Below are 115,343 nucleotides of genomic sequence, written 5' to 3' on the forward strand. Positions count from 1 at the left end.
TCTATGCCCCCGCCGATATTCCGCCCCTGTCGAACACCGTGCTCCACGCGCTTACAAGCGTAATCCATCCCGTCCTCCTGGCACGGGAAGACATCGGCAATTTAGCAACACGTTGCGATCAACTCGTCGATTTAATCGATGCGGGATTGCGCAATCCGCTTGCTAAGTGACGATTCCCAATTTACGTCACCTTCTCGCAATTGCTTGCGAAGCGCTAAAGCCTGCGCTTCTATGCGCTTGGCGGTCCGGACAGAATGAGCGAATCGGGTCCCTGTAAGGCCTTCGCCTGTCGTGTCTGTTTCCGGGACGCGCATCCGCCGAGCGACATTGCGCTTAAAGTTGAATGCGACCCATACGCAGGGAAGAACAATGAGCCGACGTATTTTACCCCTATTTGCTTCTCTGTGTGTAACCGCGGTTCTGGCGGGATGCAGCGATGGCGGCGAGAGCGGCCAGGCCGCTGGCCAGGGCGCCGAGCGCCCACCTTCTCCGGTCAGCATCATCCTGATGAAGACCAGTGAATATCCCCTGACCACCGTTCTTCCAGGCCGTGCCAGCGCGTTCCAGACGGCGGAAATCCGTCCGCGCGTCACCGGCATCATCCGCGAAATTCCCTTCAAGGAAGGCAGCGAGGTCAAGCAGGGCGATGTTCTCTATCAGATCGAGGACAACACCTATCTGGCGGAAGTGGCACAGGCCAAGGCAAGCGTGGCGAAGGCCGAAGCAAGCGTTCCAAGCGCCGAGGCGAACCTTGCCCGTTACGAGCGGCTGGTCAACAGCGGCGCAACGCAGATCGAATATGAAAACGCCAAGGTGACGCTGCTACAGGCTCAGGCCGATGTGGCCCAGACCAAGGCGGCGCTGGAAACGGCTGAAATCAACCTCGATCTCACCAAGGTCCGCGCGCCCTTTGACGGCATTACCAGCGCGACCGCCTTCAGCATCGGCAACGTCGTGACGGCAAACCAGACGACGGCTTTGACGACGCTGCGCCGCATCGATCCGATCTATATCGATCTGATGGAATCCAGCATCAATCTCCTGCGTCTGAAAAAGGCGATCTCGTCGGGCCAGCTCGGCGGCGATACGAAGGAAACGGGTATTCACCTGACCCTGGAAGACGGCACCGAATACAAACATGACGGCAAGATCGACATGTCGGACATGGCGGTGAGCGAAACCACCGGCACCTTCTCCATCCGCGCTCTCTTCGAGAACCCGGACGATCTCCTGCTTCCCGGCACCTATGTCCGCGCCACGCTGACCATCGGCAAGGAAAAGGGTTTCCGCATTCCGCAGCGCGCGGCAAGCCGCAACGCCAATGGCGAACTGACCGCAAAGTTCGTCTCGGCGGAAAACAAGGTGGAAACCCGCACTTTCCCGTCCAGCCAGCAGTCGGGCAATGCCTGGCTGGTGACGGAGAACATCAAGGATGGCGACAAGCTCATCGTCGACGGTTTCCAGTGGATTGCCGACGGTGCGACGGTCGCGCCGGTTGAAGTGACCATCGACGATCGCGGTATCGTCGTTCTGCCGCAGCAAGCTCAGCCTGCCGCCGCCCCCACGAAATAAGCATGAGCACGAAACCCTCGGTCGAAGCTCGTAAAAGGTAAGGCAGGACTGCCATGGCCCATTTCTTCATCCGGCGCCCCGTGTTTGCATGGGTTATCGCCATCGTCATCATGCTGGGCGGCGCCCTTGCGATCTGGACGCTTTCCATTTCGCAATATCCCGATATTGCCCCGACGACGGTACGCGTCAGCGCGACCTATAATGGCGCGAGCGCCGAGACCGTCGAGAAATCGGTGACGACCATCATCGAGGACGGCATGACCGGCCTTGACGACCTCACCTATATGACCTCGTCATCCTCCACCGGCAGCGCCGAAGTGACACTGACCTTCGGCAACAGCATCATGCCTGACATCGCGCAGGTTCAGGTGCAGAACAAGCTGCAGCTGGTCCAGTCGCAATTGCCCGATACCGTGCAGCAGCAGGGTATCCAGGTCAGCCGCTCCACATCGAGCATTCTGATGGTGGGTGCGCTTATCTCGACCGACGGCAAGCGCAATTCGGCCGATCTCGGCGACGTCTTCTCCTCGCGTGTCGAAGACCAGATCAAGCGCCTCGAAGGCGTGGGCAGCATCAACGTCTTCGGTTCCGAATATGCGATGCGTATCTGGCTGGATCCGTTCAAGCTCAACAAGTACCAGCTGACCACGGCCGACGTGACAAGCGCGATCGAAAGCCAGAACACCCAGGTTTCGGTCGGTTCACTTGGCGCCGTACCCGCCGTCAAGGGCCAGCAGCTGAACGTGACGGTGACGGCACAGAGCCAGCTCACCACCGTTGCCGATTTCGAATCGGTCATCCTGAAAGTCGAGAAAGACGGCGCAACCGTTCGCCTGAGCGACGTGGCCCGCATCGAAATCGGCCAGGAAACCTATGGTGGCGATTCCCGTTCGAACGGCCGTCCCTCTGCCGGTTTCGCGGTCAACCTCGCCACGGGCGCCAACGCGCTCGATACGGCAGCGCGTGTAAAGTCGGCGCTTTCCGCCGTCGAGGGTTCGCTGCCCGAGGGGGTTTCGATCGAATATCCCTATGACACGACACCCTTCGTGAAGCTATCGATCGAGAAAGTGGTGCATACGCTGATCGAGGCGATCATTCTCGTCTTCGTCGTGCTTCTGGTGTTCCTGCAAAATCTCAGAGCCACCTTCATTCCGATGATCGCGGTTCCCGTCGTGCTTCTCGGCACCTTCGGCGTGCTTGCACTGACAGGATATTCCATCAACACGCTCACCATGTTCGCCATGGTTCTGGCCATCGGCCTTCTCGTCGACGACGCCATCGTTGTTGTCGAAAACGTCGAGCGCATCATGTCGGAAGAGGGCCTGTCGCCGGTCGAGGCAACCGAAAAATCGATGGGTGAAATCACCGGCGCGATCATCGGCATCGCGCTCGTGCTGACGGCCGTGTTCATTCCGATGGCATTCTTTGGCGGATCGACCGGCATCATCTATCGCCAGTTCTCGATCACCATCGTTTCGGCCATGCTGCTTTCGGCAGTGGTCGCCATCGTTCTGACGCCGGCGCTTTGCGCCACGATGCTGAAGCCGATCGACCATCACAAGAAGCAGCGCGGACCGGGCGCCTGGTTCAACCGCGGCTTCGGCAAGACGACGGACGGTTATGTTTCCTCCATCGGCTACCTGCTGAAGCGGCCTCTGCGCGTGATGATTATTTTCGCGATCGTGATCGGCGGCTGCGCCTGGTTCTTTTCCAAGCTGCCCAGCTCGTTCCTGCCGCAGGAAGACCAGGGTGTGCTGCTGACGATCATTCAGACGCCGACGGGTTCGAATATCGAACGCACCAACGAGGTGGTGAAGCAGGTCGAAAACTACTTCCGTGAAAAGGAAGCCAACAATGTCGAATCGGTTTTCGGTGTTCTGGGCTTCAGCTTCAGCGGTTCCGGCCAGAACAACGCCATCGTCTTCACCAAGCTCAAGGATTTCGCCGAGAGAACCGCACCGGACCAGCACGCAGCCGCCATCGTGCAGCGTGCGATGGGCACATTCTTCGGCTTCCGCGATGCGCAGGTGTTCCCGCTTCTGCCGCCGGCCATTCAGGGCATGGGCACATCGAGCGGTTTCTCGATGTATCTCGTGGATAGCGGCCGTAACGGCACAGAGGCACTGACGGCCACGTCCAAGGAGCTGATCGCGCTTGCGACCAGCAATCCGAAGGTCAGCTCGCTCAGAAGCGACAGCCAGGACAACGAAACGCAGATGAAGATCATTCTCGATCAGGAAAAGATGGGAGCCATGGGGGTCGATCTTTCCTCCGTGAACCTCATGCTGTCGACGATCTTTGCCGGCCGGGATGTCAACGACTTCACCCTCAACGGTGAACTCAAGCCGGTCTATGTCCAGGGTGATGCGCCTTATCGTATGCAGCCGGACGACCTGAAGTTCTGGTATGCCCGCAATACCAGCGGCGAAATGGTGCCCTTCTCCTCCTTCAGCGAGGTGAAATGGGTCAATGCGCCGCCGTCTCTCGCCCGTTTCAACGGCACGGGTGCGATCTCGCTTGAAGGCACCGCCGGCGCGGGTGTCGCGTCCGGTGATGCGATGGACGAGATGGAACGCCTGACGGCGAGCCTGCCGGGCGGTTACACCGTGGCATGGCAGGGCATCTCCTATCAGGAGCGGCTTTCGGGTTCACAGGCTCCGATGCTCTATGCGCTGTCGGTTCTGATCGTGTTCCTCTGCCTTGCCGCCCTTTATGAAAGCTGGTCGATCCCCTTCTCGGTCATCATGGCCGTGCCGGTGGGCGTCCTCGGTGCTCTGACCGCGGCCCATTTCTTCGGCCAGTCGAACGACGTCTACTTCAAGGTGGGCCTGCTCACGACAATCGGCCTTGCCGCGAAAAACGCGATCCTGATCGTCGAATTCGCCAAGGAACGGCAGGAGCACGGCTTGAGTCTGCTGGAAGCGACACTGGAAGCGGCGAAGCTTCGTCTGCGTCCGATCATCATGACATCGCTCGCCTTCATCCTCGGTGTCGTACCTCTGGCGATTGCAACCGGGGCAGGTTCCGCCGCGCAAAATGCAATCGGCATCGGGGTGCTGGGTGGTATGCTTTCTGCAACACTGCTCGGAATTTTCTTCGTTCCGTCCTTTTTCGTCATCATTCGTCGCCTTTCAAGGCGTTAACAAAACAAAAATGGGCTGTGCCAACCGTTAATACGCTGCTAGAAATGTTGCCGATTTGGCAAATGCACGTTTCTACGGCATATCGACCGCGCAGCCCATTTGTCAGCAAGCCGCGCTCGGTAAGCCAACCAGAGAATTGGGAAAACTATATGCTGTCTATTCGCGCTACTCTTCCCCTGACAATGCTGCTGCTTTCAGGCTGTGTTGTTGGACCCGACCACAAGACGCCGGAAATCCAATTGCCGGGAAAGTTTGCGGAAGCCGGAAAAACCAGTAATGGCGACATCAGCAGCGTTGCATGGTGGACTGCTTTCAACGACAGCCGTCTGAACGGTTACGTTTCCACCGGCCTCGCACAGAACCTCACCGTGATGCAGGCTATCGAGCGCATCAATCAGGCGCAGGCCCAGGTGATCGTGGACGGCGCCGGCGGCCTGCCGAGCCTGACGGGCAGTGGCAGCCACACGACCAGCGAGACCAAGGGCAGCTATCGTGACGTTCCCGTCACCAACGTGTCTTCCGGCAGCCTCAGCGTTTCCTGGTTCCTCGACCTCTTCGGCCGCTATCGCCGGGCAACGGAAAGCGCCAATGCGTCGCTCGATGCAGCTTACTCCACCGTCGACGTTCAGCGTCTGACGCTGATTTCATCCGTCGCCGCTGCCTATATCGACGTGCGCTATTATCAGGAACGTCTGGCGATTGCCCGCCAAAACCTGGGCTCACGCCGTGAAACGCTCGATCTGACCAAGCTGCAGCTCGAAGCGGGTGCCGCCTCGCGCCTCGATGTCGTCCAGTCCGAAGGTCTGGTCAATTCCACGCTGTCACAGATCCCCGGCCTCGAAACCAGCTTCCGCAAGGCCGCGCATCGCATCGCGACCCTGCTCGGCATGCCGGCCTCGTCGCTCATCGCTGAACTTCAGAAGGGTGCACGCCAGCCTGTTGCCCGCGCAGTGCCCCGCACCGGCATTCCGGCTGACCTGATCCGCAACCGTCCGGACATCCGCGTCGCCGAACGTAATCTCGCCGCTGCGGTCGCCACGATCGGTGTAACCGAGGCGCAACTTTATCCGAGCATCGAGCTTGGTGGCGCGATCACCCCGAGCTACAATTTCCTGAGTGGCGGCGGCAGGGGAACGGCCAATAGCTGGTCCTTCGGTCCGAGCCTCACCCTTCCGATCCTCGACGGTGGCAGACTCCGCGCCAATGTCGACATCGCCAACTCACAGGCACGCGAGCAATATCTCGTCTGGAAGGCGACCGTTCTCAACGCGGTGGAAGAAGTCGAAAACGCCCTGGCCGCCATCAATCGCGACCAGCGCACCGTCGACGCTCTGAGAAAGACCGTCGCCTCCTACCAGGAAGCACTGCAGCTCTCGACCGCCAGCTATCGCGATGGTGCATCGTCTCTGCTCGACGTTCTGGATGCCCAGCGCTCGGTCTCGGACGCGCAGGCAAACCTTGCTACGGCGATCCAGACGACCGCGCAGGACTATGTCTCGCTCAACGTGGCTCTCGGTGGCGGTTATGCCGTTGGACAGCCAGCCCCGAAGAAGTCAGCCGGCCCGACCGTGGCCGCCGCGAAGGGCATGTAAGAACGGCCCAAAAAGGCAAACAAAAAGCCCGCGTCTTTCGACGCGGGCTTTTTGTTATTCAGGGCATAAAAAAAGCACCGGTCACCCGGTGCTTTTTGTTTAACCAGCCATCAGGCTCAGCTCTTGGCGCGCTCGACGTAGGAATTGTCTTCCGTCGCGATGACCACGCGGATGCCGGCATCGATATGCGGCGGAACCATGGTGCGGATACCGTTGGAAAGGATTGCCGGCTTGTAGGAAGAAGAAGCCGTCTGGCCCTTCACAACCGGTTCCGTTTCCATGATTTCCAGCGTTACGTGGCGCGGCAGTTCGACAGCCAGCGGATTGCCTTCGTGGATGGAAAGAACGCAGGTCATGCCTTCCTGCAGATAGGCCTTCTGGTCGCCCATCGTGTCGACGTCGACAACAACCTGATCGTAGTTTTCCGGGTTCATGAAGTGGAAGCCTTCGCCATCTTCATAAAGGAACTGGAAGTTCAGGTCTTCGACGAAAGCGCGCTCGACCTGCTCGGTGGTGCGCCAGCGCTCGGAGACCTTCACGCCGTCAACGATGCGGCGCATGTCTACCTGCGTGACCGGCGTGCCCTTGCCGGGGTGAAAGTTCTGCGCGGTAAGAACGACGTAAAGCTTGCCGTCCACGTCGAGAACATTGCCCTTGCGGACGGATGAGGCGATAACCTTGACCATATGACTTCCTTGTAACTCGATGAAATGCGTCGTAAAGGACTGCGCGGCAGCACCGGCCCCGGCAGACGTTTTGTCTTTTTTCTGGGGCGCAACTACCTTAAATCCGCGCGAATTGCCAGCCTTCTACAGCAATTCGCGAAAGAGTGCCTAGCGGTTTTCCGCCCGGAATTGCTTTAAATGATGCGATCAGGCGTTTTGCGGGCCGTTTATCCGCAACAGGGCCCGCAGGGAAGACGGAAAAGAAAAGAGAAATGGGCTCGAACAACGAGACAATGTCGCCATGGTGGACGCCCGATGTTCACGCAGACCGCCGCGCTTTCCTGCTTGGACGCAATGCGATCCAGTCGGCGTTTCGCAGCCATTTCGCGTGCGCCGATTTTCTCGAAGTCGACACCGCCACGCTGCAGATTTCCCCCGGCAACGAGGCACATCTGCACGCCTTCGCCACCCAGGGCCTGACATCAGCCGGCGACAGCGCTCCGCTCTATCTCCACACCTCGCCGGAATTTGCCTGCAAGAAGCTGCTCGCGGCCGGTGAAGAACGCATCCTCTGTTTCGCCCATGTTTACCGAAACCGGGAGAGAGGCCCCCTGCACCACCCGGAATTCACCATGCTGGAATGGTATCGGGTCGGTGAGACCTACGAGACCCTGATGACGGACAGCGCCGACCTTCTTGGGCTGGCCGCCGAGACCGCCAAGACGAAAAACTTTACCTATCGTGGCCGCAGCGTCGATCCGTTCCTCGAACCGGAACGCCTGAGCGTTGCCGAAGCCTTCGAGCGTTATGCGGCAATTGACCTTCTCGCGACCATCGGCCGGAACGGTGAAACGGACGAACGGCATCTCGCCGAAAGCCTCACCAATGCCGGCATTCGCGTCGCCGATGACGACACCTGGGCGGATATGTTCAGCCGCGTGATTGTCGAGCGGGTGGAGCCGGAACTGGGCTTTGGCCGGGCAACCATTCTTGACGAATATCCGACCTGCGAAGCGGCTCTTGCCCGCAAATCGCCTGATGATGCGCGGGTGGCGGAACGTTTCGAGCTTTATGCCTGCGGCGTGGAACTTGCCAATGCCTTCGGCGAATTGACCGACGCTGCCGAGCAGAGACGGCGTTTCGAAATGGAGATGGCCGAGAAGCAGCGGGTTTACGGCGAGACATATCCGCTGGACGAGGATTTTCTCGCAGCACTGGCGATCATGCCGCCGGCTAGCGGCATAGCACTCGGCTTCGACCGGCTGGTAATGCTGGCAACCGGGGCGCCCCGCATCGATCTCGTCATGTGGGCACCCGTCGCGGAATATGGTCGATGACAAGACTTGAAACTATCAAGACACCTGAAGCGCTTCTCGAAGCCGGGCTTATCAAGACCGAGGCGCTCGAGAGCCTTCGTGCGGTCACGCAGCGTTACGCGCTCGCCATCACGCCAACAATGGCCGGACTGGTGGACAGCCGGGACCCGCAAGACCCCATTGCCCGGCAATTCGTGCCGGATGCCGCGGAACTCGTCCATCTCCCCGAGGAGCGGGACGATCCGATTGGCGATGATGCCCATAGTCCCGTCCATGGCATCGTTCACCGTTATCCCGACCGGGTTCTTTTAAAGGCAGTGCATGTCTGCCCCGTCTATTGCCGTTTCTGTTTCCGTCGCGAGATGGTTGGGCCGCAGGGCAACGGCATGATGAGCCCGGAAGAGCTGGACGCCGCATTCGACTATATAAAAGCCAACCCGGCCATCTGGGAGGTCATCCTCACCGGCGGCGATCCGCTGGTGCTCTCCCCGCGACGCCTTTCCGATCTGATGAAGCGGCTGAAAGACATACAGCACGTCAAGATCGTCCGCTTCCATACCCGCGTGCCGGTCGTCGATCCCGACCGCATCGACGGGCCACTGATCGAGGCGCTGAAGGCCAGCGGCAAGACCACCTATGTCGCCCTGCACGCCAATCACGCGCGCGAACTCGGGCAGGAAGCCCGAAGCGCCTGCGCACGGTTGATCGATGCCGGCATCGCCATGGTCAGCCAGACAGTGCTTCTGAAGGGCGTCAACGACGATCCGGCAGTTCTGGCCGATCTGATGCGTGCCTTTGTCGAAACCCGGATCAAACCCTATTACCTGCATCATCCCGATCTTGCGCCCGGAACCAGCCATTTCCGGCTGACGATCGAGGAGGGCCAGCGAATCGTTTCCGCCCTGCGCGGACATGTCTCCGGTCTATGCCAGCCGACCTATGTTCTCGACATACCGGGCGGCCACGGCAAGGCCACGATCGGCAGAAATGCGGCCGAAAAAACCCGCGATGGCTGTTATTCCGTCTCTGATTTCAACGGAAACGATCATATTTACCCACCGCCTGCATCTGGCGGCGATTAAAACAGGCATAAAAAGCCCGCCGCGCCGGGCTTTTTGCGACGGCCTCGAGCGAAAACAAAAATTTCACATTTCAGCCCCTCTCCTGTCATCATAAAGAAAAATATTCTACCTATAACAATCAGCATTGATTTTAGTGGTGGTCTGGATTATCAGTGTGGAACTGGAGAACGAGTCTCCTGATTCTGGGCCAACACCAATACAGGGAGTGTGTCATGTCAAAATATATCAACATCAACGCAATCCTTGGTCTTGAGTCCTGGAATGCTGGATTTAAATCCACGTGTTCCCGCTGCTGTCGAATGTGACCTGACGGTCTCAATTTCCTGAAAATCAGTTCGACAACATGCTGTGTTAATGAGCCACAGCGGGAGTATATCTATGCAAAAGCAAGTTATTGAATTCGCTGGCGAACCCGTCGGCATCGTCATACCGGACAACGACCGGCTGAAGTTCATCGCGGTGAAGTTCCACGTTCACGATCTGGACGAGCAGAAGTTCGACAGCGCAGACGACGTGCGGATTGCAATTCGCGATCTCGTGCGCAACCGGAACCTGGCTGCAGTCGCCTGATGCGGGAAAAATCTCGTCCGCTCGCAGCCCCGTCAAAACCAGAGCGCGCCGCATATCGGATCCCGAATATCGGGTCGATGGCGCGCTTTTATCTTGCCTGACAATTCGTCTACTGGTCTGTCAGAGACCATCCTGGGTGTATCAATACGCCCGGCGCTGAGTTGAAATGGCTTTTCCAAATCCGAATTAGAGTGCCAAACTCCAAGCGTGCGCTCTCGAAGCTCCCACCTCTCCCATTCCTGTGCTCGTCAACAAGGAATCTAGCCAGCACAAGTCCTTGGCTGGAAAGGTCTCTCCACCACGCAGACACGCGTCGCCTGAATTCCCGTCACAGGCGCAGAATCAGTGCCGAGCGTGTGATTTCGAAACGCGCGTCAGAACGCGGTGAATGTCAGCGTCGTCAGCGAGCGAACGATCCCCGGAATATTGACGATGTGCTGGTTGATGAACTTGCCGATATCCTCTTCCTGCGGAAGATAGATTTTCAGCAACAGATCATATTCGCCGCTGGTGGAATAAAGCTCGGAAACCAGTTCCGTTTTATAGATGGCATCGGCGACATCGTAGGTCTTGCCGGGCTCGCATTGAAGCTGAACAAAAATGGGCTTCACGGACATCTCCCGTATTGGAACTTGCGGTGCATGGCGCTGTTGGCCACACGTCATGGCGCACTATTGGCTTAGCCGCGCCGGTCTTGCAAGACCGCCCACAGGTTTACGCCGAAAAGTCTCATCCGCCACCGCCTGTCCCGGCAGCGGCCTGCGCAACGATCCAGCTTCGGAAACTCTCAAGCGGCGCATACCCGGCGCGATCCGGCATGCAGGCGAGATAATAGGCCTCTTCGCTCTGCACCTCCCCCGCAACCGCCGCAACAAGCCGGCCGCTTCGCAATTCCTCCTCGATCATGAAGGAAGGAATGAGCGATACCCCAACGCCGACGCTCGCCGCCTCGGCAATCGTCGTGAACTGATCGAAAAGCATGCCATGCACATTGTCGAAACGCACATCATGGCTGCGAAACCATTGCTCCCAGGCATCCGGCCGGGTCGTCATGTGTAAGAGCGGCATATGCAGCAGATCAGCCGGCTGTGAAAGCCCGTGGCGCTGCCTGAAAGCCGGGCTGCATACCGGAACGACTTTTTCATGCATCAGAAACACAAGTTCGGTTCCCGGCCAATGCGGCAACCCGAAATGGATCGCGGCATCGACGGTATCGGTTCGGAAATCGAATAGCGATGACCGCGTCAGAAGATTCACCGAAACACCCGGATGACTGGCGATGAAATCGGGCAGGCGCGGCACCAGCCAGCGCGTACCAAAACTTGGCAGAACCCCGAGATTGAGCGTGCCGCCATCCGGATTGGCGCGCAGATTAAGCGAGGCCGTCGAAATGCGCCGCAGCGCCTCACGGATTTCCCGCGCATAACCTTCTCCCGCCCGGGTGAGCCGGATCGTCTGCCGTTCGCGCAGAAACAGCGCCACACCGAGCTGCTCTTCAAGTGCCAGGATTTGCCGGCTGACCGCCCCTTGCGTCAGGCCAAGTTCCCTTGCGGCGGCGGTCACGCTGCCGGTGCGCGAAGCGGCTTCAAAAGCCGCCAGAAGCGAAAGCGACGGCAAAAAGCGGCGCGGCGGAAGAACCATATTCCCTCACGGAATGAACTCTTGACGATATGTCGATATTCAACAGGAGTTGCAGCTTGTAAAGTCTCATAAACAAGGGCTTGCCACTCATACGAAAAACAAATGAACTCGCCCGGGAAATGGTGGAACGATGTATAATGATCCCCGCTCGCACGGTCTCTGGGAAAAGACCGCGCCGCAACCGCCGGTAACGCCCGCATTGGAAGGCGCTGCGGTTGCCGATGTCGTGATTGTCGGCGGCGGCTTCACCGGACAATCCGCCGCCCTTCATCTTGCGGAAAAGGGTGTGGACGTCGTTCTTCTCGAAGCAAAAGAAATTGGTTTTGGTGGCGCGGGTCGCAATGTCGGCCTCATCAATGGCGGCATGTGGGTCATGCCAAAGGAGCTCCCCGGCGTACTGGGTGAGACCTATGGGGAACGGCTTCTCGGTCTTCTCGGCGATGCGCCATTGCTTGTGCGTGAACTGGTGGAAAAACACGAGATCCCCTGCGAGATCGAAAAGAACGGCACGCTCCATTGTGCCGTCGGTGAGAAAGGGCTCAGCGAAATTCGCGAGCGCTGCAAACAATGGGCAGCGAGGGGGGCGCCTGTCCGCGTCCTAAATGCTGACGAAACGGCGAGACGCACCGGCAGCACCGCCTATTCCGGCGCGCTTTTCGATACGCGCGCCGGCACGCTTCAGCCGCTTGCCTTTGTACGCGGACTGGCTGCCGCCGCACAGAAAGCCGGCGCGCGGCTGCACACCGCAAGCCCCGTCGTGGCAACCGAGCGCAGCGGCGGAAAATGGGTGGTCAGGACGGCTCGAGGGTCGGTGACCGCAAACTGGATCGTCGTCGCCACGGAGGCCTATAGTACCGGGCCATGGCAGATCGTCCGTGACGAGCAGACCTACCTGCCCTATTTCAACTTCGCGACCAGACCGCTCAGCGACAATGTGCGAAAGAGCATTCTGCCCGGCCGCGAAGGCTGCTGGGATACGAAGGAAATCCTGTCATCGTTCCGCATGGACAAGGCCGGCCGGCTGGTCTTCGGCAGCGTCGGCGCCTTGCGCGGCCCGGGGGCCACCATTCACCGCGCTTGGGCGAAACGATCCCTGAAGCGTCTTTTTCCGCAACTCGGCGAGGCGCAATTCGAGTGCGAATGGTACGGCCAGATCGGCATGACCGACAATGCCGTGCCGCGCTTCCATAAATTCGCGGAAAATGTCGTCGGTTTTTCAGGCTATAACGGCCGGGGCATCGCACCCGGCACGGCCTTCGGCAAGGTGATTGCCCACCACATTCTTGGCGACATCCCTGAGAACGAGTTACCCCTGCCCCTGACGGAGCCGAAAGCGCAGGCCTTCCGTGCGGTGAAGGAAGCCTATTACGAGGCGGGCGCCCAGATCGCTCATTTCGCTGGTGAACGCTTCTGATTCCCAAACCGAAAGCCGCCAGTGAAGGCGGCTTTTTCTTCGGCATCGATATATTCTTGAAAATATAATGATTGCCCTATAGGCCTATCGATATATTCATCAGGATATCTCGAACCCGGGGGACACACCATGACACTCTTGCGTCGCAACTTCTTCAAAACCATCGCCGCGGCGACATCCTTCTGGATGGCGGCATCCTTTGCGGTCGTTCCCGCCCATGCCGCCGAAAAAGTCACGGTTTTTGCAGCCGCGAGCATGAAAAACGCGCTTGATGCCATCAATGCCGAATGGGCAAAGGAAAGCGGCAACGAAGCGACCGTTTCCTACGCCGCAAGCTCCGCCCTCGCCAAGCAGATCGAGCAGGGTGCGCCGGCGGATATCTTCATTTCCGCAGACCTTGCATGGATGGACTATGTCGCCGACAAGAAATTGATCGATAGTGCAAGCCGCTCCAATCTGCTCGGCAACCGCATCGTTCTCGTCGCTCCCGCCGACAAGGCAAAGACAGTCGACATCAAGCAGGGCTTCGATCTCGCCGGACTGGTCGGCGATGGTCGCCTCGCCATGGGCGCAGTCGACTCCGTTCCCGCCGGCAAATACGGCAAGGCAGCACTGGAAAAACTCGGCGTCTGGTCCTCGGTGGAGAGCAAAGTGGCCGGCGCAGAAAGCGTGCGCGCAGCGCTCCTGCTCGTATCGCGCGGTGAAGCGCCCTATGGCATCGTTTATCAGACCGATGCTGCCGCCGACCCGGGCGTGAAGATTGTCGGCACCTTCCCGGAAGAAAGCCATCCGCCGATCATCTATCCGGTTGCCGTTCTTTCCGAGGCGAAATCGCCGGCGGCAAAATCCTATCTGGATTTCCTGAAGTCCGCGAAAGCGACGCCTTTCTTCGAAAAGCAAGGCTTTACCGTTTTGAAATAAGCTCATTTCAGGCCCGCTTCCCGGCGGGCCATGAAACATGACGATTGCAGGATACGGCATTGCATTGGTGGACACTCAGCCCTGAAGAATGGACGGCGATCAGGCTCAGCCTTTGGGTGTCCTCCATCGCCATGTTCGCCAGCCTGCCCTTCGGCATCGCGGTTGCCGTGGCGCTGGCCCGCGGCCGCTTCTGGGGGAAGTCGCTGCTCAACGGCATCGTGCACCTGCCGCTCATTCTGCCACCCGTCGTCACCGGTTTTCTGCTCCTGGTCCTCTTCGGCCGCAGGGGCGCAATCGGCCAATTTCTCGATAGCTGGTTCGGCATCGTCTTTTCATTCCGCTGGACAGGGGCAGCCCTTGCCTGCGCCGTCATGGCCTTTCCCCTGATGGTCCGCTCAATCCGCCTCTCCATCGAAGCGGTGGACCGCAAGCTGGAGGAGGCCGCGGGAACATTGGGAGCGAGCCCGTTCTGGGTGTTTCTCACCGTCACCCTGCCCCTGACGTTACCGGGCATCATCGCGGGCATGATCCTCGCTTTTGCCAAGGCCATGGGCGAATTCGGCGCAACAATCACCTTCGTGTCCAACATTCCCGGCGAGACCCAGACGCTGTCTGCCGCCATCTACACCTTCACGCAGGTTCCCGGCGGCGACGCAGGCGCATTGCGGCTGACCATCGTTTCGGTGGTGATTTCCATGCTGGCTTTGCTCGTCTCGGAGTTTCTGGCCCGTATCATCGGAAAACGGGTAAGCATGGAATGACGCTCTCTGTCACCACCCGCCATCACCTCGGTTCCTTTTTGCTGGACGCATCGTTTAGCTCTGAAGGCGGCGTCACGGCCCTGTTCGGGCGTTCCGGTTCCGGCAAGACCTCGATGATCCGCATCATCGCGGGTCTGCTGCGGCCCGATGAAGGGCAGGTCTCGCTGGATGGCGAATTGCTGGCCGATAGTCAGAAACGCCTGTTTCTGCCGGCGCATAAGCGTCGTTTCGGCTATGTCTTTCAGGAAGCACGGCTGTTTCCCCATCTCAGCGTTGTCCAGAACCTGCATTACGGCAAATGGTTCGCCACGGAAAAGGCGAAGGACGCGAATGAAAACCGCATTGTCGAGATGCTGGGCATCGGCCATCTTTTGCAACGTCGCCCGGACAAACTTTCCGGCGGCGAAAAACAGCGCGTCGCCATCGGCCGCGCCCTTCTGTCATCGCCCCGATTGCTCTTGATGGATGAACCTCTCGCCTCGCTGGACGAGGAACGAAAGGCAGAGATCATCCCCTATCTCGAACGGCTGCGCGATGAGACGAAAATCCCGATCGTCTACGTCAGTCACTCCATCCAGGAGGTCGCCCGCCTCGCAGACCGCATCGTGGTGATGAAGGATGGCAAGGTGGAGGCGCAGGGAAAAGCCGCAGACGTGCTGTCGAGACCGGATTTCAGTGCCCACCTCGAAAGGCGTGAAGCGGGCAGCATCCTTTCCGGGCGCATCGAAAGTTTCGATGAAAGGCATGGGCTTGCCGCCGTAAGGCTCACCTCGTCACTCCTGCAGGTTCCGGCAAAAAGCGGAAAACCGGGAATGGCGGCCAGGGTGCTGATACCGGCACGCGATGTGATGCTGGCTTTGGTAAAACCGGAAGGACTGAGCGCGCTCAACATTCTTGAAGGCCAGATTGCCGGCATCTCTGCCAGCGAAGACGGCATGGTGACCGTTCAGGTGGATTGCGGCGGCGATATCATCCAGTCGCGCATCACCGATCTGTCACGCGAGCGCCTTCAGCTGGACCTCGGAAAACCCGTGCATGCGATCATAAAGTCGGCGGCTCTCGATCCGTATTAAAGGCGGCATCCGGATTGCGGTTGGCCTCGAGCCAGTCGATATCCGGGCTCAAAGCCTCGTTCATCCGCTTTTCCATACCACGATAGCGCCCAAGCAGTTCGGTGCCGAATGCAGTCAGCGCAGCGCCACCCCCCTGCTTGCCGCCCCGCTGTGATTCGATGACCGGCTGTTTGAACATATGGTTCAGCGCGTCGACAAGCAGCCATGCGCGGCGATAGGACATATCCATCGCCCGCCCGGCGGCCGAGATCGAACCGGTTTCGACAATCAGTTCCATCAATTCGATCTTGCCGTGCCCGAGACGCTCGCCGGGCGGAAAATCGACACGGAGAACAGGTTTCAGCGGTGGGAGTATCTCACTCATCGTTCAAAGACCCCCGCCATGCAGATCGCGATAGGCTTTCTGCGCACCGTGCTGCGGCAAAGCCGTCGCCTCATAGACACCACGTGCCACAGCCCGCGCCATGACGATGGTGGCCAGATGGCAAAGCTCGGCAAAATGGGCGCCGCCCTCGAGCGGCTTCTCGCCGGTCGCAGCCGCGAACATGGTGTCGCCATCGCTCGGCAGATGGGCGGGCAGAACGGCACGCGCCAGCCCGTCATGGGCCATGATGGAAAGGCGATGCGCCTGCGACTTCGTAAGGACGGCGTCTGTCACCACCGCGCCGATCGTCGTCGCGGTCAGGTTCACGCCCTTCAGGCGCAAGGCAGTATGATCGGGCTCGAAACGGTCCGGAAAACGGCAATCGCCGAACTCACCCTGCACTTCAAAAGGCGCAGACCAGAAATGGCGGCTGGTTCCAACAGTTGCAGAACCGAGCGCATTGACGGCGACGATGGCCGCAACCTTATAACCGCCGGAACTGACAGCGCTTGCCGAACCAAGACCGCCCTTGAAGGTGGCGGTTGTCGCACCTGTTCCGGCCCCGACCGTTCCTAGCGCGAAGACTTCGGCACGCGCCGCCTTGAAGGCCGCATATCCCATCTCACGATAGGGCGAATGCAGCCCCCAATCCTTGTCGCCGCCATTCAGCAGATCCATCAGGATCGCCTGCGGCACGATGGGAACGCGGGTGGACCCAACCTGCAGACCACGGCCGATCTCGCGCAGCCCGGCCTGAACGCCGCCCGCCGCATCCAGCCCGAAGGCTGAACCGCCCGAGAGCACGAAGGCATCCACGGTTTCCACCGTCATCGCCGGATCGAGCAGGCCGGTATCGCGCCCGCCGGGCGCACCGCCGAGAACCGAGCCGGAAGCGACAACGGGCTTTTCGAAAACAATGGCGGTGACGCCGGAGCCGAGGGAAAGATCGGTCACATTGCCAACCGAAACGCCATCGATATCCGTCAGAAGATTGTTGCGTGCTGCCATGCCCTTCCCCTTTTCTCCCGGTATCCCGCCGCCACGGGACACTGTCAACGCAAAAGGTGACATGTCCGATGGCGGCGACAGGCCACGATCAGGAGAAAACCGCCGTCCCGATAACGGGTGTCGAGGGGACAGCCATGTCCCTCGGCTCCAGCGGACCGGACAGGAATGCCTGATGGCCAGCCTCTATGCCGCGGGCGAAAGCCTCCGCCATGCCAACCGGATCACCCGCGCCTGCAACCGCGGTATTGAGCAGAACGGCGTCGTAGCCAAGTTCCATCACCGTCACCGCATGGGACGGCCGGCCGATACCGGCATCGACGATCAGCGGTACATCCGCAAATCGCGCCCGCATCGATTTCAGCGCCGTCAGATTGAGCGGTCCCATGGCGCTGCCGATCGGCGCGCACCAGGGCATCAGCACCTTACAGCCGGCATCCAGCAGCTTCTCAGCCACGACAAGATCGTCCGTTGTATAGGGAAATACCTCGAAACCATCGTCACAGAGAATTTTCGCCGCTTCGACCAGCGCAAAAACATCGGGCTGCAACGTGTCGTGATGGCCGATGACCTCCAGCTTGATCCAGTTGGTCTGAAAAACCTCACGGGCCATCTTCGCCGTCAGCACCGCTTCCTTGACCGTGTGGCAACCGGCCGTGTTGGGCAGGATGCTGCGATCCAGCTCACGGATCAGCTCAAAAAACTGGCCGCCCTTCTTGCCACCCGCCGTCTCCCGGCGCAGTGAAATCGTCAGAATATCCGTCTTGCTGGCCCGCACCGCATCGGCAAGCACCGCCGGCGAAGGGTAACGTGCCGTGCCGAGGAGAAGGCGGGAGGAGACCTCGCGGCCATAAAGCGTCAGCATGATCTCAGCCTCCCTGCATCGGCGAGAGAATTTCGACACGGTCGAACGCCTTCAGCTGATAATTGGCGCGCTCTTCCGAATGCACCAGATCACCGTTCACCGCTGTCGCCAGCCAGTCGCCTTCATAATCGAGGCTGGCGAGCAAACCGGCCAGCGTTTCAGCGGCGAGATCAAGCTCGTCGCCATTCACCAGAAGTTTCATGATCCTGTTCCTTTTGAGAGAGAGTTTGGCAGAGGATTTCAGCCGTCTGCCGCGCCATTGCCGGCGACAGCAAAAAGCCGTGCCGGTGCGCGCCGTTGATGAAAATTGTCCGGCCGTCTTCAGTGACTTTCGGCAGATTGTCCGGGTAGGCCGGGCGTATGCCTGTGCCGGTTTCGATGATTTCAGCTTCCAGAAAGGCCGGATGAACGGCATAGGTGGCGTTCAGGAACTCCATCATCGAGCGGGCGGAAATCGCGCCCGTATCCTCTGTTTCGATCATCGTCGCACCCACCATGAAGCAGCCGGGCTCGCGCGGCACGATGTAGAGCGGAATACGCGGATGCAGCAGCCGGACGGGACGGGACAGGGAAACTTCTGACGTGGCGAGATAAAGCATCTCTCCCCGCACACCGCGAAGTCCGGAAATCGCGCCCACCGCCGCAGGGCCGGTGCAATCCATCACCCGGTCGAAAGACTGTTCATCCACCGGAACGCCCATGTGAAACCGCACGCCCAGGCCGCAAAGCCGCTCATGCAGCGATTTCAGCGCCAGGCGCGGATCCAGATGCCCCTCGCCTGGAAAATAAAGCCCGGAGCGAAACCGCCCTGCAAGATCAGGCTCCAGAGCGGCGATTTCCCCCTCATCCACCCAACGATATCCGCTGGTCCTGGATGCGAAACGTGAAAGCTCCGCTTTGTCGCGGGCGGTTGCGATAACCAGCGTGCCATTGCGGACGACAAGGCCGGGGGTCGCCTCGTCCCACCAGTCAAGCGCCGCCTGACCGAGCGATAAGACCGCCTGCGCCGCATTTTCACGCTCGCACCATGGTGCCAACATGCCGCCGGCATAAAAGGATGCGCCGCGAGAAGATTCGGCATTGCGCTCCGAAACCTCGACGGAGACACCGCTCCGCGCCAGTTCGAGGGCCGCCGTTAAACCGGCGACCCCCGTTCCCTTGACAAGGACACGCATTTTATTCGGCATTCGCGGGCGTTGCGAGCGGCATATAAAGCTCGCCACTCTCCTTGAAGCGCGCCGCCATGGCCTCCAGCCCCTCCTTCTGCGCCTCGGCACGGATATCGTGGGAAATCCGCATGGAGCAGAATTTCGGCCCGCACATGGAGCAGAAATGCGCGACCTTATGCGCCTCCTTCGGCAGGGTCTCGTCATGGAAGGACCGCGCCGTATCCGGGTCGAGCGAGAGGTTGAACTGGTCTTCCCAGCGGAACTCGAACCTTGCACGCGACAGTGCATCGTCCCGCACCTGCGCGGCCGGATGGCCCTTGGCGAGATCGGCGGCATGGGCGGCGATCTTGTAGGTGATGACGCCGACCTTCACGTCGTTACGATCAGGCAGGCCGAGATGTTCCTTGGGCGTGACATAGCAGAGCATCGCCGTGCCGAACCAGCCGATCATCGCAGCGCCAATACCCGAAGTAATATGGTCGTAACCGGGCGCAATATCGGTGGTCAGCGGTCCGAGCGTATAGAAAGGCGCCTCGCCGCAGGTCTTCAACTGCTTGTCCATATTTTCCTTGATCTTATGCATCGGCACATGGCCGGGGCCTTCGATCATCACCTGGCAATCCTTCGCCCAGGCGATCTGCGTCAGCTCACCCAGCGTTTCCAGTTCAGCGAACTGCGCGGCGTCATTGGCGTCGGCAATCGAGCCGGGCCGCAGGCCGTCACCCAGCGAGAAGGAAACGTCATAGGCCCGGCAGATATCGCAGATTTCCTCGAAATGCTCATAGAGGAAACTTTCCTTGTGGTGATGCAGACACCACTTGGCCATGATCGACCCGCCACGCGAGACGATGCCGGTGACGCGGTTGACGGTGAGCGGAATGTAATGCAGCCGAACGCCGGCATGGATGGTGAAATAATCGACCCCCTGCTCGGCCTGTTCAATCAGCGTATCGCGGAACACTTCCCAGTTGAGGTCTTCGGCAATGCCGTTGACCTTCTCCAGCGCCTGATAGAGCGGCACCGTGCCGATCGGCACCGGCGAATTGCGGATGATCCATTCACGGATATTGTGGATGTTGCGGCCGGTCGAAAGGTCCATGACGGTATCCGCGCCCCAGCGGATTGCCCAGACCATCTTCTCCACCTCCTCCGCCATGGAGGAAGTGACGGCGGAATTGCCAATATTGGCGTTGATCTTCACCAGAAAATTGCGGCCGATGATCATCGGCTCAAGTTCCGGGTGATTGATGTTGGCGGGAATGATGGCGCGGCCAGCCGCCACTTCCTGACGAACGAATTCCGCCGTGACGAAATCGGGGATTTGCGCACCAAAACTCTCGCCGTCGCGGATCAACTTCTCCTTAACGGCTTCGCGCCCGAGGTTTTCGCGGATAGCGATGAATTCCATTTCCGGTGTGATGATGCCCGCCCGCGCATAGGCAAGCTGGGTCACCGTCTTGCCGGCTGTGGCCCTCAGCGGCTGGTGGCGGACGGAAAATTCAGGCGTCAGGCGCTCGCCGGTGGCAAAGCCATTGTCCTCCGGCTTGACGTGCCGCCCATCATACGCCGCAACATCGCCACGCGCCACGACCCAGTCGTGGCGAAGACGCGGCAGGCCCTTTTCGATCAGAACGGGATGTGATGGATCCGTATAGGGACCGGAGGAATCGTAAACCGTTACCGGCGGTTCGCCCGCCGTCGGATGAACGGCGATCTCGCGCATCGGCACGCGGATATGGGGATGTAAGATGCCGGCTTTGTGGATTTTGGTAGAGGCGGCATGCGGCCCGGTTGTGACCGAAAGCGGGATAGTCTTGGCAGCGATATTCATCATGAGGCTCCAAAGTTTGACAGTGGAGACCCAGTTCGAGCCGGAATGATGGAAAATACCGAAGTGCCGACACCAGACGCCTTGACGCCAGCCGGCCTTCGGTCTTTGCACCGTCCCTACGCCAGTATGAACTGGATCAGGTTCAACGGGTCACTGCGCATAACAGCAGAATCTCAGCCCCTTGTCGGGACACCCCTGGTGAATGGTGAATAGCAAAAGACACCGCCCGGGATTTGTCAAGGGCGCGGATCAATGCTTGGCAACGGTGCGGGAATGTCGCATGCTGCCGTTAGTTGTAATTAACCTAACGGTTTAGGCGAATATTATCGTTTGCAACGTAACGATAAGCACAAACCATCCTGATATGAAATTCATGGGAGATACGTCGGAATGAATGCGACTATTCGTGAAATACTGGCAAAATTCGGCCAGCTTCCCACCCCCGTCGATACGATCGCGAATGAAGCGGATCTTTATGCAGCAGGCCTTTCTTCCTTTGCATCGGTACAATTGATGCTGGGTATTGAGGAAGCTTTCGATATCGAGTTTCCCGACAACCTGCTGAACCGCAAGTCCTTTGCCAGCATCAAGGCGATCGAGGATACCGTTAAGCTCATTCTGGACGGCAAAGAGGCTGCCTGATGAACGTTACCGTAGCGCCGCAGGATGAAACGCTGTCCGCGCGCGCGGGCCGTGTTGCGACAATTGCAACTAAACACGCAGACGAGGTGGATGTCACCGGCCGCTTTCCCGGGGAAGCCGTTGACGCCTTGAAGCGGGAGCGCCTGCTCGGCATTCAGGTTCCTTCTTCCCTTGGCGGCGAAGGCGCCTCCTTGCAGGAAATCGCCGATATCTGCGCCCGGCTTGGCCAGGCCTGTTCGGCAACGGCAATGATTTTCGCCATGCATCACATCAAGGCATCGAGCCTTGTGGAACACGGCGAGACAAGCGCGTGGCATGCGGGCTTCATGAGCCGCATCGCCAGCGAACAGCTTCTGCTCGGCTCGGCAACGACCGAAGGCGGCATCGGCGGCAATCTGCGCAACTCCATCTGCGCCATCGAGGTCGAAGGCGACTTCTGCCGGCTGGAGAAGGACGCCACCGTCATTTCCTATGGCAGCAATGCCGATGCCATTCTCATTACCTCGCGTGCGCACAAGGATGCCGCGCCCGCCGATCAGGTGATGACCGTCTTTCTGAAAAACCAGTACACGCTCGAAAAAACCCATGTCTGGGACACGCTCGGCATGCGTGGCACCTGCTCGGACGGGTTCCTGTTCCGCGGCGAAGCGCCGGCGGTGCAGATCTTCCCGAAACCATTTGCGGAAATCGCCGCCCAATCCATGCTTGCAAGCTCTCACCTGCTGTGGAGCGCCGTCTGGTACGGCATTGCGTCCGATGCGGTGCTGCGCGCCCAGTCTTTCGTCAGAGCCGCGGCGCGGAAATCGCCCGGCACCGCACCGCCCGGCGCGATCCGCCTTGCCGAGGTTTCCACCAAGCTGCAGGTGGTCAAGTCCAACATCATTGCCGGCATCAAAGCTTACGAAGACACCAAGAGCGATGCCGAAAAGCTGATGTCGATGGCCTTTGCAGTCGCGATGAACAATGTGAAAATCTGCTCTTCGGAAACCATCCTGGAGATCATCGACCACGCCATGCTGGTCTGCGGTATCATGGGTTACAAAAACGGCACGCCCTACAGCCTCGGCCGTCACCTTCGCGATGCGCATTCCGCCCGCCTGATGATATCCAACGACCGCATTCTCGGTAATTCCGCCAATCTCCTCCTGGTTCACAGGCAGGACACCAGCCTCTTGGGATAAGACCATGGACATGCAAACATCCTTTCTCGATCGCCTGTTCGAAGAAGGCCTGCTGATTGAAACGGGTGTAGACGGTCTTTACGGTCGCAGCGGCCAGTTCGAGGACGTCATTGCCGCATTCGAACGGCTGATCGACCGCACGGGTGGTGCCGACGGCGCGGAAGCGATCCGTTTTCCGCCGGGCATCAACCGCGCTTATTTCGAAAAAAGCGGCTATATGAAGAGCTTCCCGCAGCTTGCCGGCACGGTCCACTCCTTCTGCGGCTGCGAGCTCGACCATGTCAGCCTGCTGAAAACCATGGATGAGGGCGGCGACTGGACCAAGGACCAGAAAGCCACCGACATCGTGCTGACGCCGGCAGCCTGCTATCCACTTTATCCGACCATTGCCAAACGCGGCGCCTTGCCTTCCGGCGGCGGTCTTTACGACATCCAGTCCTATTGCTTCCGCCATGAGCCATCCAAGGACCCCGCGCGTCAGCAGCTTTTCCGCATGCGTGAATATGTGCGCATAGGCACGGAGGCCGATGTGACCGAATTCCGCCAGATCTGGATGGATCGTGGCGTGGCGATGATGGAAGCTGTCGGGCTTGATGTGACCATCGACGTGGCCAACGATCCCTTCTTCGGCCGTGCGGGCAAGATGCTGGCCAACAACCAGCGCGACCAGAACCTGAAATTCGAATTGCTGATACCCGTTACATCCGCCACCAATCCGACGGCCTGCATGAGCTTCAATTACCATCAGGACGCCTTTGGCCAGAAATGGGACTTGAACCTCGACAATGGCGCCGTGGCTCACACCGCCTGTATCGGCTTCGGCCTTGAGCGTATTGCGCTGGCGCTTTTTGCCCATCACGGTCTCAATGTGAAGCAATGGCCTTCGAAGGTCGTGGAAACGCTCTGGGGCTGATCATCCATGCAGCAGATTTTCCCCGGTCTCGATCCTCAAAATTATGTGCAGCATCCGCTTCATTCCTCAGAGAGAATGTGGCCGGAAACCAATTGCTACATTGATCTGTGGATCGAGGTGCTGGCCGCCAGGGGCCTGCCGCCGGAAGCCATGTTCGGTTTCACCCTGACGCAGGATTTCGAAGGCGACCAGTTCACCTTCTTCAAGGTGCCGCTGGAAGATCTCGAAGCGCTTTATGGCGTTCGTGCCACCGAGCTTGCGATCTTCGACCGGGTGGAAAACCACATTGAGGCGCAGCTGGAGCGCGGCCGCATCTGCCTGATCGAGATGGATAGCTTCTATATGCCCGATACCCACGGGGTGGGCTACCAGAAGGAGCACGGCAAGACCACCATCGCCATCAACCGGCTCGATCTGGCGAAGCGGGAACTCGACTATTTCCACAATGCCGGTTTTTTCCATTTATCGGGCGAAGACTTTGACGGCCTGTTCCAGCATCATCTGCAGGAAACCGACCCGCCATTCTTGCCCTATACGGAATTTGCAAAATTCGCGGACACCAATCCTTCACCGGCCCATATCCGCAAGACAGCCGAACGGCTGCTGAAGTTTCATTTTTCAAGACGCCCTTCCGCCAACCCGGTCAAGGCTTTCGCGGCCGTGTTTCCGGCCCAGGTGGAGAAGGTCGCCGACAGGCCTTTCGGCTTTTTCCATAAATATGCCTTCAACACGCTGCGCCAGCTCGGTGCCAATTTCGAACTGGCGGCAAGCCATCTCGAATGGCTGGACAAGGACGGCTTTTCTGAAGCCAGAGATCATGCATTGCGCATTTCCGAGGTCGCCAAGACCGTACAGTTCCAGCTTGCCCGCGCCGTGACGCGCCGCAAGTTCGATGCGCTCGCCTCCGTGCTCGATCCGGCTGCGGAAGCATGGGATGGCCTGATGGAGAGCCTGGCCGCAGAACTGTCGAACGCGAGCGAGGCCGCGTGAGGACTTATCTTCCGGGTGAAAGCGTGGAATTGCTGAGCGAAGGCTGGACGCTGACGCTGACGCCGGCCAATGCCTTTGAGACGCCGTCCGATATTTCCGCAACCCTTGAAAGCCTCAACGTATCCGTTCCGGGCACAGTGGCGCAGGCGTTGGAAATGGCCGGAAAATTCGACAGCCTTGCCCCGGTGCCCCTGAACGACAAGGACGCCTGGTATCGCCTGACCATGATTTCCGATGCGCGAGAGCGGGCGATCCTGCGCTTCGATGGTCTTTCCACAATTGCCGAAATTTTCTTCAACGGGGAGTTGATTGCGGCCAGCCAGAGCATGTTCGAAAGGCTGGAGGTCCCAGTCAAGCTGACCGGTGCGGACGAGCTGTCGATCTGCTTCCGGGCGCTTGCGCCGAGGCTGGAGAAAACCGGACCCCGTGCCCGCTGGCGGCCGCAGATGATGAACACGCAAGGGCTGCGGCTGATCCGCACCACGGCGCTCGGCTATATGCCCGGCTGGTGCCCGGAAATCCATGCCGCCGGCCCATGGCGACCCATCAGCCTGATAAGGCAGGAGGGTGTACTCTGCACGGTCCGGTCCTCGCTGGATGAAACCGGCACGGGAACCGTCGCTATTGCCGTGGAGACAGGCCGTACCGTGGTAACGGCGCGGCTGACCTGCGCCGGTTACAGCACCGATCTTTCGAGCGCCGAAAACGGCAAATTCTTCGGTGAACTCCAGATACCCGGCATCGAAACCTGGTGGCCCCACACGCACGGCCGACCGGCGCTCCACGAAATCTTTCTGGAGCTGGACGGCGAGCAACACCGGCTTGGCCGCACCGGCTTCCGAAAGCTGGAGATCGATCAAGGCGAAGACGGCGACGGTTTCGGGCTCAGGATAAACGGACAATCCGTCTTCTGCCGCGGCGCGGTCTGGACAACGGCAGATATTGTACGCCTGCCGGGATCGAGGGCGGATTACAAGCCGTGGCTCAAAAAAGCGGCCGAAGCCGGCATGAACATGATCCGTGTCGGCGGAACCATGGCCTATGAGACGCCGGAATTCTTCGCGCTTTGCGACGAACTCGGCATCATGGTCTGGCAGGACGCCATGCTCGCCAACTTCGATTACCCGGCAAAAGATGAGGCCCTCCACCAGCATATCGTCACGGAAATCTCGCAGTTCCTTGAGGCGATTGCCCTTTCTCCCTCGCTCACCGTTTTTTGCGGTGGCAGCGAAATGTACCAGCAGGGCGCAATGCTCGGTCTGCCGGAGCAGATCTGGAAGGGAATGCTCACTGAAGAAATCCTGCCGGACGTGGTGGCCGAGAAACGGCCGGACGCGGTCTATGTCGCCAATTCACCCTCAGGCGGCGCATTGCCGTTTTTCCCCAATGCCGGGATCGGCCATTATTATGGCGTCGGCGCCTATTGCCGCCCGCTTGAAGACGCCCGCCGTGCCGATGTGCGCTTTGCCGCCGAATGCCTCGCCTTCGCCAATATCCCTGAACAGGAAACACTCGACAGACATCTTCCCGCACTGGCGGTGCATGATCCGCGATGGAAGGCCCGCGCGCCACGCGATCGCGGCGCCTCCTGGGATTTCGAGGATGTCCGCGACCATTATCTAAAACTGCTTTACGAGGTCGAACCGGATGTGCTGCGCCGCGAGGATGGCGGCCTCTATCTCGACATGTCCCGCGCCGCCACCGCCGAGGTCATGGAAGCAACCTTCGCCGAATGGCGGCGTGACGCCTCCTCCTGCCGGGGCGCGCTGGTCTGGACCTTGCAGGATCTGGTTCCCGGCACGGGCTGGGGTGTCATTGACGCCACCGGCAGGCCAAAATCCGTCTGGCATGCGCTGAAGAGAGCGTTTCGCCCGGTGCAGGTCAGTCTTTCCGATGAAGGCACCAACGGGCTGGACATTCATCTGATCAATGAAACCGGCAATGGCCTCGAAGCCATGCTGGAACTGACCTGCCTGCGCGACGGCACGCAACCCGTTGTCCACGCCAAACGGCCGCTTAAGCTCCTGCCACGACAGGGCCAGACAATCGCCGCAACCGATTTGTTCGGCGCCTTTTTCGATACGACCTATGCCTATCGTTTCGGCCCGCCATCCCATGATGTCACCGTGGCCCGGCTTCGTGATGTCGCGACCGGGCTTGTCATCGCCGACGCATTCCATTTTCCGCTCGGTCGGAAAAAGGCGCTGCATGCCGCCAATCTTCAGCTGGGAGCAAGTGAGGAAAAAGGGGTGTGGTCGCTCGAGATCGGCACCGACCGGTTGGCCCAATCCGTCCATATCACGACGGAAGGGTACCGCGCCTCGGAAAACTGGTTCCACCTCGCTCCCGGCGAGAGCAAGAAAATCACCCTTCTGCCGGATACCGCAACACCCGAAACGCCACCGACGGGCGAGGTGATGTCACTCGGGTCAAGCCGGCGTTTTTCCTTTTAGGGCCAGCCGCTTCACCGTATCGATATAGATTTTTTTCGCTTCGGGCGTAGAAAGATTGTGATCTGCATCGGGAATGATGGTCAGCGACACATTCCTGTAGTCCGATAATCCCTTGCCATCGGCATCGAAATAATACCGGAAATGCTCAAGACCGTCGTCATTGTCGCTGTAAAGCAGGCTGATGGCGGTGTTTTGCGCTTTAAGTTTCTCAAAAGCGCCATAGACGGCACGCCCTTCTTCGCTCCCCTTACGGAAAAGCCTCGCCGTTTTTGTCGAAAGCTTCTTGAGTGTCGCCTTGCCGATGTTCAGTCCGGCACTCATCACATCGACATCACCGCTGATGAGGCGCTTGAATGTCGCGCCCTGGCGAAAACGCTGGCTGTACTCACCGAAGGAACGCGGCCGCTTGTGCAGCGCCTCATCCACCGAGCGCCCTTTCTGCCAATGGAAGACAACCGGATTGACCGCAACCACGGCGCTGATCCGGCTATCGGCAAGCGCACCGTTAAAGGCGAGATAGGCGCCGCTGCAGCGGCCCGCCGCAATCAAAGGTCCATTGCCACGCCGGTCAAGGAAATCGAGCGCGGCGGACACGTCATCATTCTGCGCAAGATCGTAGAGAACCTGATCCGGCACGTTCTTGACGGGAGGGCTGTCGGCAATATTGGCCGCGTCGAACCGGAGCGAGGCGATGCCTTCGCGTGCAAGCGCGCGGGCCGTCTGGACGGATAGCCTGCCCCAACCCGCGTGCCGGTCATAGGCCGCACCGAGAAGAAGAACCGATGAAACACTCTCCCTATCGTCCGGCTCACAAAGGACGCCGAAAAGCCGCCCGCTTTCGCCAAATTGCACCGGCTGTTCGTAAAAGTCGCGACCGCGATGCGAGGCGTTGACGGCAAAATCCTCCTGCGGCCCCACTGCGTTCCCGGCGCGGATCTGCGACAGAACCCAGCCCGCCAGCCGGTTCACCACATCGTCGGATATTTTCGAGAGCGTGGGACTGGAGACGAGATCGTCATAGCCTGAAAATTCCGCCTCCTCCACCTCGCTCCCAATCGTGGCAAGGTGTCTGGCAAAATCGCTGTCGGTCACCCGGCCCGGTCTCGACAGGAGCAGAACCGTATGTGCCGGGGCGGCATCCATATTTGAAAGATTGACCTTCTTGATGCTGTCCGCAATGCCTGCCGGCATGGCCATGCCGGCAATGGACCCCGCCTGCGCCATGCGCTGCGCGGGGAGAAGGCCAAGGCCATCGTCGATCATGGACGACCACATGGCCAGTTCGCGAAGATAGGCGCGTCCGGAAACGACAGGCGCCAAAAGCGCCATAGAACCGACGGCCGCCGCATCGGCAAGTGCCTGTATTGCGATCAGACAACCGAGGCCCTGAGCGATGACCACCACACCGGAACAGCCGGAAAGACGCTTCAGATAATCGAGCGCCGCCCGCGTATCGGAAAGCCAGTCCGCCGCGCGGCCGGTATCTTCCGGATCGAGCGCATCGCCTGCACCATGATAGTCAAAGCGAAGGCTGGCGACGCCGGAGGCGGCCAGCCGCTCGGCGATAACACGCTGAAACTTGCGGCTGCACAGCTCTTCCATACCCCAGGGGCTGACGAAAAGAACCGCGTGACCCTGTTTGACGTCTTTGCGTGCCGGATGGAAAATACCCGTACACCCTTGAAAAGAAACCGGGTGTGCCATCGACCCATCCGATGCAATGCCGAAAAGCGACAACGTATCAAGGGAAGGTTCACTGCCTGCACGCTCAGAAATATCTATTGCCATTGACCTTGCCATCATTGCGCCAGTGTCTGGCTCAACCATTTACGGGATCACTATACCGAAGCGTCTTAACGCCTGTTCTACAATAAAAATAGTAACATTAGAAAAATCTAAACATATCGCGACCTTCACAACTATCAAAAGACGCGCGGCAACATGATCACGGCAAAGACCGGCAAGCGCTCGACACGAGCGCTATTTTGCTCGAAACCGCTTGAATATACTGATAAATAGCGAGTCCCGTACCTATTTGCAGGAGGAGGTTCCGCCGCCCGGCAGCCTGACCGTCTTGACACCGCGCAAACCAACACGCCGGGCCCGGCCCGACAGGTCATAGAAGTTTTATATGGAACAAAGCCTTACGCGTTACATCTGGTCGCATACGAGGCGGCAGCAGCTTTTCATCCTGCTGATCGTCGCCCTGTCCATGATCCCCTATTTCCTGGCTTTCGATCTGCCCAAGCAGATTGTCAACGGCCCTATTCAGGGGGACGGCTTCGAAGGGGCAAACGCGACGCAGCTTTTCATGCATCTCACGGTGGATATTCCCTATTGGGGAACCGTGACACTGTTCCCGGGGTTAGAACTCAACCGCATGTCGATGCTGATGGCGCTCAGCCTCACCTTCCTTGCGCTTGTCATCATCAACGGCCTTTTCAAATATTACATCAATACCTACAAGGGCCGCCTCGGTGAACGGCTGCTCCGGCGCATCCGCTTCGAGCTTATCGACAAGATCCTGCGGTTTCCGCCCACCCACTTCAAGCGGGTCAAGGGCGCCGAAATATCCAGCATGGTGAAGGATGAGGTCGAGCCACTGGGCGGATTTACCGGCGACGCCTTCGTACAGCCGGCGCTTCTCGGTGGTCAGGCGCTCTCTGCCCTCTTCTTCATTCTCGTGCAGAATTTCTGGCTGGGCCTGATTGCCGCCTTCATGGCCGCCATTCAGGTGGGCATCATCCCCAAGATGCGCCGCCGGCTCATCGAACTCGGTCGGCAACGGCAGCTGAGCGCGCGCCAGCTTGCCGGACGCATCGGCGAAATGGTCGACGGCATCGGCACCATCCACGCCTATGACACCTCCAATTTCGAGCGAGCCGACGCCTCCCACCGGCTGGGCGATATCTTCAAGATTCGCTACGATCTCTACCAGTGGAAGTTCCTGGTCAAATTCATCAACAACTTCCTCGCACAGCTCACCCCCTTCTTCTTTTATGCGCTCGGCGGTTATCTCACCCTCAAGGGCAGCCTCGATGTCGGCCAGCTGGTCGCGGTCATCAACGCCTACAAGGAACTGCCCGGACCGCTCAAGGAGCTGATCGACTGGGATCAGGCGCGTCAGGATGTCCAGGTTAAATACGAGCAGGTCTTCGAACAGTTCGATGCCCCGAACATGATCGACGAAAAAGTGCAGAAGCTGTCCCCGGGAACGGTGGCGGCAATCACCGCACCGATCGTGGTCACCAATCTGACGCTCGAAGACGATAGCGGCAGCCGGCTTCTGGAGCAGGCATCGCTGAAAATCGAGCCAGGCGAGGTAATCGCCATCGTCGGCGGCTCCGGGGCAGAGGCGCTGGCGGATGCGATCGGCCGCACGCTGTGGCCGACCTCCGGCAAGATCAGCATCAACGATGTCGACATATTGGAACTGCCGGAATCGCTGACGGGACGACGCATCTCCTATGTGTCTTCCGACAGCTATTTTTTCCATGCCAGCCTGATGGATAACCTGCTTTACGGCCTCAAACACGCCCCGCTTGCGGATAAGGACTATGAGGGTGCGGCGCTCGAACATCGCAAATGGGAGATCCGGGAAGCCAAGTTGGCCGGCAATCCGCTGATCGACATCAACAGCGAATGGATCGACTATGCCGCCAGCCCAGCGGGTGACGGCAGACCGGAAAACCTCATCAAGGCCATTCTTGCCGTTCTCGATAGCGTCGAGCTCTCGCAGGATATTCTGGAATTTGCGCTGCGTTCGTCGATCGATCCTCTGACCGACCTGCATCTTGCCGCCCGCATCGTGGAACTGCGGCATGTCCTGCGCGCCGAACTGGAAAAGGAGAATCTCAGCGGCCTCATCGCGCCCTTCGAACTGGAGAGCTACAACAGCGAGGCGACGGTTGGCGAAAACCTGCTGTTCGGCACCATGCGCGACTCCACCCAGACGATCAGGACCATCATCGAAAGCGACTATTTCCGATCCTTGATGCGCGAGACCGGCCTTGTCAAAGTCCTGTTCGAGATGGGTTACACGATTGCCGAAAACATCGTGGAAATCTTCGCCGACCTGCCGGGGGACCACCCGTTCTTCCAGCAGCTCACATTCATGACGCCTGACGACATTCCGGTCTATCAGCAAATGCTGCAACGCCTTCAGGGCCGGGGTTTCGACGAGGCCAATGAAAGCGAAAAGCGTGCGATGCTGCGGCTGAGCTTCTTTTACATCGAGCCCAGGCAGCGTTTCGGCCTTCTGTCACCGGAGATCATGAACCGGATCGTCGAAGTCCGGCACATGTTCCATGAAAACCTGCCCGACAGCCTGAAGAACGTGATCGAAATCTACGATCCGACAAAATACATGAGCGCCACCAGCCTCCTGGACAATATTCTCTTCGGCAAGGTCAGCCACCGCTATACGGACGCATCGCGGCGCATCACCCGCATTGTCGCGGATGTCATGCGCAAGCAGGGCGTTTACGAGCGTGTTCTGGCAGTGGGTCTGGATTTCAACCTCGGCGCCGGCGGCAAGCGGCTCGGGCCGCTCCAGCGCCAGAAACTCAACCTTGCAAGGGCGCTGATCCGCAAGTCCGATTATTATGTCTTCAACCGCCCTCTTCCCGGCCTTGATCCCCGACAGCAGGAGGAAATTGTCGAACGGGTCATCACATTCCTGAAACAGAACAACAATAACCCCTCGATCGTATGGGTTCTGTCGAATGCAACGCTTTCGCGCATGTTTGGCCGGGTTATCGTTGTCCACCAGGGCCTGATCACCGCCGACGGAAGTTACGAGACTCTCGCTGAGGAAAACGGTACATTCAAGGAAATGGTCGCAACATAAATCCAAGAAGTGGCCGAGGTGGAACAGGAACAGGGTAAGACGATGCTATTCAAAGACGAAATTCAAATGCTGAAACGAGTCCCATTTTTTTCGGAAATGGAACCGTCGAAGCTTAAACTACTCGCATTTGCCTCCGATCGGGTGTCCTATCACACCGGCGACGTGTTGTTCCGGCAGGGCGATGTTGGAGATGCCGCCTATGTTCTTTTGACCGGAAAAGTCGATGTTCTGGTCGATTCTCCATCGGGCACGCTGAAAGTGGCCGAAATGACCGGCAATGCCATCGTCGGCGAAATCGCCATCCTCTGTGACAGCGTCAGAACGGCAACCATCCGCGCTTCGACCGATGTGGAAGCCCTGCGGATCGGCAAGGAGCAGTTCTTCAAGCTCATGTCGGATTTCCCTGACATTACCATCAAGGTCATGCGCGTTCTTGCCGAACGCCTCACCCAGACGACGACGGAACTGAGCAAAGCGCGCGCAAACGCCAGAACATGAGCAGCAATTCCTTGCTACCGTGACGGGCGATATTGGAAAAATAAATGTCGCACCATTGCAATATAAATGAAATGCTGACTGAATAAGGGGTAAAGGCATCCGCCAAAAAAGGGCGGATATAAGAATCTTTAGAGACAACGGGCTTCATGGGAGGAAAGCGTGCAAGATTCCGTTGTTATTGGGGTGTGTCATGGCGTTCGATTCCGACACAGCAAGTCGGGAAAGTAATAGAAATTTTCGGGTAAAGATCTGGGGTGCGCGGGGAACGCTTCCTGTTTCAGGTGAAAACTTCCGAAAATACGGCGGAAATACCATCTGCATCGAGGTACGATGCGGCGATCACGTTCTTTTGTTCGACGCAGGATCAGGGCTGCATCCCGCCGGTCTGGCCTTGCGGGCGGAAGGTGTGACCGACGTCAACCTGTTCTTCTCGCACTGTCATTACGACCATATTGTCGGCTTTCCCTATTTCAAGCCGTTTTATAACAGCTGCAACGATGTCGCCATCTGGTCTGGCCACCTCGCAGGTGCCATGACAACACGGCAAATGCTCAGGGAATTCATGAGTCCGCCGTGGTTTCCCGTGCCGCTGGAGGTTTGCTGCGCAAAAATGGCGACGCGGGACTTCATGCCGGGCGACGCTCTGGATGTGCATCCGGGACTCTCGATCAGAACCGGAATGCTCAATCATCCCGGCAACGCCATCGGCTACCGCCTGGATTGGGAAGGAAAATCCTTCGCCATCATCACCGACACCGAACATGAGCCGGGCAGCACCGACAACAATGTCCTCGACCTTATCAGGGACGTCGATCTTTTTCTCTACGATGCCATGTTCACCGATGAGGAAATGGGCCTTTATCGCGGCTATGGTCACTCATCCTGGCAGGAGGCGATCCGCCTCGCGAAGCTCGCGGGCGCAAAGAATGTCGGCTTCATCCATCATGCCCCAAGCCGCAGCGACGAGGAGCTGGACGATATCGAAAAACAGGCAAAAGCCCTGTTCAGCGGCGCGTTCGCGGCCATGGACGGCCAGATCATCCAGCTCTGAGCACGATTTGACGTCGCCTGCGGCCTGATCTGCCCGACGGTTTTTCGAAATTCTGATCAACACCCTTCGTCATGCGGCGGGCATTCGAACACGCACAATTGACCGGTCCGGATCAATTGCTCCACGATATTGCCACGAGACGGCCTGCACTAAGGGGATTGCCACCACATATTACATGATGATTCTACGCCGAATGACCATCTGATGGGATTTGCATGATCCGTTTCTTTTCGGAGACCAATTTGAGACGCGCCCGGATTTTATCCGGCCTCATCATATTTGCTTTCGTCTTTTCCCATCTTTTCAACCATTCCCTTGCACTCATCTCCATCGATACCGCTGAGCGGGCGCGAAAATGGTTCAGCCTGATCTGGCTCAATCCCGTCAGCAGCCTGCTTTTTTATGGCTCGGTTGTAGTGCATGTCTGTCTTGTTCTGCGCTCGCTTTATCAGCGTCGAACCCTGCGCATGCCGCTTCGTGAAGCGCTCCAGGTCATATTCGGCCTGTCCATCCCATTTCTGATCATCGGCCATGCCGTCAATATCCGTGTATCGCATATGCTTTATGGCATTGATGTCGGCTACTACTCGGTCATCCGCCGGCTATGGATCAACAACCCGATACAGGGCATGTGGCAAAGCCTCGCACTGATCGTGATCTGGGTCCACGGATGCATCGGCCTCTATTTCTGGCTGCGATACCGGGACTGGTATCCACGCATAGCGGGGCTGTTCATGACGGTAGCGGTGATGCTGCCGCTTCTGGCACTCCTGGGTTTTAGCGATGCCGGTCGCTGGCTGGCGGAGATTGATGAAAAATACGCCCTTCCTCCCGGGCTGACCGACAATACCATTCAGAAAGACGAACTGCCGCTGCAACGGGAAATGGAGACGCGGATCCGCTTCATCACCGGCGCGACGGAGACCCTGTTCGCCGGCGCGGTGATGCTGGTATTTGTGCTGCGCGGTGTGCGCAGCTTCCGGCAACGGCTGACGGCCATAGAAATCCGCTATGAACATGGCGCACAGGCGCGCGTGCCGGCCGGGCTCAGCATTCTGGAAGCCAGCCGGCTTGCGGGCATCCCGCATTATTCCGTCTGCGGCGGCAAAGGACGCTGCTCGACCTGCCGTGTCAGAGTTGTCGGCAGCAAGGGCCCGCTTCCGCCTCCCGGAGATATTGAGCAAACTACGTTGAGACGTATCCACGCCGATTCGGATGTGCGCCTCGGCTGCCAGTTGCGGCCCACCCACGATCTTGGGGTGGCGCTTCTCGTATCGCCGCCGCAGCAAAGCGACCTGCCGCCGGATGCCCAACCCGCCCGACCCGGCACGGAAGAGGAGATCGCCATCCTCTTTTGCGATCTGCGCAATTTCACCACGCTTTCCGAAGCCAAGCTGCCCTATGACGTCGTATTTCTCCTGAACCGCTACTTCACCATCGTCGGTCAGGCCGTCGAACAGGCTGGCGGCCATCTCGACAAATTTATCGGCGACGGTGCCATGGCTCTCTTCGGACTTGGCGATAACGCGGAAAATGCCTGCCGCAATGCCATGAAGGCGGCCGCGATCATCCTGCGGGAACTTTCGATCCTGAACGAGGGTCTGGAAAAGCAGTTTGCCGTCCGGCTGGATGTGGTGGTCGGCATCCATGCCGGCCCAACCATCGTCGGCGTCATGGGCTATGGCGCCGCAAAAACCCTGACGGCTATCGGCGACACCGTGAACGTGGCAAGCAGGCTGGAGTCCAAGGCCAAGGAATTTGGCGCCGCCATTGTCGTTTCCGAGCCCGCCATTCTCCAGGCGGGGCAGGAGATTGCCGATCTGCGAAGCGAAAAAATCGCCATTCGCGGGCGAAACTCGCAAATGAGGGTCTTCCTGCTGTCGAAGGAAGAGAGCGAGCGCTATCTATAGGACAATCGGGCGCGCTCGCTGCCGGGCGGCGCGGCCTCAAATCTTGCGATAGAGAAAATAGCGGTCGGTCGGCACGCTTTCCGGCACCGGCAACGGTTTCAGCATGGGATGATCCAGTGGCAGACCACTGACCGCAACGCCGCCTTTCGCCAGCATAGCCGCGGCAAGATCAGGCAGCCACGTCAAGGTGATCGCATCCTTCTCAGGGTAGCCGGTACCGATATCGGCATGGACCAGAGCCGCTTCGGCGCCGATGAAGGCGGGAGCGGTTTGCGATATTTCGCCGATTACGAGATCTTCTTCCGGCGGGACGGACGAGGCATGTGCGCCCATGGCCCTGTCAAAGGCGACGATACGGCGTTCCGGAAACAGTTCCCGCAAATGATTGAACGTGCGGCCGTTTCCAAGCCCGATTTCCATAATCGCGCCTTCATTCGGGAGATCGAGATCGGCCTCGACATGGTTGAGGATATCCCGCTGCGCGGTCAACCGGCGAATGAAACTGTCCAATCTGCTCATAGTCCGTCCATTCATGAATGCCGGGCATTTCCAGTAAAAGCATGCAGCGATTTTGCTGGAAATGCCTGATGAAGCCGATCAGGCCTTGATGATGTGTTTTGCGGCTATATCCCGGCGTGCAAAGACATTTCGCGTGTCGATGATCAGCGGTGCCCATTCGCAGAGAGCGGCGTAGTCCACATTGTCGTGATCGGTCGCCACGAGAACGGCATCGAAGGTGCCGACCGTCTGCTTGTCCCATGCAACGGATTTCATGCCCATCAAGTGGCTATATTCCCGGGTTTTGGGGATTTCCGCCACATGAGGATCGAAATAGGCCGCTTCACCGCCGCGCTCCTGGATGAGCTCGATGAGCTTCAGCGAGGGGCTTTCGCGAATATCGGGCACATTTTTCTTATAGGCGAGACCAACGACTAGCACCTTCGAGCGGCTCAGCGCCTTGCCGGAATGAATGTCGAGCGCTTCCGCGACGCGCCCGATGACATGGCGCGGCATGCCGGTGTTGATTTCGCCGGCAAGCTCGATGAACCGCGTCGGCAACTCATATTCCCGCGATTTCCAGGTGAGGTAGAAAGGGTCGATCGGTATGCAATGGCCGCCGAGGCCCGGGCCGGGATAAAACGGCATGAAACCGAAAGGCTTGGTTTTCGCCGCGTCGATCACCTCCCATATGTCGATGCCCATGGCCTCGTAGACGACCTTGAGTTCATTGACGAGCGCGATATTGACCGCACGAAAGACGTTTTCGGTGATCTTCACAGCCTCGGCCGTGGCGTTTGTCGAGACCGGAACGATCTTCTTCACCACCGCACCGTAGAAGGCGGCCATCAGTTTTCCGGCAGCCTCGCCATCACCGGCAACAACCTTTGGAATGGTCGAGGTCTCGAAATCGCGATTGCCTGGATCTTCCCGCTCGGGCGAAAAGCCGATGAAGAAATCAACGCCGGAGACAAGCCCGGTGCTTTCCAGAATGGTCTTTACCACCCCATCGGTCGTACCGGGATAGGTAGTCGATTCCAGAACGACGAGCTGCCCCTTGCGAAGATGGGCGGCAATATCCCGGCAGGTCTTTTCGACATAGGAAAGGTCCGGCTCGCGATATTTCGTCAAGGGCGTCGGCACGCAGATGGCGATCACATCGCATTCTGCCAGTCGGGAAAAATCGCAGGTGGCAACAAAGCCGTCATCACGCCTGACGTCTGAAAGCACCTCATCCGACACAGCCTCAATATAGCTGCGGCCCACTTCGATCGCGGTAATTTTGCCGGGGTCTATATCGAAACCGACAACCTTGAAACCGGCCCTGGCGATCGTCATGGCAAGCGGCAGGCCCACGTAGCCAAGGCCGATCACGCCCGCTTTGGCGCTTTTGTTTTCGATGCTGGAAAGCAGGTTTTGGGAAATGTCTGGGGAAGTCAAAGCGTGTCACGCTCCGCGCATGTGCAAAAGATGCCTTTCAGTTGGGCAAGAATGGCCGGGCTGTCAAGACTGCGCCCTTTCAAATTCCGGTTGACGCCGCAGCCGCGACCAACGCACAACCATCGGCATGAAGATCGCCTTTTATTCGCCGCTCAAATCGCCCAACCATCCCGTTCCCTCCGGCGATCGGCTGATGGCCCGTCTGCTGATGACGGCGATGACCATGGGCGGCCATGAGGTTTGCGTCGCCTCCGAGTTGCGCAGCTTTCTGAAACAGGCGGATGATCCGGCGCGCGCCTCTCTCACCGATGCCGCCGAACACGAGACCGAAACAATTGCAGAGCTTTGGCGGCGGCAGGGCGTGCCGGACCTCTGGTTTTGCTACCACCCCTACTACAAGGCCCCGGATCTGCTCGGGCCGGAACTCAGCAGGCGTTTCGATATCCCCTATGTCACCGCCGAGGCCTCCTATTCACCCAAGCGCAACGGCATGGGCTGGCAGGCCGTTCAGGACGACCTGCTGGCCTCATTGACGGCCGCCGCGGTCAATATCTGCTTCACCGCGCGGGATCGCGATGGGCTTCTGCGTGCCTCTCCCGCCATCCGCCATGCGACCTTGCAGCCCTTTATCGACGCCGGCGCCTTTCTCGAAAACGAGCCTCGCCCGACGCCGGCAAGGCTGATCACCGTCGCCATGATGCGGGCGGGCGACAAGCTTGGCAGCTATCGCGCGCTTTCCCAGGCACTTGCCCTCCTGCCGCAAGATCTGGACTGGACATTGGATATCGTCGGCGACGGGCCGGAACGCGCGACCGTTCAAGCCATGTTCGGCTCTTTTCCCGGAAACCGCCTCGTCTGGCACGGGGAAAAAACCGCAGCCGAGATCGCCGCTCTTCTTTCCCGCGCATCCCTTTATGTCTGGCCGGGGCATGGCGAGGCCTATGGTCTTGCCTATCTCGAAGCACAGGCCGCCGGGCTGCCCGTGGTGGCCGAAGAGGTGGCAGGCGTTCCCGAAGTGGTAAAATCCGGTACCACCGGATTACTGACACCGGAAAATGATACAGCCGCCTATGCCGGTGCAATTGAAACCCTGCTCGGCAATGACAGGCGGCGTGAAGAACTGGCAAAGGCGGCCCGGCAATTCGTCAAGGATGAACGGTCTCTGCAAAACGCCGCGAAAGAACTGAACCATATTCTGTTGCGAGCAAAGGCACGAACACCATGAGTCTGGAAAAACTCGTAACGGCACTGGACGAATGCGCGCAGCGCGGCATAACCGCCGACCTCTGGCTGAGAGACGACGACGCGGTGGAGCCGACGCCGGCGCTCGACACGCTGCTCGCTCTTTGCAGCAGCTTTTCCGTTCCGGTCACCCTTGCGGTCATACCCGAGATGACGACGGGCAGGCTCGCGCAATATCTGGATAAAGCCGATATTGCCCATGTCGCCGTCCATGGCTGGTCCCACACCAATTATGCCGGTGAGAAAGAAAAGAAACGGGAACTCGGATTGCACCGCGATCTGTCCATCGTTCTCGACGAGTTGCAATCCGGGCTGGAAAAATTGCACGATCTGCATGGCGAACGTCTGGTACCGATGCTGGTGCCACCGTGGAACCGTATCGATACCGGTGTCGTGGCGGAACTGACCGGCCTCGGCTATCGTGCATTGTCCGTTTTTGGCCCGGAGAAAAACACCGTCCCACCCTGCCTGAACACCCATGTCGACGTGATCGACTGGCACGGCAGCCGTGGCGGCCGCGAAGACGACAGTCTTTTCGTCGAAACCGCCGCCCGTATGCGCTGGGCAGCGGACCATGGCGGCGGCTCCACAGGCATCCTGACCCATCATCTCGTTCATGACGACAATGTCTGGCGCTTCCTGAGACGGCTTTTCGAGGTAACCGCCAACCATCCCGCCGCCCGCTGGCGTTCCTCGGCAGACCTCGTCAACGGAATCTCACCATGACTTCCAGGCAATCAGCAATCCGTCCATCCCGGCAGCGTGCTCACGCCTGAGTGCCTCCACCGCCTCAAACGGCGCACGATCGGGAAGAGAGGCGGCAACAAAGGATGCAGGCGCAAGGCTGATGCTTCCCACCCGAGCGATGACGGTGAAGATCAGCGGGCCTGTCGACCACCAGGCCGGCGCGCGCGGCATATCGGCGATGATCCCGGGAAAAGCCTCCAGCATTCGTCGAAAGACGGGATGGCCGGCCGGGGCGGCGATGAAGGAATTGGCGAGAAGCATGCTGCCCTGCCCGGTATCACGCGGCGTTTTTTCATCAAACGCCGTCAGCCCCATCAAGGGCAGGAAAGCGTCGAAACTCAGATCGTCCCTGGCCGGATACCAGTCACAATCGAGATAGATACCGCCAAAACGTTCCAGCAGAATGTAACGGGCCACATCCACCGCGCCCGGATAATCGCCCTGATCCAACATCGTTCTGAAGACGTCGTTTGCAAGCACGCCTTCCCGCTCAAGATCGGCCTCGCGCCAGAGGCGATACTCGTAACCGTGTGAGGCGGCATGGGAAGCCCAGGCTTCAACCGATACCGGCGGGGCTTTTTCCCCGATCCATATCTGGTGAACGAGCCTCGGCACCTCCTCCCTGTTTTTCAGGTTGATCGTGCGGCGTTCTTCCGGAGAAAATTGTGCATATTTTGCCAGCGCCCGTGGTGGCGGAACCAGCGTATATTGATAGCCGATTTTCGCGACCAAATCGCCTTCAGCCTTGGCGAGACGCAGCCGCGCCGCGTGCAGCCGACGCGGCAGGCCGAGCACTGTTTCCTCGCCCATGAGATGCCTGTCTTTTACTGCAACCAGCGATAAGAGAAGCGCATTCGCTTCCGCATATTGCCCTTCATTTTGCAACTGCCGGGCTCTGTCCAGCTGGGCATCGTAATATTTCTTGTCGGACATGGATCCTCATCCAGAAACGCTCGTTAACATATCGTCAAACAGAAGCCGTCGCGCAAGCCGTCAGGTTTCAGAAGCCGGCTTTGAATTTGCTAAACAATTCGATGTTTCAGAAGCATAGACAGACAACAAACCCTGCGATAACGTGAATTTAAGCCCTCCTGAGCAAGTTGTCACAAGGCAACGATAAAGAGACGGCAAGGAACCCTTTGGCATGAGCGCAGGCGCAGATTTGCTCCGTATTGAAAACCTGCGGGTCTCGTTTTCTCTTATGGGTGGTACGATTGATGCCGTGAGGGGCGCCAGCCTTCGCATTCTTCCGGGAAAAGTAACCGCGCTGGTCGGAGAGTCCGGCTCGGGAAAATCCGTCATCGGCCAGACGATCATGGGCATCCATCCCAAGACGGCGCGCGTGAATGGCCGCGTGCTCTTCACCGATCCCCAAAATACCGCCGCCGGCCCCGTCAATCTGCTGCAACTGCCGAAGGACGGCCGGGAAATACGGGCCATCCGCGGAAATCGCATCGGGCTGATTTTTCAGGAGCCGATGACATCTTTTTCACCGCTGCACACCATCGGCAACCAGATCGACGAGGCGCTGCGAATCCACAGCATCCTGTCGCCGGCCGAGCGCGCGGAAAAAATGCATGAAACGCTCGATCTTGTAGGGTTTTCCAACCCGAAGAAGGTCGTGAACATGTATCCCTTCGAATTATCGGGCGGCATGCGCCAGCGCGCCATGATCGCCATGGCGCTGATCTGTCGCCCGGCCCTTCTGATCGCTGACGAACCGACGACGGCGCTTGATGTGACCATACAGGCGCAGATCCTCAAGCTCCTGCGCGATCTGCAGAGCCGGCTGAACATGAGCATGCTGCTCATCACCCACGATCTCGGCGTGGTGGCGAACATCGCCGATGAGGTTGCCGTGATCTATCAGGGCGAGATCATGGAGGCAGGCACCGTCGACGACATCTTCAAGTCGCCGGGCCATCCCTATCTCAAGGGCCTGATGGCCGCCGTGCCGCATTTCGATATGAAGCCCGGCGAGAGACTGAAGGCACTGCGCGAAATCACGGTTGATCATGAAAGCCTTGTCGGCAAAAAAACCGCCGCGGTGAACAAGACGCCCGGACCGCTTCTGACCGTGGACAACATCAGCAAGACCTTCACCACCCGCAAATCCAGCTGGTTCCGCAAAGGCGACGCACACGCCACCAAGGCGGTCAACAGCGTCAGTTTTGAAATCCGCCGGGGCGAATGCCTTGGGCTGGTGGGAGAAAGCGGCAGCGGCAAAACCACCGTCAGCAAGATCCTCATGCGCGCCGTCCGCCCCGACGAAGGTTCTGTAACCTTCCACCGGCCGCAGGGCGATATCGACGTCCTCAATGCCAGGGACGGCGATCTCAAGGAATTGCGCTCGAAGATACAGATGGTCTTTCAGGACCCGATCTCATCGCTTTCTCCGCGCATGACCGTGGGCAACATCCTGAGTGAACCGCTTGAAATCCACGGGCGCGGCGACGCAAAATATCGCGCGGAGAAAGTCCGCAATCTCCTGAAGGCAATCGGTCTTGGCGAAAGTGCCCTGAACCGCTACCCGCACAGTTTCTCCGGCGGCCAGCGGCAGCGCATTGGCATCGCGAGAGCCCTGGCGCTCGGTCCTGAATTGCTGATCTGCGATGAACCCGTTTCCGCCCTCGATGTCTCGGTGCAGGCGCAAATTCTCAACCTGCTCAAGGATTTGCAAAAGGACCTCGGCCTCACTTACCTCTTCATCTCGCATAATCTGGCGGTCGTGGATTATATGGCCGACCGCGTGGCCGTGATGTGCGAGGGCCGCATCGTCGAGCTGGCACCGCGGGAAGTCCTGATGCGCTCCCCCGTACATCCCTATACCAAATCGCTGCTGGCGGCCGTGCCCTTTCCCGATCTCGATCGTCCACTCGATTTCCGCACCATCGGCAAGATCAGCGCGACGGGCAAGTTCGACTGGGGCAGGCAATTCCGCGACGAGGGTGATGGTGCGATGATCTCCGCCGATCTGGGCGAAGGCCATTTCGTTCTTGCCAACGGCAATGCCGACATCCGGGAGCTCCGCCCTTGATCACGCGCCGCACCACCCTTGCCCTGCTCGCATCCGTCTTTTTGCCGGCCTACGCACGCGCCGCCTATACCGATCCCGACTACTTCAAGGAAAAGCGGGAGAAGGGCGAATTGCCGGATGTGGCGGAACGCCTGCCGAAGAACCCGCGCGTCATCGATATGAAAGCGCTTGGCCGCGAGCCGGGAAAACATGGTGGCTCCGTGCGGATGCTGATTGGCGGCCAGCGCGATATCAGGCTTATGCCGATCAGCAACTATGCCCGCCTTGTCGGTTATGACGAAAAATTCGAGCTGCACCCGGACATTCTGGAAAGCTACGATGTCGAGGAAGAGCGCATCTTCACCTTCAAGCTGCGCGAGGGCCACAAATGGTCCGATGGCAGCGATTTAACCTCCGAGGATTTCCGTTATTTCTGGGAGGATGTCGCCCTCAACAAGGAAATCCACAAGGGCGGTCCGCCGATCGAACTTCTGGTCAACAATAAGCCGCCCCTGATCGAGGTCATCGATCGGTTCACCGTGCGTTATACCTGGGAAGGCCCCAACCCGGATTTTCTGGCGAAGCTCGCGGCCGCCTCGCCGGCGCGGCTGTTCCTCCCCGCCGCTTATATGAAGCAGTTCCACGTCAAATATCAGACGGCGGAAAATCTCGCCAAGCTCATCAAGAAGAACAAGGCGGATGACTGGAGCGGGCTGCATATCAAGATGTCGAGACAGGTCCGGCCGGAAAATCCCGCCTTGCCGACGCTCGACGCATGGCGAAACACGACCTCGCCGCCGGCCGAACAATTCGTGTTCGAACGCAATCCCTATTATCACCGCGTCGACGAAAATGGCCTGCAGCTGCCCTATCTCGACCGGTTCCTGCTGAACGTCACCTCGTCCGATATCATCTCGGCGAAGACCGCGTCGGGCGACAGCGACCTGCAATATTTCGGCCTCGACTTCGCCGATTACACCTTTCTGAAGGATGCCGAAAAGCGCTTTCCCCTGAAGGTGAACCTCTACAAGCGCTCCCAGGGCTCACGCATCGCGCTTCTGCCCAATCTGAACTGCGCCGATCCTGTGTGGCGTGGCTATTTCCAGGATGTGCGCGTGCGCCGGGCCTTGTCGCTCGCGATCAACCGGCATGAAATCAACATGGTCTGCTTTTACGGGCTGGCGAAGGAAAGCGCCGACACGGTTCTGCCGGAAAGCCCGCTTTACCGACCCGAATTCGCCGAAGCCTGGAGCGCCTTCGACCGTGCGGCAGCCAACAGGCTGCTCGATGAAGTGGGTCTCGACAAGCGCGACAACGCCGGCATAAGGCTCCTGCCGGATGGACGCCCAGCCTATATCATCGTCGAGACAACAGGCGAAAGCACGCTCGAGACCGACGTGATGGAACTGGTGACGGATCATTGGCGGCATATCGGTATTGCGGTTTCCGTCCGCCCCACCCAGCGTGATGTCTTCCGCAAGCGCGCCATGGGCGGCGAGGTGCTGATGTCGGTATGGATGGGCATGGACAATGGCGTACCGACCTCGGATATGCTGCCATCCGGCCTTGCCCCCACCGGCGACGACCAGTTGCAATGGCCGGTCTGGGGCATCCATTATCTGTCCGGCGGACGTGAAGGCAAGGAACCCGATCTGCCGGAGGCGGCGCATCTGCTCGATCTCCTGAAGAAATGGCGCCGAAGCGTCACCGAGGAAGAACGCGAAGCCATCTGGCTGGAGATGCTGGGTATCTATACACAGCAGGTCTTTTCCATCGGCATCGTCAACGGCGCGCTTCAGCCCGTCGTCCATGTCAAACGCATGCGAAATGTGCCGGAAAAGGCGCTTTTCGGTTACGAACCCACATCGTATCTCGGCGTCTACCTGCCGGATGCCTTCTGGTACGACGGAGACGCCTGATATGCTGCGGTATATTTTGAAGCGCATCCTCGTCATGATCCCCACGCTGATTCTGATCTCGATGCTGGTTTTCACCATCATCGAACTGCCGCCGGGCGATTATTTCGAAAGCTATGTCGCCGAACTGCGCGCCATGGGCGAGACGGCGAACCTTGCCGAAATCGAGGAGCTGCGTACCCGCTATGGCTTCGATCAGCCGGCACCGATCCGCTACTTCCGCTGGGCAACCGGCATGCTGGTCGGCGATTTCGGTTATTCCTTCGAATATCAGCTGCCCGTCAGCGACGTGGTGGGAGACCGCCTGTGGTTGACGGTCCTGGTATCCTTCGTCACCATCATCGTCACATGGCTCCTCGCCTTCCCGATCGGCATCTATTCCGCCACGCATAAATATAGCTGGGGTGATTACGGGCTCACCTTCCTCGGCCTGCTCGGCATCGCCATCCCCAATTTCATGCTGGCGTTGATCCTGATGTATTTTGCCAATATCTGGTTCGGCATCTCCATCGGCCATCTGATGGACCGGGAATATCTGAACCAGGCAATGAGCTGGGCGAAGTTCAAGTCGATCCTCGAACATATCTGGATACCCGTCCTCATTATCGGAACCGCAGGCACGGCCGGCATGATCCGCCGCCTGCGCGCCAACCTCCTGGACGAATTGCAGAAGCAATATGTCGTAACGGCGCGTGCGAAGGGGCTTCACCCCTTCAAGGTGCTGATCAAATATCCCCTGCGCATGGCGTTGAATTTCTTCATTTCGGACATCGGCTCGATCCTGCCTGCCATTATTTCCGGCGCGGAAATTACCGCCGTCGTGCTGTCGCTCGAAACCACCGGTCCGATGCTCATCAGGGCTTTGCAGAGCCAGGACATGTATCTGGCCGGTTCGTTCCTGATGTTCCTCGCTTTCCTGACGGTGATCGGCGTTCTGGTCTCGGATATCGCCCTTGCCATACTCGACCCGAGAATTCGCTTTGGAGGTGGTAACGTCAAATGACTTCATCCATCCCGAACTCAGGCGAAGCGCTGACCCATTACGTCTCGACGGCGCCATTCGACCCGTCGCTCATCGAACCCAACACGTCCGGAATGGCGGCCTTCAGCAAGGCATCGCAATTGCGGCTCATGTGGTGGCAGTTCCGCCAGCACAAGATCGCGGTGTGGTCCGGCGCTTTTCTGGTGGTGCTTTATCTCTCGATCCTGATCAGCGAGTTCCTGGCGCCGTATAATCTCCACACCCGCAATATCGAGCATATCTACGCTCCGCCGCAGGCTATTCATCTCTTCAATGACGGGAAGTTTGTCGGCCCCTTCGTTTATGGCCGGGAGATGACGCTCGACATGGACAATCTGAGGCGCGTCTACCGCGATGTACCGACGGATATCCAGCCGCTGCGCTTCTTCTGCAAGGGCGATACCTACCGTTTCTGGGGCATGTTCGAAGGCAGAACCCACCTTGTATGCCCCGCTGAAGGCGGCGAAATGTTCCTGCTCGGCACCGACCGGCTGGGACGCGACGTGCTGTCGCGCATCATCTATGGCGCACGCATCTCGCTGACCATCGGCCTTCTTGGCGTCGCCATGAGCTTTGTTCTCGGCATTGTGATCGGCGGTTTAGCTGGCTATCGCGGCGGCACCTTCGATCTGATCGTTCAGCGCATCATCGAGGTCCTGCAATCCATCCCAAGCATTCCGCTGTGGCTAGCGCTTGCGGCGATCATGCCAGTGACCTGGAGTCCTATTCTCGTTTATCTCGGCATCACCATCATTCTTGGCATGTTGGACTGGACGGGACTGGCGCGCGCCGTGCGCTCTAAATTGCTGGCGCTTCGCGAGGAAGACTATGTTTTGGCTGCGCAATTGATGGGTGCGGGCACGCCGCGCATCATTGGCAGGCACCTTATTCCCGGTTTCATGTCGCACCTCATCGCCTCGGCAACGCTGACTATACCGGGCATGATTCTTGGCGAAACCGCGCTGAGCTTCCTTGGTCTCGGCCTCAGGCCACCGATCACAAGTTGGGGAATTCTGCTCACGGAGGCGCGCAGCGTCAGCGTCATTGCGCTATATCCGTGGCTTCTGCTACCGACGATCCCGGTCGTTCTCGTCATTCTGGCCTTTAATTTCTTCGGTGACGGACTACGTGATGCTGCGGATCCCTTCAGATAAAATGGAACACCCTTTGATAAACTGCTCTTCCGCCATCGCCTTTTTTCTGAAAGGCAAAAAGAGGTGTGGCCTTTGACCTCCCGTTTGAACGACGCGCGTATCCTCATGTACAGCCACGATTCCTTCGGCCTCGGGCATCTGCGGCGGTGTCGCACGATTGCACATGCGCTGGTGGAGGATTATCGCGGCCTCAACGTTCTCATCATTTCCGGCGCGACAATTGCCGGCGCCTTCGATTATCGCGCCCGCGTGGATTTCGTGAAAATCCCGAGCGTCATCAAGCTGCGCAATGGCGAATATACCTCAATGGACAGGCATATCGATCTTCAGGAAACGCTGAAGATGCGCCGTTCCATCATCTATCATACCGCCGAAAGCTTTCAGCCGGATATCTTCATCGTCGACAAGGAGCCCATGGGCCTTCGCGGTGAGGTGGAGGAAACGCTTGCCTATCTCAAGGGTCAGGGAACCAAGCTCGTCATCGGCCTGCGCGATGTCATGGATGCGCCGCAACTGCTTGAAGCGGAGTGGAAGCGCAATAACGTCATGACCAAGATCGGCCAGTTTTACGACCATGTCTGGGTCTATGGCCCGCCGGATTTCCACGACCCGTTGACGGGGCTGGATGTTCCCGAGACCGTTCGCGACAAGATGGATTTCGTCGGCTTCCTGCAGCGCTCGAAAACGCAGGCGGAAACCGTGGCGCATCGTCCGGAGGGGGACTATCTTCTCATCACCACCGGCGGCGGCGGCGATGGCAGCGAATTGATCGACGACGTCATCAACGCCTATCGCCATGATAGCGAATTGACGCACAAGGCGCTTGTGGTGCTCGGCCCCTATATGCCGGCCGATCAGCGCCAGCGCTTCATGAGCAGCGTTGCCGATATTCCACATATAGAAATCATCGAATTCGACAATCGCATGGAAGACCTCGTCGCCGGCGCGCAGGCCGTCGTGTCGATGGGCGGCTATAATACCGTCTGCGAGATATTGTCCTTCGACAAGCCCGCCCTTGTCGTGCCGCGCACGGTGCCGCGGGAAGAGCAGCTTATCCGCGCCAGCCGCGCGTCCGAACTCGGCCTGTTCGACATGCTTTTGCCGGAAGATGCCGAGAACCCCGCCAAGATGGCGGCGGCTCTCAAGGCGCTGCCGAACCGTGCACCGCCCTCCGTCAATTCGAGGGAACTGAAACTCGACGGTCTGGAAAACATATCGAAAAGGATCGCCGAGTGGCTGCCGCCCGAGGGCGAAAAGGCGCCAATCCCGCTGACCGCGTGACCTGCTCCCCAATAACCACCACTTTAAAAGAGACACGCGCAACGTGACCGATACAAAAAAAATCGTGGTGCTCCTCAAGGGCTATCCGCGCCTGTCGGAGACTTTCATCGCCCAGGAACTTCTGGGGCTGGAGAAAGCCGGGCTGCAACTCGAACTCATGTCCATGCGCCGGCCGACGGATAAAAAACGCCACCCCGTTCATGATGAAATTCGCGCACCCGTCACCTACCTGCCGGAATATCTGCATGAAGAACCGCTGCGCGTTCTAAAGGCATTGTGGGCGTGCCGCAAAAAGCCGGGCTTCACCAAGGCGCTCCGCCGCTTTTTCAGCGATCTGCCGCATGATCTCAGCCGCAACCGGTTCCGCCGTTTCGGGCAGGCCGCCGTCCTTGCGCATGAATGGCCGGCGGATGCCGAATGGCTGCATGTCCATTTCATCCACACACCCGCCTCGGTCGCCGCCTATACCCATCTCATTACTGGCACACCCTGGACGATTTCGGCGCATGCGAAGGACATCTGGACCTCGAACGACCGTGACCTTGCCGCCAAGCTGCAAAGCGCCCGCTGGGCCGTGACCTGCACTGCCGGCGGCTTCCAGCATCTGCAGACCCTTTCCGGGGCCAGGCAGAATGTGCATCTGAGTTATCATGGCCTCGATCTCACCCGCTTCCCGCATTTCGAAACGCCACGCCCGGCGAGAGACGGTTCAGATGCCGGTGACCCGGTCAGGATTTTAAGCGTCGGCCGGGCGGTCAAGAAAAAGGGCATCGATATTCTCCTGCGCGCGCTGGCTTCACTCCCGCAGGATATCCATTGGCGTTTCACCCATATTGGCGGCGGTGATGAACTGGTCGCGCTGAAGAAACTCGCAGACGAGCTTGGCCTCGCCGACAGGATCGTCTGGACCGGGGCCATGGACCAGAAGCAGGTGCTGGAGAATTACCGGGAGGCGGATCTCTTCGCCCTTGCCTGCCGCATTACCAGCGATGGCGATCGTGACGGCCTTCCCAATGTGCTGGTTGAGGCCGCGAGCCAGGCGCTGACCTGCATTTCCACCAAAATCTCAGGCATTCCGGAATTCTTCGTCGACGGTGAAAACGGGCTGCTGACCGATCCGGAAAATCCGGCCGCATTCGCCGAAGCACTGCGTGCGGCCATCACCGATGCGCAATTACGCCAGCGTCTGGGTGCTGCCGCCGAAAACCGCGTTCGAACCGCTTTCGATCATCGCACCAGCATTGCCGAACTGAAGGCCCTGTTCGAAACCGAGTGGGAAAAGACGCCATGAGTGATACGGAAAAGCGTCCTTCAGTCTTCTTTTATGTCCAGCATCTTCTCGGCATCGGCCATATCGCCCGCGCCAGCCGCATTGCCAACGCCCTGCAGGCGGATGGTTTCGATGTCGTTCTGGTGACGGGCGGCACCCCGGTTCCGGGCTTTCCGGGTGAGGGCATCCGCCATGTCGAATTGCCGCCCATCGCCGTCAGCGACGGCAGCTTTTCCGGCCTTGTCGATAGTTCCGGCAAACCGGTGGATGACGCCTTCAAAAAGCTTCGAACAGACATGCTGATCGGTGCTTACCATGGCGCAAAGCCTGACATCGTCATCATCGAGGCCTTCCCCTTCGGGCGCAGACAGGTGCGTTTCGAATTGCTGCCGCTTCTGGACGAGATCGAGGATAGCGAACCGCGCCCGCTCGTCATGACGTCGCTGCGTGACATTCTGCAGGAAAAAACCAAACCCGGCCGTGACGAAGAAACCGTGTCGCTGGTGAAGAAACATTTCGACGCGGTGCTGGTCCATGGCGATCCGGAATTTGTGCGACTGGAGGATACCTTTCCTCTTGCCGGCGAAATCAGCCAGCGCATCATCTATACGGGCCTTGTTGCACCGCTACCGCCCCCCGAACCGGCGGAGAAATTCGATATTGTGGTATCCGCAGGCGGCGGCGCGGTTGGCGCAGCACTCGTCCGGGCCGCACTTGAAGCCGCCCCGCTGCTGGATGACATCACAAGCTGGTGCCTCGTAACCGGCCCCAATATGCCGCAAGCGGATTTCGATGCGATCTCGGCTGAGGCGGCGGACAATGTATCCGTCTTCCGCTTCCGCAAGGATTTCGCAAGCCTGCTTGCCGGCGCGCGGCTTTCGGTTTCACAGGCCGGTTACAACACCGTCTGCGATATTCTTCAGGCAAAATGCCGCTCGCTTCTGATCCCCTTCGCAGCCGGTGGCGAAACGGAACAGAGCGCCCGCGCCGAACGACTGGCGCGGCTGGGACTGGCGCAGGTGCTGGAGGAGAAAGATATCTCCGCGCAATCCATGGCCGATGCCATCAGGGCCGCATTGGCTCTGCCGGCCCCGGATAAGATCAAACTCGATCTCGACGGCGCTGCCGGAACGGCTAGAGTCTTGCGCCGCCTTTTTGATGAGCGGTGAGGATCGCCTTTAACTCGCGAACCGCCGCTTCGTCCGTTCCCTTGCGCCCATCGCCGGTAAAACCGAGCTTCGCCACCTTGCTTTCTGGATCATAAGACGGAACGGCGGAACAGGATGCGTGGATTTCCGTGATCGGAAAGCGGTCCAGCAATGTCTGCACGATCTGTGGACGCACGCCTGCACCTGGCATGATGACAATCCGGCCAGCGGCCTTCTCGGATAATCGCGCCAGCGTCTCCATGCCCTCAAGCGCCGAACGCGCGCCGCCGGAGGTTAGAATTCTCGGGAAACCGAGCGCGATGGCGGCCTCCAAAGCCTCATCCATGTCGGGAACGACATCGATCGCCCGGTGCAGCGTCGAATCCAGCCCATCGGCGTGGCGGCGCAATTCCTCGAGCAGTGGAATATCAAGCGATCCGTCGCCAAGCGATGCGCCGAGCACCACGCCGGAAAGCCCCGCAGCACGCGCCGCATCAATATCGCGTTTCATCACATCGGCTTCGTCACGTGTGAACACGAAATCACCGGCGCGCGGTCTGATCATCACGCTGACCGGCAATCCATAGGCCGCCGCTCGCTGCATGAAACCCGCAGACGGTGTGACGCCGCCACCGGACAATGCCGCGCAGAGCTCGATACGATCGGCACCACCCCTGACCGCCGCTTCCAGCCCGGCCACATCGTCCACGCAAATCTCGAGAATCATCGTAACCTCTTTCATTCGAACGTGCTCTGTTCACGCACCGGGTTATCCGAAAGCCGCCCACACTTTTCGGCCCGACGCTCTACCTGCGGCGACCCGTCCCATCAAGCGCATAGAGCATGTAAACGCCGCCGAGACCCACAACTGCTCCCAGAATGGAGGTTCCCGAATAGCTTGTGACAAATGTGCCCAGGGCGAAAATCAGCGCACCCAGGCCGGCACCAAGGAAGATATTGACGGCGATCAGCGAGCTTCCAAGCCCCGGCCGATCCGCGATCAGCTCCTGCAGATAGGTAATCGGGATACTGATGATGGCCGCCGCGCCCAGCGCGCTGATGACGGTTTGTGCGTAAATGTGCCATGGCGCGGAAGCGAGGCCCTGCAGGATGAGATAAATGGCATAAAGCACCGCTCCCGCCGCCAGCGTCAGCGTTTGCGGCACCTTTTTCTCGATCCAGCCCCACAGGAGAATGAAAACGATTTCCAGCGCCGCGACGATGCCCGCCACGATGCCGATATCCGCGACCGTGCCCTGCGCCTGACCCGTTATGATCAGCGAACGTATGGAATCATTGAGATGCAGCATTGAGCAGATCAGGGCTATGGCGATGATCCGTAGCAGCACCCGCCGAGACCCGACTTCCGCAAGCGAAGCGCGGAAACCGAACCGCGCCTCGGTGTTCACGGTCGCCGGCGTGGCGGCGCGCGGGAGGCAAAAGGCCACGAGCAGAAAGCAGATAAGCGCACAAATACCCGAGAAAAGGAAAGCCAGCAGCATATTGCCGGAATTCACCAGAAAGATACCGACGATGCCCGGCACCAATACCCAGGAGAGAGAAATCGTTGCCCGCATGATCGAATTCACGGCGATCATGTCGCCCGTGGAAAGATTGCGGGCATCGGCACGCACATGCGCGAAAATCAGCGAATTCATCGCCCCGAAGATCGGCAGAAGAACGAGCTTGGCGCTCACGAAAGCCGTGGCGTTGCCAACCAGATAGACCAGCATATAGCCGCTGACACCGAAGAGCGCGATGAACAGCATGGGCTTGCGATATTCGCCCAGCCTGTCGGCGACGATGCCCATCAGCACGCTGGCGCTGACATTGATGACGGCGGCAAACAGCATCAGCAGGGAATAGACGGTGTTGCTGAGCCCGATTTCACGAATGCCGATAACCGCCTGATAGGGAGCGGTGGCTGCATTCGAAAACCCGAAAAACAGAATAGCGAGCGCCCCGATGCGGATCGACGGATTATTGATAACGATGGAAAGAGCCGACGGCATGGATATTCGCCTGAGATGATCCGGCATCGCCGGATCGCTTGATAAAACCTATCGAACCGCCGTCATCGCCAGCGGGCAGAAAGGATGGGTTTCGGGATATAGTCGAAATGCGGCTTCCATGGGTAAAAATCGCCGTCCCGGCGGCGATTGGGAAGATTTTCGATATCCTGATTGATAACCCCCTCCGTCAGCGCCATCAGATTGGGATTGGCGATCGGCGCAAGCTCCGGCGAAAGATAACCTGACTTGACGACCAGCAGCCTCACCGTCTTCAGATCGAAGCCCAAACGGGTGAAATCCGAAATCATGTGATAGGGCCTGCGCCTGGCGGCCAGAATAACGGTAATGCCACCGATGCCGACCACCGCCTGCCGCTGATCCGTAGCACCTGGATCGTCCAGTTTCAGGACCCTGGCTTCGGCGGTGACGGATGGGCTCTCGGGATCGAGACTGCCGCCGATTTTCAGGGAAAGCGTCGCATCCTCGCCCGCCGCAAAACAGGCTTCGACCGCTGGCCCGTCGGTGATGCCGCCCAGCAACGCGCCCTGCCAGTTGCGCGCAATCAGCGCCGCCAGAACATCGGCGCGATCGCCCACCCCGCCGCCGGTCGGATTGTCGCCCGAATCCGCGAGAATGATCGGACCGGTGGTCGTTTTTGCCGCAATATCGAGAATGGCGTCGAGCGGCTCAGTCACCGGCCCGAAACGGAAATCCTGCCGGGCATTCCAGTAGGATTGCGCGATCTCACTGGCAACCGCCTGCGCGGCCTCCCTGTCTGTCCCCGTCACCACCGCACAGGACGTCGCCCTTGGTTCGTCGGCCCAGACATAGCCGATCATGAAATTCGCATCCCATATGCCGGGCCGGGCATCATGATCCGGCAGAACGGCATAGAGGCTTTTTGTGGGTTCATCTTCCGTGGATGTCTTTTCACCCGGCAGCAGAATGGGGATTTTCGCCCAGGCCACACCAGGCTTCTCGCCCGTCTTCAGCGCCTTAAGCAGCATCGTCCACGCCCGCACCATCGTCTCGCGCACATCGATATGCGGCGCGGTTCGGTAGCCGGCGAAAATATCGAGCTGATCGATGATCGTCTGGCTAACATTGCCATGCAGGTCGTAGCTCGCAGAAATAATCACATCCGGCCCGACCACGGCGCGGGCGCTGGAAATCCAGTCCCCCTCGGCATCGTCCATGCCTTCGACATTCATCGCGCCGTGCATCGCGAGATAAAGCCCGTCAAGCGGCAACGAGGCTCTCAAACGTTCGAGAAACTCCGCCTTGAACGCCTCATAGGCCACACGCGACACGGGGCCGCCCGGCACCGCCCGCGCATGCAGAAGTGGCAATACTTCCGCCCCGCTCCCGCCGAGAAAGTTGAAATACTCGGCTTCCAGCAGCTCCGCGCCGCGAAAAACGCGAAAGTCCTCCTGGCGCATCAGCACCGGCGAGTAGGTGCTGCATTCGGTATGAATACCACCAACGGCAATACGCATCACGCCTTCTCCTCAATAAACCGGATTGAGGGGAACGATGGCGGAAAACCTCAGCCAGTCTTTCTGCGCTTTCGGCGTCCATGCCGCCTCTGCGATGGCCGGCAGTCTTGGGAAAACCAGATGGTTGAAATAAGCGCGGTTGAGGAAATGTTCGGACCAGATGCAGGCCTGAACGCCCTTCATCCGTTCCTTCAACTCCTCTGGAAAATCGCCAACCGCCTCATAGGCATAGGTGTGCGAAGGCGGAACGGTGCCGGCCCAGCTTGCACCGGGCTCCTGCCAGGCTTCATCCTGCACCATGTCGAGATAATAGGCCTGTCCGGGCGTCATCACCACGTCATAACCCTGCTTTGCAAGCTCAAGGCCAACTTCCGGCTTCTGCCATGCCATCAGCAATGTTCCCGCCGGATCCACACCGCCGCCATGCGAAACCTCGTCCCAGCCGGCAAGCTGGCGGCCACGCTCATGCAGCATCCCCTGGATGCGCTTCATGAAATAGGACTGGATGCCGAAGGTACCGTCGAGCCCTTCCTTTTCCATCAACGTTTTGGCAAGCGGCGAGGCAAGCCAGGAACCATCCGCAACCTCGTCGCCACCGATGTGGATCAGCCGCGAGGGGAACAACTCCACCATCTCGTCGAATATCTTGCCGAGGAACTCGTAGGTCGGCTCGATGGCCGGGTTGAGCGCATTGTTGGGATAGCCCTGTACCGAACGGTAGCTGTCCGGCGCTTCCTGCCCGTCCGTCAGATCCGGATAGGCGACGAGAGCCGCCGTGCTGTGGCCGGGTATATCAACCTCCGGAACGATTTCGACGTTCAAAGCCGCCGCATGTGCAACGACCTTGCGTACATCCTCCTGGCTGTAATAACCGGACACCGGTTCGGCGCCGTTGCCGAGCTGCGGCAGAAGCGGCCCATCCGGCCCGCGTGTCGCGCCGACGGTGGTCAGCAGCGGATAGGCCTTGATTTCAAGCCGCCACGCCTCGTCATCGGTCAAGTGCCAATGGAACCGGTTCATGCGCAGCCATGCGAGGATATCGATAAGCCGTACGACATCGCCAGTCGGATAGAATTGCCGCGAGACATCCAGATGGCAGCCGCGCCAGCTATAACGCGGCGCATCGCCGATGCTGCCGGAAGCCGGGAAACGGAATTTGGGATCGACACGCGCACCATGCAGCAATTGCGCCAGAACCGTCAGGCCATATTGCAGGCCGGCAGCGGCCGAATATTCCACGACGACGGCCTCATCCGAGAAAGACAGGCGATAACCTTCCGCTTCCAGCCCGCTATGCTGTTTGAAACGAAGCGGTTTTCCCTCATGAACGGGCGCAAGGCTGAAAGGCACGTGTCCCACGGCAAAAAGCCTGCGGAACAGCGAAAGCACGGTTTCCACCGCAAGTACTTCCTCAGCCTTCGCATTATCCGCCGGGTAAAGCGCGACGGGAAAGCCCTCGCCCGGTTCGGCATCGATTTCAGCAGGCCAGGGCTGGATGGCGAAAGGCAGGTCGAGCTTCCCTTCGGGAAGCAGAACCGGTGCTGGCTCGCTGTGACGCCCATCCAGCATCAGGTCACCGACATCGACCGCACGATGCGTGCCGTCGGCAAGGCTGATATAAGCGGATTTCGCACCATCCGTGCGATGGCGGGCTGGCCTCAGCAAGCCATCGACGGTGAAACGCCAGGATTTACCGGCCTCGAGCACGAAACCGGGCGGCGGCGCAAATTCGTGGAAATTGGCATTGCGGCGCAGATAAACGGCATTGCCGCAAACCGGCTTGTCCACCGTCCGGGTGAGGGATGTGTAGACGATGCGAAAGTCCTTCAGCGGCTCGCGGGAAAGATTGACCAGCGTGAACGTAAAGCCGCCGGATGCGGACTCTGCGAGCGGATGCCATGAATTTTCAAGACGATAATGTGCGAGCGCCATAATGCTCCCCTTTATTGCGCAGTGAACCCGGAAGAGGGTTTCGGTCAGTAGTGTTCGGATTGCGAGAAAGTACGGGCAAGCGGCGCCTGCCCCGCCGTCAGCCCGCAGTCCACCGGCAGGCACACGCCGCTGATGGAGGCCGCCTGCGGCCCGGCCAGAAAGGCGACGGCATTGGCCACATCTTCTGGCCGCACGATGCGCTGCAATGGATACCAGTGCTTGGCTTCCTCAAAAACCTGAGGATTGACCGCCGCCCGCGCCTCCCATGCCTGCGTGCGCACGGTTCCCGGCGCAACGGCATTGGAACGGATGCCGAATTTACCGTATTCGACGGCGATCAGCTTCGTCAGATGGATCAGCCCCGCCTTCGCGGCGCTATAGGCCGGATGGCCGAACACCGACATGCCGTTGACGGAGGTGATATTGATGACAGATCCCTGCGTCCGCTTCAGCGCCTCTTCGAAAGCCCTGAAGCAGAGAAACGGCGCTTCCAGATTAAGGGCATTGTCCTTGCGCCATATCTCGGCGGTCGTGTCGTGCAGGCTGACCGCTCTTGCAGCGCCCGCATTGTTGACCAGGGTCGCGACATCACCCAACTCCGCGACCTCCAGGGCCAGCCTTGCAAGGTCCTGCGGATCGGTCACATCGCAGGTTTTCGGAACGAAGGCGGAACCGGAAAGCAGGGAAAGCGCAGTGGAAAGGGCGTCGGCATCGATATCAACCAACACCACCTTTTCATGGCTTTCAGAAAGCGCCACGGCAATTGCCCGGCCTATGTCACCTGCCGCCCCCGTTACGACGGCGACCCGGTCTTTCCTGTCCTGCATCTCATGCCACTCCTTTAAAGCTTTCCGACCAGTTCCAAAGCGGAATTTCAGGTAAACCGCTCACACTTTTCCCATCCCGCTTTCAGTCACCCAGCAATTGCCGGTCATCCGGGTCGCGATGTTCCACGAGTTGCTGCTTGATGTGACGCAGGGTCACCATCGACCTTTGCCGATGGTGATAGGCAGCAAGGGTCGCCAGAATATCGACGGCGGCCAGATAGGCGTAACGCGATGAGGTCGGACGGAAGATATTGTTTCCCTCAGGTACGTTGACGGCCACCACCATATCGGCCGCCATGGCGACGGGCGTGTCGCTCTGGGTCAGCGCAATGGTGGCCACTCCCATTTCCCGTGCCAGCCTGAAGCATTTTACCAGCTCCATGTTGCGGCCGGAAAAAGAGGAGCCGATGATGACGTCTTCCTTCCGGGCGGCAGCCGTCATCATCAATTGCATGCTGTGGTCGGCGCTTGTCGAAACACGCAGGCCCAGGCGAAACAGCCGGTTCTGGATTTCCGACGCGATCATCGAGGAGTTCCCGCCCGCACCGAAGGCGTAGATCATGCCACTATTGGCGATCTTGATCGCCGCTTCACCGGCAAGGGCGGGATCAAGCGTCTTGTGCAGCAGGAAAAGTGCCTCCTGCGCCTTGGCAAGCACCTCCTCGGCGACATCCGACGGACCGGTGCTGGTGGGCTCCGAAGTGAGATAGCGAATACCCACATAGGCGGTCTTGGCAAGGCTGACCTTAAAATCCGAAAAGCTCTGGCAGCCCAGACGGCGGCAGAAGCGCGTCACCGTTGGCGGGGAAACTTCTGCACGCGCGGCCAGCTCGATGATCGACGCATTGACGGCGAATTCGAAGTCCGAAACCAGAATCTCGGCGATCCGCCGCTCCGATTGCGAGAACTGCCCCTTGTCTTCCTGAATCCTTGCGAAAATATCCATGCTCACCGGTCTCCGTTCCGCCAAAACTTAAGGCTTGGCCCCGTTACCGATGCACTCTAATCCGAGACGCCCGTCAACTGTACATACCCATGAATCGATCATGCTTCGTCCCGTTGACGACACGGCGGACACCTTTGATTTGAAAATTATTTTCTCTGTTGATTGCAAGATGAGCATATGCGAACAATATTCGCCAGCGAAATTTCCGAATCCTGAAAATAATTTCAACAATGGACCCAGATCATGCGCGATCCCTTTAAAAACCCCTTTCCCGAAACAGACGTCGCCCGCCATTCCATATGGGAGATGCTGGTGACGCGGGATATCGACGCGTTCCTCGCCGCCGACTGGTCGAAGGTCGCGGATGATTTCGTCGAAGAGGGCTTCCTCGGTATCAATGCCAACCGGGATGCGAACCCGGACAACTGGCGTCTGTCCTTCCCGTCGCTCGTGGCCTATCGCGATGAATGGCTGCGACAGGCGCAGGATTTCCAAACCCAGCACTTCGCCGAAGACCCGCGGGGTGCGATCTTCGCGACCACCACATTGGAAGAAATCGAAGTGGAGGGTGAAACAGCGCTGGTCCGCAAGAAGTTCGATGGCGGGCTTCGCAAGGCCGATGGCAGCTTCGACGTCATGAAATGGCAGACGCTCTATTATTGCCGGCTGCATGAGGGCCGCTGGAAAATCAGCGGTTTCACCGGCTACATGCCCAACTCGATGCCTTGATCCAACGCTTTTGCGAGAAATATTCGAGCGCCGGGCCGAAAGCCCGGCGTTATTTTTTCGTCCGGAAAAGGCGAAAGAAAACCGTCGAGAATGGATCGCGTCAGGAAAAACCGGGCATGGCAATACAGATTTCATGGCCCGGTTCCTGCCCTTTATTGTATCAGCTTGAGGACTGAAAGATCGACACGCCGTTCCAGCGCGATACCGCTCTCATCAAACAGATGGCAATCCGACGCCTTGATGCCGGTCACGATAGGCTCGTCGACGACAACCGGCGCGGAGCCGGAAAGCAGCGCGCAATAGTTCTCGCCCGTTGGGGCAACGCCATAGGCGATCGTATTCACCCCCAGCCGCTCGATGACGCTCGGTGCAACCTTCACATTGAGGTCAGCCATTTCAAGACCGGTATGTTCCGGACGGATGCCAAGCGTCAGCTGCTTGCCTTCCAGGCCGGCACGCGGCTCCACCGGCACGGTGATCGTCTGCCCCTCATATTCAACGGTCACCCCATCGGCGCTGGCGGATTTGCAGGTGACCTTCAGGAAGTTCATTTTTGGGTTGCCGATAAACCCGGCAACGAAGAGATTCGCCGGCTTATGATAAAGCTCCAGCGGCGCCCCGACCTGGGCGATTTCACCGGCATTCAGCACAACGATGCGGTCGGCCATGGTCATGGCCTCCACCTGATCGTGCGTCACATAGATCATCGTCGCCTGCAGCGTCCGGTGAAGATTGGTGAGCTCGATACGCATATCGGACCGAAGTGCCGCATCGAGGTTGGAAAGCGGCTCGTCAAACAGGAATATCTTCGGCTCGCGAACAATGGCGCGACCGATCGCAACGCGCTGGCGCTGGCCACCGGACAACATGCCGGGGCGCTGCTGCAGGCGCTGGTCGAGTTGCAGGATCTTGGCAACCCCCTCGACCTTCTCCTTGATCTTGCTTTCTTCCATCTTTTCGACGCGCAGCGGAAAAGCGATGTTTTCGAAAACCGTCATATGCGGATAGAGCGCATAGGACTGGAAGACCATGGCGATGCCGCGTTTGACCGGCGGCAATTCATTGACCTTCACGCCGTTAATGACGACGTCGCCGGCGGTAATATCCTCAAGGCCGGCGATCATGCGCAGCAATGTGGATTTGCCGCATCCCGAGGGGCCGACAAAAACGACGAACTCGCCATCCCTGATGTCGAGCTGAACGCCCTTGATGACTTCGAAATGTCCATAGTTCTTGCGGACGTTATTGAGATAAAGCTGACCCAAAACTTGCCTCTCCCGTCACCAGCCGACATCAGGCTGCGTTCAGAGACGTTCCGCAACATGGAATAAACCGTGTCGGATCGGAACCGTTAAAAAACACGGGACGGAGCGGCCATAATGGCGGCAGGCATTCCCGCGGCGAAATATGCCGGTTGCGGGCGGCCTTCGCCCGCAACCTTGTCAATGTGGATTACTTATACTGCTCGAGAGCGGACGAGGCCTTCTTCGCGGCATCCTCCGGCGTAGCCTTGCCGGTAACGACAGACTGCACCATCTCGATCATCGTGTCCTGAAAGCCCTTGTAGTCGGTGAAGAGCGGCTCGGGACCACCATAGGCGATACCGTCGATCAGCGGCTTCCAGAAGGGGTCCTTGGCGATGAATTCATCAACCTTCGGCGACGGACGAAGCGGGGTGAGGCCAGCGCCGCCCTGCAACTCGTATTCGCCCTGCGGGCCGGGCGAGGTGATGAACTTGGCGAATTCGGTCGCCTTTTCTTCCACGCCCGTTCCCTTGAAGATCGCGAGGCTGTCGGTGATGAGCAGCGTGCCGGGACCCTTGGCTTCAGGGCCGAGCGGCAGGGTCGCGATGCCCCAGTTGATCTTGGTTTCCTGCAGACGGGTTGCGGCACCCGAACCGGCCTGGATCATGCCAACCTTGCCATCGAGGAAGATGGCGCGGATTTCGTTCTGCTCATAGGCGGTCGGACCTTCGACGGAATAAGGCGTGATGTCCTTATAGGCCTTAAGAGCCGCGACAACCTGCGGGCTGTCGACGGTGATCTTGTCACCATCGATAACCTTGCCGTTATTGGTGTAAACCCAGTGCATGAACTGGTGCATGGTGTTGTCGAAGGTCTTGGCCGGCAGGCCGTAACCGGCGATGCCGGTCTTTTCCTTGATCTGCTTGGCGAAGGCGATTTCTTCAGCCCAGGTCTTCGGCGGTGTTTCCGGGTCGAGACCGGCCTGCTTGAACAGGTCCTTGTTCCAGTAAAGCGCCTTGGTCGAGAAAGCGACCGGCACGCCCCACTGCGTATCCTCGAAGGTGACCGTGTCGACAATGTTCGGGTAATAGGTCTTCTTTTCGTCTTCCGTCATCGGCACCGGAACGATGAGATCGTTCTGCGCGAACTGCTTCAGCGTGCGCGAACCGACATAGGCCATGGCGACCGGGGTGCCGGCGGCAGCGAGCGTGGTTGCCTTGTCCTGGCACTGCGCCCAGCCGACGACTTCAGGCACGACCTTGAAGCCGGCATTCTTGCCTTCCCATTCCTTGATATACTTCTCATGGATGGGGTCCATCTTGTCGCCGCAATAGATCCAGCTGATCTCCTTGTCGGCGGCATGCGCCGTCACCGTGCCAAGGGCAGTGGAACCGGCAAATGCGACAGCGCAAAGCGCCAATCCGTAATGTTTCAGTGCCATAGGTAGTCTCCCATTTTCTGGTGGTCGTTCCGATTGTTGATTATTTCACCGCGCCGGCGGTCAGACCGCTGACGAGATATCGTTGCATGAAGAAGATGACGACCATGGCCGGCGCAATGCCGACGAAGCTGGCTGCCATCAACTCATTCCAGATGACTTCCTGACGACCGAAATAAGCGAACAGACCAATGGGCAGCGGCATATATTCGGTCTTGGAATTGAAGGTAAGCGCGAAGATGAACTGCTGGGCATAGGCGCCGATGAAGGTGGTGATGGAGACGACCGCGATGCCAGGCATCGCAAGCGGCAAGATCACCCGGCGGAAGGTATAGAAATAGCTCGCACCATCCACATAGGCCGCTTCCTCCAGCTCACGCGGAATACGCAGCATGTAGGTCCGCAAAAGCCAGATGGCGGTGGGGATCAGGAAAGCTGCACCGGGAATGATCATCGCGAAATAAGTGTTCAGCACGCCCATATTGCGCATCAATCGGTAAAGCGGGATCAGCAGCACCGCGCCGGAGAACATGTTGATCGCCAGAAACGCGCCGAGCAATTGTCCGCGACCGCGAAACTGGAACCGGGCAAAAGCATAGGAGGCCGGCACCACCAGAAGCAGAACGATGATCGTCGAGATCGTCGAAATGAAGAAGGAGTTGAAGACGTAGCGGGCAAAGCCGGGAACGCTGACCCACATGGTCCGATAGGCCTCGAAGGAACCGTTCTCCGGCCAGAATTTATACGGCGAGGAAAACAGCAGGCTGAGCGGTTTCAGCGAAACCAGAAACCCTTCCACGAAAGGCGCCAGGACGAAGGTCAGGAACACGGCGATGCCGCAATAGATCCCGACCATTTCATACCACCTGTAGCGGTTGATCATCGCATTCTTGTCGGTCATCGGCTGGCCTCCTGCGAGATACGGCTGGTGATGCGGAAGTAGAAATAGGTGAAGATCGACAGGAAGATGCAGATCAGCACGGCGCGGGCGGCACCCTCACCGTATTTGTAAGAGCCGATCGCCGTCTTGTACGTGTCGATGATCATGGTCGTCGTCTGGCCGGTCGGACCGCCCTGCGTCAGGATCCAGATGATGTCGAAGGAATTGAAGGTCGAAATCAGCGAGATCATCGACATGGTGATCATGGCGGGCAGCATCAGCGGCAGCGTGATGCGGCGGAAGCGGTAGGCGCGGCTTGCCCCATCCGTCCAGGCCGCCTCATAGAGGTCCTGCGGAATGGCCTGAATGGCGGCCAGCAGATAGAGCGTCACCATCGGCACGCCGATCCACACATCGGTGATGATGGTCGCCCAGAAGGCCGTATTGCCATAGGCGAGGAAAGCGACCGGACCATTCACAAGGCCAAGGTTCTGCAGCACGCCGGAAATCATGCCGAACTGGCCGTTATACATCCAGCCCCACATGAAGATGCCGATAGCCATCGGCACGATCCATGGCGGCATGGTCAGGATGCGAAACAGCGCGCGGCCCGGAACGGCAGAGTTCAGAAGCACTGCGCCAAATGTGCCGATGATCATCTTTATCGAGACGGAAAAGAACGTCCAGATGAAGGTCCGCGTGATGACATCGGCAAAAGTCGCGTTGAAGATCTTGTCGTAGTTGATGAAGCCTACCCAATTCGTCGTTTTTCTGAGCGACGCATCGGTAAAGGACAGGATGAAGGTATCGACGAGCGGATAAGCAACGATAACCGTGATGTATAGAAGTGCCGGCAAAAGAAGAAGCCAGGCAAAGACGACCGCGCTGCGTTTCGCATCCATCGCCGCGCCCCCTTAAGCCGATTTCGCCGCAGGCGTCTTCGGCTGCCCATGAAGCGCCAGATCGTATTCCTCCCACACCGGCTTGAGATCCACCACCTTGCGGCCGTGGCGCGCCTCATCCATGGCAAGCGCCAGAATACCGGCCTCGATGGCATCAAGTGCGGAAACCGGCAGCGGCGTGCCCTTGACGATATGGTCGATCACGTCCTCGGCCATCTGCTCATCCGCACCGTAATGCTGGGAGAGCGCAGTCGCCGCCGAATAGGTCTTGGCGACAGTCTTTTCGTTGGTCCGGGCATTGTGCACGTTCAGGAAACCGCGCACGAAATCGCCCTCCGCCATGCCTTTGGCGCCGATGACGCAGAAACGGCGGAAATCATCGGGAACGTTGAGATTGGTATGGAAGGCAAGCGACGCGCCGTTCTCATATTCGACGATCGCCGTCTGATAATCGATGATGTCGCCGTCGCTGTCGAAGACCTTTTCCGAGCCCATCCAGCCGCTTGGCTTGCGATGGTAGACCTCCATGTCGTTGATACCGTCATTTTGCGGGGCATTCGCAGGCGTGAAGCTCTTGCGTCCGCCGAAACTCGACACGAAACGCGGCCGCGCACCGACAACACCATTATAGAGATCGAGGTCGTGGCAGCATTTTTCCAGCATGAAGGAGCCGGAATAATTCTCGTAACGCCGCCAGTCGCGCATGAAGAATGCGCCGTGATAGGGCGGGATATGTTCCGAAGCCTCGATGGAAACGACATCGCCCAGCTTGCCTTCAGCCTGTGCCGCGCGCAGATCGCGGTAAAGCGGCGAATAACGCAGGACCAGACCCACCAGCAGCCGCTCATGACCATGCTTGTTGAGCAACCGGGCGAGTTCGAGGCTTTCCTCGATGCTGACGACGATGGGCTTTTCGGAGAAGATGGTGCAACCGGCCTCAAGCCCGATGCGGATATGCTCAAGATGCATATGGTTCGGCGAGCCGATCATCAAGAGGTCGAATTTCTCGCCGGCGATCAGCGCCTCGGGGCTGTCATACGCCTTGCCAACCGAAATGCCCTTTTCCTTGAGACCCGGCAAACCAGCCGGCGCGGGATCGACGTAACCGACGATCTCGAAGTCCTTGTCAATCTCATGAAAAACGTAGCCCAGATAACCGAGACGGAATCCGAGTCCGATAATTCCCACCTTCATGAACTTTGTTCCCTGTTCATTCGTAATTCATTTTCGCAGAAGCAACCATTTCTGTGCTGGTTATTCACATATCTGCGATAATTTCCTGCCACGATGAAATTAATTTTCACAACGGTCAAGCTAAATTCGATTTCGCAAATCCCGCTGAGGACTGGAAATCGATTTTTCCGCTGACGCGCAAGCGAAACAAGACCGCTGCGGCCACCGACGTAAAAAACAATACCAAAAAAATGCCAATCGTCTAGAGCAATTCCTGTTGTGGGAAATTTTTTTTGGTTAATGCGAAAATATCAAGCACATGGCCTTATTATTTGGCAAAATATCGAAAAAAACACCGATTTATCGTACAAATACACCAATGGTTCTATTTTGGTATTGCCGATTGTGGTGCGTGTGGTATAGCGAAAATTCGCCACATCGATTGTGACAGAGGTTATGCATGAACGGCGCAGCGCTTAATCTGGACGACCTGCAATCAGGAGGCGGCGGCCCGCTTTACCTGAAACTGCGTCAGACGATTGAAGATGCCATCAATGCCGGCCGCCTGAAACACGGCGACGCCTTGCCGCCCGAGCGCGATATTGCCGAAAGCGCCTGCGTCAGCCGTGTCACCGTGCGCAAGGCGGTGGACGATCTCGTCCGTGATGGGCTTCTGGTGCGCAGGCACGGTTCGGGCACCTTTGTCGTCAAGCCCATCACCCGCATGCAGCAGCCCTTGACCAAGCTGACCTCGTTTACCGAGGACATGCGCCGCCGCGGCATGGCCGCGAGCACGCGCTGGCTGGACAGGGGACTGTTTTATCCGACCGGTGACGAGATGATGGCTCTCGGCCTGTCCCAATCCGCCATGGTTGCAAGGTTGACACGACTGCGCCTTGCCAACGACCAGCCGATCGCACTCGAAGTCACGAGCCTGCCCGGTGATATTCTGCCCGACCCACAATTGGTGGAAAACTCGCTCTATATGGAGCTCGAAAAAAACGGCATTCGCCCCGTCCGCGCCATTCAGCGCATCTCCGCCCGCAATCTGACGGATGAGGAGACCCTGCTGCTGGGCGTTCCGCCGGGCTCGGCGGCGCTGTCCGTGCAGCGCATGGCCTATCTGGAAAGCGGACGCCTCATGGAAATATCCCGCGCCCTTTATCGCAGCGACGCCTACGACCTCGTCGCCGAACTGACGATGACCTCCGAATAAACACACCGACCAAGGACAGAAAACGATGACAACCCTGATGCGCCAGGAAATCAACGAGATTCCCGATGCCGTCGCCCGTCTGCTGGACAATGCGAAAAATGATTTCCACGAGGCCGGCAGCCAGCTGAAGGCCCGCGATCCGGCGGTTATCGTCACGATTGCGCGCGGCTCCTCCGACCACGCTGCACATTTTCTGAAATATGCGATCGAATTGCAGACCGGCCTTCCGGTGGCCTCTCTCGGCCCCTCGCTCGCTTCCATCTACCAGACAAAACTGCGGCTGGAACGGGCGGCGGCCTTCGCTGTGTCGCAATCGGGTAAAAGCCCTGACATCGTTGCCCTGGCACAAAGCGCCCGCAAGGGCGGCGCACTCACCTTCTCCCTCGTCAACACCCTGCCCTCTCCGCTTGGCGATGCGGCCAATCAGGCGATCGATATCCAGGCAGGACCGGAAAAAGCGGTTGCCGCGACCAAGTCCTTCGTCAATTCCATCGTTGCCGGCCTCGCGATCCTGGCCGAATGGACGGAAGACAGCCTTCTGGCCAAGGCCGTCAGCGCCCTGCCGCAGAATTTCGCCAAAGCAATCGCACTCGACTGGAGCCAGATCGCTGAGGCGGTGAAGGGCGAGGAATCGCTTTATATGCTGGGTCGCGGTCCCGCCCTTGCGATTGCCGCGGAAGCCGCGTTGAAGTGCAAGGAAACCTGCGAGCTGCATGCGGAAGCCTATTCTTCGGCGGAAGTCATGCACGGCCCGGTCTCGCTGGTCGCACCGAAATTTCCGGTCATCGCCTTTGCCGCGCGCGACCGCGCCGAAACCTCCGTCACGGATATTGCCGCAAATCTCGCTCAAAAAGGCGCGAATGTTTTCGTCACTTCCGCCAAGGGCAGCCCGGCCAAGCCGCTGCCCTTCGTAGAAACCAACCATCCGCTGACGGATGCCTTGCTGCTGATCGCGCCGTTCTACGGTTTCATCGAGCAATTGTCGCGTGCAAGAGGCTTCAACCCGGATGCGCCCGTGGCGTTGAAGAAGGTCACGGAAACCCAATGAGCGGCATCAGGGCATTTATCGGCGCGCGCATTTTCGACGGCGTCACGTGGCACGATGACAAGGTGCTTCTGACCCGCGACGGGCATGTTGCCGCAATTTCGGACAGCGTACCCGCCGACGCCGAGACAATCGATGTGAATGGACTGCTGATCGCGCCGGGCTTCATCGACCTCCAGGTCAATGGCGGCGGCGGCGTCATGTTCAACAACCAGCCGGATGTGGCGGGCATTGCCCGCATCTGTTCCGCTCATGCGCAATTCGGCACCACGGCGCTGATGGTCACGCTCATCACCGACCGGCCGGACGTGACCGCCATAGCGGCGCAGGCGGGCATTGCCGCCAGCAAGGCGCAGGTGCCCGGTTTCCTAGGCCTGCATTTCGAGGGACCGCATCTTTCCGTTGCGCGCAAGGGCACGCATGATCCGGCGCTGATCCGCAAGATGGAGACGGCCGACCTCGCAGTCCTGACCGGCTGCAAGGCGCAACTTCCCTTCGTGCTGACAACCATTGCCCCCGAAAACGTGACGGCCGAACAGGTTGCGGCCCTCAGGGACGCCGGCATCGTCGTCAGCCTCGGCCATACCGATACCGGCCTTGATGTGGCGACGGCCTATGCTGAAGCCGGCGCATCCATGGTGACCCATCTCTTCAACGCGATGAGCCCTCTTGGCCACCGCGAACCAGGGCTGGTCGGAGCCGCGCTTTCGAACGGTGGACTGGATTGCGGGCTGATCGCCGATGGTTTCCATGTCGATCCGGCTGCAATCGGCATTGCGCTTCGTGCCAAGAACGGCCCGGCCCGCATTTTCCTCGTCACCGATGCCATGTCCACCATCGGCACGGATGACGACGGTTTCGAACTGAACGGCCGGCAGGTCTATCGCAATGGCGGCCGATTGACCCTGGCCGACGGTACGCTTGCGGGTGCGGATATCGACATGCTCTCCTGCATCCGCTTCATGCATGAGAAGATGGAAACACCGCTGGAGGAGGCGTTCAGAATGGCCTCAGCCTATCCGGCGCAGGCAATCGGCGCCTCCGGCAAGGGTAAACTTCTGCCTGGTTTCGATGCTGATTTCGTCATGCTGACACCCGACCTCCAGATGCATTCGACATGGATATCAGGAGAAAAAATCTATGATGCCAAGCGTTCGGGAGTGTGAACCATGATCGTTTGTTTCGATATCGGCGGAACGACCATCAAGGGCGCCATTGCCCATGCCCCGGACGATATTCGCCCCGTTCCGCGCATACCGACACCGAAAACCAGTTTTGAAGACTTCGCCGCCGGCCTGAAATCCGTCATCGACGAGAGCGGCGGCACACCCGGCTGCGTCTCGCTGTCGATTGCCGGCGTCATCGATCCGGAAACGGGCAAGGCCACCGTTGCCAATATTCCCAGTATTCACCGTACCGTCTTGAAGGACGAGCTCGAAAAGGCGCTCAACCTTCCCGTCATCGTTTCGAACGACGCGGATTGTTTCGTGATCGCCGAATCGGAGATCGGCTCCGGACAGGGTCATCGCGTCGTCTTCGGCGTCATCCTTGGAACGGGCGTCGGCGGCGGGCTGGTGATCGACGGTAAGCTCATCAATAGCGATGGCGGTTTTGCCGGCGAATGGGGCCACGGCCCAGTGGCCGCGACATTGGCGGGCAACCCGCCGGTCTCGCTGCCGCGCTTCGAATGCGGCTGCGGCCTCACCGGCTGCGTCGACGCTATCGGCAGTGCCCGCGGCATGGAAAAGCTGCATCTGCATCTTCACCGGCAGGATATGACCAGCGAGGATATTATTGCCGCCTGGCAGGCGGGGGATGCGCAATCCGCCAGAACCATCGATGTTCTCATCGATATTCTCGCCTCCCCGCTGGCGATGGTGATCAACGTTACCGGCGCGACCATCGTGCCGGTTGGCGGCGGGCTTTCGAATTCCAGGGAACTTGTGGGCGCTCTGGACGAGGCCGTCAGGAGCCGCATTCTCAGGCGCTTCAACCGCCCGCTCGTCGTGCCCGCCATTTGCCGGATCGAGCCGGGGCTGATTGGCTCGGCCGTTATCGGTCTTAAATATGCCAGGGAGATCGAAGACGCCGCCTGAGCGGCGTCATACGGTCTCGATCTTTTCCCGACGAAATCCAAGCCCCACCAGCCGGCCCGTCAGATGGGCAAAAAGCGGAAATCGCATGATCGCCAGCACAAAGGCGGGCGGACCTTTCGGCTTTTCCGCCGTGCCCGTATCCGCCTGCTCCTTCTTGCGACCGATACGCATCATCCGCTGCAGAAACTGCGTGGCCTTGGTCGGGAAGGATCGACGTTTCTGGATTGCGGCGAGATCGTCATCGGTAACAGCCCGGCCGGACGAGAACACGGGCACGAGGACATTGGCTGCGGCCACGGCGTCCTGAACAGCGAGATTGATGCCGACACCGCCAACAGGCGACATGGCGTGGGCCGCATCGCCGATGCAGATGAGGCCCGGTTTCCACCAGCGCTTCAACCGGTCGATACGAACGGTCAGGAGATGCACGTCGTCCCAGCTCATGATTTCGTCAAGCCTCTCGCGTGGGAAAGGGCAGATTTCCGCAACCCTGTCCCGGAAGGCTTCAAGTCCCTCAAGCTTTATGTCCGCGAAGAAGCCCTTGCGCACCACGTAACCGCATTGCCAGTAATCGCCACGATTAATCATCACGAAACCCTGCCGCGAGCCAGCATGACCCATGGTTTCGGTCGAATCCCCCGGCTGCCTTGAAAGACGCATCCACAGCACTTCGGTCGGAATGCCGAAACGCTGCACTTCCAGCCCCGCCGCTTCGCGGATGATGGAATTACGGCCATCCGCTCCCACCACCAGATTGGCCTCGATTTCGATCACGCCTTCCGGTGTATTGACGGTGAAACCGCCGACACGTCCGTCGCGCTCGATCAGACCCGTTACCGGCGCATTCATCAGCAGCCGGAAATTCTCGTATTGCCCAGCCTTGCCGACGATGAAATTGAGAAAATCCCATTGCGGCATGAAGGCAATGAAACGATGCCGGACCGGCAACCGGGAAAAATCAGCAATGGTGACGCGCTCGCCGCCGATGACCCCGTTCAGCCGTGGCGCACGCGTATGTGGCAGCCTCAGGAACTCCTCTATGAAACCCAGCTGCTCCATCAACTCAAGCGTGGAAGGGTGGATCGTATCACCGCGAAAATCACGCAGGAAATCCCCGTGTTTCTCGACCACCGTCACATCGACGCCGCTGCGGGCAAGCAGCAGGCCAAGCATCAGGCCGGCCGGCCCGCCACCGGCAACCGCGACGGAGGTGCGGATGTGCTGAACGGCCTTGCCTTCATTTTCCGGTGAGATTTTCGCTTCTGCCATCACCTTCCCCCGTTTCAGTCCCGTCACACGTCTCTATCGCGCATCCGCCGCCGGAAGGTTTGCATTTTTCGGCTGCGGCCAACCATGAGCATCGAAGCGAAAAAGCATTTCGGACCGGGCGAAGATAAAGGCGAAGGCCATGGCAGTCCACAAGCCAAGCAGCAGCCCGGCGGCAACGTCGCTTGGATAATGCGCGCCAACAATGACGCGGGAAACACCGATGGCAAGCGCAAGCAGAAGGAACACCCAGCGGAAGCGCGGCATCAGCATCGCGAAGACGCCGAAAAAGGCGCCGGCAGCGGTTGAATGGCCGGAGGGAAAGCTTTCATAGAGATTATCGCCGGTAAAAGGCGTGAGGCTATAGGCGCCCATTTCCAGAAGAAGCTCTGGCCGCGCCCGCCCGATCAGGAATTTCAGCGTATGGACGAGAATGCTGGCGGTACCGATCGTCAGGAAAAAATAGGCAAGAAGCCGCCACGCCGTTCTCAATCGCCCGGCATAGGTGCGCGCCTGCAAGACCCGCGCGGCAATATAGGCAAGGATGGCAAGAGCGCCCGTGGAATAGAGCATCCAGCTGAACGTTCCGAAATCGGTAATGGAGCGATTGAAGGATACGATCGTTCCAGGCAGGGCCTGGGCACGTTCCGAAAGACGCGGGTCGAAAGGAATAAATACCAGAACCAGCACAAGGCTTGTCGCAAAAATCCATCCGCTGGAAACCAGAAAACGTCGCATCAATATCCTCTCATCGTTTTTTCAGCATATGGCTTTGCCTTGGAGAAAAACAATAGCAGGGCTTTATCCTTGTTATGGCTGATTTTCGCGAGTAGAGGCTAATGCATGTCGCCCGAAAGCGTGCAGCGGTTTCGGGAGAACGGCATGCGCCAAAAGGTGCAAACCGCAAACGACCGACGGACTGAAGATGACGACTGCCAGTGAAACGCCACGCAAACTGACCATATTGGGCTCGACGGGTTCGATCGGTACGAACACGCTGGATGTCGTGCGTCAGCTGGGTGGCCGTGGCCAATTCGAGATCATGGCGCTCACCGGCGCGGGCAACATCGCGCTTCTGGCGGAACAGGCGCGCGAATTCGGCGCTGAGCTTGCGGTGACAGCCGAGGATGACAAATACGAAGCGCTGAAATCCGCCCTTGCCGGCACCGGCATCAAGGTTGCGGCGGGCAAATCCGGCCTCGAGGAAGCGGCCTCGATGGAAGCAGGCTGGGTGATGGCAGCGATTGCCGGAACACCTGGTCTCGTACCCACATTGACGGCCGCGCGGCGCGGCGCGGATATAGCGCTTGCCAACAAGGAATGCCTCGTTTCGGCGGGCGATGTTTTCCTGCGCACGGTCAAACAGGGCGGTGGCAGGCTGATCCCGGTCGACAGCGAGCACAGCGCAATCTTCCAGTGCCTGACGGGCGATCACAAGCAGGCCGTGGAGCGCATCGTACTCACCGCATCCGGCGGCCCGTTCCGCACCTGGTCGCGTGAGCAGATGGCCAATGTCACGGCGGATATCGCACGCGCCCACCCCAACTGGTCCATGGGGCTGAAGGTCTCCATCGGCAGCGCCTCGATGTTCAACAAGGGGCTGGAAATGATCGAGGCGAAATATCTCTTCGATCTCAGGCCCGATCAGGTCGAGGTGATCGTCCACCCGCAGTCGATCATCCATTCGATGGTGGGTTACACCGACGGCTCCTATATCGCCCAGCTCGGCTCCCCCGATATGCGCACCGCCATCTCCTATGCTCTCACCTACCCTCAACGCGGCAATCTGAATGTCGAGCGGCTGGATTTCGCGAAACTGGCGCGGCTGGATTTCGAAGCGCCGGATGAAGCCCGGTTTCCGGCGATCCGTCTGGCACGCACGGCGCTGGTGCGCGGCGGCCTGCAGGGTGCGGCCCTGAATGCGGCCGAAGAGACCGCTTTTCACGCTTTCGTCGAGGGCGGCATCGGATTTCTCGATATGGCCGATATCGTCGAAACGGTCATGGACCGCATGCATGACGGCCGATCCGCAGCCACGATTGAAGATGTGTTCGCGGCGGATGAGGAAGCCCGAAACCATGCGCTGGAATTGATCGCCACCAAAGAAAAGGCCGCGTAAACGCGGCCCGGTCTTCTCTTATTTAAATCCCGGCTTCACGCCACCGCCCGCGCCAGCGCACAATGCGACCAGAGCTGGTGCAGCGCACCGACCAGATGCTCGATATCGGCATCGCTATGCAGCGGCGTCGGTGTGATGCGCAGGCGCTCGGTCTTGCGCGGCACGGTCGGATAGTTGATCGGCTGCACATAAACGCCGTGACTATCGAGCAGAATATCCGAAATCCATTTGCACTTGGCGGCATCGCCCACCATGACCGGCACGATATGGCTTGGATTGTCCATGTGCGGAATGCCGCGCGCATCGAGAAGACCGCGCAGCTTGCGCACCCGGTCCTGATGGCGCGCGCGCTCGAAGGGGCTTGCCTTAAGATGCTGGATCGAGGCAATCGCGCCAGCGGCAAGCGACGGCGGCAGGGCCGTCGTGAAGATGAAACCGGAGGCGAAAGAACGAATGAAGTCGCAGACCGCCGTGGAGCCGGTAATGTAACCGCCCATCACGCCGAAGGCCTTGCCAAGCGTTCCCTCGATGATCGTCACGCGATCCATGAGACCTTCGCGCTCGGCAATGCCGCCGCCGCGCGGGCCATACATGCCCACAGCGTGAACCTCATCGAGATAGGTCATGGCGCCATAACGGTCGGCCAGGTCGCAGATTTCCTTGATCGGCGCGATATCGCCATCCATCGAATAGACGGATTCAAAGGCGATGAGCTTCGGCGCGTTCGGATCAGCGGCTTTAAGCTTCGCCTCGAGATCTTCGAGATCATTGTGCTTCCAGATCACCCGCTCGCAACGGCCGTAACGGATACCCTCGATCATCGAAGCATGGTTGAGCGCATCCGAGAAAATGATGAGGCCCGGAATTTTCTGGCCGAGCGTTCCGAGGGTTGCCCAGTTGGAGACATAACCCGAGGTGAAGATCAGCGCCGATTCCTTGCCGTGCAGATCGGCAAGTTCCTGTTCAAGAAGGACGTGGTAATGGTTGGTGCCAGAAATATTCCGGGTGCCTCCCGCACCCGCGCCACAGTGGTCAATGGCGGCTTTCATGGCTTCGATGACTTTCGGGTTCTGGCCCATGCCGAGATAGTCGTTCGAGCACCAGACGGTGACGTCCTTGCGCTCGCCATTGGCGTTGTACCGTGTCGCACGGGGAAAATTGCCCTGCTGGCGCTCGATATCCGCAAAAACGCGATAGCGTCCCTCAGAATGCAGGCTTTGCAGTTCCGCCGTGAAAAATGCCTCGAAGTCCATGCCATGCTCCAGAATTGACCAGATCGTTTTCTGCCCCGACACCGGAGCCGTCAACCCTTGCGGGTCACTTTAACCGCGTCTGCGTCAATTCGCCGTTGTTTTGAACCATTCCAATAAACCGTTTATAGATGCCGATGAAAAGTACAAAATTGATTCACATCAAAAAACCACGAAATTTGGAACCTTTTTCGCAACGCGCCGTTGTTTGGGACGCAATCGATTTACGCTCGGGAGGAATGCCTGAACTGGAGGCTTCCCTAAACGACATCGAATTGTTAGTTATCTGTGGCGGTCGGAGGTAGCAGTCGCCGCAGATAAATATGGGACGCCTACCGAGCCGAAGAGCTCATTGTAACGTTGGAGAGAGTTTCATGAAAAAGGCAATCATATTTGCGCTGGTCGGCCTGTCGCTTGCAAGCTGCACGCAGACCGAAAAGGGTGCTTCGATCGGTGCCGTTTCCGGTGCGGTCCTTGGCGGCGCTATCACGGGCAATGTTCGTGGCGCGGCAGTGGGTGCAGCCATCGGCGGCGTAGGCGGTGCCTTGATCGGCAATGCTTCCGAGCCGGGCTATTGCTATTATCGCGACCAGTACGGTCAGCGTTACACGGCGCGTTGCCGTTAATCGCACCGCGAAATACCGTTGCACAGAAGCCCCGGTCACCCGGGGCTTTTTGCGTTTAGGGCGGCAAAATACCAGTCGAAGGGTCCTCAAGGCCGTTTATTTATGATTAAATTGCAATGTTAACGGACAGGAAACGGGTTAGGGCGACAATAAATGCTCAACCATAAAGCAGCTTATGCGAAGAACACGAACTAACCCGAAGACAGGTATTGCGTATCGGAAGGCTGGCACCGCGCTTGCGGTTGCTGTCACGTTCGCCCTGTATCCGGCGTTTACCCGTGACGCCTTTGCCTTCAAACTGTTCGGTATGCGCCTCTGGGGTTCGGAAGAACCGGAGGTTGAGGTTATCAACCCGGTTAAATATGCCGTCACGCTCAATGCCCCCGAAGCCGACAAATCGCTGAAGGGCAGCCTCGAAAACAGCTCCCTTCTTCTGGCCGACAAGGACAAACCCGCCTCGGGTGACCTCGGTCTTCTGATAAAGGCGAGAGATGACAGGGACAGGCTGATCGCGGCACTATATGAAAACGCCCGTTACGGCGGCATCGTCAATGTCACCGTCGCTGGCAAGGATGTGGATGCTCTGCCGCCCAACCCGGTATTCGATCACAGCGCACCCGTGCCTGTGGTCATAACGGTGACGCCTGGTCCCAAATTCACGCTCGGCAGCGTCCGCCTCGAAGGTGATGTGACGGGCCGCAACCTTGAAGAATACGGCCTCATCACCGGCGGCGATGCCGGGTCTCTGGCAATCATCCGCGCCGGCAACAAGCTCATTGATGATCTCAAGGCCGAAGGTCGCCCGCTTGCCAGGCTGACGAAACGCGAGGCGGTCGCAAACCACGCGACGAACACGGTCGACATTACCATGGCAGCCGAAGGCGGGCCTGTTGCGCCCCTCGGAGAGGTGACCGTCACCGGTGAAAAAACCGTCGATGGGGACTTCATCCGCCGTTATTCGCGCCTCAATGGCGGCGAGCCCTATTCGCCGGAAAAGCTGCGCAAGGCCGCAGACCGGCTGCGCCAGCTCGGAGTCTTTTCCAGCCTGACGATCAAGGAAGCAGGAACGCTTTCGCGAGACGGCTCCATTCCGCTCACCATCGAGGTGTCGGAGGGCAAGCACCGCTATTTCGGCGTCGGCGCCCAATATTCCACCACCGAAGGCATTGGCCTCCAGGGTTATTGGGGCCACAGGAACCTGTTCGGGCAGGCGGAATCACTGCGCATCGAAGGCTCGGTTTCGCGCATCGCCGAAGCATCCAGCGTCGAAGGCATGGATTATTCGGCGGGCATCACCTTCACCAAGCCCGGCATGTTCAATCCGCGTACCACCTTCAAGACCAGCCTGATCGCCAAGACCGAACATCCCGATACCTATGAGGCGAAGACGCTGACGGGAACGGCCGGTTTCAGCTATGAGCTGAACGATACCGACACCGCCGCCGCCGGTCTCGAGGTGCAATGGGCCGATACCGAAGACGCATTCGGCAAGAATGAATATCTGACCACCTCCATACCGCTGGAATTCGTGCGCGATACCCGCGATGACAAGCTCAACCCCACCGAAGGCTTCCGTGCCTCCCTGGCCGCCAAGCCAAGCTATGAGGCGCTGAACGGCACGTTTTTCTCCTCTTTCGAGGGCTCCATCACGGGCTACAAGGGACTTGGCGCCGAGGACCGGCTGATCATGGCCGGAAAGCTTTCCGGCGGCGTGCTGGTCGGCGGCAGCGACCTGCAGGACATACCGACGACCCGGCGCTTCTATGCCGGCGGCGGCGGATCGGTGCGCGGCTACAGCTATCAGGAAATATCGCCCTATAATGCAGCGGGTGATGCAACCGGCGGCCGCTCTTATGTGGTAGGTTCCGTTGAGGCCCGCATCAAGGTCACCGATACGATCGGCATCGTGCCTTTCATCGATGCCGGCGTGGTTTCGGATGAAGTGACGCCGGATTTTTCCGATATCCGGGCTGGCGCCGGTATCGGTCTGCGTTACGCGACGCCCTTCGGGCCTCTGCGTCTCGATGTCGCCATGCCGCTTGATAAATATGATGGTGGCAACAATTTCGGCATTTATGCCGGCATCGGCCAGTCATTTTAAACGCCGCTGTCGAACACCCTTGTAACAGAGTGTAGATTACCTTTGATGAGAACGTTGATTCGATTGCTGAAATGGCTGGGCTACGTCGCTTTGTGCGGCGTTGTGCTGGCGTTGCTTGTGGTTCTGTTCGTTGGTTTTACACCGATGGGTGCCAGAATTGCCGCAAAACAGATTTCATCGCTCGTATCCACACCCGATCAGACGATTGAAATATCCCCGCCCAGCGGTCTTTTGACTGGCCGCCTGCGGCTCGACAACGTCACCCTTTCGGACCGGCAGGGAGCCTATGCCCGCGTAAACCAGATTGCCGTCGATTGGTCGCCGCTCTCGCTGCTTGCCGGCACCTTCCATGCCGACCGTGTGTCGGCCGGATCGATCGATGTCGAGCGTAAGCCGCTTCCCGCACAGGAAACAGCGACGAAAAGCGCCGGCAATTCCTCACTGCCAATCGAAATCGTCATCGATAATTTCAGCTTTCCCGATATCAGCCTCGGGCAGTCGCTTCTCGGGCGCCCCTTCGACCTGACGGCCGAAGGCAATCTGAAGGCGGCGCAGGACGACATGCGGCTGTCGCTCACGGCCAACCGGCTGAATGCTCCCAATGCCTCCGTCAATGCGGATGTCGCATTTCTTCCGAATGAAAATGTGCTGAAGCTGAAAGCGGAGATGAAAGAGCCCGAGGGCGGGCTTCTTGCCACGCTGCTTTCTCTTCCCGGCACGCCAGCCGTGGCTATCGACGTGAACGGCGAAGGGCCGCTTTCCGACTGGACCGGCACCTTGCGCGGCAATGTCGCAGGCAACCAGATCCTCAATGTCACGGGCCGCCATCTTCTTGCCGACGACGGCACACGCCGCATCGAGATTGCCGGCGGCGGCCAGCCGGATCTGCTTCTGCCCCCTGCCTTCCGCCAGCTTTTTGCCGGCGAGACGAAACTCGATGCGAACGCCACGCTTTCTCCGCAGAACCGCATCGAAATCGGCAGCAGCACGCTGGAAACCGGCACCCTGTTGCTGACGGCTTCCGGCATCGTCGATCCAAACGGTCAGAACGATCTTAGCGCGAACCTCATCGGCACTGCCGGTCCGGTCGATTTTCGCTGGCCGCTGAACAATGGCGAGGTTCAGGCCCTTATCAACGGGCTTGATCTTTCGCTAAAGGGCAACGCCGATGCCGCACATCTCAAGACCACGGCGTCATTGCGCAGCCTTTCTTTGCCGCAAGGCAAGCTAGACGATATCAAGCTGACGGCGGAAAGCACCGATCTCAACATTGCCGACCAGAGCGGCACTATCCAAACCATCCTTTCCGTCGCGCAATCGTCTTTCGTCAGCCCGGATATCGACCGGCTGGTGCGCGCACCCGTCACCATCAAGGCGCCGCTCCGCCTCACTTCTTCCGCCATTGGCTTTGATGGCGCGACGCTGGAAAGTGCCAGCGTGGGTGGAACGCTGAACGGCAGTTTCGACCTCGCCAATAATCGCCTGACATCCAGCGTGCAGCTCTTCGCTTTGCCCGCCACCCTGCCGCCGGCGCTTGCCGAAAAATTCGATACCACCATTGCTCTCCAGGGCGATATCGACCTGATCATTGGCGGGCGCACCAGCGTTCAGAACCTCGTGGTCAAATCAGGAACGATCGAAGCGGCCGGCGATGTCAGCCTCGAAAACGACGCGTTGAGCGCCAATCTGACAGGTAAATTTCCGGCGCTCGAAAAGCTGACGCCGCAGGCCAAAGGCGTTGCCGATTTTGCAATCGAAGCCAGCGGCGCGCTTGCCGCACCCGATTTCAATGTCACTTTGAGTTCCGAAAGTGCGATCCTTGCCGGACGAAAACTCGAAGCGCTGAAGGTCAACGCCTCAGGCAAGGCCGATCCCAACGCTCCACAGGCGAAACTGACGGCCAGCGGCAGCCTCGACCAGCAGAAAATTGACGCTAACGCCAATGTCGTGCAGACCGAAAACGGCACGGCGATCCCGGAACTTCACGTCGCGGTGGGCCGTAACATCTTGGACGGGCAGCTGCAATTCTCGCAGCAATTCCTCCCCTCCGGCAATCTTTCCTTCAACTTCCCTGATCTAGCCCTGCTGGCCGCACTGGCCGCGCAACAGGCGGAAGGCGATGTTGTCGGAGATATAGCGCTGAGCAATGCCAATGGCCGGATTGCCGCAACGATAAAGGCCAATGGCAACAGCATCCGTCAGGGCACGACGACGATTTCGAAGCTGGCGGCGGATATCTCCATCGATGACCTGCAGGCGCTTGCGATCAATGGCAAGGTCAGTGCCGATAGCGTCAATGCCGGCGCCGCATCGATTTCCGGCCTGAACGCCACCATCGGCCATTCCGGCACGACAACGCAATTCGACGTCAACGGCCGTTACGACAATGCACCGCTGGTGGTGAAGGGCAGCGCAGATACCGGCGGAACGCCGATGACGGTGAGGCTCGACGCCTTTTCCGCCGCTCCCAAGGGCATTGCCGTGCGGCTTGAAAAACCAAGCACCATTGCCATCCAGAATGGCACGGCGCGCATCTCCGATCTGACCATCATCACCGGCGATGGACGCATTGAGGTCAACGGCACCGCCGGATCGGCGCTCGACATCAATGCCGATATCCGTTCGCTTCCCGCCAGTCTTGCAAACGCCTTCGCTGCCGGGCTGGATGCGGCAGGCAGCATATCCGGCACTGTCAGCGCCAAGGGAGCGGCATCCGACCCCTCGGTTGATTATAATCTGAACTGGGCGAATGCCGAGGTCGCGCAGACCCGCGCCGCAGGACTTGCCGCGCTTGGCATCAAGGCGAACGGCCGTTTCGCGGGCGGTACGCTGCAGATCGACACCAATGTGACCGGTCAGGGCGGCATGTCGCTTGCGGGCGGCGGCTCCCTTGGCATTGCCGGCAATCGCCCGCTTTCAATGGCCTTTACCGGCAGGCTGCCCTTCTCTGCGGTTGCCGCGCAGACCGCCGCCCAGGGCCTCGATGTGGATGGCACGGCCGCCATCGACGTGAAGATTTCCGGCAGCGCCTCCGCACCCGTCGTGACCGGCAGCATCACCACCGATGGCACACGCCTGACCGACGTACGCCGGAACCTGACGATCAACGGACTGGGTGCAACCATCACCTTCGATCGTGACCGCGCCGTCATTTCCCGGTTGACGGGCAAGCTGGCAAGCGGCGGCACAATCTCGGGAACCGGCAGCGTCGGCATAGCCGGCGGCTCGGGCTTCCCCGCGGATATTTCGATCACACTGGATCGCGCCGGTTATAATGACGGCACGCTGGTGACCACTGTGGTAAGTGGCACGCTGACATTAAAAGGCCCGCTGCTGAATTCGCCCATTCTCGGCGGCAATCTGACGCTAGACAGAAGCGCCATCACCATTCCCGAAAAGCTTCCGGCCTCGCTGACGGAGATCGACGTCAAGCACAAGAATGCCCCACCGAAGGTCCGCGCGCAGGCAAAAGCACTGGGTGGCGATCAGGGCGGCAGCGGCAGTTCCTCCACCATCAATCTCGATCTGCAGGTGAACGCCCCAAGCGGCATCTTCGTACGCGGACGCGGCATCGACGCCGAGTTGACGGGCAATCTCACGATACGCGGCACGGCGGCTGTTCCCGTCATCTCCGGCGGCTTTGAAATGCGTCGCGGCAGGCTGGAAATCCTCACCCGTCGTCTTGATTTCACCACCGGCAACATCAGCTTCGGTGGCGGCCTCATCCCGGTTCTCGATATGAAGGCGGACTCGACGGTCGGTTCAACCACCGTCACGGTCGCGGTTTCCGGCAACGCCAACGACCCGACATTCGCCTTCTCCTCAGCCCCTGCCCTGCCGCAGGATGAAGTCATGGCCCAGCTGATCTTCGGTCAGTCCATGTCGAAACTCTCCGCCTTGCAGATCGCCCGACTGGCAGATGCCGCCGCCCAGCTGGCCGGCGGTCGCTCAACCTCGCTGTTCGACAAGCTCAGAAGCAATCTCGGCGTCGATGATCTGGATATTTCCACCGATTCAGAGGGCCAGGCCCGCGTTTCTGCCGGCAAATATCTCAATGAGAGAACCTATCTCGAACTGCAGCAGAGCGGTGAATCCGGTGCCAAAGCCATCATCAACCTCGATGTCGGGCGCGGTGTGAAACTGCGCGGTGAGGCGGGCGGCGATGGCGAAGGTGCAGCCGGCATATTTTACGAGAAAGAATACTAAGCACTCCAGTAAAAATGCGTAACGGGTTTGCGTCCGGACAATGCGTAAATCAGAGAAGAGAGTGTTTTCGCGCTTCGAAGGAAACGAAAACACTCCAGAGCCGTCCGCATTTAGGTTTGCGAAACCATCTCATGTTACGAATCTTCCATTGAAGACGGAAATAGTATTTCCGGCTGTTCAGGCACCAGGCAGAACGCCAAATCCGCATATGCAAGTGTCGGTGCACTTGCGCCGGCCTCCACAGCGAGCATTGGGAAGAATTCTGATGGCAATGATAAACTCTACCAATTTTGGCGGTGAGACGCTGGAAATCATCGCGTTCCGTCTGCATGATCAGGAATTCTGCGTGAAGACGACGACTATCCGCGAAATTCGCGGCTGGGCGCCTTCCACGCCTATTCCCCACGCGCCGAAAGACGTTATCGGCGTAATGAACCTGCGCGGCTCGGTCATTCCGATCATCGATCTGGCCCACAAGCTCGGCATGAAGAGCACCGTTGCAAACGAGAGAAGCGCCATCGTCGTGGCAGAAGTGCACAACATGGTCATCGGCATGCTCGTCGACCGCGTGTCCGACATTCTGACAATCCCGGCAAATCAGGTCCAGCCGGTTCCGGAAATCTCGGCATCTTTCGATAAGTCCTATTCGGAAGGCATCATTGCCAACGAACATGGAATGATCTGCTTCCTGAACCTCGCAAAGATGTTCAAGGGAACCGAAGCAGAAGATCTCGCGGCCTAAGCCGAGAAGACAGGTCCGACGACGTTCGCACCTGCGTTTATCCCCGTCAAACCATACCGCCGGTGCGTATGCCCGGCGGTTTTGCTTTTCCTGCTGCGCGACTTCGCTAAATAAGAACATTTTAATATTATAGATATCTAATATTAAAGCCGAAGATCAGTGCCTCACCGCAACGATACCTGACCAAGGCAGAAAAGTCGCAAGTGCCTGAATTGCTGCTTTCAGCAGCAAAACCTGTCCGATGTTCAAAGTAATACGGCGTGAACCGCATATACTGTGTGGTTCGCCGCACCGTGGACCGAAATTTGGGGGACGTCCAATGCTGGGGTTAGGGAAAAGCGCAGATAACCGAAACATCCTCGATGCGATATCCAGATCGCAGGCGGTTATAGAATTCGATCTCAAAGGCAATATTCTCACGGCAAACAGCAATTTCTGCATGGCGCTCGGTTATGAACTCACCGAGATCGTCGGCAAACATCATCGCATCTTCTGCGACCGGGATCTCGCATCATCGCGCGCCTATCAGGAATTCTGGGAATCCCTTGCCCGGGGCGAATTTCAGGCCAAGGAATATCGCCGCATCCGCAAGGACGGCTCGGTCATCTGGATCGAAGCCTCCTACAACCCGATCTTCCGTTCGGGCAAACCCTATAAGGTCGTCAAGATCGCGACTGACATCACCGCCAAGAAGATCAAGGCTGTGGAAGATGCCGGCAAGCTGGAGGCGCTGTCGCGCTCCCAGGCAACGATCGAATTCTTCCCCGACGGCACGATCATTACCGCCAATCCGAATTTCTGCGCCACGGTGAATTACGACCTCAAGGAAATTGAGGGCAAACACCACCGCATGTTCTGCGATCCCGCTTACGCGGCATCGCCGGCCTATGCCAATTTCTGGCAGCGGCTGGCATCGGGAGAATTCATCTCGGACGAATTCGTTCGCTACGGAAAAAGCGGCAAGGAAATATGGATTCAGGCCGCCTATAATCCGGTGCTGGATGAAGCGGGCAAGGTGGTGAAGGTCGTAAAATTCGCAACTGACGTCACTCCGCGCATGAGCGCGATTACCGTTCTTGCCGAAGCCTTGCAGGCGCTTGCCGAAGGCGATCTGGTCCAGCGCCTCGACAATAGTTTCGTACCAAGCATGGAGAAGTTGCGGCACGACTTCAACGACGTGGTCGGCAAGCTTCAGACCACCATGCAGACGATCGCCCACAATGCCTCGACAATCGCATCCGGCTCGGGCGAGATACGCATAGCTGCGGATCAGCTCTCGCAACGCACCGAACAGCAGGCCGCCTCGCTGGAGGAAACCGCTGCCGCGCTGGAGGAGATCACCACCACGGTTACCGATGCCAGCCAGCGCGCCGGCGAAGCCGGGAAGCTGGTGTTGCGCACGAAAGATCACGCCGAACATTCCGGCGAAATCGTTCAGCAGGCAATTTCCGCCATGGACGCGATTTCGCGCTCCTCCGGCGAAATCACCAACATTATCGGCGTCATAGATGATATCGCCTTCCAGACCAATCTTCTTGCCCTGAATGCCGGCGTCGAGGCCGCCCGCGCCGGTGAGGCTGGCAAGGGTTTTGCCGTCGTGGCGCAGGAGGTCCGGGAACTCGCGCAACGATCCGCCGTTGCCGCCAAGGAAATCAAGTCCCTCATCAACACCTCGCGCGAACAGGTCGCCAATGGTGTCGATCTGGTCGGCAGAACCGGCGGCGCCCTGCGGGATATTCAGTCCCAGATGGGTGAAATCGATGCAAACGTCTCGGCCATTGTCGAGGCATCGCGCGAACAGGCGAACGGGCTGAGAGAGATCAATCAGGCCGTCAACGTCATGGATCAGGCAACCCAGAAAAATGCCGCGATGGTGGAGGAAACCACCGCTGCCAGCCATGGTCTCGCCAATGAAGCTGAAACACTGCACGAATTGCTACGCCAGTTCAGAATATCACGTGACGTGCCCCTTTCCTCCACCCAGCCGAACGACAGGAAGCCAGCCGCCGTCACCAGACTGGCAGCGCCGCAACAGCGATATGCCCCGGTGAGATCGCATGGAAACGTGGTGGCAGAATGGGCGGAGTTTTAGCCGCGCAGACCAGGTCGAAAGACCACGGGCAGATATAGGCCCCCGGCGCTATAAAATAATACGACCCGCGCGGGTGAAGATTTCAAAATCTTCACCCCGCACCAGCGCAACAAGCGTGATGCCTGCTCTCTCGGCAGTTTCGATGGCAAGTGCGGTGGGAGCTGAAATTGCCGCCAAAACGGGACTGCCGAGGATCGCCGTCTTCTGAACCATCTCCACCGACAGGCGGCTGGTAACGACGACAATGCCTGTCCCCGCGGCGATGCCGGCATTGACAACCGCCCCCGCAAGCTTGTCGAGCGCGTTATGGCGGCCGACATCCTCACGCGCGGCAAGCAGGCCCTTTCCAGGATCATAAAAACCCGCACCGTGAACGGCCCTTGTCTCGCGGTTAAGGCTTTGCGCATCGTTGAGCGCTTTCATCGCGGCAACAATCCCATGGCCGTGGATGGACATTCTCGCACCGCTCAGATCCGGCACAACCCGCACGGCCTGCTCGATGGATTCAATCCCGCACAGGCCGCAGCCGACCGGGCCTGCCATGTGCCGCCGCCTCGCGCGCAGCGCCTCTGCTTCAGCGTCCCGCAGATCCACCTGAACATCATAACCTTGCCCTGCCTCGACCACCTCGACTGAGAGGATTTCAGAACGCATCGATATGATGCCTTCCGTGAGACTGAAGCCGACGGCGAAATCGACAAGATCGGCGGGGCTTGCCATCATCACCGCATGGGTGCTGCCACCGTAAGAAAAGGCAACGGGCACTTCTTCCGGCACGGCCCTCTCACCTGCGGTTACGGCTCCCTGTTTCAAAGCGGTTCTCACAACCCTTCGGTAACTTGCCTCTGCCGACACCGCATTACTCCTCCAGTCTGGAAATGCGCCTCACCTTACCCAATTGGCGGAAGCAGCATTTCGTCTCAGCATCACATCTAGCCCATGCCCCTGAAAATCGGAATCTATTTCGGGCAATAACGGGCAGTCGCCCAAAAGAGCGACCCTTGCGAGAACGAATTTCTTTCCTCAGATGACAAACGCGGGCTGAAAACAAAAAAGCGACCGAGACGGCCGCTTTTCTGGTTTGAAATTGTGTGGGCAGTCATTCTTTCGAACCCGCCCGGTGCTTTCAAGCAGCGACGAGAACCTCATGCAGGTTCGTCAGTTCGTAGAGATGCTTTTCAAGCTTGGTCAGATGCTCGTGGTGATGATTACCCTCCTGGATTTCGGCCTTGGCCGCATCGATACGCTTCTGCAGCGTGTCGGGGGACATATCATCGGCCGAAACGGCGGATTCTGCCAGAAGCGTGCAACCCGTCGGGAGAATATCGGCAAAACCGCCGAAAACGACGTATTTATGCGTTTCGCCGGAGGCGAACTTCACCGTCACCAGGCCCGGCTTGATCGTCGTCATGGTCGGCGCATGATTTGCCAGCACCGTCATCTCACCCAGCGTAGCCGGGATGACGACTTCCGTAACCGTTTCGGAAACGAGCAGACGTTCCGGGGAAACGAGATCGAATTTGAAACTGTCAGCCATGGCTATTCACTTCTTTTCAATTACGCGGGCGTCACGGACTTGTCTTCTACAATGCTGGCAAAGCCATTCCGGTTTCGCCGCCATTGCCGGCAAGGCGCGCGGTTTATCCACGCGCCTGCCAATTCATGATCAGGCAGCTTCGCCAGCCAGCTTCTTTGCCTTTTCGATGGCTTCTTCCATCGAACCGACCATGTAGAAAGCAGCTTCCGGCAGGCTGTCATATTCGCCGTTGACCAGGCCCTTGAAGCCCTTGATCGTGTCTTCGAGCGCAACGAGCTTGCCCGGCGAACCGGTGAAGACTTCAGCGACGAAGAACGGCTGCGACAGGAAGCGCTCGATCTTGCGGGCGCGGGCAACCGTCAGCTTGTCTTCTTCCGACAGTTCGTCCATGCCGAGGATGGCGATGATGTCCTGGAGAGACTTGTAGCGCTGCAGGGTCGACTGAACCTTACGGGCAACTTCGTAGTGCTCTTCACCAACGATCATCGGGTCGAGCATACGCGAGGTGGAGTCGAGCGGGTCAACAGCCGGGTAAATACCCTTTTCGGCGATCGAACGCGACAGAACCGTGGTTGCGTCAAGATGCGCGAACGAGGTTGCCGGCGCCGGGTCGGTCAAGTCGTCGGCGGGAACGTAAATAGCCTGAACCGAGGTGATCGAACCCTTGTTCGTGGTGGTGATGCGTTCCTGCATCTGGCCCATGTCGGTTGCCAGCGTCGGCTGATAACCCACGGCCGAAGGAATACGGCCGAGCAGAGCCGACACTTCCGAACCAGCCTGCGTGAAGCGGAAGATGTTGTCCACGAAGAACAGAACGTCCTGGCCTTCGTCACGGAAGTTTTCAGCGATCGTCAGACCGGTCAAAGCAACGCGAGCGCGGGCGCCCGGCGGTTCGTTCATCTGGCCGTAAACGAGCGCAGCCTTGGAGCCTTCGCCGCCGCCGAGCTTGTTGACGTTCGATTCGATCATTTCGTGGTAGAGGTCGTTACCTTCGCGGGTACGTTCACCCACGCCGGCGAATACCGAATAACCACCATGCGCCTTGGCGACGTTGTTGATCAGTTCCATGATGAGAACCGTCTTGCCAACGCCGGCGCCGCCGAACAGGCCGATCTTGCCGCCCTTGGCGTAAGGAGCCAGAAGGTCGACGACCTTGATGCCGGTGACGAGGATCTGTGCTTCGGTCGACTGCTCGACGTAAGACGGTGCATCCTGGTGGATGGCGCGCTTCTTGGCCGTGGTGATCGGACCAGCTTCGTCAACCGGCTCGCCGATGACGTTCATGATGCGGCCGAGCGTTTCCGGACCGACCGGAACTTCGATCGGTGCGCCGGTGTTGGCCACGGCCTGACCACGGACGAGACCTTCGGTCGAGTCCATGGCGATCGTGCGAACGACGTTTTCACCGAGGTGCTGCGCGACTTCCAGAACGAGGCGGTTGCCGTTGTTCTCGGTTTCGAGCGCGTTCAGGATCGGAGGCAGTTCGCCTTCGAACGCCACGTCGACAACAGCGCCGATAACCTGGGTAACCTTGCCCGCGCCGTTCACCGCTGCGGTTTTCTTGGGGGTAGCTGCCTTAGCCATTATCCTTACCCTCTTTCCTTACCTCAGAGCGCTTCCGCGCCCGAAATGATTTCAATGAGTTCCTTGGTGATCTGAGCCTGACGCTGACGGTTGTAGGAAAGCGTCAGCTTGTTGATCATCTCACCGGCATTGCGCGTTGCATTGTCCATCGCGCTCATCTTGGCGCCCATTTCACCGGCAACGTTTTCGAGCAGAGCCCGGAAAACCTGAACCGAAATGTTGCGCGGAATAAGGTCTTCCAGAATAGAAGCCGCATCCGGCTCATATTCGTAGACGGCGCTCTGCGTCGCGACATCCTCTTCCACAACAGGCGTTGCGGCAGGAATGAGCTGCAGGCCGGTCGGGATCTGGCTGATGACGGACTTGAATTCCGAATAGATCAGCGTGCAGACATCGAATTCGCCAGCGTTGAACAGCGAGATCACCTTCTTGGCGATCTGGTCGGCATTTTCAAAACCGACCTTCTTCACGTCGCGCAGTTCGATGCGTTCGATGATGTTGGCTGCAAATTCGCGGCGAAGGCTGTCATAACCCTTCTTGCCGACCGTGATGATCTTGACCGTCTTGCCTTCAGAAATCAGCTTGCGGGCGTGATCGCGGGCAAAACGGGCGATTTGCGAGTTGAAACCACCGCAAAGACCACGTTCAGCCGTGCAGACGACGAGCAGATGCACGTCGTCCTTGCCGGTGCCGGTCATCAGCGCCGGAGCAACGTCCGCCTCAACCGCCGTGGCGATGTTGGCAAGAACGGCGCTCATGCGCTGAGAATAAGGCCGGGCGGCCTCCGCAGCTTCCTGGGCGCGCCGAAGCTTCGCCGCGGCGACCATTTTCATCGCCTTGGTAATCTTCTGCGTCGCCTTCACGGAGGCAATGCGGTTTTTCAGATCCTTTAGTGAAGGCATCCGTTATCCGTCCGAGTAAAAGAGCCCTGATTACGAGAAAGACTTGGCGAAGTTATCAAGAGCGCCCTTGAGCTTGCCCTTGGTATCGTCGCTGATAGACTTTTCCGTGCGGATGGTGTCGAGGATCGCCTTGCCTTCCGAGCGGAGGTAGGAGAGCAGACCCTGCTCGAACTTGCCGACCTGTGCGACCGGAATCTTGTCGAGGTAGCCGTTGACACCGGCGAAGATCACCGCGACCTGTTCTTCCGTCTTGAGCGGAGAGAACTGCGGCTGCTTCAGAAGCTCGGTCAGGCGGGCGCCGCGGTTGAGCAGGCGCTGCGTGGAAGCATCGAGGTCCGAACCGAACTGGGCGAAGGCAGCCATTTCGCGATACTGGGCAAGTTCACCCTTGATCGAACCGGCAACCTGCTTCATCGCCTTGATCTGAGCGGCAGAGCCAACGCGCGAAACCGACAGACCAACGTTAACGGCCGGACGAATGCCCTGGTAGAACAGGTCGGTTTCAAGGAAGATCTGGCCGTCGGTGATCGAGATCACGTTGGTCGGAATAAAGGCCGAAACGTCGTTACCCTGGGTTTCGATGACAGGCAGAGCCGTCAGCGAACCAGCACCCATTTCATCGGAGAGCTTTGCAGCGCGCTCGAGAAGGCGGGAGTGAAGGTAGAAAACGTCGCCCGGATAAGCTTCGCGGCCCGGCGGGCGGCGCAGCAGAAGCGACATCTGACGATAGGCAACGGCCTGCTTGGAAAGGTCGTCATAACCGATGAGAGCGTGCTTGCCGTTGTCACGGAAGTACTCACCCATGGCGCAGCCGGCAAACGGAGCGAGGTACTGCATCGGAGCCGGGTCGGAAGCGGTAGCAGCAACAATGATCGAATACTGCAGCGCGCCGCGCTCTTCCAGAACCTTCACGAACTGGGCAACGGTCGAACGCTTCTGACCGATAGCGACGTACACGCAATAAAGCTTGTCGCCGTCAGGGCCATTATCGTGAATGGCCTTCTGGTTCAGGATCGTGTCGAGAATGATGGCGGTCTTGCCGGTCTGGCGGTCGCCGATGACGAGCTCGCGCTGGCCACGGCCAACCGGGATGAGCGCGTCGATGGCCTTGAGGCCGGTCGACATCGGCTCATGAACCGACTTGCGCGGAATGATGCCGGGAGCCTTGACGTCAACGCGCGAACGCTTGGCGGCATTGATCGGGCCCTTGCCGTCGATCGGGTTGCCGAGCGCGTCAACGACGCGGCCAAGCAGTTCCGGGCCGACAGGAACGTCAACGATAGCGCCAGTCCGCTTTACGGTGTCGCCTTCCTTGATGTCACGGTCCGAACCGAAGATAACCACACCGACGTTGTCGGCTTCAAGGTTGAGCGCCATGCCGCGGATGCCGCCGGGGAACTCGACCATTTCGCCGGCCTGAACATTGTCGAGGCCATAGACGCGGGCGATACCGTCACCGACGGAAAGCACCTGACCGACTTCCGAGACTTCCGCCTCGTTGCCGAAATTTTTGATTTGATCTTTCAGAATTGCGGAAATTTCCGCGGCGCGGATATCCATCAGCCAACCTCTTTCAGTGCAAGCTTAAGGGTGGAAAGTTTGGTGCGAAGAGACGTATCGATCTGGCGGGAACCGACCTTGACGATCAGGCCGCCGAGGATCGACGGATCGACGGTAACGGAAATCGTCACATCCTTGCCGGTAACGCTCTTCAGCGCCGCTTTCAGTTCAGTTTCCTGCGCCTCGTCGAGCGCATGTGCCGAGGTAACCTCGGCGGTGATTTCGCCGCGGTGGGCGGCGGCAATGGTGCGGTAGGCGCGGATCATGCCGGGAACGGCAAAGAGACGGCGATTATTGGCAACGACCTTGAGGAAATTGACAGCAAGACCGGCGATACCGGCCTTCTCGCAGATCGCGGTGATTGCCTTGAACTGATCCTCGGCGGAAAACACCGGGCTCGCAACCAGACGCTTCAAATCGTCGCTTTCGTCGAGAAGTGCGCCGAACTTATCCAGATCGGCCCCAACCGCTTCGACCGCACCCGCTTCCAAAGCAAGCTCGAAAAGCGACGACGCATACCTTTCCGCTACACCGGATGTTCCATGGGAGGTGTCTGCCACGGGCACTTTTTCCCTGCTAATCGTCCAAGATTGTCAACGGTGGCGATCCACCGCATCAAATTCTTGAAATCGTTTCAATTTCCCCGAAAAAGACCGGAATTCCCCCCTGCCTTTTCCCAATTTCGCGGTCCGTCTAGCATAGGACGCCGGGACTCGCAACACGCGTAATAGCGGAAAGCGCCGTTTGGGCAAGGGGGAATGCGTTTAAATTTTCCGATTTCGCTCAGGATGCGGGTCTGGTGCGGCACAAAAGCCAAAAAGCCCGGCTTAGATCAGTCCGAAGACGTAGCTCAACGACAATGCGGCCAGGACAAAATGCACAACCATGAGTAAGCAATTCCGCATGGTTGCGCCTCCATCTGACAGAATGGAGAGGATGCCGCCGAACACGCTGAGAGAAAAGGCCGCACCGAAAGCAAGATAGACCATGGGCTGCGCCAGAAGCAGCGCGGCCGCGCCGAGACCGAGATAGAACCCGGCAAGCGACGAGCGCACCAGCGCATAACCATCCCTGCTCTCGCCAGCCGGCTGCAGGCCGAAGGCGCGAAGGGTAATGCCGGGTGCAAACATGAAAAACAGACCGATCGCGGCCGATATCACCGCGGCTCCAAAGGCCAGCTGTTCGCCGAATTCGGCCGGAAAATAAAACTCCATCTCGTTCCCCAAATCGTTCTTTTCGCCTGCTGCGTTATGACACGGCCATGACAGCCGGAAAACGCCTTCATTGACAATGTTCAGAGGAAACTTTGCGGATCGATATCCAGCTGAACATGGACGCTGCCCCGCTCCTTCGGGCCATTGGCGAGAAGCGTCCGGAGAAAGGACTGCATGTCGGAATTGCGCCGCCCGTGCACCAGCAACCGGAAACGATGACGGCCGCGAATGAGTGCGAGCGGCGCTTCCGCCGGGCCGAGCAGCATGATGCCCGTTACCTGCGGCGCCGCCGCCCTCAAGCCGCGCGCATGGGTTTCGGCCTCCCCGCGCGTATCGGCGGAGACAATAACCGAGGCAAGACGCCCGAATGGCGGCAGGACGGCTTTTTCCCGCTCCACGATCTCCCTTTCGTAAAAGGCCGAGGCATCACCTGAAACGATCGCCTGCATCACGGGATGCTGCGGCTGGTAGGTCTGCAACAGGCCATGGCTCTTCAACCCCGTACGCCCTGCGCGCCCCGTAACCTGCGACAATAGCTGAAACGTTCGCTCCGCCGCACGCGGATCGCCATTGGCAAGGCCGAGATCGGCATCGACGATGCCCACCAGCGTCATCAGCGGAAAATTATGTCCCTTGGCGACAAGCTGCGTGCCGATCACGATATCGGCCTCGCCCTTGACGATCGCCTCCAGCTCCAGCCGCAGGCGCTTGACGCCCATGAGATCGGAGGAAAGCACGATGGTGCGGGCCTCGGGGAAATGTTTTTCCACTTCCTCGGCGATGCGCTCCACACCCGGCCCGCAGGCCACCAGATGATCGAAGGTGCCGCATTCCGGGCAATGGTCGGGCGTCGGCTCGCTGTGGCCGCACTGGTGGCATTGCAATTGATTGCGGAAGCGGTGCTCCACCAGCCAGCTGGAACATTGCGGGCACTGGAAACGATGGCCGCAGACCCGGCAGAGCGTCAGCGGCGCATAACCGCGGCGATTGAGGAAGAGCAGCGCCTGCTCGCCTTTCTCGATCGTCTTGCCGATGCCGCGCAGCAGGACGGGTGACAGAAACCCTCCCCTTTCCGGCGGATGACGGCGCATATCGACAAGGTGCAGATCGGGCATAGCCGCATCGCCGAACCGCGTGTGCAGATGAATGGTGTTATAACGCCCCGAACTGCCGTTGACCTGGCTTTCGACCGATGGCGTGGCCGACACCAGCACGACAGGGAATTCCGCGATCCGTGCTCTGACCACCGCCATGTCGCGGGCATTATAATAGACGCGGTCCTCCTGCTTGTAGGCCGGGTCGTGCTCTTCATCGACGATGATCAGACCGAGATTGTCGAAAGGCAGAAAAAGTGCCGAGCGTGCGCCGGCCACCACCTTCACCTCACCCGTCACCGCCTGCCGCCAGACCTTTTCACGCATGCGCGGCGACAGGTCCGAATGCCATTCCGCCGGCTTCGCACCGAAACGGTCCTGAAAACGTTCAAGGAAGGCCGCCGTCAGCGCAATTTCGGGCAAAAGGATGAGGACCTGCTTGCCTTGCCTCAGCGTCTCCGCCACAGCCTCGAAATAGACCTCGGTCTTGCCCGAGCCGGTCACGCCATCGATCAGCGAGACATGAAACCCGCCCTTGCGTACATCTTCAAGTATCTCCGAAGCGGCCTGTTTCTGCGGGCCTTCCAGACGCGGCTCGACATAGTCAGGATCGGGCTCGGCCACGACAGGCGGCGCCGGCAGAAACACCGTCTCGAATACGCCCTGCTTGACAAGGCCATCGATGACGCTGGTTGAAACGCCGGCGGCATGGGCAAGCCCGCTCTTCGTCCAGCCATGCCCCTCTGCCGCCAGTTCCATCACCCGCTCGCGGGCGGGGGTCAGGCGCTCCGGCCTGCCTTCGGTCAACCGAAGGCCCTCGATCATCGGTTCTGGATCGAAGGCGGCGGGCGCGCGAAGCGCCATGCGCGCCACGAGACCGGGGGGAGACAGCGTGTAGGCGGCGACCCAGTCAACGAAACGGCGCATCTCCGCCTTCAGCGGCGGGCACTTGAAACTCTTGGTAATGGGCCGCAGTTTCTTCGGGTCGACGCTCTTCTCTCCGGCATCGTCCCACACCACACCGAAGACCTGCCGCGGGCCGAGCGGCACCTGAACGACGGAGCCCGTCTCCACCACCATATCTTCAGGCACGGCGTAGCTATAGGGTCCCGGCGCCGGCATGGGCACGAGAACGGGCACCGTGCGCGTGGGCGACGGCGGGTCGAACAGAGCCCCAAACAGATCGGACGAATCTTTTGCCATGATGTGGCGACCATGCCCCGGCGACAGGAAAAAGGAAACCGCCCGGATGTAGTGGGCGCGCCTTGCAAAGTCCACCTCTTAACCAAATGCTGACCATAAGGGCATAGCTTCGAGTTATGGAATGGAGCGCCGTGTGACCGAAATCCTGACATTTGCCCAAGCCGATCTTTTGAACGAACGCCAGTCCTGGCTTGCCGCCCTCGCCGGCGAACGCCGGCTTTCTGACAACACCGTCGAGGCCTATGAACGCGACACCCGCCAGTTCCTGAGGTTTCTCACGGGTTACATCGGTAAGCCCGCAGCCATCACCGACATAGCTGATTTGCGCCCGGTCGATCTTCGCGCCTTTCTGGCCAGCCGCCGCAAGGAAGGCGCCGGTGCGCGGTCACTGGGCAGACACCTGGCAGGCCTGCGGTCGCTTCTTCACCACCTGCAGAAAAAAGGCCTCGTAAATGCCGCCGGTGCTACCGCCATGCGCGCGCCGAAACAGCCGAAATCACTGCCGAAACCGCTCACCGACCGGCAGGCGCTGAAGATCACCACCACCGAGGCACAGTTGAACGAAGAGCCCTGGATCGCCGCCCGCAACGCCGCTGTCCTTTCACTTCTATACGGCTGTGGCCTTCGCATTTCCGAAGCCCTTGGGCTGATCCCGGCCGATTTTCCACCCGGCGGCCGCAGCCTTCGCATCACTGGCAAAGGCAACAAGACCCGTATCGTTCCCCTGCTGGCGGTGGTGACGGAAGCGGTTGAGGCCTATAAAAAGCTTTGCCCCTATCATCTGGCAGCGGACGAGCCGCTATTCCTCGGTGCGCGCGGCGGCAAGTTGCAGCCCGCCATCATACAGCGCGAGATGCAGAAATTGCGCGGCGCTTTCGGCCTGCCGGAAAATGCGACGCCACATGCCCTGCGCCATTCCTTCGCCACCCATCTTCTGGCCGGCGGCGGCGATCTGCGTACCATTCAGGAACTGCTCGGCCATGCCAGCCTTTCCACCACCCAGGTCTATACCGGTGTCGACACCGCAAGACTGCTGGAAATCTACGACAATGCCCATCCGCGCGCATGAGATGAGAAATGGTTAACCATAACCATTAACCAGACATCCAAGCCACCGTTCTATAAGCAAGCAAGAACCGGATGGTACCTATGCAAAGCCTTATAAAGCCACAAAATCTCACCGCCACCCTGATGGGCAAGACCGGCGACGCCATGCTCTGGTTGCTCGCAGCCATTCATGTCACAGCCGTTGCCATCCTGCTCGCGACGTTGCTGTCGCTGGGTGAGGCGCAGGCCGCCGAACAGGAGATAAGCTGCACCGGCAACGACATCCTCGTGGAAATGCGCAAAAGCGATCCGCAGGGCTTTGCGAAGATCGAACAGGAAGCAGCCGCAATCCCGAACGGCAAGGGCAATTTCTGGCGCATCGAAAAAGCCGGAACGGAACCCTCCTTTCTCCTCGGCACCATGCACGTCACGGATCCGCGCGTTCTCGGCATGCCGACTGCTGCCGCACCCGCTTTTGAGACCTCCGCGACGGTCATCGTGGAATCGGACGAAATCGTTGATGACAAGAAGATCGCCGCATCGCTGTTGACCCGGCCCGAGCTCACCATGTTTCTGGACGGCAAATCGATCACCGACATCCTGTCGCCCGAAAATGTCGCCCGTCTTGAAAAGGGCCTTAAGGAACGTGGCATTCCGTTGAATGCCGTTTCGCGCATGAAGCCCTGGATGTTGTCGAGCTTCGTGGCCCTGCCCGCCTGCGAATTCGCCCGCAAGGCCACCGGCCTGTCCTTTCTCGACAAGAAGCTGGCCGAAGATGCGCTCGCAGATGGAAAACGTCTCGTCGGGCTGGAGACCATGGTCGAACAGCTGACGGCCATGTCCGAACTGCCAATGGAATTTCATCTGCAGGCGCTGATTGAAACGCTCGAACTGGGCGACCGCATGGATGACATCATGACGACCATGACGGATCTCTACGTCAGCGGCGATATCGGCATGACGATGCCGATGCTGAAAAGCCTCGACACCAAAAAGCCGGCAGAGAGCGACCAGGGTTACGCCGCCTTCGAGCAACGCATCATCACCGACCGCAATCATGTCATGGCGGATCGGGCGGCCCCGGAGCTTGGCAAGGGAAATGTCTTCATGGCCGTCGGCGCCCTGCATCTGCCGGGCGAGGAAGGTGTTGTCGAACTCCTGCGCGCGCAGGGATTCACGCTGACCCGCGTCGACTAAAACCTGCATCTACTTACTGACGGGCTGGATATCCCTGCAGAGCGGTCGCATTGTCGCTGGCACGATGCGGCGGTGAAACGGCCCGACGGCAAGAAGATACAGTCTTCCGAACAGGTTCTTGCGTCTGACGATGGTCGTGACATTGACCAGCTGGTGCTTCCCTTTGTCTTCAAGGTCGATGATGATCCGGAAATCGAGATGACGGTCATCGAAGCCCAGCACCGTTCGCTTAGGCGTGGAGGACAGGACGGGAAACCCGCCCGCTGATGTGCCTGCCGCCAGCTCGACCGTTTTTAAACCGAAAAACGAAACGATACGGTTGCGAAGCACCATGAGACCGTTGATCCACGCCGGAGGATGATCGAGAAGAAGTCTGCTCACGTCGAGAGATGACGATTGCGGCCTTATCATCTCTCCCTGAAAGCAATCCCGCCAGTCAGCACCCGGCAATATGTCTTCGCAATCCCGCATCCTCGATCCCCGGCCGCCTGATGCGGCAAGGCTCACCATCCGCCTTTTCCGGCGGTCAGAAAACGCGACAAAGCGCCGCCTCTCGCCGAATGAGCGGCAGAACCTGAAGCGGCTAGCCGTGCGTCATGCGCTTCAGGACATTGGTGCGCCAGTAGAACTGATGAACTAGAACGGCTGCGACATGGCCGACGATCAACACCCACATCAGCACCTTGAACGGGCCGGAATGCAGCTGCCCGGCCGCCTGAGCGCCGAAATAATAGGCCGCGATGCCGGAGAGAGGCAGGGCAAAGAACAGCGCATAAAAGGTGAAATGCGCCACTTTGGCGGCGATCTGAAACGGCCGCGGCTCCAAGGCGGGATGCGGCGGCACACCCTGGAAGAAGCGTAGACAGAGGCGCAGAAGCGCAAGCAACAAAATGGCAAAACCAACATAGGCATGAATATTGGCCGAGGAGATTTGATCCGGTGTCAATGTTTCGCCCCGCCGCATCAGCCGGTAGGCATGGGCCATGGCATCGGGAAACAGCAGATTGAAGAAGATCAGAAGTGCCATTGCCCAGTGAATGACACGCTGCGGAACAGAGAAGGAAACTTGACTGGAATATGCCATTTTATTGCCTTTTATCAAAAGGTTAGATTGGCTATGGCATAAGTATGGAAAACCCCGGCCTGCATGGCAAGCCGGGGTTCAGCAGATGACTGAAATTTAATGTTGGAGTGTCTGGCTCCAAAGCCGATCACATATGGATCGGCTTGAAGAAGGTCGCGAGCGCTGCTTCCTTCACCGCTTCCGACATGGTCGGATGCGCATGGCAGGTGCGGCCGAGATCTTCCGAAGAACCGCCGAATTCCATCAGCACGGTGATCTCGTGGATCATCTCGCCAGCGCCGAAACCGACAATGTGACCGCCGAGAACCCGGTCGGTTTCCTTGTCGGCGAGGATTTTCACGAAACCATCCGTCACCTGCATGGCGCGGGCGCGGCCATTGGCGGTGAAGGGGAACTTGCCGACCTTGTAAGCGACGCCAGCGGCCTTCAGTTCTTCTTCGGTCTTGCCGACGGAAGCGATTTCGGGCTGCGTATAAACCACTGCCGGAATGACGTCGTAGTTCACATGGCCGCGCTGGCCAGCGAGGATTTCCGCGAGAGCAACGCCCTCGTCTTCCGCCTTGTGCGCCAGCATCGGACCCTTCACCACGTCACCGATTGCATAGATGCCGTCGACATTGGTCTTGTAGTGACCGTCGATTTCGACACGGCCACGGCTGTCCAGCACGACGCCGGCTTCCGCAAGGCCGAGGCCTTCGGTGTAGGGCTTGCGGCCGGTGGAGATCAGCACGACGTTTGCTTCCAGCGTTTCGGCAGCGCCGCCCTTGACCGGTTCGAACACAACCTTTGCGCCGCCAGCGGTCTTTTCAACGGCCGTAACCTTCGCGCCGAGCTTGAAATCGAGACCCTGCTTGGCCAGCAGACGCTGCGCCTGCTTGGATACTTCGCCATCCATGCCGCCGAGAATATTGTCGAGATATTCGACGACGGTCACCTTCGCGCCGAGGCGCGACCAGACCGAACCGAGCTCCAGGCCGATGACGCCGCCGCCAACAACGATCAGCTTTTCCGGAACCTTGGAAAGAGCGATTGCACCAGTGGAGGAGACGATGACGTTTTCATCGATATCAACCTGAACGCCGGGAATGCCGGCGACATCCGAACCCGTGGCGATGACGATGTTCTTCGCCTCGATCTCCTGCGTCTCACCCTTGTCGTTGGTGACGGAAACCTTGCCGGCGGAAACCACCTTGCCCGTGCCCTGGAAGGCATCAATCTTGTTCTTCTTGAACAGGAAGGCGACGCCGTCGACATTGGCCTTTACCACGCCGTCCTTGTGGCCCATCATCTTTTCAAGGTTCAGCTTCGGAGCGGCAACTTCGATACCGAGCGTATCGACGCCATGGGCGACATGCGCGAAGGTTTCTGACGCATGCAGCAGCGCCTTGGAAGGGATGCAGCCGACATTGAGGCAGGTGCCGCCATAGGTCGCGCGCTTTTCAATGACAGCGACCTTCAGGCCGAGCTGTGCCGCCTTGACCGCGCAAACATAACCGCCGGGACCCGTACCGATTACAACTACATCATATGCCATGTTTCTGTTCCTGATTGATATCGGGCAGGATTTTGAACCGCCCTGCTTCCGTTTGACCTGAAACTCAGGCCGCTTTTTCCGTTGCTAGTTTTATACCGAGTGCGATGAAGACCACGCCGCTGGTGCGGTCGATCCATTGGCTGGCGCGCTGAAATGCGGCGCGCATGCGAGGCGTGGTCATGAACAGGCTGACCCCGACGAACCAGAGGATAAGGCAGCTTGCCATGACGAGGCCGTATCCGAATTTGATGGTGACGGGCGTATGCGCATGAACCACCGTCGAAAAGATCGACAGGAAGAAAAACACCGGCTTGGGATTGAGCGCATTGGCGGCAAAACCGAGCGTGAAGGCCTTGAGTGCGGTCTGCCTGCTTTTGACCGGCACGACACCATCCGCACCGACCTCCGGCAATTCGGTCTTGCCGGCGCGCAGCGCCTTGATGCCGATATAGATGAGATAGGCAACACCCAGCCATTTGACGATATTAAAGAGATAGATCGACTGGGAAATGATGAGACCAAGTCCGAGGATCGTATAGGTGACATGGAACATCAGCGATGTGCCCACGCCGAAGCTGGTGATGATGGCCTGTTTTCGCCCATGTACCATGGCCTGACGCATGACCATCGCCAGATCGGCGCCGGGCGAGACGATTGCGAAAGCGAAGATCGCCATCAGGGATGCAAGTTCGATCAAATACTGATGCATCGGAAACCAGCCTCTAGAACATCAACACGAAGAGCATCAGCAGCAGGCCGAGCATCGAGCCCAGCCAGACCAGCGAACGAATATAGGGCACACCGGCCAGATAAAGTGGAATATAGGCCACCCGGCAGATCAGCCAGATCCATGCGCCGGTGAGTGCCAGCCCGGACGGATCGCCGGCCATGATGACACCGAAGGCGAGCGCGATGAAAGCGGGATAGGTTTCCCGGAAATTTTCCGAGGCGCGTGCTGCTCGGCCGGTGAACCTGCCTTCAGGCTTCCTCTCCGCATCCCTTGGGCCGGCATTCCAGTCCATCCCAAATTCCCGCGTCGCCGTCATTGCCTGCAGCATGATATGCACCACAAACAGAAGGACGCTGAGACCGATCAGCGGTAGAAAGGGTGAAGCGGCAAGAAATGTCGGCTGCACGTTCGCTCTCCTGATGGAATTTCAGCGGGGCCTCAATTGAAACCCCGCCGAAACGAAAAGCAAGACCGATCAGAGATCGAGAACCAGGCGTTCCGGATCTTCGAGGCTTTCCTTGACGCGGACGAGGAAGGTCACGGCTTCCTTGCCGTCAACGATACGGTGATCGTAGGAGAGCGCCAGATACATCATCGGACGGATGACGACCTGACCGCCGATCGCAACCGGGCGCTCCTGGATCTTGTGCATGCCGAGGATGCCGGACTGCGGCGCGTTGAGGATCGGCGACGACATCAGCGAACCGTAGACACCGCCATTGGTGATGGTGAAGGTGCCGCCCTGCATGTCGGCCATGCCGAGCGAACCGTCACGGGCTGCCTTGGCGAGGCGACCCAGTTCCTTTTCGACGCCGGCGATGGAGAGCTGGTCAGCATCGCGGATAACCGGAACAACGAGACCCTTGTCGGTGCCGACAGCCATGCCGACGTGACAATAGTTCTTGTAGATGATGTCCGTGCCGTCGATTTCAGCGTTGACGGCCGGCAGTTCCTTCAGCGCGTGGGTCACGGCCTTGGTGAAGAAGCCCATGAAGCCGAGCTTGACGCCATGCTTCTTCTCGAACACATCCTTGTAGCGGTTACGCAGGTCCATGACGGCGCTCATGTCCACCTCGTTATAGGTGGTCAGCATGGCGGCGGTGTTCTGCGCATCCTTCAGGCGACGGGCGATCGTCTGGCGCAGGCGCGTCATCTTCACGCGCTCTTCACGAACCTGATCCTGCTCGGCGGACACCGGACGGGGAGCAGCAGCAACCGGAGCCGGAGCGGCGGCCGGTGCCGAAACGCCCTTGGCGACGGCAGCGAGAACGTCGCCCTTCAGAACCTGGCCACGCTTGCCCGAACCGTCGACCTGATCGGCAGACAGGTTGTTTTCAGCAAGCAGCTTGCCGGCGGCAGGTGCCGGCGGCATGGAGCCCGTTGCCGGAGCAGCGGTTGCCGCAGGGGCCGGGGCAGCTGCGGCGGCAGCAGGCTTTGCCGGTTCGGCAGCGGGTGCGGAAGTCGCAGCGCCGGCAGCACCTTCGGCGATCTGGCCGAGAAGCGCGTCGAGACCGACGGTTTCGCCATTCTGCGCGACGATTTCGGTCAACACGCCGGAGGCGGGCGCCGGGACTTCGACGGTAACCTTGTCGGTTTCCAGTTCAACGAGCGGTTCGTCGGCCTTGACGGTATCGCCGACCTTCTTGAACCAGGTGCCGACGGTCGCTTCGCTGACGGATTCGCCGAGGGTTGGTACGCGGATTTCAGTGGCCATGATCTAGTTCCGTTATTCAGGTGTCTTTTTTGCGGGGCGATGCGGGAGAGTTCTCACTCTCCCAGCGCGTCTTCCAGGAACGCAGCAAGCTGCGCCAGGTGCTTGGACATCAGGCCGGTCGCCGGAGAGGCGGCAGCCGGACGGCCCGTGTAACGGACCTTCTGGTACTTGGCGTCGATATGCGCCAGAACCCATTCAAGGTAAGGATCGATGAACGACCACGCACCCATGTTCTTCGGCTCTTCCTGGCACCAGACCATCTCCGCATTGCGGAAACGCGAAAGCTCGTTGATGAGCGCCTTGGCCGGGAACGGATAGAGCTGTTCGACGCGCAGCAGGTAGATGTCGTCGATACCGCGCTTTTCACGCTCCTCGAGCAGATCGTAATAGACCTTGCCCGTGCACATGACGACGCGACGGATCTTCGAATCCTTCTGCAGCTTGATCGGGCCGTCCTTGATGACTTCAGCATCGTCCCACAGGAGACGGTGGAAGGAGGACTCACCCGCAAGCTCCGCCAGCGACGAGGTGGCGCGCTTGTGACGCAGCAGCGACTTCGGCGTCATCAGGATCAGCGGCTTGCGGAAGTCACGCTTCATCTGACGGCGCAGGATGTGGAAGTAGTTGGCCGGCGTCGTGCAGTTGGCAACCTGCATGTTGTCTTCGGCGCACATCTGCAGCCAGCGCTCCAGACGGGCGGACGAGTGCTCCGGACCCTGACCTTCATAACCGTGCGGCAGAAGGCAGACGAGACCGGACATGCGCAGCCACTTGCGTTCACCCGAAGAGATGAACTGGTCGAACACCACCTGAGCGCCGTTGGCGAAGTCGCCGAACTGGGCTTCCCAGAGCGTCAGCGCATTCGGACGGGCCAGCGAGTAGCCATATTCGAAACCGAGAACCGCTTCTTCCGAAAGCATCGAGTTGATGACTTCGTAACGGGCCTGCGTTGGCGAAAGATTGGCGAGCGGGATGTAACGTTCTTCGGTTTCCTGATCGTAGAGGACCGAGTGGCGCTGCGAGAAGGTGCCGCGTTCGCAATCCTGACCGGAGAGACGGATCTTGTGGCCATCGGCAACAAGCGAACCGAAAGCAAGTGCTTCCGCCATCGCCCAGTCGATGCCCTCACCCGTCTCGATCATCTGCGAGCGGTTTTCCATGAAACGCTGGATCGTGCGGTGGGCGCTGAAGCCTTCCGGAATGGTCGACAGCTTCTTGCCGATTTCCTTCAGCTGCTTCATCGGCACGCCGGTCTTGCCGCGACGCTGCTCATCGGCATTGTCGGCGGCGCGCAGACCCGACCACTGGCCGTCCAGCCAGTCGGCCTTGTTCGGCTTGTAGGACTGGCCCGCTTCGAATTCCTGCTCCAGATGGGCGCGCCAGTCGGCCTTCATCTTCTCGAATTCGCCTTCGTTGATCAGGCCTTCGGCGATCAGACGGTCGGCATAGATGCGCGCGACGGTCTTGTGACCACGGATGACCTTGTACATCTTCGGCTGCGTGAACGCCGGCTCGTCGCCTTCATTATGGCCGAAGCGGCGGTAACAGAACATGTCGATGACGACAGGCTTGTGGAACTTCATGCGGTATTCGGTGGCAACCTTTGCCGCATAGGTAACCGCTTCCGGATCGTCGCCATTGACGTGGAAGATCGGCGCCTCGATCATCTTGGCAACGTCGGACGGATAGGGCGACGAGCGCGAGAAGGCCGGGTTCGTCGTGAAACCGATCTGGTTGTTGATGATGAAATGCATGGTGCCGGCAACGCGGTGACCGCGCAGGCCGGAAAGGCCGAGAATTTCAGCAACCACGCCCTGACCCGCAAAAGCGGCATCGCCGTGCAGCAGCAGCGGCAGCACCTTGGCGCGTTCGGACAGCGGGATGATGTCGCCGTCCCATGCCTTGGCAAGCTGGTCCTGCTTGGCGCGCGCCTTGCCCATGACGACGGGGTTGACAATTTCAAGGTGCGACGGGTTGGCCGTCAGCGACAGGTGAACCTTGTTGCCATCGAATTCGCGGTCGGAGGAAGCACCGAGATGGTACTTCACGTCGCCGGAACCTTCGACGTCGTCAGGCTTGAACGAACCGCCCTTGAATTCGTGGAACACGGCGCGGTGCGGCTTGCCCATGACGTTGGTGAGAACGTTCAGACGGCCGCGGTGGGCCATGCCGAGCACGACTTCTTCCAGGCCGTCCTGGCCGCCGCGCTTGATGATCTGTTCGAGCGCCGGGATCAGCGATTCACCGCCGTCGAGGCCGAAACGCTTGGTGCCCTTGAAACGCACGTCGAGGAACTGCTCGTAACCTTCGGCTTCGACCAGCTTGGAAAGAATGGCCTTCTTGCCTTCCGGCGTGAAAGCGACACCCTTGTCCGGGCCTTCGATGCGTTCCTGGATCCAGCCCTTTTCTTCCGGGTTGGACATATGCATGAATTCGACGCCGAGCGTCGAGCAATAGGTACGCTCGAGAATATCGACCATCTCGCGCACGGTCGCATATTCGAGACCGAGAACGTTATCGATGAAAATCTTGCGGTCGTAATCGCTTTCTTCGAAGCCGTAGGACTTCGGCGAAAGCTCGTTGTAATCCTCAACGGCGCTGGCAATGCCGAGCGGGTCGAGCTTGGCGTGCAGGTGGCCGCGCATGCGATAGGCGCGGATCATCATGATGGCGCGGACGCTGTCACGGGTCGCCTGAAGCACTTCAGCCGGGCTGACGGCCTTGCCGGTATCGGCGCTCTTCGCCTCGGCCTTCGCCTGAACCTTCTTTTCGATGGCCTTCTCGACCGTGGCCCAGTTGCCGTCGAGAGCGGATACCAGGTCGCCATTGGCCGGGATCGGCCAGTTGGCGCGCTTCCAGGAGGCGCCCTTGGCCGCCTTCTTCACGTCTTCCGGATTATCGGACAACGCCTTGAAGAAGCTCTGCCACTCCGGCGACACGGAAGAGGGATCCTCTTCGTACCGGGCATAGAGCTGCTCGATATAGGCTGCATTCGCGCCGTCCAGAAACGACGTGATCTGAAACTGCTCGTTCGCTTCTTGCCTTGCCATTGTGTTCTTGCGGACTTGTCCGTCCGCCTCCTCGATGCCGTTAGGGCTGCTTGACCAGCCTGCCGCTTTGATTATTGCTGTCTGCCGCCGGGGCGGTATGCCGTTCTGTCTGTCGTTCTTGCGGCATCGGGCAGCGCAGCGTTGAAGCCGCGCCGCCCGTTACCGGTCTCATGTGGTCTCAGCCCTTGAGGACTTCAACCAGCGTCTTGCCGAGGCGCGCCGGAGAGGGCGATACCTTGATGCCGGCTGCTTCCATTGCTGCGATCTTCGACTCTGCGTCGCCCTTGCCGCCGGAAACGACAGCGCCGGCGTGGCCCATGGTGCGGCCCTTCGGAGCCGTACGGCCCGCGATGAAGCCGGCCATCGGCTTCTTGCGGCCCTTCTTGGCTTCGTCGATCAGGAACTGCGCCGCATCTTCTTCAGCCGAGCCGCCGATTTCGCCGATCATGATGATCGACTGGGTGGCGTCGTCGGCGAGGAACATTTCCAGGACGTCGATGAACTCGGTGCCCTTGACCGGGTCGCCGCCGATGCCGACAGCCGTGGTCTGGCCGAGGCCTTCGTTGGAGGTCTGGAACACGGCTTCATAGGTGAGCGTGCCCGAACGGGAAACGATACCGACCGAACCCTTGCGGAAGATGGAGCCCGGCATGATACCGATCTTGCATTCTTCCGGCGTCAGGATACCCGGGCAGTTCGGGCCGAGCAGGCGCGACTTGGAGCGGTCGAGGCGAGCCTTGACGCGCACCATGTCCATGACCGGGATACCTTCGGTGATGCAGGTGATGAACGGAATTTCCGCATCGATGGCTTCGATGATGGCGTCTGCTGCACCTGCCGGCGGAACATAGATCACGGATGCGTCTGCACCGGTCTTTTCCTTGGCTTCGGCAACCGTTGCGAAGATCGGCAGGCTTTCGCCCTTGGAACCGGTCCAGGTTTCGCCACCCTTCTTCGGGTGAATACCGCCGACCATCTGCGTGCCGTAATAAGCAAGCGCCTGTTCGGTGTGGAAGGTTCCGGTCTTGCCGGTCAGACCCTGAACAAGGATCTTCGTGTCTTTATTAACAAGAATAGACATTATTTCCGGTCCCTCAATTAGCCGTTGATCGCCGCGACGATCTTCTTGGCTGCGTCGTCCAGATCGTCAGCAGCCGTAATCGCAAGGCCAGATTCGTTGAGAAGCTTCTTGCCAAGTTCGACGTTGGTGCCTTCTAGGCGAACAACGAGCGGAACCTGCAAACCAACTTCCTTCACCGCGGCAATCACGCCTTCGGCGATGACGTCGCACTTCATGATGCCGCCGAAGATGTTGACGAGGATGCCCTCGACCTTCGGGTCAGCGGTGATGATCTTGAAGGCTGCCGCAACCTTCTCCTTGCCGGCGCCGCCGCCGACGTCGCAGAAGTTAGCCGGCTCTTTGCCGTAAAGCTTGATGATGTCCATCGTCGCCATGGCGAGACCGGCACCGTTGACCATGCAGCCGATGTTGCCGTCGAGAGCAACGTAAGCGAGGTCCCACTTGGAGGCTTCGATTTCCTTGGCGTCTTCTTCGGTTTCGTCGCGCAGCGCCTTGACGTCGTCGTGGCGGAACAGCGCATTGCCGTCGAAGGACATCTTGGCGTCGAGAACGCGCAGATGGCCATTTTCCATGACGATCAGCGGGTTGACCTCGAGGAGAGCCATGTCCTTCTCGTTGAAGGCCTTGTAGAGGATCGGGAACAGCGCCTTGGCGTCTTCGGCAGCAACGCCATCAAGCTCGAGAGCCTTGGAGATCGCGGCAACGTCAGCGTCGCTCACACCCTTTTCCGGGTTGATGGCGATGGTGTGGATCTTTTCCGGCGTGTCGTGGGCGACAGCTTCGATGTCCATGCCGCCTTCCGTAGAAACCACGAATGCGACCTGGCCGACGGAACGGTCAACCAGCAGCGAGCAGTAGAGTTCGCGGGCAATGTCGGCACCGTCTTCGATGTAGAGACGGTTGACCTGCTTGCCGGCGTCGCCCGTCTGCGCCGTTACCAGCGTGTTGCCGAGCATGTCCTTGGCATGGGAAACGACTTCGTCGATCGACTTCGCCAGGCGAACGCCGCCCTTGGCGTCGGGGCCGAGTTCCTTGAACTTGCCCTTGCCGCGGCCGCCGGCGTGAATCTGGCTCTTGACGACGTAGAGCGGGCCGGGAAGCTGCTTTGCGGCAGCTTCGGCTTCTTCGACCTTGAGGATGGCGACGCCTTCAGCAACCGGCGCGCCGTAGCCCTTCAGAAGAGCCTTGGCCTGATATTCGTGAATATTCATGGAATAATCCCTGTTTGGAGCCGCTAGAGGCTATTACTTCAGCGACGGAGCAATGTTGATGCAGGCCTCGCAAAGACCGGCGACAGCGCCGACGGACTTGCGGAAAGCTGCTTCTTCTTCCTTGTTCAGCTCGATCTCGATGATACGCTCGATACCGCCGGCACCGATGATGGTGGGAACGCCGACATACATATCGTCAACGCCATACTGACCCGAAAGATGGGCAGCGGCGGGCAGGACGCGCTTCTTGTCCTTGAGGTAGGATTCAGCCATTTCGATCGCGGAGGCGGCCGGTGCGTAATAAGCCGAACCGGTCTTGAGCAGGCCGACGATTTCCGCACCGCCGTCGCGGGTGCGCTGTACGATCTCTTCGAGACGCTCGGCGGTAAGCCAGCCCATCTTGACGAGGTCGGTCAGCGGAATGCCGGCAACCGTGGAGTAGCGTGCGAGCGGCACCATGGTGTCGCCGTGGCCGCCAAGAACGAAGGCGGTGACGTCTTCAACCGAAACATTGAATTCTTCGGAGAGGAAAAGACGGAAACGGGCGCTGTCGAGAACGCCGGCCATGCCGACGACCTTGTTCTTCGGCAGGCCGGAGAACTTCTGCAGCGCCCACACCATGGCGTCGAGCGGGTTGGTGATGCAGATGACGAAAGCATTCGGGGCATATTTCTTGATGCCGGCGCCGACCTGCTCCATGACCTTGAGGTTGATGCCGAGAAGATCGTCGCGGCTCATGCCCGGCTTGCGGGCAACGCCAGCGGTGACGATGCAGACGTCAGCACCTTCGATGGCGGCGTAATCAGAAGCGCCGGTGAGCTTTGCATTGAAGCCTTCAACCGGGCCGGACTGGGCAATATCCAGACCCTTGCCCTGCGGGATGCCGTCGGCAATATCGAAGAGGACGATATCGCCCAGTTCCTTCAGGCTGGCGAGATGCGCCAGCGTGCCGCCGATCATGCCAGAACCAATAAGTGCAATTTTTTTGCGAGCCATCGAATGCTTCCTCTTGAGCTTCAATTCAATTTCACCGCGCCAAACCGGCAGCCAAATTGTCGGACTTCGATTAGCCCCATTGGCCAAAATTGGCAACAGATTCTTTTGTGATGAATATTTTCAATCGTTTAGATCATTATTTTCTTACGTAAACGTAAGAAAATACGTCACGAAAGTGTCAAACTTTCTGCCGTTTTTCGTGATGCAGCGCCAGATAATCCGCGCTGCGCATCTCAAACAGCCGCGAGGCAGTGCGATCAAACTCGAAGCCTTCGGTTCCCTTGCGCTTGCCGAGCAGGTCTTCCGGCATGGCTGCAGCGGAGGCAAAAAGCCGGACACTGTGGTCGTAAAGCGCATCGATGAGGATGATGAAACGCTTGGTCTCGTTGCGCTTGTCCGCATTCAAGAACGGAATATGGTCGATGAAGACCGTATCGAAACGATTGGCGATGGCCAGGAAGTCGGAAGCCCCGAGCGGCTTCTCGCAAAGATCGGAGAAGGAGAAGCGCGCCACACGGCCACTGGCGCGCGGCACCAGAATGGAGCGGCCCTTCATCGGTATTTCCGTTGGCGCGACAAGGTGGCCACCGGTCATGTGCCGCCAGGCCATATCCATCGCCTGATCCGCCGAACCGTCGAGCGGCGTGACATAGACCGGCAGGCTTTCCAGCTTTTCCATCCGGTAATCGGTGGGGCTGTCCAGCGTCACGACCTCAACATATTTCTTCAGCAAGTCGACGAAAGGCAGGAACAGGCCGCGATTGAGCCCGTCTTTGTAGAGATTGTCGGGAACGACGTTGGATGTCGTTACCAGAGTGCAGCCATTGGCGAAGAGTTCGCTGAACAGCCGGGCGAGGATCATCGCATCGGCAATATCCGTGACGGTGAACTCATCGAAGCAAAGGAGCTCCGCTTCCGCCAGAAGTTGGGCCGCGACAGGCGGAATGGGGTCTGCCTGTTTGGTTTCGCCATTCTTCAGCTTCTGCCGATGCGCATGCACGCGATTATGCACATCCGCCATGAACTCGTGAAAATGGCAGCGCCGTTTGGAAGTGACGGGCGCCATCTCATAGAACATGTCCATCAGCATCGTCTTGCCGCGGCCGACGCTGCCATAGACATACAATCCCTTGACGGGCGCAGCTGGACCGGCCTTGCGCGCGAACATCCAGCCGAGCGCGCTTTTTTTCTTGGCGGGCTTGCGTGCCTTCAGATCGGCAAGGATACGGTCGAGGTGAGCCGCCACGCCGAGTTGCGCCGCATCCGCCTGCAAGGTGCCAGCTGCCGTTAATGCGTTGAGCTGTTCAACGACACTATGATTGTAATCGGGCAATGGCTTCATGGAAAAGCGCTCCGGCCGCGGACACCGACAGGCATCCGCGACGAATGGAATGGCTCAGAACAGGCAGGGCGATCCGGATACACCGGAAATGCTCTATCGGCTGAGGCTGAGCGGCTGGCCGCTATTGGTCGTGCCGTCAAAGCGCGCATCGGCGCTCTTGTAGACGCGGCCGATCGTATCGCCCGAACGGTTCTTGAAGAGGACCATCTTGCCGGACACTTCCCAGGAGCCCATCGCCGTCAGCTCGCCGGAGCAGCCACGCGTGCCGCCACGCGAACCACTGCCGAGATTGGTGAGCGTCAGGAACATGTCGCAATTGGCGCCGCCGTTGGAAACACGCCAGTTGCCGACCATGGATTCCTTGGTGACATCGAGCGCCGTTGTCGGCGGAGCGGCAGATGCCACATCGGTGCCGCCAGGCGTCGCAGAAGCGGGCGCCGAAGGGAACTGACTACCCGAAGTACCACCGGGTGGCGGCAGCGCGCCAGACTGAACGGACGGAACCGGCTGAGCCTGCAGCGGCGGCGTATAACCGGGATTACTGCCGCTATTGTTGTTGTAATCGTAGGAGGTACGTTGGCAACCGGCGAGGCTCATTACAACCGCAAGGCCCGTCACCACATATCTGAATTGCATATCAAGCTCCCGATTCTCTCGCTTCCGGAAAGACCATGATCAAACAAGAAGGCTGAATTATTACCAAAGCCTTATCTTGCGCAAGCGATGGCCGGGATAATTACAATTTCGGTCGATTTTTACCGAAATTTCCCGCACCCGGTTGTAAAAAAGGGCCGCAGTCCACACCGCGACCCGATAGATTTTCTGTCCAGGCGAATCGCCTTCAGACGCGACGCTCGACCATCATCTTCTTGATTTCCGCGATCGCCTTGGCCGGGTTCAAGCCCTTCGGGCAAGCCTGCGCGCAGTTCATGATGGTGTGGCAGCGATAAAGACGGAACGGGTCCTCGAGATTGTCGAGGCGTTCGCCCGTTGCTTCGTCGCGGCTGTCGATCAGCCAGCGATAGGCCTGCAGCAGAACGGCCGGACCGAGGTAACGGTCGCCATTCCACCAGTAGCTGGGACAGGAGGTGGAGCAGCAGGCGCAGAGAATGCACTCATAAAGACCGTCGAGCTTCAGACGATCCTCGTGGCTCTGTTTCCATTCCTTGGCAGGCGTCGGCGAAACCGTCTTCAGCCAGGGCTCGATGGAGCGGTGCTGGGCGTAGAAGTTCGACAGATCAGGAACGAGGTCCTTCACGACTGGCATATGCGGCAGCGGATAGACCTTCACCGTGCCGTTGATCTCTTCCATGCCCTTGGTGCAGGCGAGCGTATTGGTGCCGTCGATGTTCATGGCGCAGGAGCCGCAGATGCCTTCACGGCAGGAGCGGCGCAGCGTCAGCGTCGGGTCGATATTGTTCTTGATGTAGAGAAGCGCATCGAGAACCATCGGCCCGCAATCGTCAACATCGATATAATAAGTATCGATGCGCGGGTTCTGGCCGTCATCCGGGTTCCAGCGATAGATCCGGTATTCGCGGACGTTCTTGGCACCATCAGGCTTCGGCCAGACCTTGCCTTCGCTGATCTGGGAATTCTTGGGGAGAGCGAGTTCAACCATATCCAGTTCCTCAAATCAGTAGACGCGCGCCTTCGGCTCGATCTTTTTCGGATCGATGCCGTCGGCGATGAGGTCGGTGTGAACAGGGCGATAGTCGAGCTTGACGTCACCTTCCGGGCTGACCCAGGCAAGCGTGTGCTTGCGCCAGTTCACGTCGTCGCGACCGGCGAACGGACCGTCGACGAAATCCTCGCGGGCGTGCGAACCGCGGCTTTCCTTGCGCGCTTCCGCGCCATAGACCGTGGTGATCGCGTTGGCCATGAGGTTGTGCAGCTCGAGCGTTTCGACCAGATCGGAGTTCCAGACCATCGAACGATCGGTGACCTTGACGTCAGGCAGTTCCTTCCAGATGGCGGAAAGGCGCTGGCAACCGCTTTCCAGCGATTCCTGCGTGCGGAACACGGCCGCATCGGCCTGCATGGCGCGCTGCATCTTGTCGCGCAGCACCGCCGTAGGAGTCGAGCCATTGGCGTAACGCAGGCTGTCGAAGCGTTCCATGATCTTGTCGCAGGCAGCGATATCGAGCGCAGGAACCGCCGCATCGCGGTCGATGACCTGGGCGGCGCGGATAGCAGCGGCGCGGCCGAAGACCACGAGGTCGATCAGCGAGTTGGAGCCGAGGCGGTTGGCGCCGTGCACCGAAGCGCAGCCGGCTTCGCCGACGGCCATCAGGCCGGGTGCGATGCGTTCCGGGTTGTTGGCATCGGCATTCAGCACTTCACCCCAATAGTTGGTGGGAATGCCGCCCATATTGTAGTGAACCGTCGGCAGAACAGGGATCGGCTCACGCGTCACGTCGACGCCGGCGAAAATCTTGGCGCTTTCGGAAATGCCCGGAAGACGCTCATGCAGGATCGCCGGATCGAGGTGATCGAGATGCAGGAAGATGTGGTCCTTGTTCTTGCCGACGCCGCGGCCTTCACGGATTTCCATCGTCATGCAGCGCGACACGACGTCACGAGAGGCAAGGTCCTTCGCGGAAGGCGCATAACGCTCCATGAAGCGCTCGCCTTCGGAATTCACGAGATAACCGCCTTCGCCGCGTGCGCCTTCGGTGATCAGGCAACCCGCGCCGTAAATGCCGGTCGGATGGAACTGCACGAACTCCATATCCTGAAGCGGCAGGCCGGCACGGGCAATCATGCCGCCGCCGTCACCCGTGCAAGTGTGGGCCGAGGTTGCCGAGAAATAGGCGCGGCCGTAACCGCCGGTCGCCAGCACCACCATCTTGGCGGAGAAGCGATGGATCGTGCCGTCATCGAGGTTCCATGCCACGACGCCGGTGCAACGACCGTCTGCCGACATGATGAGGTCGAGCGCGAAATATTCGATGAAGAATTCCGCATTGTTGCGCAGCGACTGGCCATAAAGCGTGTGCAGAATGGCATGGCCGGTACGGTCGGCGGCAGCGCAGGTGCGCTGTACCGGCGGGCCTTCGCCGTAGTTCTGCATGTGACCGCCGAACGGGCGCTGGTAGATCTTGCCTTCGGCATTGCGCGAGAACGGCACGCCATAATGCTCCAGCTCATAGACCGCCTTTGGCGCTTCCATGGCGAGATATTGCATCGCGTCGACATCGCCCAGCCAGTCGGAGCCCTTTACGGTGTCGTAAAGGTGCCACTGCCAACAGTCGGGCGTCATGTTGGTGAGCGAGGCGGCGATGCCGCCCTGCGCCGCGACCGTGTGCGAGCGCGTCGGGAAAACCTTGGTGATGCAGGCCGTGCGGAAACCCTGTTCCGCCATGCCGAGCGTTGCGCGCAGACCCGCGCCACCGGCGCCCACCACGATCACGTCATAGGAGTGATCGACATAGGTGTAAGCCTTGCCATTCTGGGAAGGTGAACTGATCGATGCCATGGCGGAATTATCCTGCGAATGCGATTTTCAGAATGGCGAAGATGCAAAGACCGCCAATGAGAACCGCGAAAAACGTATTGAGCATCAGAAGAACGAGCTTCGAAACCTCGGCGTGAATATAGTCTTCAATGATGACCTGCATGCCGAGCTTCATGTGGATGAGGCCGGAAACCAGCACCAGACCCATGATGACAGCGACAAGCGGGTTCGACAGCGCGGCGACGACTTCCTGATAGGGCGCGCCGGCATACTGGATGAGGAAGACCACGAAGAAGATCAGCAGCGGAACGTTGGCAACCGCCGTCAGGCGCTGACGCCAGAAATGGTCGGTGCCTTCCTTGGCGGAGCCGAGGCCGCGAACCTTTCCGAGAGGGGTACGCATATCCATGATAAATCTCCTCAGCGCACGATCAGGGCGACGACCCAGATCAGCGCGGTCAGACAGATCGACACCACCCACGAGGCCTTTGCCAGCTTGGTGGTGAAATGCTTTTCGAAGCCGTATCCCAGATCCCACATGAAGTGACGAAGACCGCCCAGCAGGTGGTGAACGAGAGCCCAAGTATAACCGATCAGGATAAGCCTGCCGATAATCGTGCCCATCGCCCAGTTGACCCAGTCGTAATAGGCCGGGCCGGAGGCAAGCGCGATCAGCCACCAGGCAACCAGCAGCGTTCCGAAATAAAGTGCGCCGCCCGTGATACGGTGCACGATGGATGAGACCATCGTCGGAATCAGCTTGTAAACTTGAAGATGCGGCGACAGAGGCCGGTTATTTGTCAGATTCGCCATCAGAACCTCGCGGCGTTTTCCCGTGCGCCCACAGAGAAGGGCGCCCCCAAGCAACAGCACATGACGAAAGAATGTGCATTGCACCAACCGCGACGTTTAATCACATGGAAGCATCACGACAAGCACATTTCATGACCGATTCCAATTTAATCGATTGGTTCACGAATTTTTTTTGGAATTTTTTTGCTCGAAAATAAAAAATCGAGCGTTTCCAAGATTTACACCCTCAAAATATTTACCTTTACGTAAGTCATAAATCGTGTAATTTACTATTCATTAACCGAAAAAATCCGGAGAATGAGGCTCATGTTACAGCGTCGAATCGCCACTATGGTCATGCTGTCAACAGGCGTCGTTTTCACCGCCGTGCCTGCTGCAACGGCAGAGGATTCTAACGGACGCCACCATTATCAGCAACGGCAGTCGCAGGTCAGTTTCTCCACGGACGGCCTGCCTTCAACCCTCCCCGGCGGCACCTATGTGGGTGCGATATCGGCCTTGAGGGTTCGCGGAAACGGCAATTATTTCGCGATAGGCGGCGGTCTTTCAAAAAGGGTTACAGGTGCCACGACAGGCGTGCAGTTGGCACCCAAGGCAAAAATCATCAACGTCCGTGCCGCGACTGCCGGCAACGCCTGCGCCTATGAGCATGGTGTCTGCGTTATCCGGCCCTAAATTAAAATGTAATCAGACGAAGCGCCACACGGTGGTCTTTTTGACTTCGCTGTCCTCCAGGGCCCGCGTCACCGGCACCTGGTAGGTTGCCTCGGCGAAAAGGCGCTGTTTGGGTAGATAGGCGCGGCCCGGATCGCCGATGAGCACGCTCACGCCCTTCTCCGTCAGCTCCAGAAACCATGGCACGAGAAGATCGGCAAAAGCGCGGTCATAAAACACGTCGCCCGCCAGCAGAACATCTGCCTCAATCGGCTTCCCAACCAGGTTGAGCCCGGTAAAATCGACAGCCACGCCATTAAGCGCTGCATTCAGCCGAATGGCCGTCTCCGTCCAGGGGTCGATATCGGCCGCCAGAACCGCACTGGCGCCCGCTTTTGCCGCAGCGATGGCGACGAGACCGGAGCCACTGGCAAAATCCAGCACGCGCTTGCCGCAAACGCTTTCGGGATGGTCGAGAACATAACGGGCAAGCCCCTGCCCACCCGCCCAGGCAAAGGCCCAGAAGGGCGGCGGCAGGCCGATCTCCTGCAACTCCTCCTCCGTCTTCAGCCACAGTTCATGGGCTTCGGTGGCAAGATGAAGGCGCAACTCCGGCACATGCGGCGGATGCATGATGGCAGCGTTGTCGAGGATGAAGCGCTCGGGGTCTGTCCTCACCGGAGGATCAGTCCGGTGACTTTGGCGGATTGGCGAGGCCACCCATACGGCAGACCTCGAGATATTCCTCTTCCGTCACCGGCTGCACGGAAAGCCGCATCGAAGTGACGAGAGACATCTTCTCCAGTTTCGGATTGGCCTTCACATCCTTCAGCGAAACCGGCTGCGGCATGTCACAAACCGCACGGATATCCACGCAATCCCATTTCAGATCGCCTTCGGCGGTCGAATCCGGATGCGAAAGCGCACAGACTTCGACGATGCCGACGACATCAAGCCCCTCATTGGAATGGTAGAAGAAACCCTTATCGCCGATTTTCATGGCGCGCATGTTGTTGCGGGCCTGATAGTTGCGCACGCCGGTCCATTCTTCGCCGGCCTCACCCTTGGCCTTCTGCATCTCCCAGGACCATTTGAACGGCTCGGACTTGTAAAGCCAGTAATTCGCCATGGCCGATCACGCTCCCGGATTGTTGAAGACCCAATTATAGGGCTTCACATCCACGCTTTCGAACAGGCCAGCCTTGGCATAGGGGTCGGCATCGGCAAGCGCCTTCGCGGCCTCGATATCGGCAGCTTCCACGATGACGAGGCTGCCATTTGGCTTACCTTCGGCGTCAAGAAACGGGCCGGCGATCTTCAGCGTGCCCTCGGCATTCAGCCTGTTCAGATGCTCCAGATGCGCCGGGCGCGTTTCCATACGCACGTTCAGATGGCCGGGCTTGTCCTTGCAGATAAACGCAAACAGCATTCTCGTCTCCTCGTTAAAACATGTCCTCCAAAAGCGTCGGCGATTTGGAGCGAAGGCCTCACCTCATTCGGTGGTGATGGGCCGTGTCATCAATTGTTGCATGGCGCTCGCCACATCCAGATTGCCGTCGATAATGGCGGCCACCGCCTCGGTCACCGGCATGTCGACAGCATGATTTTCACCGAGCCGGGCGGCGACGGCTGCCGCAAAAGCGCCCTCCACCAGCCCGCCGGACATATCCTTGCCCTCACCCCGGCCGAGCGCGATGCCGAAACGCAGGTTTCGCGACTGGTGGCTGGTGGCGGTCAGAACCAGATCACCAAGGCCTGAAAGACCGCGCACCGTATCCGCCTTGCCGCCCATGGCGACGACCAGACGTGACATTTCGGCCAGCCCGCGCGAAATCAGCGCCGCCCGGGCGGAATCACCCAGCCCGGCGCCTTCGACAATCCCGGCGGCGATGGCGAGCACGTTCTTCAACGCCCCGCCAAGCTGCACGCCGATGCGGTCGGTCGAAGCATAGAGCCTGAAGGTTCTGCCGGAAATCGTGGTCGCCAGGCGCTCGGCAATCCCCGCATCTTCCGCCGCAATCGCCATGGCCGTCGGCAATCCGCGCGCAATATCGGCAGCGAACCCCGGACCAGAGAGAACGGCGATTGGATGATGCGGCAGTTCCGCTTCCAGAAGTTCCGTCAGCAGGCGCCCCGAGCTGCGGTCGATACCCTTGGCGCAGGTGACGATAATGCAATCATCAGCCAGATAGGGGCCATAATGACGTGCCGCATCCGCATGGGCCTGCGAGGGCATGGCGAACAACACGATGCCGGCACCGGCCAGCACCTCCGGCTCGACGGAAAATTCAAGCGCATAGGGAAGGTCGGCACCCGGAAGAACGGCCTCGTGGATGCGATCCACCTTGAGATCGGCCATCAGGGACGCATCGCGGCCGAGCAGGGTCACGTCATGGCGGTTTTCCAGCGCGATGACGACGGCGAGCGCGGTTCCGAAGGCGCCAGCGCCGATAACGACGATTTTCTCCCGCTGCATCAGGCCTTGGCTCCCCTTTTGCCGAAACCGATCAATGTCTCCGCGCTGCCATCAAGAGGCCAGCGTGAGCGCGGCGGAATCTCCAGTGGGTCGGCTTGCCTGCCATCTGCCATCCGCTCCAGCCCGGCCCAGGCGATCATCGCAGCATTGTCGGTGCAGAGCCGGTGCGGCGGCGCAACAAAGCGGAAGCCGTGCGTGTCGCAAAGCGCCTGCAGCGTCTGGCGGATTTCCTGATTGGCAGCTACGCCGCCAGCCACGACCAGCGCAGGCCTGGTTTCCAGATGCGGAAACTCCTGGCTGAAACGGGCAAGGCCCCGGCCGATGCGATCCTTGAGGGTGCGTGATACCGCCTTCTGGAAGGAGGCGCAGATATCGGCAATATCATGCTCCGAAAGCGGTGCGATGGCGGTCGCGGCCTGTCGTACCGCCGTCTTCAGGCCGGAAAAGGAAAAATCGAGCCTTGCCTCACCCACCATCGGGCGCGGCAGCGCAAATCGGTCCGGATTGCCTTTCGCTGCTGCCTTTTCAACGGCAGGCCCACCGGGATAGGGCAGCCCCAGAAGCTTCGCCGTCTTGTCGAAGGCTTCCCCGAGCGCGTCATCGATGGTGGTGCCCCAGCGCTCATAGTCACCCACGCCGCGCACCAGCACCAGTTGCGTGTGGCCGCCGGAAACCAGCAGCATCAGATAGGGGAAAGAAAGGCCGTCGGTCAGGCGCGCCGTCAGCGCATGGCCTTCCAGATGGTTGATGGCGTAAAGAGGTTTGCCCGCCGCCTTCGCGATGGCCTTGCCCGTCATCAGCCCCACAAGAAGACCCCCGATGAGACCAGGGCCGGATGTGGCCGCTATGGCATCGACATCGGCAAGGGTGACACCCGCCTGCTCCAGCGCTTCTTCCACCAGCGTATCCAGCGCTTCGACATGAGCGCGCGCAGCAATTTCCGGCACCACGCCACCATAGGCGCTATGTTCCTCAAGCTGCGACAAAACGACGTCGGAGACGATCTCTCCACGCCCGTCCGCATGCCGAACCACAATGGATGCAGCGGTTTCGTCACAGCTTGTCTCTATGCCGAGGATACGAAGAAAGGGGGTCATCAAATCTGTTCGTTCATTGCGATCATGCGCTGAGTTGGTCTAAGACAACTCCGGTAACAATGGATAGACGCGGATGCAAACAAAACCTTTCCGAATCGGCACGCGCGGCAGCCCTCTGGCGCTTGCACAGGCTTACGAGACCCGTAACCGGCTGATGTCGGCGCATGGTCTGCCGGAAGATATGTTCGAAGTCGTCGTGCTGTCCACCAAGGGTGACCGGATAA

At 59.2% G+C, this 115,343-nt stretch carries 100 protein-coding genes and 1 riboswitch (2 of these 101 cut by a window edge); of the genes, 44 read left to right on the forward strand and 56 right to left on the reverse strand.

The features are described 5' to 3' along the window. The 4 genes from FY152_11075 to FY152_11090 form a co-directional block, all read left to right on the forward strand. Positions 1-170, forward strand: partial view of a TetR/AcrR family transcriptional regulator gene (locus FY152_11075; protein UXS32603.1) — the 3' portion only. 490 nt of this gene lie to the left of the window's left edge; the window shows 170 of its 660 coding nt (coding positions 491-660); its start codon lies off the left edge, out of view; the stop codon is at positions 168-170. A 199-nt stretch (positions 171-369) separates the two neighbouring features. Further along, positions 370-1,572 carry an efflux RND transporter periplasmic adaptor subunit gene (locus FY152_11080; protein ID UXS32604.1) on the forward strand — a complete coding sequence of 401 codons (1,203 nt, stop codon included), beginning with the start codon at positions 370-372 and terminating at the stop codon, positions 1,570-1,572. 53 nt (positions 1,573-1,625) lie between these two features. Next, positions 1,626-4,715, forward strand: a complete 3,090-nt coding sequence (locus FY152_11085) for an efflux RND transporter permease subunit (protein ID UXS32605.1) — start codon at positions 1,626-1,628, stop codon at positions 4,713-4,715. Positions 4,716-4,864: 149 nt separating this feature from the next. Beyond that, positions 4,865-6,307, forward strand: a complete 1,443-nt coding sequence (locus tag FY152_11090; protein ID UXS32606.1) for an efflux transporter outer membrane subunit — start codon at positions 4,865-4,867, stop codon at positions 6,305-6,307. A 116-nt stretch (positions 6,308-6,423) separates the two neighbouring features. On the opposite strand, the gene efp is transcribed toward FY152_11090, so the two are convergent. Next, the gene (gene efp, locus FY152_11095) at positions 6,424-6,993 is read right to left on the reverse strand and encodes an elongation factor P (GenBank protein UXS32607.1); all 570 of its coding nucleotides are present in this window, start codon (positions 6,991-6,993) and stop codon (positions 6,424-6,426) included. 251 nt (positions 6,994-7,244) lie between these two features. Here efp and genX point away from each other — a divergent pair, with 251 nt between their 5' ends. The 3 genes from genX to FY152_11110 all read left to right on the forward strand — a co-directional run bounded on the left by genX (position 7,245) and on the right by FY152_11110 (position 9,940). Further along, the gene (genX, locus tag FY152_11100; protein UXS32608.1) at positions 7,245-8,309 is read left to right on the forward strand and encodes an EF-P lysine aminoacylase GenX; all 1,065 of its coding nucleotides are present in this window, start codon (positions 7,245-7,247) and stop codon (positions 8,307-8,309) included. Further along, positions 8,306-9,370, forward strand: coding sequence for a lysine-2,3-aminomutase-like protein (locus FY152_11105; GenBank protein ID UXS32609.1), 1,065 nt, complete (start codon positions 8,306-8,308; stop codon positions 9,368-9,370). The genes genX and FY152_11105 overlap by 4 nt, the downstream gene beginning before the upstream one ends. 378 nt (positions 9,371-9,748) lie before the next feature. Beyond that, positions 9,749-9,940, forward strand: coding sequence for a hypothetical protein (locus tag FY152_11110; protein UXS32610.1), 192 nt, complete (start codon positions 9,749-9,751; stop codon positions 9,938-9,940). A 374-nt stretch (positions 9,941-10,314) separates the two neighbouring features. Here the strand turns inward: FY152_11110 and FY152_11115 are convergent, their stop codons facing one another. Beyond that, entirely contained in the window at positions 10,315-10,551 is a 237-nt protein-coding gene (locus FY152_11115; GenBank protein UXS32611.1) for an Lrp/AsnC family transcriptional regulator, read from the reverse strand. Between the two features lie 118 nt (positions 10,552-10,669). Next, positions 10,670-11,581, reverse strand: a complete 912-nt coding sequence (locus FY152_11120) for a LysR family transcriptional regulator (protein ID UXS32612.1) — start codon at positions 11,579-11,581, stop codon at positions 10,670-10,672. Positions 11,582-11,711: 130 nt separating this feature from the next. Between FY152_11120 and FY152_11125 the strand changes: the two genes are divergently transcribed. From FY152_11125 to modC, 4 genes are all read left to right on the forward strand, one after another. Next, positions 11,712-12,995 carry an FAD-binding oxidoreductase gene (locus tag FY152_11125; GenBank protein ID UXS32613.1) on the forward strand — a complete coding sequence of 428 codons (1,284 nt, stop codon included), beginning with the start codon at positions 11,712-11,714 and terminating at the stop codon, positions 12,993-12,995. Between the two features lie 129 nt (positions 12,996-13,124). Continuing rightward, on the forward strand, positions 13,125-13,916 hold the full coding sequence (modA, locus tag FY152_11130; GenBank protein ID UXS32614.1) for a molybdate ABC transporter substrate-binding protein: 792 nt from the start codon (positions 13,125-13,127) through the stop codon (positions 13,914-13,916). A gap of 59 nt (positions 13,917-13,975) precedes the next feature. Continuing rightward, positions 13,976-14,677 (forward strand): molybdate ABC transporter permease subunit, encoded by a 702-nt coding sequence (gene modB / locus FY152_11135; GenBank protein UXS32615.1) that lies wholly within the window; start codon positions 13,976-13,978, stop codon positions 14,675-14,677. Further along, positions 14,674-15,750, forward strand: a complete 1,077-nt coding sequence (gene modC, locus FY152_11140) for a molybdenum ABC transporter ATP-binding protein (GenBank protein ID UXS32616.1) — start codon at positions 14,674-14,676, stop codon at positions 15,748-15,750. The genes modB and modC overlap by 4 nt, the downstream gene beginning before the upstream one ends. On the opposite strand, the gene FY152_11145 is transcribed toward modC, so the two are convergent. The 6 genes from FY152_11145 to thiC form a co-directional block, all read right to left on the reverse strand. Next, positions 15,719-16,114, reverse strand: coding sequence for a LysR family transcriptional regulator (locus FY152_11145; GenBank protein UXS32617.1), 396 nt, complete (start codon positions 16,112-16,114; stop codon positions 15,719-15,721). The genes modC and FY152_11145 overlap by 32 nt on opposite strands. Positions 16,115-16,117: 3 nt before the next feature. Continuing rightward, positions 16,118-17,122 carry a P1 family peptidase gene (locus FY152_11150; GenBank protein UXS32618.1) on the reverse strand — a complete coding sequence of 335 codons (1,005 nt, stop codon included), beginning with the start codon at positions 17,120-17,122 and terminating at the stop codon, positions 16,118-16,120. A gap of 88 nt (positions 17,123-17,210) precedes the next feature. Beyond that, entirely contained in the window at positions 17,211-17,984 is a 774-nt protein-coding gene (locus FY152_11155) for a thiazole synthase (protein UXS32619.1), read from the reverse strand. Between the two features lie 4 nt (positions 17,985-17,988). Next, positions 17,989-18,186, reverse strand: a complete 198-nt coding sequence (thiS, locus tag FY152_11160) for a sulfur carrier protein ThiS (protein ID UXS32620.1) — start codon at positions 18,184-18,186, stop codon at positions 17,989-17,991. Next, positions 18,155-19,159: a glycine oxidase ThiO gene (gene thiO, locus FY152_11165; GenBank protein UXS32621.1), complete on the reverse strand. Its 1,005-nt coding sequence runs from the start codon at positions 19,157-19,159 to the stop codon at positions 18,155-18,157. The genes thiS and thiO overlap by 32 nt, the downstream gene beginning before the upstream one ends. Position 19,160: 1 nt before the next feature. Next, positions 19,161-20,984: a phosphomethylpyrimidine synthase ThiC gene (gene thiC, locus FY152_11170; GenBank protein ID UXS32622.1), complete on the reverse strand. Its 1,824-nt coding sequence runs from the start codon at positions 20,982-20,984 to the stop codon at positions 19,161-19,163. A gap of 95 nt (positions 20,985-21,079) precedes the next feature. Continuing rightward, a riboswitch (TPP riboswitch) is annotated at positions 21,080-21,191 on the reverse strand. Positions 21,192-21,374: 183 nt separating this feature from the next. Here thiC and FY152_11175 point away from each other — a divergent pair. From FY152_11175 to FY152_11195, 5 genes are read left to right on the forward strand one after another with little or no spacing between them, the layout of a single operon-like run. Next, positions 21,375-21,626 (forward strand): acyl carrier protein, encoded by a 252-nt coding sequence (locus tag FY152_11175; GenBank protein UXS32623.1) that lies wholly within the window; start codon positions 21,375-21,377, stop codon positions 21,624-21,626. Beyond that, positions 21,626-22,807 carry an acyl-CoA/acyl-ACP dehydrogenase gene (locus FY152_11180; protein ID UXS32624.1) on the forward strand — a complete coding sequence of 394 codons (1,182 nt, stop codon included), beginning with the start codon at positions 21,626-21,628 and terminating at the stop codon, positions 22,805-22,807. Before FY152_11175 ends, FY152_11180 begins: the two co-directional genes overlap by 1 nt. A 4-nt stretch (positions 22,808-22,811) precedes the next feature. Next, positions 22,812-23,720, forward strand: coding sequence for an amino acid--[acyl-carrier-protein] ligase (locus FY152_11185; protein ID UXS32625.1), 909 nt, complete (start codon positions 22,812-22,814; stop codon positions 23,718-23,720). A gap of 6 nt (positions 23,721-23,726) precedes the next feature. Further along, positions 23,727-24,710, forward strand: a complete 984-nt coding sequence (locus tag FY152_11190) for a DUF1839 family protein (GenBank protein UXS32626.1) — start codon at positions 23,727-23,729, stop codon at positions 24,708-24,710. Then, positions 24,707-27,163 (forward strand): glycoside hydrolase family 2 protein, encoded by a 2,457-nt coding sequence (locus FY152_11195; GenBank protein ID UXS32627.1) that lies wholly within the window; start codon positions 24,707-24,709, stop codon positions 27,161-27,163. Before FY152_11190 ends, FY152_11195 begins: the two co-directional genes overlap by 4 nt. Here the strand turns inward: FY152_11195 and FY152_11200 are convergent. Then, a complete protein-coding gene (locus FY152_11200) occupies positions 27,140-28,990 on the reverse strand; it encodes an alpha/beta fold hydrolase (GenBank protein UXS32628.1) in 1,851 nt (616 codons plus the stop codon). The genes FY152_11195 and FY152_11200 overlap by 24 nt on opposite strands. Positions 28,991-29,294: 304 nt before the next feature. Here FY152_11200 and FY152_11205 point away from each other — a divergent pair, with 304 nt between their 5' ends. From FY152_11205 to FY152_11220, 4 genes are all read left to right on the forward strand, one after another. Beyond that, positions 29,295-32,012 carry an ABC transporter ATP-binding protein gene (locus FY152_11205; GenBank protein UXS32629.1) on the forward strand — a complete coding sequence of 906 codons (2,718 nt, stop codon included), beginning with the start codon at positions 29,295-29,297 and terminating at the stop codon, positions 32,010-32,012. Positions 32,013-32,054: 42 nt separating this feature from the next. Continuing rightward, positions 32,055-32,510 (forward strand): cyclic nucleotide-binding domain-containing protein, encoded by a 456-nt coding sequence (locus tag FY152_11210; protein ID UXS32630.1) that lies wholly within the window; start codon positions 32,055-32,057, stop codon positions 32,508-32,510. 349 nt (positions 32,511-32,859) lie between these two features. Beyond that, complete coding sequence (locus FY152_11215) at positions 32,860-33,561, forward strand: MBL fold metallo-hydrolase (protein UXS32631.1); 702 nt, start codon at positions 32,860-32,862, stop codon at positions 33,559-33,561. 215 nt (positions 33,562-33,776) lie between these two features. Next, entirely contained in the window at positions 33,777-35,471 is a 1,695-nt protein-coding gene (locus tag FY152_11220) for an adenylate/guanylate cyclase domain-containing protein (GenBank protein ID UXS32632.1), read from the forward strand. Positions 35,472-35,507: 36 nt separating this feature from the next. On the opposite strand, the gene FY152_11225 is transcribed toward FY152_11220, so the two are convergent. Then, positions 35,508-35,990: a hypothetical protein gene (locus tag FY152_11225; GenBank protein ID UXS32633.1), complete on the reverse strand. Its 483-nt coding sequence runs from the start codon at positions 35,988-35,990 to the stop codon at positions 35,508-35,510. Positions 35,991-36,068: 78 nt separating this feature from the next. Then, positions 36,069-37,409, reverse strand: coding sequence for a nucleotide sugar dehydrogenase (locus tag FY152_11230; protein UXS32634.1), 1,341 nt, complete (start codon positions 37,407-37,409; stop codon positions 36,069-36,071). A gap of 127 nt (positions 37,410-37,536) precedes the next feature. Here FY152_11230 and FY152_11235 point away from each other — a divergent pair, with 127 nt between their 5' ends. Then, positions 37,537-38,634, forward strand: a complete 1,098-nt coding sequence (locus FY152_11235; GenBank protein UXS32635.1) for a glycosyltransferase family 4 protein — start codon at positions 37,537-37,539, stop codon at positions 38,632-38,634. Beyond that, positions 38,631-39,377, forward strand: coding sequence for a polysaccharide deacetylase (locus FY152_11240; protein ID UXS32636.1), 747 nt, complete (start codon positions 38,631-38,633; stop codon positions 39,375-39,377). Before FY152_11235 ends, FY152_11240 begins: the two co-directional genes overlap by 4 nt. Here the strand turns inward: FY152_11240 and FY152_11245 are convergent. Continuing rightward, complete coding sequence (locus FY152_11245) at positions 39,369-40,331, reverse strand: mannosyltransferase (protein UXS32637.1); 963 nt, start codon at positions 40,329-40,331, stop codon at positions 39,369-39,371. The genes FY152_11240 and FY152_11245 overlap by 9 nt on opposite strands. A gap of 211 nt (positions 40,332-40,542) precedes the next feature. Here FY152_11245 and FY152_11250 point away from each other — a divergent pair, with 211 nt between their 5' ends. The 7 genes from FY152_11250 to FY152_11280 all read left to right on the forward strand — a co-directional run bounded on the left by FY152_11250 (position 40,543) and on the right by FY152_11280 (position 50,225). Further along, positions 40,543-42,435, forward strand: a complete 1,893-nt coding sequence (locus tag FY152_11250; GenBank protein UXS32638.1) for an ABC transporter ATP-binding protein — start codon at positions 40,543-40,545, stop codon at positions 42,433-42,435. Next, the gene (locus FY152_11255; GenBank protein ID UXS32639.1) at positions 42,432-44,333 is read left to right on the forward strand and encodes an ABC transporter substrate-binding protein; all 1,902 of its coding nucleotides are present in this window, start codon (positions 42,432-42,434) and stop codon (positions 44,331-44,333) included. Before FY152_11250 ends, FY152_11255 begins: the two co-directional genes overlap by 4 nt. A 1-nt stretch (position 44,334) precedes the next feature. After that, complete coding sequence (locus FY152_11260; protein ID UXS32640.1) at positions 44,335-45,333, forward strand: ABC transporter permease; 999 nt, start codon at positions 44,335-44,337, stop codon at positions 45,331-45,333. Then, positions 45,330-46,505: an ABC transporter permease gene (locus FY152_11265; GenBank protein ID UXS32641.1), complete on the forward strand. Its 1,176-nt coding sequence runs from the start codon at positions 45,330-45,332 to the stop codon at positions 46,503-46,505. The genes FY152_11260 and FY152_11265 overlap by 4 nt, the downstream gene beginning before the upstream one ends. 72 nt (positions 46,506-46,577) lie before the next feature. Then, a complete protein-coding gene (locus tag FY152_11270) occupies positions 46,578-47,786 on the forward strand; it encodes a hypothetical protein (protein UXS32642.1) in 1,209 nt (402 codons plus the stop codon). Positions 47,787-47,829: 43 nt separating this feature from the next. Further along, on the forward strand, positions 47,830-49,077 hold the full coding sequence (locus tag FY152_11275) for a glycosyltransferase family 4 protein (GenBank protein UXS32643.1): 1,248 nt from the start codon (positions 47,830-47,832) through the stop codon (positions 49,075-49,077). Next, positions 49,074-50,225 (forward strand): glycosyl transferase, encoded by a 1,152-nt coding sequence (locus tag FY152_11280; protein ID UXS32644.1) that lies wholly within the window; start codon positions 49,074-49,076, stop codon positions 50,223-50,225. Before FY152_11275 ends, FY152_11280 begins: the two co-directional genes overlap by 4 nt. Here FY152_11280 and FY152_11285 read toward each other — a convergent pair. The 6 genes from FY152_11285 to FY152_11310 form a co-directional block, all read right to left on the reverse strand. Then, the gene (locus FY152_11285; GenBank protein UXS32645.1) at positions 50,191-50,931 is read right to left on the reverse strand and encodes a copper homeostasis protein CutC; all 741 of its coding nucleotides are present in this window, start codon (positions 50,929-50,931) and stop codon (positions 50,191-50,193) included. The two genes, FY152_11280 and FY152_11285, sit on opposite strands and share 35 nt — an antisense overlap. 79 nt (positions 50,932-51,010) lie before the next feature. Then, on the reverse strand, positions 51,011-52,216 hold the full coding sequence (locus FY152_11290; protein ID UXS32646.1) for an MFS transporter: 1,206 nt from the start codon (positions 52,214-52,216) through the stop codon (positions 51,011-51,013). A 62-nt stretch (positions 52,217-52,278) separates the two neighbouring features. Further along, the gene (locus FY152_11295) at positions 52,279-53,712 is read right to left on the reverse strand and encodes a M81 family metallopeptidase (protein ID UXS32647.1); all 1,434 of its coding nucleotides are present in this window, start codon (positions 53,710-53,712) and stop codon (positions 52,279-52,281) included. A 12-nt stretch (positions 53,713-53,724) separates the two neighbouring features. Next, positions 53,725-55,644 carry a beta-N-acetylhexosaminidase gene (locus FY152_11300; GenBank protein ID UXS32648.1) on the reverse strand — a complete coding sequence of 640 codons (1,920 nt, stop codon included), beginning with the start codon at positions 55,642-55,644 and terminating at the stop codon, positions 53,725-53,727. A gap of 44 nt (positions 55,645-55,688) precedes the next feature. After that, on the reverse strand, positions 55,689-56,471 hold the full coding sequence (locus FY152_11305) for an SDR family oxidoreductase (protein UXS32649.1): 783 nt from the start codon (positions 56,469-56,471) through the stop codon (positions 55,689-55,691). A gap of 82 nt (positions 56,472-56,553) precedes the next feature. Then, on the reverse strand, positions 56,554-57,417 hold the full coding sequence (locus FY152_11310) for a MurR/RpiR family transcriptional regulator (GenBank protein UXS32650.1): 864 nt from the start codon (positions 57,415-57,417) through the stop codon (positions 56,554-56,556). Between the two features lie 243 nt (positions 57,418-57,660). On the opposite strand from FY152_11310, the gene FY152_11315 reads away from it, so the two are divergent. Beyond that, entirely contained in the window at positions 57,661-58,146 is a 486-nt protein-coding gene (locus FY152_11315) for a hypothetical protein (GenBank protein ID UXS32651.1), read from the forward strand. A gap of 152 nt (positions 58,147-58,298) precedes the next feature. On the opposite strand, the gene ugpC is transcribed toward FY152_11315, so the two are convergent. From ugpC to FY152_11340, 5 genes are all read right to left on the reverse strand, one after another. After that, entirely contained in the window at positions 58,299-59,411 is a 1,113-nt protein-coding gene (gene ugpC / locus FY152_11320; GenBank protein UXS32652.1) for a sn-glycerol-3-phosphate ABC transporter ATP-binding protein UgpC, read from the reverse strand. Between the two features lie 187 nt (positions 59,412-59,598). Continuing rightward, positions 59,599-60,831, reverse strand: a complete 1,233-nt coding sequence (locus tag FY152_11325; GenBank protein ID UXS32653.1) for an ABC transporter substrate-binding protein — start codon at positions 60,829-60,831, stop codon at positions 59,599-59,601. A gap of 40 nt (positions 60,832-60,871) precedes the next feature. Further along, on the reverse strand, positions 60,872-61,729 hold the full coding sequence (locus FY152_11330; protein UXS32654.1) for a carbohydrate ABC transporter permease: 858 nt from the start codon (positions 61,727-61,729) through the stop codon (positions 60,872-60,874). After that, complete coding sequence (locus FY152_11335) at positions 61,726-62,610, reverse strand: sugar ABC transporter permease (protein UXS32655.1); 885 nt, start codon at positions 62,608-62,610, stop codon at positions 61,726-61,728. The genes FY152_11330 and FY152_11335 overlap by 4 nt, the downstream gene beginning before the upstream one ends. Positions 62,611-62,622: 12 nt before the next feature. Further along, entirely contained in the window at positions 62,623-63,804 is a 1,182-nt protein-coding gene (locus FY152_11340) for a Gfo/Idh/MocA family oxidoreductase (protein ID UXS32656.1), read from the reverse strand. 439 nt (positions 63,805-64,243) lie between these two features. Between FY152_11340 and FY152_11345 the strand changes: the two genes are divergently transcribed. From FY152_11345 to FY152_11360, 4 genes are read left to right on the forward strand one after another with little or no spacing between them, the layout of a single operon-like run. Beyond that, positions 64,244-64,999: a GntR family transcriptional regulator gene (locus FY152_11345; protein ID UXS32657.1), complete on the forward strand. Its 756-nt coding sequence runs from the start codon at positions 64,244-64,246 to the stop codon at positions 64,997-64,999. A gap of 25 nt (positions 65,000-65,024) precedes the next feature. Beyond that, positions 65,025-66,047, forward strand: coding sequence for an SIS domain-containing protein (locus FY152_11350; GenBank protein UXS32658.1), 1,023 nt, complete (start codon positions 65,025-65,027; stop codon positions 66,045-66,047). Beyond that, positions 66,044-67,210 carry an N-acetylglucosamine-6-phosphate deacetylase gene (nagA, locus tag FY152_11355; GenBank protein ID UXS32659.1) on the forward strand — a complete coding sequence of 389 codons (1,167 nt, stop codon included), beginning with the start codon at positions 66,044-66,046 and terminating at the stop codon, positions 67,208-67,210. The genes FY152_11350 and nagA overlap by 4 nt, the downstream gene beginning before the upstream one ends. A gap of 3 nt (positions 67,211-67,213) precedes the next feature. Then, a complete protein-coding gene (locus tag FY152_11360) occupies positions 67,214-68,140 on the forward strand; it encodes an ROK family protein (GenBank protein UXS32660.1) in 927 nt (308 codons plus the stop codon). 6 nt (positions 68,141-68,146) lie between these two features. Here FY152_11360 and FY152_11365 read toward each other — a convergent pair whose 3' ends face one another. Then, positions 68,147-69,409 (reverse strand): FAD-dependent oxidoreductase, encoded by a 1,263-nt coding sequence (locus tag FY152_11365; GenBank protein ID UXS32661.1) that lies wholly within the window; start codon positions 69,407-69,409, stop codon positions 68,147-68,149. A gap of 33 nt (positions 69,410-69,442) precedes the next feature. After that, entirely contained in the window at positions 69,443-70,144 is a 702-nt protein-coding gene (locus FY152_11370; GenBank protein ID UXS32662.1) for a phosphatase PAP2 family protein, read from the reverse strand. A 187-nt stretch (positions 70,145-70,331) separates the two neighbouring features. On the opposite strand from FY152_11370, the gene FY152_11375 reads away from it, so the two are divergent. Next, a complete protein-coding gene (locus FY152_11375; protein ID UXS32663.1) occupies positions 70,332-71,525 on the forward strand; it encodes a 1-deoxy-D-xylulose-5-phosphate reductoisomerase in 1,194 nt (397 codons plus the stop codon). 35 nt (positions 71,526-71,560) lie between these two features. Here FY152_11375 and hemA read toward each other — a convergent pair whose 3' ends face one another. Continuing rightward, complete coding sequence (hemA, locus tag FY152_11380; GenBank protein UXS32664.1) at positions 71,561-72,778, reverse strand: 5-aminolevulinate synthase; 1,218 nt, start codon at positions 72,776-72,778, stop codon at positions 71,561-71,563. A 371-nt stretch (positions 72,779-73,149) separates the two neighbouring features. Between hemA and FY152_11385 the strand changes: the two genes are divergently transcribed. The 5 genes from FY152_11385 to FY152_11405 all read left to right on the forward strand — a co-directional run bounded on the left by FY152_11385 (position 73,150) and on the right by FY152_11405 (position 82,542). After that, entirely contained in the window at positions 73,150-73,401 is a 252-nt protein-coding gene (locus FY152_11385; protein ID UXS32665.1) for a glycine zipper 2TM domain-containing protein, read from the forward strand. A 175-nt stretch (positions 73,402-73,576) separates the two neighbouring features. Next, the gene (locus FY152_11390) at positions 73,577-75,502 is read left to right on the forward strand and encodes an outer membrane protein assembly factor (GenBank protein ID UXS32666.1); all 1,926 of its coding nucleotides are present in this window, start codon (positions 73,577-73,579) and stop codon (positions 75,500-75,502) included. Between the two features lie 45 nt (positions 75,503-75,547). Continuing rightward, the gene (locus tag FY152_11395; protein UXS32667.1) at positions 75,548-79,708 is read left to right on the forward strand and encodes a translocation/assembly module TamB; all 4,161 of its coding nucleotides are present in this window, start codon (positions 75,548-75,550) and stop codon (positions 79,706-79,708) included. Positions 79,709-79,973: 265 nt separating this feature from the next. Next, positions 79,974-80,450, forward strand: a complete 477-nt coding sequence (locus FY152_11400) for a purine-binding chemotaxis protein CheW (GenBank protein UXS32668.1) — start codon at positions 79,974-79,976, stop codon at positions 80,448-80,450. A gap of 355 nt (positions 80,451-80,805) precedes the next feature. Further along, positions 80,806-82,542, forward strand: coding sequence for a PAS domain-containing protein (locus FY152_11405; protein UXS33270.1), 1,737 nt, complete (start codon positions 80,806-80,808; stop codon positions 82,540-82,542). 48 nt (positions 82,543-82,590) lie between these two features. Here the strand turns inward: FY152_11405 and fdhD are convergent, their stop codons facing one another. The 8 genes from fdhD to FY152_11445 all read right to left on the reverse strand — a co-directional run bounded on the left by fdhD (position 82,591) and on the right by FY152_11445 (position 91,636). Next, on the reverse strand, positions 82,591-83,397 hold the full coding sequence (gene fdhD, locus FY152_11410; GenBank protein ID UXS32669.1) for a formate dehydrogenase accessory sulfurtransferase FdhD: 807 nt from the start codon (positions 83,395-83,397) through the stop codon (positions 82,591-82,593). A 271-nt stretch (positions 83,398-83,668) separates the two neighbouring features. Then, positions 83,669-84,079, reverse strand: coding sequence for a F0F1 ATP synthase subunit epsilon (locus FY152_11415; protein ID UXS32670.1), 411 nt, complete (start codon positions 84,077-84,079; stop codon positions 83,669-83,671). Positions 84,080-84,208: 129 nt separating this feature from the next. Then, positions 84,209-85,663, reverse strand: a complete 1,455-nt coding sequence (atpD, locus tag FY152_11420; GenBank protein ID UXS32671.1) for a F0F1 ATP synthase subunit beta — start codon at positions 85,661-85,663, stop codon at positions 84,209-84,211. Positions 85,664-85,686: 23 nt separating this feature from the next. Next, entirely contained in the window at positions 85,687-86,565 is an 879-nt protein-coding gene (locus tag FY152_11425; protein UXS32672.1) for a F0F1 ATP synthase subunit gamma, read from the reverse strand. Positions 86,566-86,595: 30 nt separating this feature from the next. Further along, positions 86,596-88,125: a F0F1 ATP synthase subunit alpha gene (locus FY152_11430; protein ID UXS32673.1), complete on the reverse strand. Its 1,530-nt coding sequence runs from the start codon at positions 88,123-88,125 to the stop codon at positions 86,596-86,598. Next, positions 88,125-88,685: a F0F1 ATP synthase subunit delta gene (locus FY152_11435; GenBank protein UXS32674.1), complete on the reverse strand. Its 561-nt coding sequence runs from the start codon at positions 88,683-88,685 to the stop codon at positions 88,125-88,127. Before FY152_11435 ends, FY152_11430 begins: the two co-directional genes overlap by 1 nt. A gap of 267 nt (positions 88,686-88,952) precedes the next feature. Further along, on the reverse strand, positions 88,953-89,339 hold the full coding sequence (locus tag FY152_11440; GenBank protein UXS32675.1) for a DUF4345 domain-containing protein: 387 nt from the start codon (positions 89,337-89,339) through the stop codon (positions 88,953-88,955). A gap of 80 nt (positions 89,340-89,419) precedes the next feature. Beyond that, on the reverse strand, positions 89,420-91,636 hold the full coding sequence (locus FY152_11445; protein ID UXS32676.1) for a primosomal protein N': 2,217 nt from the start codon (positions 91,634-91,636) through the stop codon (positions 89,420-89,422). Positions 91,637-91,757: 121 nt separating this feature from the next. Here FY152_11445 and FY152_11450 point away from each other — a divergent pair, with 121 nt between their 5' ends. Both FY152_11450 and FY152_11455 read left to right on the forward strand, forming a co-directional pair. After that, a complete protein-coding gene (locus FY152_11450; protein ID UXS32677.1) occupies positions 91,758-92,705 on the forward strand; it encodes a tyrosine recombinase XerC in 948 nt (315 codons plus the stop codon). A gap of 80 nt (positions 92,706-92,785) precedes the next feature. After that, positions 92,786-93,880 (forward strand): polysaccharide biosynthesis protein GumN, encoded by a 1,095-nt coding sequence (locus FY152_11455; protein ID UXS32678.1) that lies wholly within the window; start codon positions 92,786-92,788, stop codon positions 93,878-93,880. 9 nt (positions 93,881-93,889) lie between these two features. On the opposite strand, the gene FY152_11460 is transcribed toward FY152_11455, so the two are convergent. From FY152_11460 to sdhC, 16 genes are all read right to left on the reverse strand, one after another. Next, on the reverse strand, positions 93,890-94,351 hold the full coding sequence (locus FY152_11460; protein ID UXS33271.1) for a DUF2867 domain-containing protein: 462 nt from the start codon (positions 94,349-94,351) through the stop codon (positions 93,890-93,892). Positions 94,352-94,463: 112 nt separating this feature from the next. Next, positions 94,464-94,964 carry a cytochrome b gene (locus tag FY152_11465; protein ID UXS32679.1) on the reverse strand — a complete coding sequence of 167 codons (501 nt, stop codon included), beginning with the start codon at positions 94,962-94,964 and terminating at the stop codon, positions 94,464-94,466. Positions 94,965-95,091: 127 nt separating this feature from the next. Then, positions 95,092-96,498, reverse strand: a complete 1,407-nt coding sequence (locus FY152_11470) for a dihydrolipoyl dehydrogenase (GenBank protein ID UXS32680.1) — start codon at positions 96,496-96,498, stop codon at positions 95,092-95,094. Between the two features lie 64 nt (positions 96,499-96,562). After that, positions 96,563-97,207, reverse strand: a complete 645-nt coding sequence (locus FY152_11475; GenBank protein UXS32681.1) for a LysE family translocator — start codon at positions 97,205-97,207, stop codon at positions 96,563-96,565. Positions 97,208-97,220: 13 nt separating this feature from the next. Further along, positions 97,221-97,634, reverse strand: a complete 414-nt coding sequence (locus tag FY152_11480; protein UXS32682.1) for a hypothetical protein — start codon at positions 97,632-97,634, stop codon at positions 97,221-97,223. Positions 97,635-97,703: 69 nt separating this feature from the next. Then, a complete protein-coding gene (odhB, locus tag FY152_11485) occupies positions 97,704-98,942 on the reverse strand; it encodes a 2-oxoglutarate dehydrogenase complex dihydrolipoyllysine-residue succinyltransferase (GenBank protein ID UXS32683.1) in 1,239 nt (412 codons plus the stop codon). 53 nt (positions 98,943-98,995) lie between these two features. Further along, complete coding sequence (locus FY152_11490; protein UXS32684.1) at positions 98,996-101,992, reverse strand: 2-oxoglutarate dehydrogenase E1 component; 2,997 nt, start codon at positions 101,990-101,992, stop codon at positions 98,996-98,998. Between the two features lie 178 nt (positions 101,993-102,170). Then, positions 102,171-103,073, reverse strand: coding sequence for a succinate--CoA ligase subunit alpha (sucD, locus tag FY152_11495; protein ID UXS32685.1), 903 nt, complete (start codon positions 103,071-103,073; stop codon positions 102,171-102,173). A 17-nt stretch (positions 103,074-103,090) separates the two neighbouring features. Further along, complete coding sequence (gene sucC / locus FY152_11500; GenBank protein UXS32686.1) at positions 103,091-104,284, reverse strand: ADP-forming succinate--CoA ligase subunit beta; 1,194 nt, start codon at positions 104,282-104,284, stop codon at positions 103,091-103,093. A gap of 33 nt (positions 104,285-104,317) precedes the next feature. Continuing rightward, on the reverse strand, positions 104,318-105,280 hold the full coding sequence (gene mdh, locus FY152_11505; protein ID UXS32687.1) for a malate dehydrogenase: 963 nt from the start codon (positions 105,278-105,280) through the stop codon (positions 104,318-104,320). 178 nt (positions 105,281-105,458) lie between these two features. Further along, complete coding sequence (locus FY152_11510) at positions 105,459-106,622, reverse strand: cell division protein ZapE (protein UXS32688.1); 1,164 nt, start codon at positions 106,620-106,622, stop codon at positions 105,459-105,461. A 93-nt stretch (positions 106,623-106,715) separates the two neighbouring features. Further along, on the reverse strand, positions 106,716-107,258 hold the full coding sequence (locus FY152_11515) for an AprI/Inh family metalloprotease inhibitor (protein UXS32689.1): 543 nt from the start codon (positions 107,256-107,258) through the stop codon (positions 106,716-106,718). Positions 107,259-107,463: 205 nt separating this feature from the next. Beyond that, positions 107,464-108,243 carry a succinate dehydrogenase iron-sulfur subunit gene (locus tag FY152_11520; protein ID UXS32690.1) on the reverse strand — a complete coding sequence of 260 codons (780 nt, stop codon included), beginning with the start codon at positions 108,241-108,243 and terminating at the stop codon, positions 107,464-107,466. Positions 108,244-108,258: 15 nt separating this feature from the next. Next, positions 108,259-110,100, reverse strand: a complete 1,842-nt coding sequence (locus tag FY152_11525; GenBank protein UXS32691.1) for a succinate dehydrogenase flavoprotein subunit — start codon at positions 110,098-110,100, stop codon at positions 108,259-108,261. Between the two features lie 7 nt (positions 110,101-110,107). Then, a complete protein-coding gene (gene sdhD / locus FY152_11530) occupies positions 110,108-110,488 on the reverse strand; it encodes a succinate dehydrogenase, hydrophobic membrane anchor protein (protein UXS32692.1) in 381 nt (126 codons plus the stop codon). 11 nt (positions 110,489-110,499) lie between these two features. After that, on the reverse strand, positions 110,500-110,892 hold the full coding sequence (sdhC, locus tag FY152_11535) for a succinate dehydrogenase, cytochrome b556 subunit (protein UXS32693.1): 393 nt from the start codon (positions 110,890-110,892) through the stop codon (positions 110,500-110,502). Between the two features lie 306 nt (positions 110,893-111,198). Between sdhC and FY152_11540 the strand changes: the two genes are divergently transcribed. Next, entirely contained in the window at positions 111,199-111,567 is a 369-nt protein-coding gene (locus FY152_11540) for a hypothetical protein (protein ID UXS32694.1), read from the forward strand. Positions 111,568-111,579: 12 nt separating this feature from the next. On the opposite strand, the gene FY152_11545 is transcribed toward FY152_11540, so the two are convergent. The 5 genes from FY152_11545 to tsaD all read right to left on the reverse strand — a co-directional run bounded on the left by FY152_11545 (position 111,580) and on the right by tsaD (position 115,119). Then, on the reverse strand, positions 111,580-112,224 hold the full coding sequence (locus tag FY152_11545) for a methyltransferase (protein ID UXS32695.1): 645 nt from the start codon (positions 112,222-112,224) through the stop codon (positions 111,580-111,582). A 7-nt stretch (positions 112,225-112,231) separates the two neighbouring features. Then, positions 112,232-112,675: an EVE domain-containing protein gene (locus FY152_11550; GenBank protein ID UXS32696.1), complete on the reverse strand. Its 444-nt coding sequence runs from the start codon at positions 112,673-112,675 to the stop codon at positions 112,232-112,234. Positions 112,676-112,681: 6 nt separating this feature from the next. Continuing rightward, positions 112,682-112,975: a YciI family protein gene (locus FY152_11555; GenBank protein ID UXS32697.1), complete on the reverse strand. Its 294-nt coding sequence runs from the start codon at positions 112,973-112,975 to the stop codon at positions 112,682-112,684. 63 nt (positions 112,976-113,038) lie between these two features. Beyond that, complete coding sequence (locus FY152_11560) at positions 113,039-114,022, reverse strand: NAD(P)-dependent glycerol-3-phosphate dehydrogenase (protein UXS32698.1); 984 nt, start codon at positions 114,020-114,022, stop codon at positions 113,039-113,041. After that, on the reverse strand, positions 114,022-115,119 hold the full coding sequence (gene tsaD / locus FY152_11565) for a tRNA (adenosine(37)-N6)-threonylcarbamoyltransferase complex transferase subunit TsaD (protein ID UXS32699.1): 1,098 nt from the start codon (positions 115,117-115,119) through the stop codon (positions 114,022-114,024). The genes FY152_11560 and tsaD overlap by 1 nt, the downstream gene beginning before the upstream one ends. Positions 115,120-115,192: 73 nt before the next feature. Between tsaD and hemC the strand changes: the two genes are divergently transcribed. Continuing rightward, positions 115,193-115,343 carry the 5' end (the start) of a hydroxymethylbilane synthase gene (gene hemC, locus FY152_11570; protein UXS32700.1) on the forward strand. Its footprint extends 779 nt past the window's final position, so only the first 151 of its 930 coding nucleotides appear in the window; it begins with the start codon at positions 115,193-115,195; its stop codon lies off the right edge, out of view.

The sequence above is a fragment of the Agrobacterium tumefaciens genome, assembly GCA_025560025.1.
GTDB lineage: Bacteria > Pseudomonadota > Alphaproteobacteria > Rhizobiales > Rhizobiaceae > Agrobacterium.

Coding starts and splice junctions, on each gene's coding strand:
- FY152_11510 (UXS32688.1), bottom strand. CDS start 106,622: ATGAAGCCATTGCCCGATTACAATCATAGTGTCGTTGAACAGCTCAAC.
- FY152_11470 (UXS32680.1), bottom strand. CDS start 96,498: ATGGCATATGATGTAGTTGTAATCGGTACGGGTCCCGGCGGTTATGTT.
- FY152_11280 (UXS32644.1), top strand. CDS start 49,074: ATGAGTGATACGGAAAAGCGTCCTTCAGTCTTCTTTTATGTCCAGCAT.
- efp (UXS32607.1), bottom strand. CDS start 6,993: ATGGTCAAGGTTATCGCCTCATCCGTCCGCAAGGGCAATGTTCTCGAC.
- atpD (UXS32671.1), bottom strand. CDS start 85,663: ATGGCTAAGGCAGCTACCCCCAAGAAAACCGCAGCGGTGAACGGCGCG.
- thiO (UXS32621.1), bottom strand. CDS start 19,159: ATGCGTGTCCTTGTCAAGGGAACGGGGGTCGCCGGTTTAACGGCGGCC.
- FY152_11310 (UXS32650.1), bottom strand. CDS start 57,417: ATGGATATTTTCGCAAGGATTCAGGAAGACAAGGGGCAGTTCTCGCAA.
- FY152_11295 (UXS32647.1), bottom strand. CDS start 53,712: ATGCGTATTGCCGTTGGTGGTATTCATACCGAATGCAGCACCTACTCG.
- odhB (UXS32683.1), bottom strand. CDS start 98,942: ATGGCCACTGAAATCCGCGTACCAACCCTCGGCGAATCCGTCAGCGAA.
- tsaD (UXS32699.1), bottom strand. CDS start 115,119: ATGACCCCCTTTCTTCGTATCCTCGGCATAGAGACAAGCTGTGACGAA.
- FY152_11105 (UXS32609.1), top strand. CDS start 8,306: ATGACAAGACTTGAAACTATCAAGACACCTGAAGCGCTTCTCGAAGCC.
- FY152_11360 (UXS32660.1), top strand. CDS start 67,214: ATGATCGTTTGTTTCGATATCGGCGGAACGACCATCAAGGGCGCCATT.
- FY152_11460 (UXS33271.1), bottom strand. CDS start 94,351: ATGCGGGATTGCGAAGACATATTGCCGGGTGCTGACTGGCGGGATTGC.
- FY152_11200 (UXS32628.1), bottom strand. CDS start 28,990: ATGGTTGAGCCAGACACTGGCGCAATGATGGCAAGGTCAATGGCAATA.
- FY152_11465 (UXS32679.1), bottom strand. CDS start 94,964: ATGGCATATTCCAGTCAAGTTTCCTTCTCTGTTCCGCAGCGTGTCATT.
- FY152_11425 (UXS32672.1), bottom strand. CDS start 86,565: ATGCCTTCACTAAAGGATCTGAAAAACCGCATTGCCTCCGTGAAGGCG.
- FY152_11145 (UXS32617.1), bottom strand. CDS start 16,114: ATGAGTGAGATACTCCCACCGCTGAAACCTGTTCTCCGTGTCGATTTT.
- FY152_11125 (UXS32613.1), top strand. CDS start 11,712: ATGTATAATGATCCCCGCTCGCACGGTCTCTGGGAAAAGACCGCGCCG.
- FY152_11190 (UXS32626.1), top strand. CDS start 23,727: ATGCAGCAGATTTTCCCCGGTCTCGATCCTCAAAATTATGTGCAGCAT.
- sucD (UXS32685.1), bottom strand. CDS start 103,073: ATGTCTATTCTTGTTAATAAAGACACGAAGATCCTTGTTCAGGGTCTG.
- FY152_11305 (UXS32649.1), bottom strand. CDS start 56,471: ATGCAGGACAGGAAAGACCGGGTCGCCGTCGTAACGGGGGCGGCAGGT.
- FY152_11540 (UXS32694.1), top strand. CDS start 111,199: ATGTTACAGCGTCGAATCGCCACTATGGTCATGCTGTCAACAGGCGTC.
- thiS (UXS32620.1), bottom strand. CDS start 18,186: ATGAAACTTCTGGTGAATGGCGACGAGCTTGATCTCGCCGCTGAAACG.
- sucC (UXS32686.1), bottom strand. CDS start 104,284: ATGAATATTCACGAATATCAGGCCAAGGCTCTTCTGAAGGGCTACGGC.
- sdhD (UXS32692.1), bottom strand. CDS start 110,488: ATGGATATGCGTACCCCTCTCGGAAAGGTTCGCGGCCTCGGCTCCGCC.
- FY152_11455 (UXS32678.1), top strand. CDS start 92,786: ATGCAAAGCCTTATAAAGCCACAAAATCTCACCGCCACCCTGATGGGC.
- FY152_11350 (UXS32658.1), top strand. CDS start 65,025: ATGACAACCCTGATGCGCCAGGAAATCAACGAGATTCCCGATGCCGTC.
- FY152_11180 (UXS32624.1), top strand. CDS start 21,626: ATGAACGTTACCGTAGCGCCGCAGGATGAAACGCTGTCCGCGCGCGCG.
- FY152_11390 (UXS32666.1), top strand. CDS start 73,577: ATGCGAAGAACACGAACTAACCCGAAGACAGGTATTGCGTATCGGAAG.
- FY152_11525 (UXS32691.1), bottom strand. CDS start 110,100: ATGGCATCGATCAGTTCACCTTCCCAGAATGGCAAGGCTTACACCTAT.
- FY152_11155 (UXS32619.1), bottom strand. CDS start 17,984: ATGCTGACGCTTTATGGCCGCGAGGTCTCCTCCCGCCTTCTCCTCGGC.
- FY152_11120 (UXS32612.1), bottom strand. CDS start 11,581: ATGGTTCTTCCGCCGCGCCGCTTTTTGCCGTCGCTTTCGCTTCTGGCG.
- FY152_11225 (UXS32633.1), bottom strand. CDS start 35,990: ATGAGCAGATTGGACAGTTTCATTCGCCGGTTGACCGCGCAGCGGGAT.
- genX (UXS32608.1), top strand. CDS start 7,245: ATGGGCTCGAACAACGAGACAATGTCGCCATGGTGGACGCCCGATGTT.
- FY152_11300 (UXS32648.1), bottom strand. CDS start 55,644: ATGGCGCTCGCACATTATCGTCTTGAAAATTCATGGCATCCGCTCGCA.
- FY152_11110 (UXS32610.1), top strand. CDS start 9,749: ATGCAAAAGCAAGTTATTGAATTCGCTGGCGAACCCGTCGGCATCGTC.
- FY152_11325 (UXS32653.1), bottom strand. CDS start 60,831: ATGGCACTGAAACATTACGGATTGGCGCTTTGCGCTGTCGCATTTGCC.
- FY152_11185 (UXS32625.1), top strand. CDS start 22,812: ATGGACATGCAAACATCCTTTCTCGATCGCCTGTTCGAAGAAGGCCTG.
- FY152_11245 (UXS32637.1), bottom strand. CDS start 40,331: ATGTCCGACAAGAAATATTACGATGCCCAGCTGGACAGAGCCCGGCAG.
- FY152_11430 (UXS32673.1), bottom strand. CDS start 88,125: ATGGATATCCGCGCCGCGGAAATTTCCGCAATTCTGAAAGATCAAATC.
- FY152_11285 (UXS32645.1), bottom strand. CDS start 50,931: ATGATTCTCGAGATTTGCGTGGACGATGTGGCCGGGCTGGAAGCGGCG.
- sdhC (UXS32693.1), bottom strand. CDS start 110,892: ATGGCGAATCTGACAAATAACCGGCCTCTGTCGCCGCATCTTCAAGTT.
- FY152_11330 (UXS32654.1), bottom strand. CDS start 61,729: ATGACCGACAAGAATGCGATGATCAACCGCTACAGGTGGTATGAAATG.
- FY152_11260 (UXS32640.1), top strand. CDS start 44,335: ATGCTGCGGTATATTTTGAAGCGCATCCTCGTCATGATCCCCACGCTG.
- FY152_11395 (UXS32667.1), top strand. CDS start 75,548: ATGAGAACGTTGATTCGATTGCTGAAATGGCTGGGCTACGTCGCTTTG.
- FY152_11345 (UXS32657.1), top strand. CDS start 64,244: ATGAACGGCGCAGCGCTTAATCTGGACGACCTGCAATCAGGAGGCGGC.
- FY152_11550 (UXS32696.1), bottom strand. CDS start 112,675: ATGGCGAATTACTGGCTTTACAAGTCCGAGCCGTTCAAATGGTCCTGG.
- FY152_11175 (UXS32623.1), top strand. CDS start 21,375: ATGAATGCGACTATTCGTGAAATACTGGCAAAATTCGGCCAGCTTCCC.
- FY152_11490 (UXS32684.1), bottom strand. CDS start 101,992: ATGGCAAGGCAAGAAGCGAACGAGCAGTTTCAGATCACGTCGTTTCTG.
- FY152_11240 (UXS32636.1), top strand. CDS start 38,631: ATGAGTCTGGAAAAACTCGTAACGGCACTGGACGAATGCGCGCAGCGC.
- FY152_11250 (UXS32638.1), top strand. CDS start 40,543: ATGAGCGCAGGCGCAGATTTGCTCCGTATTGAAAACCTGCGGGTCTCG.
- FY152_11440 (UXS32675.1), bottom strand. CDS start 89,339: ATGGAGTTTTATTTTCCGGCCGAATTCGGCGAACAGCTGGCCTTTGGA.
- FY152_11475 (UXS32681.1), bottom strand. CDS start 97,207: ATGCATCAGTATTTGATCGAACTTGCATCCCTGATGGCGATCTTCGCT.
- modA (UXS32614.1), top strand. CDS start 13,125: ATGACACTCTTGCGTCGCAACTTCTTCAAAACCATCGCCGCGGCGACA.
- FY152_11265 (UXS32641.1), top strand. CDS start 45,330: ATGACTTCATCCATCCCGAACTCAGGCGAAGCGCTGACCCATTACGTC.
- mdh (UXS32687.1), bottom strand. CDS start 105,280: ATGGCTCGCAAAAAAATTGCACTTATTGGTTCTGGCATGATCGGCGGC.
- modC (UXS32616.1), top strand. CDS start 14,674: ATGACGCTCTCTGTCACCACCCGCCATCACCTCGGTTCCTTTTTGCTG.
- thiC (UXS32622.1), bottom strand. CDS start 20,984: ATGAATATCGCTGCCAAGACTATCCCGCTTTCGGTCACAACCGGGCCG.
- FY152_11340 (UXS32656.1), bottom strand. CDS start 63,804: ATGAAGGTGGGAATTATCGGACTCGGATTCCGTCTCGGTTATCTGGGC.
- FY152_11365 (UXS32661.1), bottom strand. CDS start 69,409: ATGGCAGAAGCGAAAATCTCACCGGAAAATGAAGGCAAGGCCGTTCAG.
- FY152_11415 (UXS32670.1), bottom strand. CDS start 84,079: ATGGCTGACAGTTTCAAATTCGATCTCGTTTCCCCGGAACGTCTGCTC.
- FY152_11235 (UXS32635.1), top strand. CDS start 37,537: ATGAAGATCGCCTTTTATTCGCCGCTCAAATCGCCCAACCATCCCGTT.
- FY152_11085 (UXS32605.1), top strand. CDS start 1,626: ATGGCCCATTTCTTCATCCGGCGCCCCGTGTTTGCATGGGTTATCGCC.
- FY152_11560 (UXS32698.1), bottom strand. CDS start 114,022: ATGCAGCGGGAGAAAATCGTCGTTATCGGCGCTGGCGCCTTCGGAACC.
- FY152_11205 (UXS32629.1), top strand. CDS start 29,295: ATGGAACAAAGCCTTACGCGTTACATCTGGTCGCATACGAGGCGGCAG.
- FY152_11090 (UXS32606.1), top strand. CDS start 4,865: ATGCTGTCTATTCGCGCTACTCTTCCCCTGACAATGCTGCTGCTTTCA.
- nagA (UXS32659.1), top strand. CDS start 66,044: ATGAGCGGCATCAGGGCATTTATCGGCGCGCGCATTTTCGACGGCGTC.
- FY152_11150 (UXS32618.1), bottom strand. CDS start 17,122: ATGGCAGCACGCAACAATCTTCTGACGGATATCGATGGCGTTTCGGTT.
- FY152_11080 (UXS32604.1), top strand. CDS start 370: ATGAGCCGACGTATTTTACCCCTATTTGCTTCTCTGTGTGTAACCGCG.
- FY152_11375 (UXS32663.1), top strand. CDS start 70,332: ATGACGACTGCCAGTGAAACGCCACGCAAACTGACCATATTGGGCTCG.
- hemA (UXS32664.1), bottom strand. CDS start 72,778: ATGGACTTCGAGGCATTTTTCACGGCGGAACTGCAAAGCCTGCATTCT.
- FY152_11335 (UXS32655.1), bottom strand. CDS start 62,610: ATGGATGCGAAACGCAGCGCGGTCGTCTTTGCCTGGCTTCTTCTTTTG.
- FY152_11400 (UXS32668.1), top strand. CDS start 79,974: ATGGCAATGATAAACTCTACCAATTTTGGCGGTGAGACGCTGGAAATC.
- FY152_11210 (UXS32630.1), top strand. CDS start 32,055: ATGCTATTCAAAGACGAAATTCAAATGCTGAAACGAGTCCCATTTTTT.
- FY152_11290 (UXS32646.1), bottom strand. CDS start 52,216: ATGCCGTCGGCTCTTTCCATCGTTATCAATAATCCGTCGATCCGCATC.
- FY152_11315 (UXS32651.1), top strand. CDS start 57,661: ATGCGCGATCCCTTTAAAAACCCCTTTCCCGAAACAGACGTCGCCCGC.
- FY152_11520 (UXS32690.1), bottom strand. CDS start 108,243: ATGGTTGAACTCGCTCTCCCCAAGAATTCCCAGATCAGCGAAGGCAAG.
- FY152_11445 (UXS32676.1), bottom strand. CDS start 91,636: ATGGCAAAAGATTCGTCCGATCTGTTTGGGGCTCTGTTCGACCCGCCG.
- FY152_11220 (UXS32632.1), top strand. CDS start 33,777: ATGATCCGTTTCTTTTCGGAGACCAATTTGAGACGCGCCCGGATTTTA.
- FY152_11450 (UXS32677.1), top strand. CDS start 91,758: ATGGAGCGCCGTGTGACCGAAATCCTGACATTTGCCCAAGCCGATCTT.
- FY152_11555 (UXS32697.1), bottom strand. CDS start 112,975: ATGCTGTTTGCGTTTATCTGCAAGGACAAGCCCGGCCATCTGAACGTG.
- FY152_11515 (UXS32689.1), bottom strand. CDS start 107,258: ATGCAATTCAGATATGTGGTGACGGGCCTTGCGGTTGTAATGAGCCTC.
- FY152_11385 (UXS32665.1), top strand. CDS start 73,150: ATGAAAAAGGCAATCATATTTGCGCTGGTCGGCCTGTCGCTTGCAAGC.
- FY152_11370 (UXS32662.1), bottom strand. CDS start 70,144: ATGCGACGTTTTCTGGTTTCCAGCGGATGGATTTTTGCGACAAGCCTT.